Here is a 92675-nt window from a genome sequence, read left to right as displayed (position 1 = left end):
TCGAACGCCGCCACCAAATGCGGAGCCACACTCGTCTGGTCGGAACGGTTACGGGCGCCGCGCACGGTTTTCCCGTCGATCGCAAGCACCCGCCGCCCGCCTGAAATGAGGGTGCGGGTCCACATCCAGATCCCCAACGCCGCATCGAGAGCATCCGCATCGAGACGGGCGAACAGCTTCCGCAGCGTCGACTCCTCCGGCACACCGCCGGTGATCCCGAACCCGGACAGCACCTCGGCCGCCTGATCGGCGGCCCACTGCCCGATCGCCGTGAACGACCGACACCCTGCGAGGGTCGCGGTCACCACGAGCGCGAGAACCCCGGCCAACGGATAGCGGATCCCGCGCCGGTCCCGCGGATCGGGCACCGACTCGAACACCTCGAGCAGGCGTTCGTGGTCGGCCGGGTGCACGGCAGCAGACGGCATCGGGGAAGATGACATACGGGTGTGACCTCTGGTTTCGGCTGGGTGCTTCGCAACTTCCATCCAAGCCGGTAGGTCACACCCTCAAAACACCGGCCCCGCCTCCGCGAATCCGCAGGTCACAGCTGCCTCATCCGATCTTTCCGGGGCCCTGCCCCTGGACGCGTCCCGCAACAGCTAACGCACGCCGAGCCCTTTCCGATGGAAAGAACGGCGGAATCGAGACCCGGCTCGTATGCCCCACGGAATTGGAGGATCCGAATGCGACGTATCACTGCTGTGATCGCGGCCCTGGCTGCCGCCCTGACGATCGGCGCCGGGGTGGCCCACGCGGACTCCTGGCCGGCGGATCCCGGCAACGGGTCCCCGTCCCGGCCCGTCGACGTCACAAACTTCGTGCTCACCCCGGACCAACTCGACTTCTGGAACCCGTCCGTCAACCGGACCCGGGTGATCTCGCCGTACGGTCGATCCACCAGAATCGTGTGCACTGGTTACCGCGTCGACACGGACTGCTGGCAGGCCGACCGAGCGGGCAACCCACACAAGCTCCAGAACGTGTTCAACATGGGCGCTTTCGGCTCGCTCATCAGCCCACCCGCGCAGAACGTCTTCCTCTACCCAGGGATGATTCCGGGTATGTAGATCTTCCTCGAGCGCCCGGAGCTCCCTTCACGCCCTTCCTGGCCAGCTTGTTCGCCGTTCTTGTCGGAGAGCCGTGGCAGGTTTGCTGTGAACCCCACGGGGTTCACACAGAAGGAACTCAGCTCAGGGAGGACTGACCGATGGCGCGTTACGTGAAGCTGCTGACCGGACCCGACGGCACGGGGCGATGGGGAGCGCCCGCAACAGATTTGGGCTACCCAGCCCTGACGCTGCACGGCTACACCATCACCATCTTCGGGGACACCTTCTCCGACCACGTCAGCGGCAACGGATGGCGCTCACCGACCGGGTTCCGCCAGTCCAACCCCGACATCGAGAACGGGATCCGCTGGGACAACGCCATCGGCGGCGCCTACGCCAAGCAGATGATCGACTACACGCACTGCGGGACAAAATACGACGGCTGCCTGCCTGACGGGTTCACCAACATCCCGAACGATCTGATCCACCTGCCCGACGGCCGCTACATCATGACCACCTTCGCTGTCCGCTCGTGGGCCAACGTCACCGCCGGTCAGAGCTGGGCGACGTTCCATTCCCGGATGTGGACGTCGACCGAGACCCACGCAGAGAACTGGGTCCGCACCTGGGACGTCGAGGCGAATCACGAGAACTTCGATTTCCCGAACGCTGGGGAGTGGAGTCACTTCCAGAACAACACCATGATCATGTTCCCCGGTGAGCCGTGGGTCTACATCTACGGCACGAACGAGGGCCGCTGGGTCAATGGCGGCATCCACCTGATGCGGGTGGACTGGCACACCATGTGGAATCGGAGCACCTATCAGTTCTGGGGCCAAGACGCCTCCGGCGTGTGGGCCTGGCGCACCAACGGGCCGACGACGCCGATCCTGACGCCCTCCTTACCGAGCAGCGCCATCGGGGAGATCTCGGCGCAGGTCATCGACGGCCGGGTGGTGTTGTCCTACGTCGACGGCGCGCTCGGTGCCGTCACCCGAACCTCCCCACGGCCTGAGGGGTTGTGGACGTTGCCCTCGGTGCACGTCACGCAGCTGCAGCAGCCTGCGCTTTATGCTCCGGCCATCCATCCCTACAGCCATCTCGGGCGGGCGCAGATGCTGCTGTCCAAGTGGCCGACCGACCCGGAATACGGTGTCGTGCAATGGGAGGTGAACCCGTCGGCGGTAATCGGGCTGAACGCTCTGCGGTCAGGGGCAACCACGCGCGCCGCTGTCGATGACATGCCGGCACAGGAGATCCCCGCCGATCAGGAGTACGTCGGGCGACTCAGCCCGGATTTGTCCAAGCTCAGCCCGGATGAGCAGGTCGCGGTCCTTGCCGACGTCGCGGACCCGGACGTCGACCGCGACTACCTGCGCGAGGCCATCATCACCAACACCGTGGCCGATGACCGCCCGAATCCGACGCAGCGGTTCAAGGATTGGAATCCTGATACCGAACCTGAGCCGGTAGGAACTGCTGACCGGTAGGTGCACAGATCTGGATAGGCATGCAGCGCCCACAAGATCATCGACTCTCGTGGGCGCTGCATCGGCGAGGCGATGCGACACCCACCGCCGATGCAACCAGAACCACAAGGCCTGACCGCACTTGTTCTCGTCGACATCCGCATTGTCAGAACAAGGTGTCACGTACCCGCAGTGGCCGGTAGCCGGTCGGGTCGAGCTGGGCGAGTTCGGCGTCGATGTCGACCTCGATGGCACCGAAGAAGTTGATGTTCTCACTGTGCGCCGGCGAGATGTGCGCGAGGACCTCGTCGTCGATCCGGCGCCCGGCCCGCCGCAACTGCTCGGCGGCGAGCCCGTAATACTCCGTGGTCCAGGCGATCACGGCGTTGGTGGCCAACGTCAGACACCACGCCTGTTCGGTCTGCCCCTCCAGATGCCGGGCCCGGACCGCGCCCTCGTGGGCGTAGAGCAGATCACGTTTGAGCGCGTGCAGGGACTCGCCCTTGTTCAGCTGGCGGGAGATCCTGCGCCGGTAGTCCGGATCGGACAGGTAGCGGGCGGCGTAGATCGTGCGCCGCAGCGCCCCGTACTCCCTGAGGGCCGCGGCCAGCGCGTTCTGCCGGCCCGACGCGGACAGCTTGCCGACCAGCAGAGACGCGGTGGCGTGCCCGAACTTCAGCGACCCCGCCAACCGGAGTAGGTCGTCCCAGTGGTCGGCGATCAGATCCAGGTTCACCTTCCGGGTCAGCAACGGCCCGACATGCGGGAACCGGGACTCGACCTCGGAGAGTGGCCCGGCCCGGTAGAGGGTGATCTTGCCGAGGTCGCGGATGCGGGGCGAGAGTTGCAGGCCGAGCAGGTCGAACAACCCGAAGTTCACCAGCGTCACCCCGTGGGTGTCGGTGGCGTGTTCGCTGATCGGCAGATCGGTGGCGTTACCGAGGATCTCGTCCAACACGTAGTGCGCCTCGCGTTTGGTGGCGACGATGACCTTGGTGCCGTAGGTGGCGTGCTGGTCGGTGACGTGGGTGTAGGTGGACAGGCCCTCGTTCGCGAAATACCTGCTCAACGCCCGTGCGGTGACCGACTTGCCGCGGGTCGGGAACCGCTGCCCATCACTCGAGGACAGGGTGCCCGCACCGAACACGGCAGTGAGCGGTAGCCGCTGGTGGTGACCGATAATCGTCAGGTTCGCCGCCCGCAGCGTCTCCTCCCGCACGTACCACTCGGAGGTCCAGGCGAGGATGTCGTAGGAGATGCCACTGGATTCGGCCATCCGGGTGAGCCCGAGGTTCGTCGCATAGGCGAGCAGGACCGCGATCAGGTTGCGTTTCAGCTCGCCGCTGCGGGCCTGCGTCCCGCCGGCATGGGTGAAGCAGCCCAGGTAGCCGGTGCGTGTGTCCAGTTCGATCAACAGGGACACGATCGGCGCGAACGGCAGCATCTGCGTCAGCTCCGCTTTCAGCACGATCGCTTCGGCGGGCACGTCTTCCGCTTTCAGCGGTGAGATCACCAGTTCGCCCGCGTCGTCGAGGCGGACCGGTCCGTCGCCGCCGGCGAGCACCGTCTCCAGTCCGGCGAGTGCGCCGTGGAGTTCGTCGACGGTCGCCGCGAGAGCGCGGGCGGGGTCGGCGGGTTTGCCGACGAGGCGGCAGAACTCGTCGCGTTGCAGGTGCCACTGGTCGGCGGTGAGCAGGTAGGCGGCCGGGTCGGCGTAGCGGCGCGACCCGGGCACGTGCACGTCGCCGCTACGCAGCCCGTCCCGCAGCCCGAGCAGTACGCACAGCTCCCAGTAGTGCCGGTAGGCGCTGGTGTTGCCCGACTTCGCGGCGGTGTCGAGGTAGCCGCGCCACCTGGTGGGCACGAACCCGGTCGGTGCGTCGCTCGGGACCTTCCGCGCCCCGGTGGCGTTGAGTTCCCGCAGCACGTCCACCGCGGCGAGTAGTTCGGCGGCGGCGGTCCCGCCGGCGAACCCGACGGCCGAGAGGACCTGTGGGGTGAATTGCCGCAGGTACCCGTACGAGCTGTCGAGGGCGGCCAAGTGCCCGTGATCGCGCGGCAACCGCGGTGCCGACTGCGCGGCCGCGGCCCGCAGCCGTTCCCACCCGATCCGCTCGCCGCGGATCAGTGCCCCGATCTCCTCGTCGCCGATCAGCGGGTCGCAGACGATCGTCAGCAGGTCGTCGAGCAGTGACTGCCGATCCTCACCTGTTCTTCCGCGTGCGGATAGCTCGTCACGCATCCGCCGCTCCGCCCTGCTCACCTTCGCCGAGATTGCCTGGTCGAACAGTTGCACCACCTCGTCGAGGACGTCGCTAGCCGACTGCGCCACCACAGTGAGCAGGATCGGGTACCGGCGTTGCGGATCCCGCCGTTCGAGGCCCTGCCCGGTCAGCCGGCGCCCCATCGCGGCCAGGAACCGGCGCCGCTCGGCGGGAAGCACCGTCAGGTCCACGTCGTCGGCTCCGAGGCCACGCAGGAACTCGAGCTTCGCGACCTCGGCCTTCACCGCCGCGGCGGACGCCTCCACCGGCCCGGTCGCCAGCCACCGCAACCGGGTCGCCCCGATCGCAGGATCGACCGTCAGCAGTGCGTCCAGTTGTGTGCACCGCTCGGGGGTGAATTGGTGGGCGAGCCGGTCGAACGTCTCCCGTTGGGCCTGTACTCGGGCGTGAGCGACCCGCTCGACGAGTGCGACCGGGCCCGGGCGGATCACCCGCACCGAGATCAGATACTCGCAAGCCAGCCGGAACAACAGGGTCGGCGAGTCATGCTCGAGCGCTCTGGCCAGCAGGAACTCGTCAAGTTCCTTCAATGCGAGTTCGTCGGCCGTCCGCCACCCCAGGTACTGGGCCACCAGCCGCACGTGCTCGCTGCGGGTCTGCGCCCGGCGTCCGTACGAACGAAGCTGTGTCGAATCGACATTCAGGCTGTCCAGCCAGTCGGGCCACCGCTACCGATGGCGCGGTGGCTACCTTGTCCGGCACGAACCCCAACCACGGCAGGCTGCACAGGATCACCGACAGCCCCAAGCGCACACCAGCGCCGCGTCCCTGCGGTGCAACGAATGCCAGATCCGCCGGGGTGAGGGTGAAGTGCCGGATCAGCTCCTCGCGGCTGATCTCCGGGAACTCTCGGAGACGTTGCAACTCTTCGTCCGCGAACACCCGCGTTGCCACTAATCCTCAGCCTCCACCCGCACCCGATCGACCCCGTCGGCAGCCAAGCCAAGCACCAACCATCCCACTCGGTAACCGGAACCGTCAGATCGTCCTCAACCAGGGCGTATGCCGAACTTCGTTGGGTTCTCGGCGATTACTACCGGAACCCCGACCAGGTGCACACATTCCGGTCGCGCCCGCCCGCTGGACGCCGATCGGATCCCTCGATCCGGTGAGCTTCTTCGAGCAGGTCGCGAGGTGAGGACCGCGGCCACCGCCTAGCCTGGTAGCCATGACTTCCGAGAACGCCACCGACGCTTCCTCCCGTTTCCCGACCGCCGTGTATGCGGACCGGTTGGCGCGGGCGGCGCGGTTCGCGCAGCGGGTCGGCCTGGACGGACTGCTGATCACGCCGGGCCCGGATCTGCGGTATCTGATCGGGTCACGGGCCGATTCGTTCGAGCGGCTCACGTGCCTGGTGGTGCCGGCGGACGGCAACCCGGCGTCGGTGGTGCTGCCGCGGCTCGAGCTGGCGTCGCTCGGTGATTCGGCGGTCGCCGAACTGGGCCTGCCGGTGCACGACTGGGTGGACGGCGTCGACCCGTACGAGCTGGTGGCGTCGCTGCTACCGGAGACCCCGAAGGTGGCGGTCACCGACGCGATGCCGGCGCTGCACCTGGTGCCGCTGGCCCGCCGCTTCGGGGAGACCCCGCGGCTCGCGACCGGGGTGCTGCGGGAACTGCGGATGATCAAGGACGGCGCCGAGATCGAGGCGCTGCGCCGCGCGGGTGCCGCGATCGACCGCGTCCACGCCCGGATGGCCGAGTGGCTGCGGCCCGGACGCACCGAAGCCGAGGTGGCCGCCGACATCTCCGCCGCGATCCTCGCGGAGGGGCACACCGCGGCGGCGTTCGTGATCGTCGGCTCCGGCCCACACGGCGCGGACCCGCACCACGAGGTGTCCGACCGCGTCATCGAGTCCGGGGACGTCGTGGTGATCGACATCGGCGGCCCGGTCGAGCCCGGCTACAACTCCGACTCCACCCGCACCTACGTCCTCGGCGAACCCGATCCGCAGGTCGCCGCGCAGGTCGCGATCCTCGAGGCCGCGCAGCGGGCCGCGACCGCGGCCGTCCGGCCCGGGGTGACCGCCGAATCCGTGGATGCGGCCGCCCGCGACGTCCTCGCCGACGCCGGACTGGCGGAGGTGTTCGTGCACCGCACCGGGCACGGCATCGGGCTGTCGGTGCACGAGGAGCCGTACATCGTGGCCGGCAACGAGATCGTCCTCGAGACCGGGATGGCGTTCAGCATCGAACCGGGCATCTACTTCCGCGGACAGTGGGGCGCCCGGATCGAGGACATCGTCGTCGTCACCGCGGATGGCTGCGAATCGGTCAACCGGCGCCCGCACGGGCTGACGATGCTGCCCGGCTGACCTTCCGCTCGGGTCACCGGGCCCGCCCGTCACCGTCGAACCTTCCCTTCCAGTGGAATCGCTCTTGGCTGCGCCCCGCCCACGACGCATCGTGATGTGGACCACAGCACGTGCGACAGTGGGAAGGAGCTCGGATGACGAGCAACCAGGAGCCGGATCCGTTCGAACCGATCCGGCTGGGACCGGTGACGTTGGCCAATCGCATCATCAAGGCCGCCACCTCGGAGGGCCGATCACCCGAGGGCCTGGTCACCGATGACCTGATCGACTTTCATCTGCAGTTCGTTCGCGGCGGGGTCGGGATGACCACGGTGGCGTACTGCTGTGTGAGTCCGCAGGGGCGTTCGGCCCCGGGACAGATCCTCATGAGCGCCGAGGCGCTGCCGGGGCTGCGCCGGCTGACGGAGGCCGTGCATGCGGAAGGGGCCGCGATCTCGGCGCAGCTCGGGCACGCCGGCCCGGTCGCGTCGAAGAAGATCACCGGCGTGCGCTCGGTGGCGCCGAGCCCGATGGTCAATCCCACCTCCTTCGAACGCTGCCGGGAGATCACCCGCGGTGAGATCGCCGAGGTGATCCGGCAGTTCGCCGACGCCGCCGAGGTGGCCGTCGACGCCGGATTCGACGCGGTGGAACTGCACTTCGGGCACAACTATCTGCCGAGCGCGTTCCTCAGCCCCCTGTTGAACCGCCGACGCGACGACTACGGCGGCGGAATCGACCAGCGCTCCCGGCTGGTCCGGGAGATCGCGGCCGCGGTGCGCGCCCGGGTCGGCGGGGCCATCGCGGTGATCGCGAAGGTCAGCATGATCGACGGGGTCCCGGGCGGTATCAAGCTGGCCGAATCGTTGCGCACCGTCCAGTTGCTCGACACCGACGGCAACCTCGACGCGATCGAGCTGACCCAGGGCTCGTCGGTGGTGCGGCAGATGTTCCTGTTCCGTGGGGACGTGCCGGTCGAGGATTTCGCGGCGCTGATGAAGCAGCCCGTCAAGACCGGTGTGCGACTGTTCGGCAAGAAGGTGCTCGGCGAGTTCCCCTACCAGGACCTGTACATGCTCGAATCCGCCCGGCAATTCCTTCCGGTGGTGCGGAACAGCAAGCTCATCCTGCTCGGCGGGATCACCGACCACGGGCACATGGTCACCGGCCTGCGCGAGGGTTTCGACATGGTCGCGGTGGGTCGGGCGTTGCTGCGTGAACCGGATCTGGTCGGGGCGATCCGCGCCGACCACGACCGGACCACGCTGTGCACCCACTGCAACCGGTGCATGTACACGGTCTACGGGCGAACCCACTGCGTCCTGGACCCGACGACGGCGTACGGGCCGGTGGACACGGACGGGCGGACGTCGCTGCCACTGAATGCGGCCCCGGCGCGGGCCTGAGCACATCGAGAGGGAGACAACCTGATGACCGAGCAGTATCTGAGTGGCAAGACCGCACTGATCACCGGGGCCGGCCAGGGCGTCGGCCTGGGTATCGCCCACGCGCTGGCCGAACGCGGCGCCGCGGTGGCCCTGGCCGGCCGCACCCGGGAGAAGGTCGAGAAGGCGGCGGCGGAAGTACGTGAACACGGCGGGATCGCCGAGGCGTTCACCTGCGACGTGACCGACCCGGAGCAGCTGACCGGGCTGGCCGATGCCGTGGCCGCACGCATGGGTGGGCTGTCCATCCTGGTCAACAATGCGCACACCGTGTTCAACGGCTCACTGCTGAGCATCAGTGAGGACGAGTACACCGCGGTGATGGAATCCGGCCCGCGCGCAACCTGGCGGCTCATGCGTGCCTGCCATCCGCATCTGGTCGGCGACGGCGTGATCGTCAACCTGGGGTCGGCGGCCGGGGTGCGCTGGGATCCGTCCGGGTACGGGGTGTACGCCGCGGCCAAGGAGGCGATCCGGGCGCTCACCCGGGCCGCCGCCTGCGAGTGGGCCGACGACGGTATCCGGGTCAACGCGGTGCTGCCGTTGGCGTCGTCCCCGGGACTGGCCGAGTGGGCGCAGGCCCGCCCGGAGGAGGCCGAGGCGTATCTGCAGACCGTTCCGCTGCACCGGTTCGGTGATCCGCGGCACGACATCGGTGCGGCGGTGGCATTCCTGTGCGGCGACGAATCCCGTTACATCACCGGCCATTCGCTGCCGGTCGACGGCGGCCAGGTGCTGATGCGATGAGCAGGACACGCCTCAGACGATGAACTCGCCGAACGTCGGATTCACCTGGCACAGCGGCATACTGCCGAGGTTGATCGTGCCGAACACCATCGCCCGGATGTTCCCGGGACCGGTGTGTACGGTCGTCGAGTAGTACGGGTAGTCGCCGACGAGGTTCGCGATGCCGGTCGCCCCGGTGTCGAGGTTGATCCAGGCGACGGACACCTGCCCCGCCGCCGGGATGGGCGGCGCCGCCGGGAAACTGGCGAACCGGAGCTCGCCGGGCCCGATCGGGGGTGACTGTTCGGGTCCGGACTGCCCGGTGGCCCCGGTCAGCGACATCAGGCTGCCCTGGTTGGGGCAGCCGACGGTCAGGGCCGGGGGACCGAACGGGTGCGGAGGTGCGGCGCCGGCCGTCGCGGGTGCAACGAGTGCGCCCGCGGCGGCGACGCCCACGAGGGCCGACCAGCGAAGGATCCGTCGTGCTGTCATGGCTCTCCCCGTTCGGGTGCGCAGGTGTCGTCACCCCTCACGGTACTGCCGCCGCCACCACCGCGGCCAGACCGCATAACGGTCGAATCGTGGTGCAAATCAGTCGATTTCGTGAATCCGGGCTACCGGTTCACGAGAACCGCGGACCCCATCACCCGGTCGACGGCGATCTCGACGACCACCCGGGTCGGGTTGACCCGCGGCGGGTGGTAGCGGGTGGCGTACCGGTCGACGGCATCCGCGACGGACTCCGCGTCCGAGAGGACCCGCGCCGGACCCTCGAGGGTCAGCCACCGTCCGCCGTCCACCTGCGTCACCGCCGCATATCCGCCGCGTTCGGCGTTGCGGGCCTTCTGCGAACCGTCGTTGGTGATGATCCGGGCGATGCCGTGTTCGGCGTCCCACGTGAACCCGACGGCGACCACGTGCGGGGTGCCGTCCTTGCGGAGGGTCGTCAGTGTCGCCAGGTGGTATTCGGTGAGGAACGTGGTGGCGTCGGCGGTCAGGTCGGACGGGGTTCGAGGCATGACCCGACGGTACTCGAGGACCTCCGATCCGGGAGAATGGAGGGATGAAGGACACGGACAGTGAGGCGGACGCGGCACCCGGCTCGGTGCTGCTGCTGGGCGGCCGCAGCGAGATCGGACTCGAGGTGGCGACCCGGCTCGCACCCGGCCGGGTCGTGATCCTCGCCGCCCGCCGCAGCGGCGACCTGGAGAACGAGGTCGCGGCGGTTCGGGATGCCGGCGCCACCGAGGTGCACTGCGTCGAGTTCGACGCCGACCGCGTCGAGAGTCACGCGGCCGTGCTGTCGCAGGTCGTGGAGGCGCACGGCCCGATCGGGGTCGCGGTGCTCGCGTTCGGGATCCTCGGGGACCAGGCCCGCGCCGAGGCCGACGCCGCGCACGCCCTGGCCGTCGTCCACACCGACTACGTCGCCCAGATCAGTGTGCTCACCCACCTGGCGAACCTGCTGCGGACCCGCGGGTCCGGGCAGATCGTGGTGTTCTCGTCGGTCGCCGGGATGCGGGTGCGTCGCGCCAACTACGTGTACGGCTCCGCGAAGGCCGGCCTGGACGGATTCGCGTCCGGGCTGGCCGACGCCCTGCACGGCACCGGCGTCCGGCTGCTGCTGGTGCGGCCCGGTTTCGTGATCGGACGGATGACCGAGGGCATGACCCCGGCCCCGTTCTCGAGCACCCCGCAGCAGGTGGCCGACGCCGTCGCGCACGGTCTGCGCACCGGCCGCGAGAAGGTGTGGGTGCCGGGCCTGCTGCGTCCGATCTTCTTCCTCGTGCGGCTGCTGCCGCAGGCCGTGTGGCGGCGGCTGCCCCGATGAGCGGACCCGACCCGATCGTGGTGGTGGGCATCGGCGCCGACGGCTGGGACGGGCTCTCACCCCGCGCCCGGCGGGCCGTGCAGGACGCCGAGGTGTTGATGGGGTCGACGCGGCAGCTCGCGCTCGTCCCCGACAGCGAGGCGCAACGGGTGCCGTGGCCGTCGCCGATGCTGCCCGCCCTGCCCGCACTGTTCGACGAGCACCGGGACCGGAAGGTGTGCGTGATGGCCAGCGGAGACCCCATGTTCCACGGCATCGGCGTCACCCTCGGCCGGATCCTCGGACCGCAGCGGCTGCAGATCATCGCGCACCCGTCGTCGGTGTCGCTGGCGTGCGCCCACCTCGGCTGGCCGGCGCACGAGACCACCACCGTCAGCCTCGTCGCCCGCGACGTGGCGACCCTCGCCGCGAGCCTGACCGACGGGCAGCGGCTGCTGGTGCTCGCCAACGACCAGCACACGCCGGGCGCCGTCGCGCAGCTGCTGCGCGAGCACGACTTCGGCGACAGCCGCATCGTCGTGCTCGAACAGTTGGGCGGCCCGGCCGAACACGTCGTCGACGGCGTCGCGCAGGCGTGGGACCGGCAGCCGGGGGATCCGCTCAACGTGATCGCCCTCGAGCTGCGAGCGGACCCGTCGGCGCCGCGACTCACCCGGGTCCCCGGCCTGCCCGACGCCGCCTACACCGGGGACGGGCAGATGACCAAGCACGAGGTGCGGGCCCTGACCCTGTCGGCGCTGGCCCCGGCGCCCGGCGAGCTGCTGTGGGACGTCGGCGGCGGCTCCGGCACGATCGCCGTCGAATGGATGCGTACCGATCCCCGCTGCCGCGCCGTCACCTTCGAGAAGGTGGCGTCCCGCGTCGACCAGATCACCGGCAACGCGGCCCGGCTCGGGACCCCGACGCTGCGGGTGCGTGGGGCGGCGCCGGACGCGTTCGCCGACGAGACGTCCACACCGGACGCGATCTTCGTGGGCGGCGGCGTCACCCAGGACGGCATGCTCGACGCCTGCTGGTCCCGGCTGCGCCCCGGCGGCCGGATGGTCGTCAACGCCGTCACCGCCGAATCGGAGGCCCTGATCCTGCAGTGGCACACCCGGTTCGGGGGACAGCTTCGCAAGTTCCAGATCTATCGCGGCGAACCGCTCGGCGGGTTCACCGCGTGGCGACCGCAGCTGCCGGTGGCGCAGTGGTCGACCGTCAAACCGGAAGGGTAGTTCCATGACCGTCCACTTCATCGGCGCCGGACCCGGCGCCCCCGACCTCATCACGCTGCGGGCGTCCCGGATCATCGCCGAGAGCCCGGTGTGCCTGTATGCGGGCAGCCTGGTCCCGGCCGAACTGCTCACGCTGTGCCCCGACGACGCCGACGTGATCGACACCGCCCGGATGAGCCTCGACGAGATCGTCGAACAGTTGATCGCCTCCGATGCGGCGGGCCTGGATGTCGCCCGCCTGCACTCGGGGGATCCGTCGATCTATTCGGCGGTCGCCGAACAGGTCAGGCGCCTCGACGCCGCCGGCGTCGCCTACGACATCGTGCCCGGTGTGCCCGCGTTCACGGCCGCGGCCGCCGCCCTGGGCCGGGAGCTGACCGTGCCGGGGGTGTCGCAGTCGATCGTGCTGACCCGGGTGTCGACGCTGTCGACGGCGATGCCGCCCGGTGAGGATCTGCGATCGCTGGGACGGTCCGGCGCCACCATGGTGGTGCACCTGGGCGCGCACCGTATCGAGCAGATCGTCGAGGAGTTGTCCGAGAACTACGGGGCGGACTGTCCGGCAGCGGTGGTCGCGTTCGCGTCCCGCCCCGACGAGATCGTGCTGCGCGGCACCCTGGCGACCCTCGTCGACCAGGTGCATGCGGCCGGGGTCACCAAGACCGCCGTCGTGATCGTCGGACGGGTCCTGACCGCGGAGGGTTTCCCGGACAGCTACCTGTACTCGGCCACGCGCAGCCGCACCACGCATTGAGAATGTCGTTGCGTCGAGTCCTGATTCTCGGCGGCACCCGCGAGGCCCGCACCCTGGCCGCCCGGCTGGACGCCGACCCGGCGATCGACGTGGTCTCGTCGCTCGCCGGGCGGGTCCGGGAACCGGTGCTGCCGGCCGGTCGGGTGCGGATCGGCGGGTTCGGGGGAGTCGACGGACTCGCACAGTGGGTGCGCGACAACGGCATCGACGCCGTCGTCGATGCGACGCACCCGTTCGCGGCCCGGATCACCGCGAATGCGGCGGCCGCAACCCGTGACGTGGGCGTGCCGCTGCTGGTGTTGCGGCGTCCCGAATGGGTGGCCGGGCCGGGGGATCGGTGGCACGTGGTGCCCGACCTGTCTGCTGCAGCGGAGGCCGTGTCGCGGCTGGGGGAGCGGGTGTTCCTCACGATCGGCCGGCAGGGGGTGGACGCGTTCGCGCACTGCCCCGGCCGGTTCCTGATCCGGGCCATCGACCCGCCGGACGGTCGCCTGCCGGCGGATGCGGAGGTGCTGTTGGCGCGGGGACCGTTCACGGTGGCCGACGAGATCACGCTGATGGGGGAGTACGGCATCGACGTCGTCGTCACCAAGAACAGTGGGGGAGCGCTCACCTCCGCGAAGCTCGAGGCGGCCCGTGAGCGGGGGATCCCCGTCGTCGTGGTGGCGCGGACGCCGATTCCGGATTCGGTGACGTCGACGTCGGAGCTCGACGTCGCGCTCCGCTGGACACATCACCCGAACTGAAATCGGTACAAGACGGAACTGGAGAAAATACCGAAACCCAACCACTTCCCACCCAAAAGTCACCCCAAGCTTCGACGCCGAAGGCGGTGATCGGTACTACGCCCTGTAGTACCGATCGGGGTGGGGTCCTAGGATCGGTCCATGACGACGGTGACTCCGACGAAGCGATCCAAGAGTTGGCATCAGCGGGCGGGCATGCCGGTGCGAATCTGGTTGGTGCTGTTGGTGGTTGCGGGGCTGATGCATCCGTTCCTGCCGGAGTCGCGGTGGCTGCTGGTGCACCTGTTCACCCTCGGTGCGGTCACCAACTCGATCCTGGTGTGGTCGCAGACGCTCGCCGAACGGTTCCTCGGCCACCACCTGCCGGAGACCGAGCGGGGCGTGCAACTGGCCCGGATCTACCTGCTCAACGTCGGCATCGTCGTCACGATCGCCGGGGTGCTCGGTGCGCTGTTCCCGGTGACGTTGGTCGGCGCGACGTTGGTCGGGGCGATGGTGGCGTGGCATGCGATCGGGTTGTTGCTGCTGCTCCGTCGCGCCCAGCGGGCGCGGGTCGCCGGCGGTGAGCAGCCGGCCGAGCAGGCGCAGTCGGTGTGGTTCCTGATCGGGTCGTCGACGTTGCTGCCGGTGGGGGCGGCGTTCGGTGCCACCCTCGCGTACGGGCTCACCGATCCGGCGCAGGCCGGGTTCCTGCTGGCGCATCAGGCGATGAACATTCTCGGTTTCCTCGGGCTGGCAGCGGCCGGGGTGCTGACGGTGATGTATCCGCGGCTGATCGGGATGGAGAACCCGGGGGCGGGCCGGCGGCCGGTCGCGCTGGTGATGCTGCTGACCGGGATCGCGGTACTCACGATCGGTGCGTTGGCGGATCTGCCGGTTCTCGCGGCGGCGGGTGCCGGACTGTATCTGACCGGGTGGCTGGTGGTGGCCGGGCCGATGCTGCGTGGTGCGCTGCGGCATCCGCCGCAGGGGTACGCGGCGGCGTCGATCACGGCAGCGTTGCTGTGGCTGCTCGGGTCGCTGGCCGCGTTGACGGTGGTGTTGGGGTCCGGGCCGCTGACCCCGGATCGGGCGACGCTCATGACGATCCCGTTTCTCGCGGGGTTCGCGGCGCAGTTGTTGTTCGGGGTGATGAGTCATCTGCTTCCGACGATGATGGGCGGCGGGCCGGCCGTCGTCGCGTCCGGCAAGGACCGGATGGACCGCTGGTGGCTGTGGCGGGTGACGACGATCAACCTGGGTCTGCTGCTGTGGCTGCTGCCGTTGCCGAGCTGGATGCGGGTGGGGGTGTCGGCGCTGGTGACGGCGGCGTTCGTGGCGTTCCTGCCGATCATGATCTCGAGCGCGAAGACGCAGGTCGTGGGACGTCGGGCGGTACTGGCGGGGCAGTCACCGCCGGAGTTCACGCCGCGGCCGCAGCAGCGGTCGGTACAGGTGGTGGCGGCGTTGGCGGTGCTGGCGCTGGTCGCGGCCGTCACATCCGGTCTGGGCGGGTCGACCACGACGGTGGACGCGGGTGCGGGGGTCGCCGCGACGGGACAGACCACCACGGTGCGGGTGGAGGCGAAGGGGATGCGGTTCACGCCGGAGACGATCACGGTGCCGGCCGGGAATCGGTTGGTGCTCGATGTGGTCAATGCCGGGGATCAGGTGCACGATCTGGTGCTCGAGACCGGGCAGGCGACGGGACGGCTCGCGCCGGGGGCGTCGGCGACCGTCGACGTCGGAGTGGTGGGGCGGTCGGTCGAGGGCTGGTGTTCGATCGTCGGGCATCGGCAGCAGGGGATGGTGCTGCACATCGTCACCGAGGGTGACGGCGGTGATTCCGGTGGTCATGCGGCGCATGCCGGTGGCGCGTCGGCGGCGTCGTCCGTGGACCTGGCGCGGGATCCGGGCCCGGGTTTCGTGGCGCGGGATCCGCGGCTCGCACCGGCGCCGGATGCGGCGGTGCACCGGTACACGTTCGAGGTGACCGAGGTGCCGGGCGAGTTCGCGGCGGGGGTGTCGCAGACGATGTGGACGTACAACGGGTCGCCGATGGGGCCGACGTTGCGTGGCCGGTTGGGGGACACGTTCGAGGTCACGCTGGTCAACAACGGCACGATGGGGCATTCGATCGATTTCCATGCCGGGATGGTGTCGCCGGACGAGCCGATGCGCACGATCAATCCGGGTGAGTCGCTGGTGTACCGGTTCACGGCCGAGCACACCGGGATCTGGCTGTACCACTGTGCGACGGCGCCGATGGCGGTGCACATCGCGGCGGGCATGTTCGGGGCGGTGGTGATCGATCCGCCGTCGCTGACACCGGTGGATGCGGAGTATCTGTTGGTGCAGTCGGACGTGTATCTCGGGGATGGTGGTCCCGACGCGGACAAGGTGGCGGCGGGGACCCCGGATCTGGTGGTGTTCAACGGGTACGCGAACCAGTACGTGCATCGGCCGTTGCGGGCGCGGGTGGGGGATCGGGTGCGGTTCTGGGTGCTCGACGCCGGCCCGAACGAGCCGGTGGCGTTCCATGTGGTGGGTGGACAGTTCGACACCGTCTACAAGGAGGGCGCGTATCTGCTGCGGCCGGGCGGCCCGGATCACGGGGGTGCGCAGGTGCTGGATCTGGCGGTGGCGCAGGGCGGTTTCGTGGAGCTCGAGTTCCCGGAGCCGGGCACGTACACGCTGCTGAACCATCGGATGGTGGACGGGGATCGGGGAGCGAGCGGTGTGATCGTCGTCGAGTAGTGCGGCGGCGCATACTGGGGCGATGGTGTGGGCGTATGTGCGCCGCGCGCCGGGCACGTTCGCCTGGCTCGCGATCCTGTTGGTGACGACGATCGTGATGCACCGGTTGTCGGAGCCGACGCTGACGCATGTGCTGGGCAGTCGGTCGACGAATCTGCATCATCTGCGGGAGGATCCGCTGAGGGTGCTGGTGACGAGCCTGTTCTGGTTGTCCGGGGGCGGCTGGCTCGGATATGTGGTGCTGTTCAACGTGTTCCACGTGCCGGTGGAGCGGTGGTTGGGGACGTGGCGGTGGCTGGCGGTGGTGGTGATCGCGCACGTCGGGGCCACATATCTCAGTGAGGGTGTGCTGTATTGGGCGATTCGGGTGGGGCAGGCGCCGGCGTCGGCGGTGAACACCCTGGACGTGGGGGTCAGTTACGGGTTGGCGGGAGTGACGGCGGTGCTGGCGTATCGGCTGGTCCGGCCGTGGCGGTACTGGTACGTGGCCGGGGTGCTGGTCGTGTATGCGGTGCCGCTGTTCGGGACGCTCACGTTCACCGACATCGGGCATTTCGCGGCGGTGCTGATCGGGTTCGCGTGCTATCCGCTCACCCGGGCGCGGCCGGGGGTGTGGGATCCGGGGGAGTGGGCGTCCGGGGTGCGGGCGTGGGTGGTGTCGCGGGGTCGGCCGGTGGAGCACGGGTGAGCGTCGAGGATCGTTTCGTACACGGTCTCGGGTTTTGTACAAAACTGTGTTCGTCCGGACAGGTGTCGGTGGCCGGCGGTAGCGTCGGCGTCCATGAGTGAACCGGTGAAGGGGCCCACGTCGTATTTTCCGTCGATCGAGAAGACGTACGGCAAACCGATCAGTGAGTGGCAGAGCCTGATTCGGGCGTCGGAGCTGAGCAGGCACATGGAGTTGGTGAACTGGCTCAAATCCGAGCACGGGCTCGGTCACGGGCATGCGAATGCGCTGGTGGCGCACACGTTGAAGGAGGACACCGCGGGCTGACGGCGTCCCCCTTCGTCGGGTGTCAGGCCGGGTAGTGCCGGGGGGTGAACACCGTGGTCCCGGACCCGGTCTCGACGATCCGGGTCTGCGACGAGCCGACGATGAGCAGGCAGCGCATGTCGACGTCGGCGGGATCCAGGTCGGCGAGGCGGACGATCTTGATCGATTCCTCGGGTCCGGCGATGTCGCGGCCGATGACCACCGGGGTGTCGGGGGCGCGGTGCTCGAGGACGAGGTCGCGCATCGCGGCGACCTGCCAGGTGCGGGACTTCGACGCCGGGTTGTAGACGGCGAACGCCATGTCCGCGGACGCCACCGCCGAGACCCGCTTGGCGACGATGTCCCACGGCTTGAGCCGGTCGGACAGCGAGAGCATCGCGTAGTCGTGGCCCAGCGGGGCGCCGACGCGGCTGGCGACGGCGTTGGCGGCGGTCATGCCGGGCAGGATCCGGACCGGCACATCGCGCCACTGATTCTCGGCGGCCACCTCGAGGACGGCGGCGGCCATCGCGAACACACCGGGATCACCGGAGGAGACGACGGCGACGCGGGCGCCGTGCTTGGCCAGATCCAGGGCCATCGCGGCGCGTTCGGCCTCGACCCGGTTGTCGCTGGCGTGCCGGCGCTGCCCGGGCCGCACCGGAACCCGATCGATGTAGGTGGTGTAGCCGACGAGGTCGGTGGCGGCGGCCAACTCGCGGCGCACCTCCGGGGTGGTCCACGCCTGGTCGCCCGGTCCGAGCCCGACGACGACGACCTCCCCGGCCGTCGGGGCCGGTGCGGTGCGGTTGTTGAGCGGGCTGGGGACGACGGCGATCGAGAAGTAGGGCACGTCGGCGTCGTCGACGTCGGCGGCGGCGGCGACCTTCTGCCGGTCGGTGCTGGCGCGTTCGACGTAGCGGGCCTCGCCCAGGCGTCCGGCGTCCGAGAGTGCCTGCCGCACGGCCGGATACGTGCGTCCGAGTTTCATGATGGCGGCGGCGTCGGTGTCGCGCAGGCGTCGGGTCAACTCGTCCTGCGGGAGGGTGCCGGGCAGGATCGTGAGGACCTCGTCGGCCTCGACGAGCGGTTCGGCCAGGGCCGCGGACGCGGCCTGCACGGCCGTGACTCCGGGGATGATCTCGGTGTCGAAGCGGCCGGTGAGCCGTTTGTGCATGTGCATGTACGAGCTGTAGAACAGCGGATCCCCGGCCGCGAGGAGCGCGACGGTGCGGCCGGCGGCGAGGTGTACGGCGAGACGTTCGGCGGCCTGCTCGTAGAACTCGTCCATCGCGCCCTGATACCCGCCGGGATGGTCGATCGTTTCGGTGGTGACCGGATAGATCAGGTGTTCCTCGATCTGCCCGTCCCGTAGGTAGGGGGCGGCGACGGCGCGGGAGATGCTGCGGCCGTGCCGGGCGGAGTGGAACGCGACGACGTCGGCGTCGGCGATGACGCGGGCCGCCTTGACGGTCATCAGTTCGGGGTCACCGGGGCCGATGCCGACACCCCACAGTTTGCCGGTGCTCATGCTGGTAGTCACTCGGTTTCGCTCGCGATCGCGTTGAGGGCGGCCGCGGTGATCGCGGAGCCGCCGCGGCGTCCCCGCAGCACCAGGTACGGCAGTTCGGCGGAATGTGCGATCAGGGCTTCCTTCGATTCGACGGCGCCGATGAACCCGACCGGGCCGCCGACGATCGCCGCCGGGCGCGGGGCGCCGGCCTCGATCATGTTGAGCAGGTGGAACAGGGCGGTGGGGGCGTTGCCGATCGCGACGACCGCGCCGTCGAGTTTGTCGGCCCACAGTTCGAGGGCGGCCGCCGAGCGGGTGTTGTCGATGGCCTTCGCGAGTACCGGGGTGCGCGGGTCGTCGAGCATGCACAGCACGTCGTTGTTGCGGGGCAGTCGCTTGCGGGTGACGCCGGCGGCGACCATCTTCGCGTCGCACAGGATCGGGGCGCCGCGGCGCAGGGCCTCGCGGGCGTCGGCGACGACGTTGTCGGTGAACGCGATGTCGTCGACCAGATCGACCTGTCCGCTCGCGTGGATCATCCGGACCACGGCCTGCGAGACGTCGGCGGGGAACCGTGTCAGGTCGGCCTCGGCGCGGATGGTGGCGAAGGACTGGCGGTAGATTTCCGCGCCGTCGCGAATGTAGTCGATCATGCGCCCCAGAATAGTGGGGTCACGACGAGGGCTTCTGCACCCGGTAACCGTCCGGACCCGCGACGACGTCTGTTATCTCGCCGCGGGGGCGTCCGCACGTCCGGTCGCATCCGGACCAGTGTTGGCGTGCCCCGGCCGGGATGTCGCCGGCGGCGATGGCGGCGCGGGCGTCGGCGCGGACGTCGGCGAGGGCCTTGGCGCAGCCGGGGCGTCCCGCACACGCGGTGACCTGTAGGTGTGGGGAGTTCTCGTCGAAGATCAGGCCCATCGGGGCGAGGACGCGGACGACCTGTTCGGCGGTACCCTCGGCGAGGTCGGGGAGCAGGATCGACCGCCACGGGGTGATCACCAGGGGCATCTCGACGGCGGCGAGGAATTCGGCGAGCCGCGCGGGAAGGGTGCCGAACGCGAGTCCGGCGGCGAGGGTGACGCGGCCGTCGGGTTGGTCGAGCCAGCCGATGGGGCCGTTCTCGGCGGCGTCGGGCAGAGCGATCGGGTCGGCGGCGTCGAGGCCGAGACGCGCGAGGACCGTCTCGGTTCCGTCGGGAATCTCGTGGAGGCGCCAGGCGTCGCCGCGGATCTCGCCGAAGACGCGGGCCGCGGCCAGGAGGGTGTCGACGGCGGTGTCGGCGGTGAGTCGGGCGCCGGTGTCGGTGCCGGCGAGGATCAGGGCGAGCCGGCCGTCGGGCAGTGCGTGGATGCCGGTGTCGCCGCGCAACCCGGTGATGTCGCCGCGGCCGTCGTCGAGGGTGAACAGGACCCGTCCGGGCAGGGCCGCGAGGGTCGGGTCGGCGCACAGTCGTTCGTCGAGGACGGCGGTCAGGGGCCGGACGTCGACGTGTCCGCCGATGCGCCCCGACAGTGGGGACGCGAGGATGTTGCGGACCCGTTCGTGGGTGGCCGACGGCAGCAGCCCGGCCGCGGTGATGCGGCGGGCGAATTCGCCGGGATCGGTGACCGCGCGCAGCTGCAGGTTGCCGCGGGAGGTCAGTTCGATCTCCCCGTTGCCGAGTTGGTGGGCGGCGTCGGCGAGCGTCTGGAGCTGGGTGGATGTGATGGTGCCGCCGGGGAGGCGGACACGGGCCAGCGGCCCGTCGGCGGCGACGTGGACCTGCAGGGCGCCCGGGCAGCGGTCCGGGCCGGAACGGGGAGATGACACGACGTCCAGGCTAGCCGGGCGGTCGGGGCGGGCCCGGCTGCCCGGTAGGATCACCGGCGACCGCGGCAGGAGCGGAAACCGGTGTGAGTCCGGTGCGGTCGCGCCACTGTGAAAGCCAGACCCGCTCCCGCCGCCCGACCATCTGCTTCCGCGAGCACCGTCTCGACGGAACCCTGCCGTGGGGCGCGAAACCCCAGAAAGGCCGCACAGTGATCCTGCTGCTGTCGACGTCCGACACCGACCTGCTCAGCGCCCGCTCCAGTGGCGCCGACTACCGGTGGGCCAACCCGTCCCGCCTCCTCGTCTCCGAGGACCTGCCCGCGCTGCTCGACGGCGTCGACCTGGTCGTGGTCCGTATCCTCGGTGGCCGCCGCGCCTGGGAGGACGGCATCGACGCCGTCCTCGCGTCGGGGCTGCCGACGGTCGTCCTCGGCGGCGAGCAGGCCCCCGACGCCGAACTGATGGAATGCTCGACGGTCCCGGCCGGGATCGCCGCCGAGGCGCACACCTATCTCGCGGAGGGCGGCGCCGACAACCTGCGGCAGCTGCACCACTTCCTGTCCGACACCGTCCTGCTCACCGGTCACGGCTTCGAGCCGGCCGTGCACCTGCCGACGTGGGGTGTGCTGGAACGGAGCGTGCGGAGCGACCATGTTGCCGGTGCGGGCGTCGATTCTCCGACGGTGGCGGTCCTGTACTACCGGGCGCAGCATCTGGCGGGGAACACCGCGTACGTCGATGCGCTGTGCACGGCGATCGAGGACGCCGGGGCGACGGCGCTGCCGATCTTCTGTGCGTCGCTGCGCACCGCCCCCGCCGATCTCCTGGACACCCTCGGCGGGGTGGACGCGATGGTGGTGACGGTGCTGGCGGCGGGCGGTACCAAGCCGGCGACCGCGCAGGCCGGTGGCGACGACGAGGCGTGGGACGTCGCGGCGCTCGCCGCCCTGGACGTGCCGATCCTGCAGGGCCTGTGTCTGACGAGCAGCCGCGCCGACTGGGAGGCCAACGACGACGGCATGTCCCCGCTGGACGTGGCCACCCAGGTGGCGGTGCCGGAGTTCGACGGCCGGCTGATCACGGTGCCGTTCTCGTTCAAGGAGATCGACGCCGACGGGTTGACCGCGTACGTGCCGGACACCGAACGCGCCGCACGCGTCGCGGGGATCGCGGTGCGGCACGCGAAACTGCGTCGGATCCCCAACGGGGACAAGAAGGTTGCGCTGATGCTGTCGGCGTACCCGACGAAGCATGCCCGGATCGGCAACGCGGTGGGCCTGGACACCCCGGCCAGTGCGATCGATCTGCTCACCGCGATGCGCGAGCACGGCTACGACCTCGGCCCCGCGGACGGCGACGACGCCCTGCCCGGTCTGGCCGACAGGGACGGCGACGCGCTCATCCACGCGCTGATCGCCGCGGGCGGGCAGGACCCGGACTGGCTGACCGCCGACCAGCTCGAGGGCAACCCGATCCGCATCTCCGCCGCGCAGTACCGGCAGTGGTTCGCCACCCTGCCCGCAGATTTCCGGGACGGCGTCGAGGAGCACTGGGGGGCTGCGCCCGGCGAGCTGTACGTCGACAAGGCGTCCGACCCGGAGGGTGAGATCGTGATCGCCGCGATCCGCGCCGGGAACGTGGTGCTGATGGTGCAGCCGCCGCGCGGGTTCGGGGAGAACCCGGTCGCGATCTACCACGACCCGGATCTGCCGCCGAGCCACCACTACCTGGCCGCCTACCGGTGGATCGCAGCGGATGCGGCTGCTGGAGGTTTTCAAGCCGACGCGATCGTGCACCTCGGTAAGCACGGCAACCTCGAGTGGCTGCCCGGCAAGACCCTGGGCATGTCGGCGTCGTGCGGCACCGACGCCGCTCTCGGGGATCTGCCGATGATCTACCCGTTCCTGGTCAACGATCCCGGTGAGGGCACGCAGGCCAAGCGCCGCGCGCACGCCACCCTCGTCGACCATCTGATCCCGCCGATGGCCCGCGCCGAGTCGTACGGCGACATCTCCCGGCTCGAGCAGCTCCTCGACGAGCACGCCAACATCTCCGCCCTGGATCCGGCGAAGCTGCCGGCGATCCGGCAGCAGATCTGGACGCTGATGCGGGCCGCGAAGATGGACCACGACCTGGGCCTGGCCGAGCGTCCCGAGGAGGACGTGTTCGACGACATGCTCATGCACGTCGACGGCTGGCTGTGCGAGATCAAGGACGTCCAGATCCGTGACGGCCTGCACGTGCTCGGCACCGCCCCCGCCGGGGACGCCGAGGTGGAGTTGGTGCTGGCGATGCTGCGGGCGAAGCAGATGTGGGGCGGCGAGCAGTCCGTGCCGGGTCTGCGGGAGGCGTTGGGGCTCAGCGAGGCCGGTGACGAGAACCGCGGCCGGGTGGACGACATCGAGGCGCAGGCCCACGCGCTGGTCGCCGCGCTCGCTGCCGCCGGCTGGGATCCGGCCGTCGTCGACGGCCTGCACGAGAACGCCACCGTGCGGCAGATCCTGCGGTTCGCGGCCACCGAGGTGGTGCCGCGGCTGCGGGAGACGAACAACGAGATCGGGCAGGTGCTGCGCGCCCTCGACGGCCGGTTCATCGAGGCCGGGCCGTCCGGGTCGCCGCTGCGCGGGCTGATCAACGTGCTGCCCACGGGCCGCAACTTCTACTCCGTCGACCCCAAGGCGGTGCCGTCGCGGCTGGCGTGGGAGACCGGGCAGGCGATGGCCGAATCCCTGGCCGCCCGCTACCTCGCCGACCACGGGACGTATCCGCAGTCGGTGGGCCTGTCGGTGTGGGGGACCTCGGCGATGCGGACCTCCGGTGACGACGTCGCCGAGGTGTTCGCCCTCCTCGGGGTGCGTCCGGTGTGGGACGAGGCGTCCCGCCGGGTCACCAGCCTCGAGGTGATCGGTCTCGAGGAGCTGGGGCGGCCGCGCATCGACGTCACCGTCCGCATCTCCGGGTTCTTCCGGGACGCGTTCCCGCACGTCCTGGCGTTGCTCGACGACGCCGTCCGCCTCGTCGCCGGTCTCGACGAATCCCCCGAGGACAACTACGTGCGGGCGCACACGCAGGCCGATCTCGCCGAGCACGGCGACGACCGCCGCGCCACCACCCGCATCTTCGGGTCCAAGCCCGGCACGTACGGGGCGGGCCTGCTGCAGCTGATCGACTCGAAGAACTGGCGCGACGACGCCGACCTCGCGCAGGTGTACACCACGTGGGGCGGTTACGCGTACGGCCGCGGCCTCGACGGCGTCCCGGCCGGCGACGACATGCGCTCCGCCTACAAGCGGATCGCGGTCGCCGCGAAGAACACCGACACCCGCGAACACGACATCGCCGACTCCGACGACTACTTCCAGTTCCACGGCGGCATGGTCGCCACCGTCCGCGCCCTGACCGGGCACGATCCGGAGGCGTACATCGGGGACAGCACCCGCCCGGATGCCGTCCGCACCCGCACCCTGTCGGAGGAGACCGCCCGCGTCTTCCGGGCGCGGGTCGTGAACCCGCGCTGGCTGGACGCGATGCGCCGGCACGGCTACAAGGGCGCGTTCGAGATGGCCGCCACCGTCGACTACCTGTTCGGCTACGACGCCACCACCAACGTCGTCGCCGACTGGATGTACGAGAAACTCGCCGAAACCTACGTCCTCGACGAGACCAACCGCGAGTTCATGACGCAATCGAATCCGTGGGCACTGCACGGCATCGCCGAACGCCTCCTCGAGGCCGTCGAACGCACCATGTGGGAAGAACCGTCCCCCGACATCCTCGCCGGCCTGCGCCGGGTGTACCTCGAGACCGAGGGCGAACTCGAGGGCTGACACCCTGTGCGCCTTTTTGGTAGTAGCAGCTACCAAAAAGGCGCACGGGCGGCGCAGCCGCCTACGGAAGCCGTGGCGATGGACGATGGGACGGGACGCGGATGCCCGCGGGTCGTGGTCGAGACCGAGAACGGCCGCACACGCCACAGGGCGGGCAGAGCGGTACGTATCGGCCGGAACCCGCAGGTGGAGATCACGATCGTCGATCCTGTGGTGTCGCGCGAGCATGCGCGGCTCGAGTGGGACGGGGGATGGCAGCTCGTCGACTCCGGCAGCCGGAACGGGATCTACGTCGACGGTAAGCGCCGAGAAGAGGTGCCTGTCACGGACACCGTCCTCGTCCGTCTGGGTGACGCGGTCGAGGGTCCCACCGTGCGGATCTCGATCGAGGATCCCGACGCGCCGCGGCGTGGGCAGTCGATGGGGCGAGTCGACGATCGAGGTGGGGGCCTCGGTCGCCCCGACCCCGCCGCCGCGCGTGACCGTCCCGGCGGGCGCCCTCACGATCGGACGGTCCCTCGACAACGACATCGTCGTCCGGGATGTACGGTTGCCACGATCATCTCCGGTTCGGCCGGTCCCACGGACTGCGTCGTCGAATTCGACGGGCGCAGCGTGCACACCGACTATTCGGTGATGCGCTCCCGTATCGGCATGGTCCCGCAGGACGACGTCGTCCATCGGCAGCTGACCGTCCGGAGGGCCCTCGGTTACGCCGCGGAGTTGAGACTGCCGCCGGACACCACCCGGGCCGACCGTGACCAGGTGATCGCCGGGGTACTCGACGAACTGCACCTGACCGAGCACGCCGACACCCGCGTCGATCGCCTCTCCGGCGGGCAACGCAAACGCGTATCGGTGGCGCTGGAGTTGCTCACGGGCCCGTCCCTGCTCATCCTCGACGAACCGACCTCGGGTCTCGACCCCGCGCTCGATCGCCAGATCATGGCGACGCTGCGCCGCCTCGCCGATTCGGGTCGCGTCGTCGTCATCGTCACGCATTCGCTGTCCTACCTCGAGATGTGCGACCAGGTCCTGCTCCTCGCTCCCGGCGGCAAGACCGCCTATGTGGGACCGCCCGACCGGGTCGGGAGCGCACTCGGCAGCACAGACTGGTCCGACATCTTCGCCCGCGTCGCCTCCGACCCGGATGGGGTGTTCGCCGAATATCGCGCCACCCGCCCCGCGGTGGCGCCACCCGGGCCGCTCGGCTCTCCCGCGCACACCTCGAGGCGTAAGCAGTTGAGCACCGTCGCCCGCCGCCAGGTTCGACTGATCCGTGCCGACCGGGGCTATCTGATCTTTCTGTCGCTGCTGCCGTTCGTGTCCGGCGAACTCACCCAGATCCTGGTGGTGCCGATTCTCGGCGCCGCCTTCATGGGCTGTTCACTGACCGTCCGCGACCTGGTCGGCGAGCGCATGGTCTATCAGCGCGAACGTGCCGCCGGGCTGCTGCCGGTCGGTGGTCATGGTGCTGATCGTCTACGTGGGCAAGGGTGTCCCGGGCCACGGCAGTGTGCTTCCCTCGGGCTCCGTCGAACTGATCGTGGGCATCGCCGCCACCACCTGCTGCTGTGTCGTGGTCGGATTGGCGTTGTCGTCGGTGGCGCGTTCGACCGAGCAGGTGCTGCCGATGCTGGTGGTCACGATCACCGGACGGGCCGTGCTCGAGCAGGTCGCGTGGCTGTTTCCGTCCCGCTGGGGGTTCGCGGCCGCCGCCTCGACGGTGGACCTGGTCACGAACGCCACCGGCACCGAGCCGGACACGCTGTGGCAGCACACCGGATCGTGGTGGCTGCTCAGCATCGCGATGCTGGTGCTCATCGGTTGCGTGCTCGCCGTCGTCACCCACAGCCGGCTCCGGCTGCGCCGGCGGTAAGCGCCTACAGTCGGCGGTCGAACGCGAGTGTCGGTTCGGCGGTGGGGATGTCGACGGTGTACACCTGCACGCGGGCGGTGTCGGGGGACAGGTCCAGGGCCATGAAGCCGACGTCGGTGAAGTTCTGGAACAGGTTCGCCCGGTCGGGCTGCGACGCCTTGCCGTGGCTGTTCTTCCCGGCGGCGCCGGAGACGATCTGCCGGGTGCCCTTCGAGGCGACGGTCGGTTCGAGGACCTGCAGGGCGTGGTCGTGTCCGGACGCGATGAACTGGCAGCGGCCGACGACGTGGTCCTCGAAGAACCGTTTCGCGTGGACACCGTTCATCGGTTCGATCGGGATGCCGTCGTAGGCGCCGGCGTCGCCGTGGGAGCCGTTGCTCAGGTACGGGTGGTGGGTGCAAGCGATCTTCCACGTCGCAGTGGAGTCGACGAGCGCCCGGTCCAGCCACGCCCGCTGCTCGGACATGAACTGGCCGTCCGGCATCCAGTAGTCGACGAACAGCGGCGGCAGGTAGGCGGCCAGCGGGTTGAGGTCGAGGACGAAGAACTCGACCACCGGATTCTGTTCGGGGATCCGCACCGAGTAGTAGCGCGACGGCATCCACCACCGGCGGGACAGCCCGTGGTAGGCGACCTCGTCGTCGCCGCGGAGCAGCCAGCCGCCGTCACCGGGGACGATCGCGGAGTTGTCGTGGTTGCCCTGCACCATCACCCACGGGAAGTCGAGGCCGTGGTTGGGGTCCTCGAACTTGGCGGTGAACTGGCCGTCCCCGCTGCCGTGCGGGCCGGACTCGTAGATGTTGTCGCCGAGACCGAGTGCCAGGTCGAACGGCTGCCGGGCGTGCACGCTGCGGATCGCGTCGGCCACCGCCCACTGCGCCGGGGTGCCGGTGCCCGCGTCCCCGGTGACCAGGACCCGCACCCTGTTTCCGTTCGGAAACGGGAACTTGTCGGCGACGGGAGCGGGGGCCGCGGACGCGGTCGACGTGGTCGCCACCAGGGCGGCCGCCGCACCGGTCGTGCCGGCGGCGGCGAGGAAACGGCGGCGGTCGATCGGGTTGAACTCGGTCACGGTGTTCCTCGTCGGTGTCCAGGATGTCGGAAAGTCCGTCCCAGCAAACCGCACGACGAGCCGGAGAACGCCCGAAACAGCAATATCTCCACCGATATTCACGAAACGTTCAACCGGCCGACGGTCGGACGCGATCAGTGATGCTCGAGCCAGGTGAGGATCGCCTTGACGCGGCGGTTGTCCTCGCCGGGTGGCAACCCCAGCTTGAGGAAGACGTTGGCGACGTGTTTGCTCACCGCAGCCTTCGACAGGAACAGCGCGTCGGTGATCTCCCCGTTGGACTTGCCCTCGGCCATCAGCGCGAGGACCTCGCTCTCGCGTGCCGTCAACCTGCCGAGCGGTCCTGACGAGGATTCCGGCCGGGTGACGTGACGCACCACTTCCGGGTCGACCACGACGCCGCCGGTGGACACCGTCTCGATGGCCCGCAGGAAGTCGCCCACCCGCCCCACCTTCTCCTTGAGGAGATAGCCGACACCGTCTGCGCCCGGGCCGCCCAGCAGCTCCTTGACATACGGCCCGGTGACGTAGGCCGACAGCACCAGAATCGGCAACTCACGATGGTGCGCCCGCAGATCCATCGCGGCGCGCAGGCCGTCGTCGGTGCCCTCGGGCGGCATCCGCACGTCGGTGATCACCAGGTCGGGCAGCTCACCGGCGGCGGCCAGGGCGTCGACGGCCGACACCAGCGCGGGTGCGTCGTCGCATTCGCACACCACGTCGTGCCCGCTGGCCACCAGGATCTCCTTGATCCCGGCCCGGATGAGCGGGGCATCGTCGGCGAGCACGATTCTCATGGCTGCACAGTTCCTCGTCGTGCTCGAATCCGAATCTTCACCACGGCGGTTCGGCGGGGGCCGTCACCACCACCGTAGTTCCCACGCCGGCCGGACTCACCACCCGAATGTCGCCGCCGACACTGCGCATCCGCTCCCGCAGCCCCACCAGCCCGGTGCCACGCCCTTCACCGAGTTCGACGCCGCCACCGCCCTCGTCGACGATCCTCGCCGTCACACCGTCGGGGGTGCAGCGGAGCTCCACCCGGACGTGGTCGACCCCGGCATGTTTGACGACGTTGGTGAGCGCCTCCGAGATCGTGAAGTAGACAGCGCCCGCGATCGGGGCGGACAGCGACGAATCGTCGCCCCCCGCGGCGAACCCGACGGACAGCGGCGAACGGGAGACCAGTTCGCGCACGGCCGCCACCAAACCCAGATCGGTCAGATCACGGGGGTGGATGCCGCGCACCGTCTCCCGTAGCCGGTCCAGAGCACGCTCGGCCTGAGCTTGGGAACGCGAGGCCAGCTCCCTGAGGCGTTCGTTGTCGGCGCCGGATTCGGCGGCCGCCTCGAGCATGCCGAGACTGAGCACGACCGCGACGAGGTCCTGTTGCGCGCCGTCGTGCAGGTCCCGTTCGATGCGCCGCCGCTCCAGTTCGAACGCCTCGGTCAACGACGCACGACTGCTGCGGAGGTCGCGAAGCTGGGATTGCAGGTCGCGGTCGCGCTGTGTGGAGAAGCCGAGCAACGTCACGTCGCGCAGCGACGAGATTCCCGTCAACAACGCCGCCGTCACCACCGCCGACACGAACCCGAAGGGCACCGCGGCCACCGACTGTCCGGCGGACGCGGGCGTGAACGGGCCCGCCTGCGCGGCGATGCCGAACGCCCAGAACACGGGGGAGAAGACGAGCACCAGCGCACCGATGAACCCGAAGAAGGCGATCAGCATCGAGAACACCGACAGCACGACCGCCACCAGCAACACCGGAAGATCCGTGCGCCACAGCCCCGAGGTGCGCACCCGGGACCGGATCCAGGGCCACCACGGCTCACTCGTCGGGCGGAGCGGATGGCTCTGCGCACCGCACGCGGCGGCACGCATCCGATCGAGTTCGGCCACTACGACGGCGGTGATCGGCAGCAGCGGCACCAGAACCAGGCAGACGAGCAGCAGCGGCAGAAGCGCGGCGGCGGCCGTCTCCAGCAGCACCCTCCGGGCCAGGCGTGAGGACGACATGGCATCGAACTCTGCCAGACGCCGGGCCCCCGAGAAGGTAGTGCTCGCTCTACCTCCTCGGGGAGGCAGCACCAGTGTTCGCCGGGCGGGAAACCGATCGAATGGATTCATGCCACACGACGCCCCGACCACCGCCCCCTGTATCCGGCTGCGCGGCCTGCGCATGGACTTTCCCGTTCCCGGTCGTCGCCGTGAATCCACCCGCGTGCTGCACGACATCGATCTCGACATCCCCGAGGGCCGACTCACCGCGATCGTCGGCCCCTCCGGGTCCGGCAAATCCACCCTGATGTTCTGCGCGGCCGGCCTCGAGGTGCCCACCGGTGGCGCCGTCGAGGTGCTCGGCACCGACCTCGGTTCCCTCGGCACCCGCAGGCGCGCAGCGTTTCGCAGCGAGCACATCGGTTTCGTGTTCCAGGAGTACAATCTGGTCAGCTCGCTGTCGGTCGAAGAGAACATTGCGCTTCCGGCCCGCCTCGCCGGTCACAAGGTGCCGCGAGCCCGGATCCGCGACGCCATGGACCGACTCGGCATTCGCGAACATGCCGGACGTCGACCCGACCGGCTGTCCGGCGGTGAACGCCAGCGCGTGGCCGTCGCCCGCGTCGTCGCCAACCGCCCGCGCATCGTGTTCGCGGACGAGCCCACCGGAGCGCTCGATCTCGCGGCGGGCCGGGTGGTGCTCGACTGGCTGCAGGCCCTGCCCGCGCAGGGCACGACGGTGGTGATGGTCACCCACGACCCGCACGCCGCGGCCCGCGCCGACCACATCGTCGTCATGGGGTCCGGACGCGTCCACACGATACTTCCCGGCGGAGACGGCCACGCCGTCAGCGAAGCCGTCCTCGACGCCCAGGCCGCCACCGCAGAGGACGTGCTCGCATGATCCGCCTCGTCCTCGCCGACATCCGCAGCCGGTCCGCCATGTGGCTGTGGACCGTCCTGTGCGCCACCGTCGGCGGCGCGTGCGGCGCCGGAGCCGTGATCGCGATGCTCACCGCGATCGGTTCGGCGCAGGCCGCGGGCGACGCCGACATGACCCGGGCGTCGATCGCCCTGGGCGGCAACATCGTCTTCTTCACCGTCCTCGCGGCGGTCGCCGTCGTCGCCTCCACCGTCGGGCTCACACTGACCACGCAGCGCCGCGAGCACGCGTTGTGGGTGATCCTGGGCATCCCGCGGCGCCGGGTGCGCCGCGTGCTCGTCACCGAACTGCTGGTGCTGGGGCTGGTGTCCGGTCTGCTCGCGCTGCCGCTCGCAGTCGTGGTGGCCCGCGTGGCGCTGGACCAGTGGACCGGCACCGGTCTCGACCTGCACGGCGCGCACGTCGGATTCGAGCCGTGGTACCTCGGTGCGACGCTGGTCGCGGGCGTCGTCCCCTGCCTGCTCGGTGGGTGGGCTGCGGCCCGACGCGCATCGAAGACCCCCGAGATGCGCGCCTTCCGCGACACCACCGAGACGCCGGCCCGTCCCGGAGCAGGTCGCAGTCTCCTCGCCCTGAGCCTGTTCGCCGGCGTGGTCGGCATGTGGATCCCGGGTCTGGGTTTCGAACTCGGCGGACTCGAACAGCGCACCGCGTTCGCGTTCGCCGGAAACCTGTTCCTGGTGTGCCTACTGCTTCTGATGGGGCCGTGGGTACTCACACCCCTGATGGGACTGTGGACCGCGCTGGTACCGGACGCCGATATCGCCTGGCGGTTGGCCGTGCAGTCCTGCCGCGCCCGCGCGGCGCGCAGCGTGACCACCGTCCTCCCGTTCGCTCTCGCGCTGTCGATCGTGGGCATCTTCATGGTGATCGGCAACGCGATGCCCGGCGGTTCGACCGGGCTCGACGACGTGCTCGTCGTGCTCGGCTGGGTGTTCGTGGTCTCGTGGGTCGGCGGGCTCGCCGTCATCGCGCTGGTCGGTCGCGAACGTCGTCGGGACTCCGCCCTCATCAGTGCAGCCGGGGCCCGACCCGGAGTGATCGCCCGATCCACCGTGTACGAGGGCGTCGTCTACGCCGTGACCGCGATCCTCTTCGGTGCCGTCACGCTGCTGGTGTCCTGCGCGACGATCGGGGTCGGCGCGCAGACCCCCTTCGGTGAAGTGGTGGGCGGCCTGCCCTGGCCGATGCTCGCGGGTCTGGCCGCCGCGACGCTGACCACCACCTGTCTCGCGTTGGCGTGGCCTGCCGTCCGTACCTCCCGCACCGATGCCGCCCGCGCGCTCCGCGGGTGATCGACGTCGTGCACCGTCGGCACGATCGAGAGACGGCGGCCCCCCGGTTCCCACGTACTGTGGCGGACATGACCACGCTGAGCGAGATCGGTGCCGCGAAATACGTTCTGCTGACCACGTTCCGGAAGGACGGATCGGGCGTGCCGACACCGTTGTGGGGTGCGCCGGACGGCGACCGGCTGCTGCTGTGGACGGTCACCGACTCGTGGAAGGTCAAACGGATCCGCCGCACCCCGCGCGTCACGATCGGGGTGTGCGACGTGCGCGGTAACCCGACGGGCCCGCAGATCGAGGCCACCGCCACGATCTGCGACGACGCCGGCACCGACCGCGCCCGCGCCGTCATCGCCCGCAAGTACGGGATCCTCGGCTGGATCGGCGTCAAGAGCAGCCTGCTCCGCCGCGGACGGAACGGAACGGTGGGGGTGGCGGTGAGAGTCGGAGCATGAGCGGCGAGGGTGCGGCGTCCGACTCCGTCCAGGGTCGGTGCATGCGCTGGGTGCGGGTGGGTGTCGGTGTGTCGGTCGGGGCGGCACTGTGTGTGCTGGCCGTGCTGATGTCGTCGGCGCAGACGTTGTGCAGCTACAGCACGGCGTCGTTCGTCGAAGGTGCGTACGTGCGGGAACAGCAGGTGTGGCTGCTGCCGGTGGCGCGATGCACGACAGGGGTAGTCGGCGGAACAGCGGATTCGACGATCGTCGTCGGCTGGGGAGCCGTGATCACGGTGCTCCTGGGGGTCGCGTTGGCCGTGGTGTCGGTGGTCGCGTTCCGACGCGACAGCAGCGACGCACGGCTGGCATGACACCCGGGGTGGACGACGGTGGTGCTCCTCAGTATTCGTCGCGCTCTCCGGTCGGCCGCAGGCGCTTGCCAACCTCGACGGCCCTGGCCCCGGCCTCCTGGCCGTCCGGGTGGGGCGGTAGCCGGGCGTCAGCAGGATCCGCCGCCCGCGCCAGAGGTGCGTAGCGCCTCCACAACGCCGGCGGGGTTGATGGCGGCCAGCTCGTCCACGACGGTATGCCACACACGATGGGAGAGGGTAAATCCGTGCAGCAGCAGAACCGGTTCACCGGATCCGGCCCGATGCGCAGCAGTCACGGGTTCCGCTGTCGACATGTTTCTTCGTCGCATGCCGGTCAGGTGAGGGATCGGATCACGCGGCACGGGTTACCGGCGGCGAACACTTTGTCCGGGATGTCTCTCGTCACGACGCTGCCCGCCCCGATCACTGTGTCGTTCCCGATGGTGACGCCGGGGCACACGATCACGCCACCACCGAGCCACACGTTGTCGCCGATCGTGATCGGGGCCGCCGATTCCCACCGTTGACGACGCGCCTCGTGATCGGACATCGGATGCAGCGCGGTCAACAGTTGTGCACGGGGGCCGATCGACACGTCGTCGCCGATGGTGATCGGGGCACAGTCGAGCAGGATCGCATCGTAGTTGAGGAAGCTGTTCGCGCCGATCCGAATGTATGTGCCGTAGTCGCACTGGAATCGGGGCATGATCCAGGATCCTTCGCCGAGGAACCCGAGTAGCTCGTCGAGGATCTCGCGTCGCACACCGTCCTCGTCGGCGAGAGTCGTATTGAAGCGGTCGAGGAGACGCTGACAGGCCTTGCGGTCGTCGGCGAGAACGCCGTCGTCGTCGCGGTACAGATCTCCCCGCAGCATGCGGTCACGCTGTTCGCTCACGGTTTCCGACCCTACGTCGGCCGTCGGGTCATGTGGGGGAGTCTGTCATTATTGACAGACACTGTCATATTGATTGATACTCGCATGTGCCGGTTCGGGTGGCCCGAGGCGTGGATGACGAAAGGTTGCGAATGTCCTTGCGAGAGCGGCAGCGCGCGGTGGTACGTGCCGAGATCCAGCGGGCGGCGTACATGCTGTTCGCCCGCGACGGATTCGACGCGGTGACCACGGAGCAGATCGCGGCCGAGGCCGGGATCTCGCCGAGTACCTACTTTCGGCACGTGCGCAGCAAGGAGGACCTGCTTCTCGATCCGGTGCGTGAAGGCGGCGCCGGCATCGTCGCGCTACTCGAGGCCCGGCCCGACGGGGAGTCGGCGGATGCCGCTCTCGCACAGTCGATCCTGATGCGTTCCGGCACTCTCGCACCCGCCGAGATCGAGCAGTGGCGGGCAGCGTTTCGCACCGCCCCGCATCTGCTCGACCGGGTTGCCCTGATCACCCCGGAGCACCGGTCCAGGCTGGTCGAACTCGTCGCCGAGCGGATGGCGGTCGACCCCGACGCCGACAGCAATCCCGGACTGCTCGTGCACTTGATGCTCGCTGCCGCCGAGTTCGGCTATCTGCAGTGGCTGCGCGGGCAAGGCAAGCAGGGTGCCTCCCTGCCTGTGTGTGTCGAGGGGGCGCTGAGCGCAGTTCGGGGCGACCGGTGGAGCTCCTGACCGAAGACGCTGCGCACTCGCACGGGCCGCAGCACGACATCGTGATTCACCGGCCATGGAGGGCTGTCACATGAGGCAGGAACAGTACCCGCACGATGATGCGGTCGATCTGGTCGTCGTCGGTTCCGGTGCGGGTGGGATGGCCGCCGCCATCACCGCCGCTCGCCGGGGCCTGAGCGTGGTCATCGTGGAAAAGTCCGCGTATTGGGGCGGATCGTCGGCCCGGTCCGGCGGGGGAGTGTGGGTGCCGGGCAACTCGGTACTGCGTCACGAGGCGCCGGCCGACGACCTCGAATCGGCGCGCACCTACCTGACCGGCATCGTCGGTGACGGTGTCGGTCCGGCGCTGATCGACACGTACATCGATCGTGGGCACGAGGCCCTCGACTTCCTCATCGAGAACTCGGGCCTGGACCTCGAATGGGTGAACGGGTACTCGGACTACTTCCCGGAGGCGCCCGGCGGACGGGCCACCGGGCGCTCGTGCGAGCCGCGCCCGTTCGACGCGCGGGCCCTCGGGGACGACCTGGCCACCTTGCACCCGTCGTACACCAAGGCCCCGCTCGGTGTCGTCGTCAAGCAGTCCGACTACCGCTGGCTGAGCACCGGCCTTCGGCACTGGCGGGGGCCGCAGCGCATGCTCGCGGTGGGCGCCCGCAGCATGCTGGGCCGGCTCCGGCGGAAGAAGCTGGTCGGATTGGGTTCCGCGCTGATGGGGCAGTTGATGCTCGGTGTCCGTGACGCCGGGGTGCCGGTCCGGCTCGGTACCGCGATGACCGAACTGGTCACCGGCGGCGACCGCGTGACGGGAGTCGTGCTCGACGACGGACACACCCGGACCACGCTGCACGCCCGCCGCGGGGTGGTGCTCGCCTGCGGCGGATTCGACCACAACGCCGCCATGCGCCGGCAGTACCAGCGTGCGCCGGTGGATATTTCGTGGAGCCTCGGTGCGCCGACCAACACCGGTGACGGAATCACCACCGGCCTCGCCGTCGGCGCGGCCCTCTCCCACATGGACGACGCCTGGTGGGCGCCGTCGATCCCGCTGCCGAACGGATCGTGGTTCGCGCTGGCCGAGCGTTCGCTGCCACGCAGCGTGATCGTCAACGAGCGCGGGGTCCGCTTCATGAACGAGTCCCTGCCCTACGTCGAGGCCACGCACCGCATGTTCGGTGGCACCTACGGGCAGGGCGACGGCCCCGCCGAGAACCTCCCGGCCTGGCTGATCTTCGACCAGACCTACCGGGACCGGTACATGTTCGCGTCCGTGCCCGCCCGCAAACCGCTGCCACGATCCTGGCAGCGGTCCGGCGCGATCACCACCGCCGGCACCGTCCACGAACTGGCCGAGAAGATCGGTGTTCCCGCCGACGCCCTCTCCGGGACCGTCGACCGCTTCAACTCGCACGCCCGCACCGGCCACGACCCCGACTTCGGCCGCGGGCAGAGCCGCTACGACCACTACTACGGCGACATCACCAACAAGCCCAATCCCAGCCTCGGTGAATTGACGAAGGCACCGTTCTACGCGGCCCGGATGGTGCCCGGCGACCTCGGCACCAAGGGCGGCATCGTCACCGACCGCGCCGCCCGAGCACTCCGCGCGGACGGCTCCGTGATCGACGGACTCTACGCGGTGGGAAACACCAGCGCGCCGGTGATGGGGCACACCTACGCCGGACCCGGCGCCACCATCGGACCTGCGATGGTCTTCGGCTACCTCGCCGCGCTCGACGCGGCACGCGACTGAGCGGACCACGGTGGACCGGCCCGGCACCGGAACAGACGACGAGGCGAAAGGGGCGGTCACGGGCACCATCGTCGTGCCCACCGCGCACCGGGCGGGGCGGCGGGAGCGGGGCCGGGTGTTGCCGTTCCGCGACTCGGTCCGGGGGAGCCCGTACCGTGGCGGCCATGACCGTCCCGCCCTACCCCGACCGGTACCCGTACCCGGTGCTGCCACCCGTGCGCGAGAAGGAACAGCGGTGGCCGCTGTGGCGCAGCGTGGACCTGGTCGTGACACTGGTGCTGTTTTCCCTGTACGCCGTCGGACTGCTGTCCCTGCTGTATCTCAGCATGTTCTGGACGATGGCGACCGACTCGTGCAGCACCGGCGCGTGCGACTACGCGAAGCTCGGTCAGGCCTACTTCCTCAACGATCTCGCCGGTATCGGTGTCTTCGCTGTCACCGTGGTGGTGGCGATCGTGTTGCTGTGCCTACGCAAACCGGCGTTCTGGCTGCCGATCCTCGGCGGTGCGATCCAGGTGGTGCTGCTGCTCGCCTCCCTCGACCTGCTCGCCGGAATCACTCCGAACTGACCCGGGGCGGTTACCCAGGGGTGAAGAGTCCGACCGCGTCGGCAAGTGCGTCGATGTCGCGGTCCACACTTCGCTGGCCGAAAACGATGCGCGCCTACTCCGGCAACTTACGCACGCTCAGGCCGGCGGTTGCTTCAGTAGCGAACGTCTCGACGGCGTCGTCGAGTAGCCCATGGAATGCGACGGCTGCGTGGCTGGGTGCGATGCCGGCGCGACGCGCCAGCACGACGGTCCGATGTAGTTGCGGTGCCGTCAATCGCGTGACCCGCAGCCCTGGGTAGTGCAGGGCCGCCATCATGGGTGCGACACTCACCCCGATTCCGCGAGCGACGAAGCGTAGAACCGCGTCCAGCTCGCCACCTTCCACGGCAAGGTGCGCGTGCAGCCCGGCCGCGACGAAGGCATGGTCGAGGGCTATCCGCAGATCGTAACTGTCGTGGCATGCCACGAGGTCTTGCTGGGCAAGTTCTTCTAGAGTGATCTCCTGGCGTGTGGTGAGTGGCGGCAAATTCGCCGACGACACCACCACGAGTTCCTCTCTTAGAAGCGGTGTCAGAGCTAAGTTCGGGCTGTCATCGGTTCGTTCGGTGACCACCAGCGCCAAGTCCAGTTCGCCTTGGTTGAGCTTGGTTGTGAGGGTTCGTGATCCAGCCTCGGTGACGTGCAGTTGGATGCCGGGGTGTGTGGCGCGGTAGCGGCTGAGGACATCGGCGACGAGGCTGATGCACAGACTCGGAGTCGCCCCAATCCTGAGCCGGCCACGGGTCAAGCCGGTCAGTTCGTCGATATGCCGGTACGCCGCCGCGCGGTCTTCGAGCATCCGGGTGGCGACAGGTAGCAGGGCCTCACCCGCAGCGGAGAGGCTCACGGGTCCGGAACCTCGGTCGAAGAGTCGGACGCCGACGTCCTTTTCGAGCGCGGCGATCTGGCGGCTGAGAGAGGGTTGGGCAATGCCGACGCCGTCGGCCGCGCGGGTGAAATGTCCGACTCTTGCGACGGCGACGAAACACTCGAGTTGATCCAGGGTCACATCGATAGCGTAGATGCATCAGGTCGATGGTTTGAATGCATTGGAGTAATCGGGGGTGGACGCCTAGCGTCGACTGTCGTCGGGGAATCGCAGTCGTTCCGGAAGGGGTAGGGGCCGTGAATGCAGATGTGGTTGTAGTTGGTGGCGGGTATGCGGGAGTTGTCGCGGTCAAGCGATTGCTCTCGAAAAACCCGAATCTGGAAGTGACAGTTGTCAACCCACGTGCAGAGTTCGTGGAGCGCATCCGCCTGCACCAGCTTGCTGCAGGAAACCACTCTGCAACGATGCCGCTGACGGCTGCCTTACACGACAGGGCGCGACTAGTTGTCGGTACCGTCGCGTCGATCGATGCGCGAGGCCAAGTCGTCCACCTGACTGCCGGTGAGTCCATCTCCTATGGCTATCTGGTTTATGCCGTCGGCAGCACCTCCCGACTCGATCACGTAGACGGCGCACGAGAGCACGCCTTCACTGTCTCCGAGTACGAATCCGCGCTCGCGTTGCGGCAACGGTTGACTACCGTGACTGCGGGCGCACCGGTCGTGGTGGTCGGTGGCGGATTGACCGGCATCGAGACCGCCGCGGAACTCGCCGAGCTGAGGCCGAAACTCTCCGTCACGCTCGTCTCGAGCGGTCAGGTCGCCGAGGGGCTCAACGAAAAGGCACGCGCAAGGATCCTTCGAGCTCTCGCATCACACTCCGTCGAGGTCATCGAGGGGAGCCGGGTCACACGCATCAACGAGCGCAAGGTCGAGCTGGCCGATGGGAGGATGCTGGCGGCCGAATGTGCGGTTGTTGCAATGGCATCAGCAGTACCCCCTCTGGCACTGAAGAGCGGTCTGCCAGCAGACGCAGACGGACGCCTCCTGGTCGACGACACATTGACCTGTCCAAACTCGCCGAACATCGTCGGCGCCGGGGACGCAGTCGCGATCGACGGCATGCCTCTACGAATGAGCTGCCAAGCTGCAATCCCACTCGGAGCACACGCGGCAGACACCATCCTTCGGCGCATCGAAGGCAAGCCCCCGAAAGCGGTGAATCCCAAGTTCATCAGCCAGTGCATCAGCCTGGGGCGCCGAGCGGCAGTAGTCCAGCGAACCGACTCCAAAGACAACCCTCGCAGCACGGTTGTCAGCGGCCGCACCGGCGCACTCATCAAGGAACAGATCTGCACGTCCGCTCTGAAATGGGGTGTCAATCCACGGCGCCCGGTGATGTACACCTGGTCGTGAGCGGGCCCGGACCGCGGTCACGAGACGACACCGACGAGCCGACGGAACTCCCGCCCCCGCTCGACCAGCCGATCTCTCAGTCCTGATTCAACGCTCACAGCACACGCCAGTTGCCGGAGTTGACAATCCGGCCCGATTCTCTGGAGACACGCATGCTCCCGATCGCGATCGAAGCTCTCCTCGCACTTGCCGTTCTACTGACGACCTGGTTCGGCGGCTACGTGATCTACCGCCTTGTGACCCACAAATCCAGCTAGGTCGCGAGAGGCAGTGCTGCTTTCGTCATCTCCCAGAGTGATCGACAGAGATGCTGCTGGTTGCAGTGCCGGAGCAGGCATGTTCGTGTCTACCAGCCGAGCGCTACAGCGCGAACCCGGCGACCGCGTTCCCGGTCAGCGGATTGTGTTCGCGGGCATAAATTTCCAGGGTGGCGGGGGCTTTGTGGCCGGTCTGCCGCATGATCTCGTGGGCTTGGGCGCCGTTGCGGAACGCCTGGGTGACGAAGCCGGCGCGCAGGGAGTGGCCGCCGAGGGTGGTGACCTTGGTGGGGGACAGGCCGGCGGTGGTGGCGGCGCGGCGGATCACCCCGTGGATGCCCTGCCCGGTCAGGGCGGTCTCGCCGAGGTTGCCGTTGACGCGCAGCGGCCGGAACACCGGCGCCGCCGCGAGCGCGGGCGCCAGGTCCGGGTAGGGGCGGTGGCAGATGTGCCCGCCGAACACGTCTGGCTCCTGCAGGAGTGCGGCGATACCGGCGCGCCCGTCGTGGTGGTGGGCGGCGACGACGTCGAGCCACCGCCGGTACACGCACGGCGGGCAGGTGTGGTGGCCGACGGCGAACGGGGTGGCCTTGACCATGCCGGCACCGGTCTGATCGGTTTTCGAGGTGCGGACCAGGATGTGCAGGCCGTCGTGGGGGTGGAGGGTGACATCACGCAGTTGCAGCCCGGACAGCTCGGAGCGCCGGAACGCGCCGAGGAAACCGATCAGGATGATCGCCGAGTCGCGGCGCTCCCGCAGCCGGGACTGCCAGGTGTCCGACTCCCGGCGCATCGCGGTGAGGATGTAGGTGATCTCGTCGCCGAGCAGAGGGGCGACACGTTTGGTGGGGCGGTCCCCGGCGGCGGCATAGGTGCGGCGCAGACCGGCCAACGTGTCCTTGACGATCTGCGCCTGACCGGGGGCGACCCGGTCGCAGGCGCGATGCCAGTAGTTGATCGACGCCACCCACCGGGTGAGGGTGTTCGTCGCATACCGGCGCGCCCCGGCGTCGGTACGCAGGTCGGCGTGCTCGGTGAGATAGTCGGCGACGGTGTGCGGGTGCGCCGGCATCGACACGTGCCCGCGTTCGACGCACCAGTGGCGGAACCGATCCCAGTCCGTGCGATAGTTCCGGGCGGTCGACGGGGAATGCCGACGTTCGAGAGCCGCGACGATCCGGGCCTCCGCGGACCCGGACAACACCGGGACGGCCGGCTCCCGCCCGGGCTCGGCCCATGCCGCCGGGTGCTCGACCACGGCGGGCAGCGCGGATGCGGACGCGGCGACCTCGCCCTGCTCGCTCACACCCGTGCTCCTCTCGTGTCCGATGGGGAGAGCCTATCGAGTGGCACCGACAGTCCGGGAATGCGTGCGCCCACCATCCGTCACAGTGACGTAATGCGCCCATGTCCGAGGTAGGGGGATCGACGCGATTCCGCGATCGATATCTTCCCGTCGGAGACGGGGATTCGGGCCGCGCCGCCGGGGCACCCGCTGGTGTTGCCGAACGGAAACACCCCCGGGACTGCGAGCGGTTCGAGGGACGCACCCGATCCGCCACCGTTCCATGACGGCGCTAACTGCCATTAGCGTGAGTAGGATTCTCGCGGAGTGGGGGGTTCCGCATACGGGGCGTGCCGGACAAGAGCGGAAGGAAAGGCGAAAGCCTTTCTGCACGAATATTTTTCGAAAGTCGGTGGCGATTGCGGCGCCGTGTCGGGACCCCAGGTCCCCGGACGTCACACCCGGATCGTGGTGCCGGGGGTCGCGTCCGGTGCGACGGCGTGGCTGGCGATCATCGTCGCGAATGCCGTGATCACCGCTTCCGCCTCGTCGGTCCGTTCGTCGACGAGGTGGCCGAGGATCAGCCCGTCGAGGCCGGCGATGATCAGTCGGGCGAGCACGGGAACCGGTACGGACCAGTCGATTCCGGCGGTCTCCGCGATCCGGGTCAGGAACGTGCCGGCTGCGGCGTGGTACGCGCGGTACTGCCATGCGGCGAGGTCACCGCGGTCGGCGGCCCGGACGGAACTGATGATCAGTTCGTGGAGCGCGAGTTGCCGACCGGGTTCGGCGACGGCATGGCCCCAGGTGCTGGCGAGGGCGGCGTGTATCGCGTCCTCGACGTCCGCACCGGGGAGCGCGTACTCGGACACCCGGTCGAGTTGGTTCGTGATCACCTGCCGGGTGAGTTCTTGCAGCAGTTCGTCCTTGGATGCGAAGCAGTAGTGGAACACGCTCTGCGGCATGCCGGCCTCGGCGCAGATCGCCCGGGTGGTCGCGGCGGCCAGCCCCCCGTCGGACATCACCCGGATCGCCGCTGCGATCAACTCCGTGCGCCGCTGCTCCACCGACACGTACGACATGCCACCCCTTCCCCCGACGGCTCCCCACGAGCCCCCACCCTGGAGTGCAGGATAGTGGAGGGTTCGCCGGGACTCCCGGGTTTCGCTCAGGGCTGAGTGGAATGGCATGGAGCCGAGCGAGGTTCGGCAGGTGTTCGTTATGCGGCGGCGGTTTCGAGGGCGGCGAGTTCGGTGTCGAGGTGGTCGAGCATCGGGGTCAGGTCCGGCAGTGCGCGGCGGCAGCCGGTGAGCCCGAACGCGATCTCGTCGTCGGTGCTGGTGCAGGTGATGTTGAGGGCCTGTCCGTCGACGGGCAGGGAGAGCGGGTACAGGGCGCTGACCCGGGCGCCGTTCCAGTACAGGGGTCCGGTCGGGCCGGGCACGTTGGAGATCATCACATTCGGTGGGCGGATCGGCCCGCCGATCCCGTACATGCCCAGCGCCAGTGGGACGGCGCCGAGAGCGCTCGCGGCCAGGACCTGGGTCCGGCCGAGGGTACGCATCGCATCCTTGCCTTCGGTCATCGAGGTCCGCACGGCCTCCAGTCGGTCGGCCGTGTCGTCGAGGTGGGTGCCGAGGTTGCAGGACAGCATGCCGATACTGTTGCCGCTGTTGCCGCTGTTGCCGTTTCGGTCTCCTGTGCGTAAGGAGACCGGGACCATGGCGACCAGCGGATCGGTGGGGAGGGCGTCGAGTGCGGTCAGGTAGGCGCGGAGGGCACCCGAGCACATGGCGAGGACCACGTCGTTGACGGTGGCGTCGGTACGTTTGGCGACCAGTCGGAGGCGCTCCAGCGGCCAGGATCGGGCCGCGAAGCGTCGGGCGCCGCCGATGGGCACGTTGAGCATCGACTCGGGTGCGGCCAGTGACAGTGCGCCGCCGCGCTCGCGGAGCGCGTGCTCGACGGCGCCGGCGAGGGCGGGCACCACACCGGCGGCCGCACCGATCGCGCCGGTGACCGCCGCGAGGGTGTCGGTCGCGGCCCGCACCACACCGGTGCCCGTGGTCGAGGGTGTGTGCTGCGACTGCGGGAGCGGCTCCCACGGGGCCGGCATGCCGCGAGTGTCCGGATCCTCGCTCAGGGCGCTGCGCAGCAGTTTCATCGCGGCGACCCCGTCGGCGAGGGCGTGATGGATCTTCATGTAGACGGCGTAGCGGCCGTCGGCGAGGCCCTCGATCAGATACATCTCCCACAGGGGCCGGCCCCGGTCGAGGAGACCTGCGTGCAGGCGGGAGGCGAGGGTCATCAACTCCGCGGTTCCGCCCGGCGCGGGCAGGGCGGCATGATGGATGTGGTGACCGAGATCGATGTCCGTTTCCGCGGTCCACGCCCACTGTCCCAGCGACGACCACGACCGGACGGCCCGTTTCCGGAGCAGCGGCGCCACCTGCGGGCGGGCCAGGGCATCGTCGAGCATCTCCCGGATGTCGGCCGGCCGGCCGCCGTCGGGTGGGTCGAGCAGCACGAGCGCACCGACGTGCATCGGGTGCTCACGGGACTCTCCCAGCAGGAACATCGAATCGGCCGGCGACATCGGCAGCAGCACATGTACCTCTCCGCACCCCCACGCGAACCCGGACCAGAGTTCGCGTGCGGAGCACTTGGCAGTCGGTGAAATCTTGCGTGAAACGAGCCCCCACACCCATTACTCGCGGCGATCAGCACCGCGGCCTGGTGACGCTCTGGCTACGTTTCTACCCCGGACCACAGGCGCCTGCAACCGGTCCCGGAATATCCGGATTCAAGATAAAACAGCAGGTAAAGCATTGTGTGACTGTTGACATACCGTTCCAGTGGTTATCGGGCAGCAATCGAGCCGGTGGCAGCGGAAGATGTGGTCATACGACCGACTGCCGGATGGAGCAACCGTCACCGCCGCACGGACGTCGCAGCCCCGGACACCGTCACCCACAGCAGCGCCTCCGCGAGGATTTCCGCCCGTTCCGCCGCCGCACGCTCGCGCATGGCGTCGAGGAACAACCGCATGGTCGCCGGTGCGACGAGGTAGGCGCCGACCGCTTCGGTGACCCACCCCTCCGCCGCCGTCCCGACACCCGCGTGGAGCCGGTGCCGGTCGACGACAGCACGCGCACGCTCCACACCGGTGACACCGCCGCCCTCGCGATCGGCCACGAACTCGCCGATCGTCGTGAACGACCAGACCAGGGTCCCCGTGAACCGGTCGGTGTCGGACACGACCGCGGCTATCTCCTCGACGAATCCCGCCGGATTGCGGTCGGTGAGCAACTTCAGCAGTCTCTCCGCGGTCTGTTCACCGAGCTTCTCGGCGCACCGCAGGTCAGCCTCGTCAGAACTCATCGGTCCATACTGACCCGGCCGAACCCCACCCCCGCAGGGAAACGTGGGATGTCGCGGAGAATGCACCGGAGACACGAAACAGCCGGTACGGGTGTGCCGTCCCGTATCTACTCACCGCACCGGCCGCGACACGACACCGCATGACGGGGTGAACACGCTGGTACAGCAGCCCCGCCCCCCTCGTCACCGCTGTTTCTGTCGGACAACCCAGGCCGCGACCTGGGCGCGGGAGGTGAATCCGAGTTTGGTGAGGATATGGTCGACGTGTCCGTCGACGGTACGCGGCGAGATCACCAGTGTCGCGGCGATCGCTTTGTTGGTCAGGCCCTCGGCAACCAGGTCGGCGACCTGACGTTCCCGTTCGGTCAGGGTTGTGGGCCCGTGGTCGACGACGGCCGGTTTCGGGGGCTGCTCGCCGAGGGCGTAGGCGACGGCGGCATCACCGGTCAGTGCCACACCTTCGCGGTGGGCGGCGTCGCGTGCCTCGTCGTTCAGGGCCGCGTGCACAGTCTGTTCGAATTCGTGCTGGTGGACAGCCAGGTGGGGGAAGAACGCCGGGGGGCTGCCGATGAGCCGGTGGGGTGCCGCGGCGGCCGCCATGAGGACGGCGGCGCGGCGGGGATGGTTCTCTTCCGCGGCGATCCACGCCAACGTCTGCATGCAGGCGAACACCATCAGCGGGTCGTCCGTTCTGCGGGTGAGGCGCAGTCCGTCGTGGAGAAGCTGCGTGGCTCGGTCGCGATCTCCTGTACGCCACGCGTCGATCCCGGTGGCCCACAACGCGTATCCGCGAAGAAGGAATTCGCCGCGCTCCTCGGCGAGGGTCAGGGCCCGTTCGTGGTAGTTCAGTGCACGCGCCGGGTCGTCGGCGACGCAGGACCATCCCAGAAGCATCAGCGCCTCCAGCATCAGTTGGATCAGCGATGCGCCACCGGCCTCGGCGGTGTCGACAGCGTCGGACAACACAGCCTGCGCCTGGGCGAAGTCGCCACGGTAGAGGGCGGCGATCCCGTCCGTGCCCGCAGCGTAGGCGTGTGTCGCCCGATCCGCGGAGGGCGACACGAGGTCGCGGGCCTGCTCGGCTCGGGCGGCCACCGCCGGCAGATCCCCTTGGACCCCGGCCAGGATGCACGCGGCATGCAGAGCCTTGGCGCGGGAGAGGGACGACTGCGGTGCGGTCCGGTCGAGAGCGTGGTCGAGCCATCGGCGGCCCTCGGCGAACAGGCCGCGGGCACCCCAGAACGGGTACATCGCGGCGGCGATCTGCAGTGCGCCCTCGCCCGGTTCGGTGAGACTGTATTCGAATGCCTCACGCACGTCCGCCAAATCCAGTCGCAGGCGGGCGACCCAATCGAGCTGGCGGGGACTGGTCCAGTCGGCCTCTGCGTTCAGCACCAGTTCGGTGTGCCAGTCGAGGTGGCGCCGGCGTAGGTCCCGGTACGTGTCGGTGGCCCTGACCTTTTCGAGGCCGTACTCGCGCACGGTTTCGAGCATCCGGAACCGGACCCGCCCACCCGATTCTCTGCGGAGGATGATCGATTTGTCGATCAGTGCGGTGAGAGCGTCGAGTAGATCGTGCTCGCCGAGGTCACACACGTGTTCCGCGTCGGCGAGGTCGAAACCGGCGAACACGGACAACTGTCCCCATAGTTGCTGTTCTTCCGGGGCACACAGTTCGTAGCTCCAGTCGATGGACCAGCGCAGGGTCTGCTGCCGCGTCGGGGCATCACGGGTGCCGCGGGTGAGCAGCGCGTAGCGGTTGGTCAGCCGGCCCAGGATCTGCTCGGGCGAGAGGACCCGTATCCGGGCTGCAGCCAGTTCGATCGCCAAGGGCAGCCCGTCGAGGCGTCGGCAGATCGAGGTGATCGTGGCCATGTTGCCCTCGGTCAATTCGAACCCCGGTACGGTCGCGGAGGCCCGCTCGACGAACAGTGTCACGGCGTCGCTGCGGGCCAGGCTGCGCAACGACGGCTGCTGGTCCGGGCAGGGCATGGTCAGCGGCGAGACCGGCACGATCTTTTCCCCGCCGGTCCCGAGCGGTTCTCGGCTGGTAGCCAGAAGGTGCAGTGTCGGGCACCGTTGGAACAACGGCTGCACCAGTTCTGCGACAGCGTCGATCACGTGCTCGCAGTTGTCGAGCACCAGCAGTGCGGTGAGCGGCGACAGCACCTCGACGAGGCCGTCGATCAGTGGCTGGCCGGCGCGGGACCGCACACCGACGGCGGCGGCGGCCACGTCGATCACCAGCGCCGGATCGTGTATCTCGGCGAGTTCGACGAGCCGCACCCCGTCGGGGAAGCTCCGTTTCGCGCTGTCGGCTGCCTGCAGTGCGAGACGCGTCTTGCCGACCCCGCCGATACCGGTCAACGTCACCAGCCGGTTCGTCGACAGCGCACTGCGCACCTCGGCCAGCTCGGCGCGTCGACCGACGAAACTGCTCAGCTCCGCCGGAAACCCGCGGTCACCGACCAGCACCTCCCGCGGTTCGACCGGAACGGTCCGGGCCGCGGTCGTGCCCAGGCCGGCCCGGACGTCCCGAAGCTGTGCGGCCAGCGCGGCAGCGGACGGGCGCTCTCGGGGGTCACGCGCCATCGCCTGCTCGATGACCGTGCACACCGGGTCGGGTATCCCCGTCTCGCGGAGGTCCGGCACCGGCTCGGTGGTGATGCGCAGGAACTGGGCGAAGGTCCGTTCCCCGCTGTGACGTTCGAACGCCACATGGCCGGTGAGAGCGCAGAACAAGGTCGCACCGAGCCCGTAGATGTCGGAGGCGGGGGTGGGTGGGGCGCCGTGGAGGACTTCGGGGGCGAGGAACGCCGGTGAGCCGGCGATTCTGCCGGTGTCGGCGGTCCGGAAGGCGCCGGCGACCTGCGCGATACCGAAATCGGTCAGGGCGGGTTCGCCGTAGTCGGTGAACAGGATGTTCGCCGGTTTGACATCGCGGTGCACGATCCCGAGCTGGTGTGCCGCCTCCAGGGCGCCGGATATCGTGGCCCCCAGATCCAGCACCTGATCGATCGGAAGGATCCCCTCGTAGTGGATCCGCGCCCCCAGACTGCCGTGCCGGTGATACTGCATCACCAGATAGGGACGACCGGATCGGGTGTGTCCGGCCTGCAACACGCCGACGATGTTCGGGTGCCCGGTCAGCCGGCCCATCACCTGCTGCTCGCGCACGAACCGTGCCCGGTTGGGTTCGTCCGACTCGGCGGTGAGAACCTTGACCGCGACCGTACGGTCCAACTCGGGTTGGGCGGCCCGGTACACGACACCGAACCCGCCGCGCCCGATCTCCTCGGCGTCGGTGAACCCGGCTGCCGCCAACTCCTCGACCAGCGTCGGATCCAGGTCGTGTTGCGTTGCAAAAGGGTCGCCCTCGATCATCCGACCGCCACCTACGATTCGCCCATCGGGGTCATTACCGAGGCTGCTCGACCCTCCGCGACCACATCGATGGACAGGTCGGCGTGGCCTACCGATCAGTACAGACGAGGCTACGCCGAACAACCGACGCCTTCTCGGCGAGTTCGCGATGAGAACCCCGCCCGAGGTCGAGCGGGCTCGCTACGCTATCCAAGAGCCAGACCAGTAGTCACTCGCCGGCCACGGGGACGGACAGGAACGAAACCCAGGGCTGTCAATGCGGAGGAGTATCCGTGACGAGACGCGATGTTCAGGGTGTGGTGGCTCCCGGATTCGAGTCCGTGCGAGACGAGTTCGCCGCCATTCTGGCCGAGGAAGGCTCCGATCTGGACGCACAGGTGGCGGCCTATCACCACGGTGAGCCGGTAGTGGACCTGTGGGCTGGAGACGAGACCGGCGACGATTCGTTGTTGGCAATCTACTCCGCCAGCAAGGGCGTGACCCACCTGATCGTCGCTCTGCTCGTCCAGGACGGTGTGCTGGACCTCGACCGAAAGGTCAGCCACTACTGGCCGGAGTTCGGTGTGGAGGGCAAGCGTGAGATTCTGCTGCGTGAGCTCCTCTCCCACCAGGCCGGATTGGTAGGGGTAGACGCGGGATTCACCATGGAGGAACTGGCCGACGACCACTTCGTCGCCGAAAACCTCGCTGCCCAGCGTCCGTTCTGGCGTCCCGCGACTGCGGCGGGCTACCACGCGCTGGTCCTGGCGGCGCTGAGCGGGGAGGTGGTGCGTCGCGTGGTGGGAGAGACCGTGCAGAGCCTGTTCACCACGCTCCTGCGGGAGCCCTACAAGCTGGACCTGCACTTCGGGCTGCCCACCGATCACGAGCACCGCTTCCTGTCGGCCCAACCCATGGTGGCCACCCCGGAACGGCTCCGTGAACTCGCCACGACCGCCACCGACCCGCACAGCCTCGCAGGCATTGCATTCAACCGCCACCACCCACAGAGCCGTGAGGTATGGGAATTACCGAACCTGCCGGTGGTCAGATCCAACGGGCCGGCCTCGTTCGGCGGCATCGGTACGGCCCGCGCACTGGCCAAGCTCTACTCGGCGGTCACGTGCAGCACCGACAGCGCGCCCCCATTTCTCACGAGGAACACGGCTGCGGCCTTCGCTCAGATCCAGTACGCCGGCTGGGACTTGGTGCTGCGACAGCACAAGGCCTGGGCTGTGGGATTCCACCCGGTATCGGAGATCTACCCCAGTCTCGGGGACGGTGCCTTCGGACACAGTGGAGCGGGAGGGCAACAGGCGCTGGTAGATCCCCGACACGAGCTGTCCTATGCCATGCTGCGCCGGCGCTTTCTTCCCTCGCAGCAGGCAGACCCCGACCACAACCGACTGCTGCGAGCGCTGTCTGCTGCAGCGGGGGCGACCCGCTAGACGGTACGAGGTGGCACACGACTTGTACCGACACCGACCTGCGGCATCTGCGCCGCTGCGTCGACCTGGTCGCCGGCGGCGGCACACCCCCGCTGATTCTTCGGAACGCCCACGGTGCCGGTGAGTCGCCCGCTACCGTCTGTCGATGTGTCCTCACCCTCCCGGATCGTCCTGACCGCCGCGATTGCAGCGGCGCCGCTGCTGCTCGCCGCGTGCTCGGCGGACCGGCCGACCGCGGAACCTGCGGCGGCGGTGGCCGTCGAGTCGGCCCCCGGACCCGACGAATGCCCCGCCGATCCGCGACAGACCGACGACCTGTTCGGCAGGGCGTGGCTCCTCGGCCACGATCGGGAACCGGTCCCGGGCGTCACCCTCCGGCGCTGCCACTATTCGAACACCCCGAACGGAACCGACCTCGTCCCGCCGTCGTCGAACATCATCGATGCCGACGAAGTGCGGAAAATCCTTCTGGCACTACCTGATTCGACGGATGTGGGACATCGGTGCGGTCCCGGCGGTGACGACCTGCTCACCTACACCTTCGACGAATACACCGTGCTCGATCCGTCCGGGACTCCCGTGGCGGCGTTCCAGGCGATCGACGGAAACCCGTGCGGGATTCACAACGTCGTCCCCACCGCCTGACCCGCCGTTGCGGCGCACACCCCGTCCGGACAGCCGAGCGGGGCGGGTGCATCGCTGCACCCGCCCCGCCCGTCACAACCGTGTCGGTCAGGCGTCGACCTCGGACCGGTCCCCGCTCCACAGGGTGTGGAACTTGCCGGGCGCGTCGATGCGCTCGTAGGTGTGGGCGCCGAAGAAGTCCCGCTGCCCCTGCGTCAGAGCCGCCGGCAGCCGCTCGGCGCGCAGCCCGTCGTAGTACGACAGCGACGACGCGAACGCCGGCACCGGGATACCGAGGGTGGTGGCGGTGACCACGACACGACGCCACGAGTCGATCGCGTTCTCGATGGCCTCCCGGAAGTACGGCTCCACGATCAGCGACGTCAGATCCGGGTTGGTGTCGTACGCCTCCTTGATCCGGTTGAGGAAACGGGCGCGGATGATGCAGCCGCCACGCCAGATCGTCGCCATGTCACCGGGGGTGAGATCCCAGCCGTACTCGTCGCTGCCGGCCCGGATCTGGTCGAAGCCCTGCGCGTACGCCACGATCTTCGACGCGTACAGGGCGCGACGGATGTCCTCGGTGAACTGCTCCACATCGGTGGGCTTGCCGCCCAGCTGCCCGGACGCCAGACCGCGGGCGGCCTTGCGCTGCTCCCGCGACCCGGACAGGGCGCGCGCGAACACGGCCTCGGCGATACCGGTGACCGGCACCCCCAGATCGAGGGCGGCCTTGACCGTCCAGCGGCCGGTGCCCTTCTGCTCGGCGGCGTCGACGATCACGTCGACGAGGGCCTGACCGGTCTTGGCGTCGGTCTGCCGCAGCACCTCCGCGGTGATCTCCACCAGGTACGACTCGAGGTCACCGGAATTCCATTCGGTGAACACGTCCGCGACCTGCGCGGCATCGAAACCGAGGGCGTCCCGGAACAGGTTGTAGGCCTCGCCGATGAGCTGCATGTCGGCGTACTCGATGCCGTTGTGCACCATCTTCACGAAGTGGCCGGACCCGTCCGGGCCGATGTGGGTGCAGCACGGGGTGCCGTCGACCTGCGCGGAGATCGACTCGAGCAGCGGGCCGAGCGCCGCATACGATTCCTTCGGGCCGCCCGGCATGATCGACGGACCGTTGAGGGCGCCCTCCTCGCCACCGGAGATCCCGGCGCCGACGAAGTGCAGGCCCCGCTGCGCGAGTGCCGCCTCCCGACGGATCGTGTCCGTGTACAGCGCATTGCCGCCGTCGATGATGATGTCGCCCGGCTCCATCGCCGCGGCGAGCTCCTCGATGACCGCGTCGGTCGCCTCACCGGCCTTCACCATGATCAGCACGCGGCGCGGCTTCTGCAGCGCGGCGACGAACTCCTCGACGGTTTCGGTGCGGACGAAGTCGCCCTCGTCACCGTGCGCGGCCAGGAGCGCATCGGTCTTCGCGATACTGCGGTTGTGCAGTGCGACGGTGTGCCCGTGGCGGGCGAAGTTGCGGGCGATGTTCGAGCCCATGACGGCGAGCCCGGTGACGCCGATCTGGGCGCGGGCAGCCTCGGTGCTGGCAGAGGTGGTCATGGATACAGCTTCCCCCGTCACCCCACCCGGACGCGAACCGGCCCCGCCGTTCGGTCCGTGACACCCACCACAGACGACTCGGCCCCGACCACCCGAGAACGGGTGGCCGGGGCCGGACGGATACTCAGATCCGGGTGAACGCCTTACTACGCGTTGCGACCCCGGTGCGGGCCGTCGAAGCCGTCGTAGCTGCGACGGTCGGTGCGGCTACGGAACCCGCCGCTGCGCTGGTCCGACGATCCCGTGGACGGACCCCGGTCCCCGAAGGAGCGGTTGTTGTCGCGGTTGCCCTGGAAACCACCTTCGCGGCGCGGGCCACGGTCTCCGAAGGAGCGGTTGTCGCTGCGGTCCCCAAAGTCGCGGCGCGGTCCGCGATCGTCGCGGTTCCCACGGAAACCACCGTTGTCCCGGCTACCACCACGGTCGTCCCGGTTGCCGCGGAAGCCGCCGTTGTCCCGGTCACCCCGGAAATCGTTGTCGCGGCGCGGTCCACGGTCGTCCCGGTTGCCGCGGAAACCACCGTTGTCCCGGCTACCACCACGGTTGTCGCGGTCCCCGAAGGAGCGGTTGTTGTCGCGGTTGCCCTGGAAACCACCCTCACGGCGCGGGCCACGGTCCCCGAAGGAGCGGTTGTCGCTGCGGTCCCCGCCCTCGCGGCGCGGGCCACGATCGTCGAAGCTGCGCGGTCCGCGATCGTCCCGGTTGCCCTGGAAACCACCTTCGCGGCGCGGGCCACGGTCGTCGCGGTTGCCGCGGAAGTTGTTGTCCCGGTTGCCACCACGATCGTCGCGGTTGCCCTGGTAGCCGCCCTCGCGGCGCGGTCCCCGGTCCCCGAACGAGCGGTCGTCGCGACGCGGGCCCCGGTTGTCCCGGTCTCCGAAGGAACGGTTGTCCCGGTCACCGAAGCTGCGGTCGCCCTGACTCCGGTCTCCGAAGGAGCGGTTGTTGTCGCGGTTGCCCTGGTAGCCGCCCTCACGGCGCGGGCCACGGTCCCCGAACGAGCGGTTGTTGTCCCGGTCCCCGAAGTCGCGGCGCGGGCCCCGATCGTCACGGTTGCCCTGGTAGCCGCCCTCGCGGCGCGGTCCACGGTCCCCGAACGAGCGTTCCCGACGGTCACCGAACCCGCCGCGGCCGCCACGGTCACCGCGCTCGCTGCGGAAGTTGCTGTCGCGCACCGGTTCCCCGCTCGGGGTCTGTGCGCCGGTGATGGCGGCGAGTTCCTCGGAGCCGGGGAAGACGGGCACGGCGGTGGCGTCGACGCCGGCCATACCGGTCAGCCGGCGGAACATGCGGCGCTGGTTGGGCAGCACGATCGCGGCGACGACACCGGCCTCACCGGCGCGGGCGGTGCGCCCGGCACGGTGCAGGTAGTCCTTGTGGTCCTGCGGCGGGTCGACGTGCACGACGAGGTCGATGCCGTCGACATGAATTCCTCGGGCCGCGACGTCGGTGGCGACCAGAACGGGGGTGCGGCCGGTCTTGAACCGCTCGAGGACGCGGGTCCGCTGGTTCTGCGCCTTGCCGCCGTGCAGGGCCTCGGCGGCGACACCCTGCTCCCGGAGACGTTCGACGACACCCTCGGTGCCCAGCTTGGTGCGGGCGAACATGATGGTGCGTCCGCCCTTGCGGGAGGCGATCTCGGCGAGGACGGCGTCCTTCTGGCCGCGTTCGACGAGGAGGACGTAGTGGTCCATCGTGGTGACCGATGCGCGACCGTCCTGCGTCGAATGCAGTTCGTGTTCGGGCAGGAACTCGCGGACGAGGGCCTGCACATCGTTGTCGAGGGTCGCCGAGAACAGCAGTCGCTGGCTGTCGTCGGGGGTGCCGGACAGCAGGGTGCGCACCTCGGGCAGGAAGCCCATGTCGGCCATCTGGTCGGCCTCGTCGAGGGCGGTCATCTCGATGGCGTCGAGGATGCACGTGTTCTGCCGCAGATGGTCGCCGAGACGGCCGGGGGTGGCGACGAGGATGTCGACGCCGCGGCGCAGCTGGTCGACCTGCTTGGTGAACGGGGTGCCGCCGACGGCGGCCCGCACGGTCAGGCCCAGGGACGCGGCGTACGGGGTGAGGGAGTCGACCACCTGGAACGCGAGCTCACGGGTGGGGACCAGGACGAGGGCGCGGGGCCGCTTCGGATCCGGACGGTCCTCGTGGCGGGCCAGACGCGCGAGCATCGGCAGACCGAACGCGAGGGTCTTTCCGGAGCCGGTCTGGGCGCGGCCGAGGATGTTCTTGCCGGCGATCGCATCCGGGATCGCCATCGCCTGGATCGGGGACGGCACGGTGATCTCGCTGCGGGCCAGGGCGGCCACGACCGGCTCGGGCAGCCCGATCTCGGCGAACGTCGCCTGATCGGCGGCCTCGTCGCTGTCGGTCTGATCGTCGGCGTCGGCCACATCGGCAGTCTCGGCCACATCGGTGGTGTCGGCAACCTCGGTCGACGGGGTCTCGACGGTCTCAACCGTCTCGACGGCGTCGACTGTTGTGTCGACGGTGTCGGGGGTGGAAGTTTCGGGGGCAGCAGAAGTCACGCGGATTTACCTCTCCGGACGTCGGGCACGTCGCGGAGCGGGCTGTCCTGCAGCCGCACGAAGAGACGAGCCAGGGCACAATTCACCTGGCCGTCTGTGCGTCGATCGCGGGGTGACGGGGCTGTGTGCCTCACATGAATGAACTTGCCCTGTTATCGGGCCGTGATCGAGTGTACGCGATCGGGTCGGCCGTCGACCATTTCCCGGGCAGGCTGTGACCAGCGCAACTGGCCGGCGCTACGGGTGGGTGGGGGAGAACAGGCGGCTCAGCTCCACCAGCCACGGCACCGCCACCGCGATCGTCGGGACGATCAGGATCGCGGCCGCGGCGAAGTAGGCGGCCACTGCGATCCGCACGTCCGCGCCGGCCCCGGTCAGCCGCTGCACCCGCACCAGGGTGGACGGGCCGCCGACGGCCATCGCGCCGCGCGGGGCGACGGAGCCGGCGCACGCGACGAGCGCGCGGGCCAGGGGGGCCGGGCCGGTGACCTTGACGGCGGAGTCGTCGGCGAGCAGTTCGACGAGCAGCTGCACCGAGCCGAGCGCCGACTTCGAGCGCACCACCCGCGGGAACGCGTGATGGACGGCGGTGAACGCCTCGAGCACCAGGTCGTGCCGGGCCCGCAGATGGGAGCGTTCGTGGGTGAGGATCGCGCGGATCTCGTCGTCGCTGAGCGAATTCAGGGTGCCTTCGCTGAGCACGACCCGCTGCCGCAGCCCGGGCAGGCAGTAGGCGATGGGTTCGGCGGAGTCGAGGACCCGCACGTCCGACATCCGGCCGAGGGCCACCGACAGGTCGACGTCCCCGCGGTCGAGGAGGTCGACGAGCATGCGGTGCCGGGCCCGGCGGCGGCGGGTGTGGATCGCGACCCGCACCACCGAGAAGATCAGTTTCGCGCCGATCAGCAGGGTCGCCAGGAACACGACGACGTACAGGATCCACAGCGGCAACCCGAGCGCGTCGATCTCGGCGGTCGGTTCGGTGGTGGGGCGCCCGTCGGGGCCGGGCACGAGCAGCAGCGAGGCGATCGCCAGCCCGGAGGAGAACGCCGACAGCACCGCGGCGATCGCGACCGCCTGCCACAGCACCAGCGCGGCGCGGGGGGACCGGAACGGCCAGGCGGCGCGGCTGAGCAGTGCCGGCACCGGTCCGGTGAGAACGAGCGCGAGCAACCCGAAGGCCAGCGCCGTGGTGGCGTTCATCGCACGGGATTCCTGGGGTCGGCGGCGGTCAGCTGGCCCGGCCGGTCGCCGGGTGCAGTCCCGGCGCCTGCCGGGCGGCCTCGGCCTGTTCCAGTGCGGCCAGGGCCTCGCGGAGGGCGGCGGCCTCGTCGGCGCCGACCTGCCCGACGAAGTGGACGAGGGCGGCGGCCCGCTCCCCGGACGCGTCGGCCTGCTGCAGGGCGTCGACCATCAGCGACGCGACGAGCTCGTCGCGGCCGTGGACGGGCACGTAGCGGTGGGCGCGGTCGTCCCGCTGCTGGATGACGAGATGCTTCTTGGCGAGACGCTGCAGCACGGTCATCACCGTGGTGTAGGCGAGTTCGCGGCGCGTGGCGAGGGCCTCGTGGACCTGCCGCACCGTCTGCGGTTCCGACACCGACCACAGGTGATCCATCACTGCGCGTTCGAGTTCACCGAGTCCAGCCATGGCCCGAGTCTACGGACCGGGCATCCCACCCGCTTACTACTACCGGTAGTAAACGATGGCCCCGGGATGTGATAGTGGTCGCATCCGCGCCGGCGCGGTATACCGGTGAACGGCAATGTCGAAGGGGAGGTCCGGTGGCGCAGGGAATCACAGGCTGGCTCGATCACGTCTCGCTGGTGTCCGGGCCGCTGCCCGTGATCGCCGCGGCCGGCGCGCTCCTCGGCGCCGGGTGGCTCGTCGCCGGTCGGTGCCGCTGGTTCCTGCGGTGGGCGCTGCCGGCGGCCCTCGCGGGTGCGGCGGCGGCCACCGCGGTGATCTACCTGGTCGTCGAGAAGGTGTGGCGGCCGTTCCCCGACCCCGTCGCGACCGCCGTGTACGGGTGGATCGGCGTCGGGATCGCGGCGGCGGCCCTGCTGGTGCCGCGCTGCGTCGCCGGCCGGCGCGCGACGATTCCCGTCTCGGTCGTCGCGGCCGCCGCGATCGTCCTCACCGCCGCGATCCAGATCAACCAGATCTTCTACGCGTACCCGACGGTGGGCACCGCACTCGGCCTGCCCGACCCCGACCGGATCGACGCCGCCGCACTGCCGGACCCGTCCGGCCCGGTCGTCACCGCCCGCCCCCTCGAACCGGTGTGGGCGCCGCAGACCCCCGCCGACCTGCCCACCAGCGGCCGCTACACGACGGTGGCGATCCCCGCCGCCGTGTCCGGGTTCACGGCCCGCGACGCCGTCGTCTACCTGCCGCCCGCCTACTTCACCAGTCCGCGGCCGCTGCTGCCGGTGCTGGTGCTCCTCGCCGGGCAACCCGGTTCCCCCGAGGACTGGCTGCACGGCGGGAAACTGACCGCCACCATGGACGAGTTCGCGCGCACCCATCACGGGCTCGCCCCCGTCGTCGTCGTCGCGGACGGCACCGGCACCCAGTTCGCGAACCCGCTGTGCCTGGACTCGCGGCTCGGCAACGTCGCCACCTACCTGACCGTCGACGTCCCCGCCTGGACGAAGACGCACCTGCAAGTCGATCCCGATCCCCGGTCCTGGGCGGTCGCCGGACTGTCCTACGGCGGCACCTGCGCCCTGCAACTCGCCACCACCCGCCCCGACGTGTATCCGACGTTCCTGAACCTGTCCGGGCAGCTCGAACCCACCCTCGGGGACCGGAAACGCACCGTCGACGACGCGTTCGGCGGCGACGCGGCCGCGTTCACCGCCGTCAACCCGATGGACCTGATGGCCACCCGCCGCTTCCCCGACACCGCCGGCGTGTTCGTCGTCGGCGACCACGACGACGCCTACCGCGGCGACCTGAAGAAGGTGTACGAGGCGGCGAAGAACGCCGGCATGGACGTGCAGTTCGTGGAGGTGCCCGGCACCCACAGTTTCCTGGTGTGGTCCACCGGACTGCGCGACGAGATGAGCTGGCTCGCCACCCGACTCGGGCTGACCGCGTGACCGGGCTGCGCCGGTACGCCCGGCGGATCTCCGACCTGCTCCGCGACGGCGTCACCGGCGCCCCGGTCGCCGTCACGATCCTGACGGTGATGTGGATCCTCGGGTTCGCCACCGACACCGTCCTGCACGGGCCCGGCCCGTTCGTCGACCGGCATCTCGCGGTCGGGATCGGCCCCCTCGAGCACTGGCGGCTGTGGACACCGCTCACGTCCGGGCTGTGGGCGCGCGGTCTGCTCGGCTACCTGGCCGCGACCGCCGCCGTGTTCCTGGTCGCGGCCCCGCTGGAACGGCGGATGGGGTCGGGCCGGTTCGCGGCGGCCGCCCTGATCACCCAGACCGCGGGCGCGGTCGTCGGGGCCGGGGTCGCGACCGCAGCCCGGCTTCTCGACTCCGGCTGGGGATTCCGGCTGCACCTGGGCACCGCGATCGGCCCCACCACGTGGATCGTCGGTGTCGCGATGACCGCGAGCGCCTCCATGGACACCCTGTGGCGTCGCCGCATCCGCGTCGGCCTCCTCGCCCTGACGATCACCCTCGTCCTGTTCGCCGGCCAGCTGCAGGACGTGATGCGTCTCGGCGGCGCCGTCGTCGGCCTGGCGATCGGCCCGTGGATCGTGGGCCGCAGCAGGTATCCGACAGGGCGTGGCCGACGGATCACCGGCACCCGCCGCGAGGGCCGCGTCCTCGTCGCGATCGTCGTCGCCGCCACCGCGGTCGGAACCATGCTCGCCGCCCTCACCCCGCACGCCGTCGGCCCCCTCGCCGTGCTGCGGGACCTGCTGCGCGGGGTGCCGTGGACGCCGGCGGAGGTACGGGAGATCTGCGCCGAGAACGCCGCCGACCCGGACTGCCGCCGCGGGCAGCTCGACCTGCGCCTGTCCGGGGTCGGGCCGCTGCTGCTGAGCCTGATGCCGTCGCTGCTGCTGCTCGTGCTGTGCGACGGGCTGCGCCGCGGCCGCCGCTTCGCGTGGATCGCCGCCACCCTCGCGCAGGTGGTGCTGCTGGCGTTGTCGCTGCTGAACTTCGCGGTCCGCTACCTCGACGTCATCCCCGGCCAGTCCCTGTTCTACGGGCTCGACACCCCGACGGTGTACCGCACCCTCACCCCGTTCCTGACACCGGCCGCGGTGCTGATCCTGCTACTCGCGACCCGGCGACTGTTCGACGTCGCCGCCCCCACCGGCACCTACCGGCGGCTGTTCGGCCGGCTCGCGGTGCTCACCGCCGGTCTCGCCGTCGCCTACGTGCTCGGCGGGCTGTGGGCGCGCCACGGCTTCGACCGCACCCCGAGCGCCGCGATGCTGCTCGCCGACTTCCCGCAACGCCTGGTGCCGCCGGTGTACCTGCAGATGCTCGATCCGCGGCTGCTGCCGATGAACTGGGCGGCCACCCTGCTCTACGAGTGGACCGGGGTGGTGTTCTGGGCGGCGGTGTGCACCCTGGTGGCGGCGACGTTCCTGCGGCCCGCGCACGGACCCGACTCCGCGGCCGTCGACCGGGCCCGCACCGTCCTGACCACCGGATCGGGCAGTGACCTGTCATGGATGACGCTGTGGGACGGCAACCGCTACTGGTTCTCGCCGAGCGGCGACAGCTACGTCGCCTACCGGGTGATCGGCGGCATCGCCCTGACCACCGGTGGCCCCGTCGGCCGCCCCGACCGGGTCGGCGACGACGTCGCCGGGTTCGCCGAGTTCGCCGCCGCCAACGGCTGGGTACCGTGCTTCTACTCGGTCACCGGGGACGTCCGGAACGCCGCCGTCGACCTGGGGTGGACGGCCGTGCAGGTCGCCGAGGAAACCGTCCTCGACCTCGGGTCGATCGCGTTCACCGGCAAGAAGTTCCAGGACGTGCGGACCGCCCTGAACCGGGCCGGGAAGTCGGGGATCACCGCCGAATGGATCAGCTTTCCCACCGCGCCGCTCGCACTCACCGACCAGATCACCGCGATCTCCGAGGAATGGGTCGCCGACAAGGGGATGCCCGAGATGGGCTTCACCCTCGGCGGGCTCGCCGAGATGGACGACCCGCACGTGCGCTGCCTGATCGCCGTCGACACCGACCGCACCGTGCACGGGGTGACGTCGTGGCTGCCGGTGTACCGGGACGGCCGGGTCGTCGGCTGGACCCTCGACTTCATGCGCCGCCGCACCGGCGGGTTCCGGCCCACCATGGAGTTCCTCATCGCGTCGGCGGCGCTGCTGCTCGAGGAGGAGGGCGCCGAGTTCGTCAGCCTGTCCGGGGCACCGCTGGCCACCATGAGCGGCGACACCGTCGACTCCGCCATGACCTCGATGCTCGACCTGCTCGGCCGCACCCTCGAACCGGTCTACGGGTTCCGGTCGCTGCTGGCGTTCAAATCGAAGTTCCAGCCCCGCTACGAACCGATGCACATGTGCTTCCCCGACCCCGTCGCCCTGCCCACCATCGGCAACGCCATCCGCCGCGCCTACCTGCCCGACGTGTCCTGGGGGCAGGGAGTCCGACTGGTGCGCACAATGCTCCGCCGGTGAGGTGCTGTGCGCCTTTCTGGTAGCTCCCACTACCAAAAAGGCGCACAGCACCGGGGGCCGTCGACACCCTTGCGATCTTAGGGCAGCCTTCCCTATAGTCGAGGGGTCGAAGCCACCGGACCGAGCCGGACGACCTGAGGGCTGCAGCGACCCCGGCACACATCGGTCCCTCCCCGGCGGGTTCCGCGCACACCGCGCGGAACCCGCCGAATCCTTCCCCACGGCGGGTCGCCCGCACCCCCGGACACCCCGTGGCCCACGATGGGACGAAAGACACCGTCGACACCCCAGGGAGCACCACATGGCCAGCGACGCAGAACACGCACTCGTCCTCGGCGGCGACCCCACCGAAGTCAACGCCTTCCTCAACAAAGGCTTCGGCGAAGCCCTCGGCCTCGAATACACCGAACTGAGCGGCGACCACGTCCGCGCCCACTGGAAGGTCACCCCCGACCTCTACCAACCGTGGGGCATCATGCACGGCGGCGTCCACTGCGCCGTCATCGAATCCGTCGCCAGCATCGCCGCCGGCCTCTGGCTCGGCGACCGCGGCCACGTCGTCGGCGTCAACAACAACACCGACTTCCTCCGCGCCGCCCGCGACGGCATCCTCACCGCCGACGCCACCCCCGTCCACCGCGGCCGCACCCAACAACTCTGGGCCGTCACCATCACCGACGACCGCGACCGGATCGTCGCCCGCGGCCAGGTCCGCCTCCAGAACATCACCGAGACCGCCGCCCTCGGCACGAACTGACCCCGAACCAGGTCAGCCCGCCTCCCGCGACTCGCCGTCGGGACGCGCTCGATGCTCCTGCAACGCATCGAGCGCGTTCCGCGCGAACACCTGCTGCTCCGTCGACGCCATCTGCGCCCGCCCCCGCCCCAGGAACGACACCGTCCACGAGATCATCGTCGACAACCGACTCCGGAACCCGATCAGATACATCAGGTGGATCACCAGCCACACCACCCACCCCAGGAACCCGCTGATCTCCAACTTCCCGATCTTCGCGACCGCATTGTGCCGCGACACCGTCGCCATCGACCCCTTGTCGAAATAGTGGAACGGCGCCCGCTCCGCCGGCACCGCACCCGACCGTGCCGCCTTCACACCCGCCCGGATCTGCTCGGCCGCATACCTCCCGCCCTGCATCGCCACCTGCGCCAACCCCGGCAACTTGTCCAACGCCATCATGTCGCCGATCACGAACACCTGCGGATACCCCGGCAACGACAGATCCGGCAGCACATGCACCCGACCCGCCCGATCCACCTCCGCCCCCGACTGCTCACCCAACTGCCGGCCCAACGGACTCGCCTGCACCCCCGCAGACCACACCTTGCACTGCGCCTCGATCCGAGACTCGGTGCCGTCCTGATGCTTGACCGTCAACCCGTCCACATCGACACCGGTCACCATCACATTCGGCTGGATCTCCACCCCGATCTTCTCGAGCCGCTCCGCCGCCTTCCGGCTCAACTTCCCCCCGTACACCGGCAACACCGTCGGCGCCCCGTCCACCAGGATCACCCGCGCATCCCGCGGATCGATCCGCCGGAACGCCCCCTTGAGCGTCCGATGCGCCATCTCCGCGATCTGCCCCGCCATCTCCACACCCGTCGGACCCGCCCCGACCACCACGAACGTCAACAACCGCGCCCGCTCCGCCGGATCGTCCGACAACTCCGCCTGCTCGAACGACCCCAGAATCCGGCCCCGCAACTCCAACGCATCGTCGATCGTCTTCATCCCCGGCGCGAACTCCGCGAAATGATCGTTCCCGAAATACGACTGACCCGCCCCCGCCGCCACGATCAACGAATCGAACTCGGTCACCGTCACCCGATCCAACAGCCGCGACGTCACCGTCCGCGCCGCCAGATCGATCGTCTCCACATCCCCGAGCAACACCTCGGCGTTCTTCTGCTTCCGCAACACCAAGCGCGTCGCCGGCGCGATGTCACCGACCGACAGAATCCCCGTCGCCACCTGATACAGCAACGGCTGGAACAGATGATGCGTCGTCCGCGCCACCACCGTGACATCCACGTCCGCCCGCTTCAGGGCCTGCGTCGCGAACAACCCCCCGAAACCGGAACCGATCACCACCACACGATGGCGATGCGGGGCAGGGGAGGGAGAACCCGGAGAACCCATTGCGCGCTCCTCGACACTCGACGAAACGAGCCGACCCTGCCACGGTAACCGCCCCACGCCCACCCGTCCCACCGAACCGGACCCCGGACACACGAAAAGAGGGGCGGCGGGACAACCCCACCACCCCTCTTCCCGAGGAATACCGCCGACTACACGTCGACCCGGCCCCGACGGATCATCAGCGTGAACCCGAACGTCACCAGACCCAACACCACCATCATCGTCGCCACCGTGTTCAGACCCGACACCGACGGCGCCCCGCCCATCGTCAACGCAGACGACGCCAGCAGCATCGTCGCGATCGACGTGCCGATGCCCTGACCACCGGTCCGCAGCACCGAATTCGTCCCCGTCGCCTCACTGGTGTTGCTCTCCGGCACCGCCTCCACGATCAGGTTCGGCAACGCCGTGAACGTGAACGCCGAACCGATCGACACCGTGATGATCATCGCGACCATCCCGATCACCGAATCGTGGAACACGATCAGCATCGCACTCGAAATCGTGAACAGACCGGTACCCAACAGCATCGACGCCCGCGACCCGACCGCCCGCGAAATCCGGCCACTGAGCGGCGTGCACACGAAACCGAACATCGACCCGACGAACGACAACCAACCCGCATTCGTCGCCGAGATCCCCAGACCGAACGGCGCCGTCGTCGGCGACTGCAGGATCATCGGAATGATCATCGTGCTGATACCCAGCGGACCGACCGCGATCGCGATCGTCGCCAGCATCGTCAACGCCACCTTACGATCCGTGAACATCCGCACGTTCACGATCGGATCGGTCACCCGCAACTCCCACAGCACCCACAGCACCAGCACCAGCAGACCGCCGACGACCAGACCCAACGTCCGCGGATCCGTCCACCCCCACGCGCCGGACTTGTTGATACCCAGCAGCACTGCCGCGATCGCCGGAGCGAACGCGATCGTGCCCACATAGTCGACCTTCTGCGTCGTCCCCACCGGACGCCGCCACGGCAACACGAACACCACCAGCGCCAACACCAGCAGCGCATACACCGCAGCCACCGCGAAGATCATGTGCCAGCTCGCGTGATCGATCATCACACCGGCCACCAGCAGCGACGCCGAACCCGCCGCCACCGCAGAACCCGAGATCACCGCAACCGCCACCGGCACCTTCACCGCCGGCAGATGCTCCCGCGCCAACCCGATGCACAGCGGCAGGATCGCACCCGCCACACCCTGGATCGCCCGGCCGACGATGATGCTGCCGATGCTGTCACCGACCGCACTGACGATCGACCCGAGCGCCGCCGCACCGAGCAGGACCACGAGCACCCGCTCCCGGCCGTACATGTCGCCGAGACGGCCGCACACCGCGGCCGACGCCGCCGCCACCAACAGGAACGCGGTGACGGCCCACCCCACCGTCGCCGCATCGCTGTCGAATTCCTTGATGAACGTCGGAAGCGCGGCGTACACCATCGACGTCTCGAACGCACTGATGACCTCGACCAGCATCAGCACGGTGATGATCACCCACGCGGGGCGCTTGCGGTTGAACCGACCGCGCGCCGGGGCGGTGCCCTCGGCGCGAGTATCTGCCGTAGTAGTCACTGAAGTAGTTGTCCAGACTCTCGACGGCCCTGTCGACGGGCCGGTGGTGCGGGTGGGTCCTGTGGACATCGAGATCGTCGCGTCCACGACGGGACACCACGACGGTGAGCGATGCCCCTGTTTCGTAGGTCACAGTGTGGCAACTCACTATTCCAACACTGGACGGCAGTTGCACTCAGTGGGACTGGACCCGACCTGGCGAAATGGCAACGACCAGCGATTATGACACGTTTCTGCAGGTCATGTCGCGCGGGTCACAAACAAACATACGCCGAATTCCTCCCACTCAGCGGGAACCCGGGCCGTCCAGCAGCCGATACAGCGGATTTCGGGCCGCCGCTTCCCGAACGCCGGTACCCGCACCCTCGGTGTACACCTGCGTCGTATTCATCGACTCGTGCCCCAACATCCGCATCAACGTGAAGATACTGACGTTCTCGTCCGCCATGTTCGTCGCGAACGTATGCCGGAACTGATGCGTCAACGCACCCTTCGCCCGCTCCCCGTTGATCCCCGCCCGCCGATACGCCCGCAACACCCGATACTGCAACGTCCCCCGCGTGATCCGCTCCCCGTCCGCCCCCACGAACAACGGATCCGACGCCCGGAAGAACTGCCACGCCGACGCCCCCGCCGGCACCCGCCGCTTCACCGCACCCGGGAACCGGTCGACCCGCGACTCCAGATACCCGGTCAACGCCGCCACCAACGCCGGCTCCGCCGTCGCCACCCGATCCTTGCTGCCCTTACCTCGCACCAGGATCACCCGACCCGCACCCGCGTCCCCGCCCCGGATGTCACCGATGTTCACCGAGATCAACTCCGACGACCGCATCCCCGTCAACAGCGCCGTCAGGATGATCGCGAAATCCCGTTCCCCCCACGGCCGGACCCCGTCGGTGTCGTCCTCCTGCAACGTGCCGATCAACCGCACCACCGCATCCGACGGCAACGCCTTGGGAATCCGCTTCGGCGCCTTCGGCCGCAGCACCGCCGACATCGGATTCGCCACGATCGCATCGACCGCGAACAGGAAATCGCACAGCGTGTTCCACGTCGACCAGCACCGCCGGATCGACGCCACCTCGTGCGTCGCGGCGAACGCCGCGAACGCCTGCTGCATCGCCGGCTTCGTGATCACCTGCACCGGCAGCGACGACTCCGGAACCCCTGCCGTCTCCGCGAGATACCGGCCGATCCCCGCAAAATCCTGCCGGTACGCCTTGATCGTGTGCGGCGACGGCTTCGCGGTACTCCGGTGCAGCAGGAACTCCTCGAACCAGGCGTCGAGTAGCCGTCGATCGTCGCTCACGCCCGTCCTTCCACCGGCACCGCCCGGCACCAGCACATGTGTTCGAGTTCTTCGGGCAGTCTATAGCGCCCGATCCGGCCCACGGCCCGGATCGGGCGCCGGGTACGAGTCGGGTGTGAAACGGCGCCGGGGGAGTGCACGCCCGGTTCACCCTCGAATTCACCCTCTTTCGGCTTTGCCCGCACCTGCCCGATCTCGTACCTTGAAATCGGCCAGGCACACCCCCCGACGTGTGCCTGGCCTTTCACGTTTCCGGGTCGGTGCGGTTTTCCGTAGCGGCCCGCGGGGTACCCGCCATAGGAGTTGCGCCGGCCGCCGGGGCCGGCGCCGGGCGAGGAGGTGCACGGTGTCGACCTGTGAAACCTGCGGGAACGACTACGACAAGGCGTTCACGGTGATCATGGGGGACCGGCGCGGGACGTTCGACAGTTTCGAGTGCGCGGCCCATGCGATGGCCCCGATCTGCGCGCACTGCGGGTGCCGCATCCTCGGGCACGGCGTCGAGGATGCGAGTCGTATCTTCTGCTGCGCCAGCTGTGCGCGCGCCGCCGGACACGAGCAACTCGTCGACCGGGCATGACGCAGGAGCGGGGAGCAGCATCGAAACATCTTCGCGGACATGGATATTCACCATTATCCATGACGATGGCGCGGGGCGGGATCGAGGATCGGGCGGGGCAGCGTGACCGCCGTGCCGGCCACGGTACCGCGACCCGGCCGCCGCGATGTCGCGATGTCGCGATGTCGCGATGTCGCACGACACGCATACCTGGCACGACGCACCGGCATGCCGACGTGTTCGGTGGTTCATCGGCGATCCGCCGCCGGATACTGCGCCGCGCCGGCCGATCGCCAGAGACCGATCGTCGACGCCGGTGCTGAGCCGGACGCCGTGCGGACCGCCCGGATCGGGGGTTGCTGCGCGCGAGTCGACGTCCCGCGCGCCCGACAGTGCGCGCGGGACACCAGGATGCGCGCGGCGTCGTGGATGCGGTGACCCGAGGGGTGAGACGCGGAGTGCGTGCACCCCGGCTGCTCCGACGTCTCGGGGGTGGGTCCGATCTCCGCTACTTGACATAATGTGGATTATCGGCGAAATGGTGACCTGGGGAAACGTGCTGCAGCCGTGGCCGGTTCACGGCGATCCGGACCTCGGCTCGGTCGTCGGCGCGGGTTCGTATCGGTCGACTGACGACGCTGCCGTCCGGTCATCGGCTCGGCCGACTGTTCCGGGCCGTCGCGGTGTGCGCCGCAGCGAAGGCGTCGGCTGTGCCGTGCGTCGACCGACTCCGTGGCCGACGGCCGGTGTCCGGTCCGGCGGGTCCGTCGATCCGGTTCGACGTTCCCGGACCGGACCGGACCGGACCGGATTGCCGCGGCGACCCTCTCCCCGATGTCCGATTCACCGCCGTTATTACGTCACAGTGACGTATTGATCGGCGGTGTGTGGCCGCCCGGATGTCGTGCGCACGATCATCAGCGGGCACGACACCGTGTGCAGCAGCGTCGTGCTGGTGGATCCGAGGAGCATGCCGGCGAACCCACCGCGCCCGTGGCTGCCGACGACCAGCAGTTCCGCGTCGACGGACCGTTCGCTCAGGATTGCGGCGGTGTTGCCGCGCACCACGGCTCGGGTGACCGGGGTGTCCGGATAGCGGTCGGTCCAGCCGGCGAGGCTCTCCGCGAGGACGGCCTGTTCGGCGACCTCCACCTCGTCCCACGGCAGATCCAGTTGGTCGTCGAACGCGGTGGACATCGACAGCGGTGACCATGTGTGGACGGCGGCCAGGGTGCGGCCGCGCAGCGTCGCCTCGTCGAAGGCGGCGGCCAGGGCGGGTCGGCTGTTGTCGGTGCCGTCGACGCCGACGAGGACATCGCCGACGACCGGGACCGCCCGGTTGCGGACGACGACGACGGGACAGTGCGCGTGGGCGGTCAGGGCGACGGCCACGGAGCCGGCGAGGGCGGCGGTGACCCGGCCCAGTCCCCTGCTGCCGACGACGATCAGGTGGGCGGAGGAGGCGGCGTCGAGGAGGGCGGGTCGGGCCGGGCCCTCGAGGACGTCGGTGGTGGTGTCGATGTCGGGGGCTTCGGTGCGGGCGATGTGGGCGGCGTCGTCGAGGTAGGTGTGGACGGCGCGGTCGCGGTCGACGAAGTAGCTCTGCGGTAGGCGGATGCCGTCGCCGTACGGGGTGGGGGCGCCGAGGGCGGAGACGATGCGCAGGGGGCGTTCGTGCAGGTGTGCGGCGTGGGCGGCCCAGGCGACGGCGGCGCGGGCGGTGTCGGAGCCGTCGACGCCGACGACGATCGGTGCGCGGGGGGCGGTCACGGTGCCTCCTCGGGTGTGCGGTGGGGTCGGTTCCAGTGGGTGAGGGCGGTGGGGACGGCGTCGTCTCCGGTGGTGTCGAGTGTGGTGGCGTCGGGCCAGGGGGTGGTGTGGGCGGCCAGGGCGCGGGCGATGTCGGGGGTGGCTTCGGAGTCGTGGTCTCCCCCGGCTCGTTCGTGCAGTCGGTGTTCGATGACGTCCGGTGGTGCGGTGCAGCGGAGTTGCACGAGGTCGGTGTGGGTGTCGTCGGCGAGGTCGGTGGCGTGGCGGCGGTGGCGGGGGTCCGTGAAGGAGGCGTCGAGGACGACGGACGTTCCCCGCTGCAGGTGGTGTCGGGCCTGGTCGAGCAGGGTGCGGTAGACGCGGTCGGTGGCGTCGGGGCTGTAGCGGCCGGTGCGGTATGCGGGGTGGGGGTCGGTGCGGCGTTGGTCGGTGAACATGGTGCGGCGGAGGGTGTCGCTGGAGAGGAGGGTGGCGCCGGTGCGGGCGGCGAGGGCGCGGGCGACGGTGGATTTTCCGGTGGCGGGTGGTCCGCCGACGAGGGCGAGGCGGACGGTGGCGAGGTTCAGGTGGTGTTCGGTGAGGTCGGTGTGGTGGAGGGCGTCGGCGGCGGAGGTGGTGTGGCCTTGGAGGTAGCGGATGCAGTCGACTTTGGCGCGCATGAAGGCGCGGTAGGCGATGTAGTGGTGGCGTAGTGATGCGGGGGCGGGGTCGTCGGTGGCGGTGGTGTAGCGGGTGAGCAGGGCGTCGGCGAGGTCGGGGTGGCCGAGGTGTTCGAGGTCCATGGCGAGGCAGGCGATGTCGTCGAGTCCGTCGAGGTAGCGGAGGTGGTCGTCGAATTCGAGGCAGTCGAGGATGCGGGGGCCGTCGGGGAGGCAGAAGATGTCGTCGGCGAGGAGGTCACCGTGGCCGTCGATGATGCGGTGGTCGGTGATGCGGTCGTCGAAGAGGTGGGTGCGTCCGTCGAGGTAGCGGGTGACGTGGTGGTCGAGGCGGTCGAGGCGGTCGGGGTCGAGGAGGTGTTGGTCGAGGTGGCGGGTTTCGTGGAGGTTGTCCTGCCAGCGGCGGTGGAGGGCGGTGGCGGTGCCTTCGATGTCGATGTGGGGGCCGCGGTCGGCGGTGGCGTGGAAGGCGGCGATGCGGTCGGCGATGGCGTGTACTGCCGGGAGGGGGTCGGGTTCGGTGTCGGCGAGGGTGGACAGGCGGGTGTGTTCGGGCATGCGGGCCATGACGACGAGGGGTTCGTGGTCGCCGGTGGCGGGGTCGGTGAGGTGGGTGACGCCGAGGTAGACGTCGGGGGCGAGGCGGCGGCCGAGTTCGGTTTCGCGGGTGCAGACGGCGTCGCGGGTGGCGCGGTCGCGGAAGTCGAGGAAGCCGGTGCGGACGGGTTTTTTGATCTTGTAGACGCGGTCGCCGAGGAGGAGCACCGCGCCGGTGTGGGTTTCGTGGAGCGCGGCGAAGGGTGGGTCGGTGTGTGGGGTGGGCGTGGGATCACCTCCCGACTGGTCTCCCCTGGGGTACTTCCACGGTAGTGACGGGGGTGGTTCAGCGGAAGCGTTCGGCGTCGCGGGCCATGGTGACGAGGCGGTCGGCGAGGGTGGCGAGTTCGGTGGGGTCGGCGTTTTCGGCGACGGCGGTGGCGATGTCTTCGGCGGCGCAGCGGAGTTCGAACATGCGGTCGGAGAGGGCGCCGGCTTCGGTGGGGGTGAGGATGACGGCGTCGGCGGGGATGGTGGTGTCTTTGAGGGTGTTGCGTTGTTCGTAGGCGCGTTGGCGGCAGGATTGCCGGCAGTAGCGGCGGCGGCGGCCGAGTCCGGTGGGGGCGACGTCGCGTCCGCACCATGCGCAGGAGACGGAGGTGCGGGACGCGGGTGCCATGGTCGACCACCTTACTGGTGGTGGGGTTCGGGGCCGGTAGGATGGTGCGGCCGCGTGTGCGGGCGGTCCGGGAACGTTTCGGGTGTCCGGCACGTTGAGAGGGTTGTGCACGCTCGGTGAGCCGCTCCTGGCGAACTTGGCGCGGTGGAAGAACGAGGAGAGGACACACCATGGCGGATCGCGTACTTCGAGGTAGTCGACTCGGTGCGGTGAGTTACGAGACGGATCGTGATCACGATCTGGCTCCCCGTCGGATGGCCCGGTACCGGTGTGACAACGGTGAGGAGTTCGACGTTCCGTTCGCCGACGAGGCCGAGATTCCGGGTACGTGGATGTGCAAGAACGGTCTCGAGGGCACGTTGTTGGAGGGGGCGGCGCCGGAGACGAAGAAGGTGAAGCCGCCGCGGACGCATTGGGACATGCTGCTCGAGCGTCGTTCGGTGGCGGAGCTCGAGGAGTTGTTGAAGGAGCGTTTGGATCTGTTGAAGGCCAAGCGTCGGGGCGCGTAGTCGCTGCCCGAGTTTTCCGGTTCGGCGCCGTCACGGTTTTCCGTGGCGGCGCCGAGCTGTTTCCGGGCGGAAACGGTTCGTGTCAAATACCTGACGAGTGGTTGTGGCGCAACGTAATTCGGACACATTGTGCGGGTTGTGATCACTCCGTCACGGAACTGTGCGATGCCGTTGACGAGATCGGGTGATCGTTCGCTCCCCCTTCGCACGCGTGACATGATGGAGAGAACGCACGCAGCTGGCAGACGTGGCTGACACGACGTTTCGGTGAACGAACTTGTTTCGCCGAATCTGCGTATCGGTCCCAGAGGTAGAGCGAGGTGGCGTATGGACGACACCGGGGGCCCCGTGAGGGCCAACACCTCAGGAATCGTGACGGATACCCTCTCGGTGGATCAGTCGGGTCTGTCCCGGTTGCGGGCCGAGTTGGATGCGATCGACGCCGTGTTGCTGGACGCGGTGCGGGCACGGATCGACGTGTGCGTGCGGATCGCGGAGGTCAAGCGGCGCGATCGGATTCCGATGATGCAGCCGCAGCGGGTGGATGTCGTGCACGCCCGGGCGGACCGGTTCGCGCGGCAGTACGGGCTGTCACCGGAGTTCCTGCACCTGCTGTACGACGTGCTGATCGCCGAGACGTGCCGCGTCGAGGACGTGGTCATCGGGTCGGGCGGTGACGCGCCCCGTGCGGCGGGGTGAGCGGTCATGTCGCCGCGGTCTCTGACGCACACGTTGCTCATCGACAATTACGACTCGTTCACCTACAACCTGCACAGTCTGCTGTCGGGGGTGAACGGGTGCCCGCCGACGGTGGTGCAGAACGACACGGACTGGGCGTCGGTGCGTCTCGACGAGTTCGACAACGTCGTGGTCTCCCCCGGTCCGGGGCGCCCGGATCGGAAGCGGGACTTCGGGATCAGTGCGCGGGTGTTCGGGAACGGGCGGATCCCGGTGCTGGGGGTGTGTCTGGGGCATCAGGGGTTGTGTCATGCGTTCGGTGCGCGGGTGGAGTTGGCGCCGGCGCCGATGCACGGGCGGCTGTCGGAGGTGCGGCACGACGGTCGCGGGTTGTTCGCGGGGATTCCGTCGCCGCTGCGGGCGGTGCGGTATCACTCGCTGATCGTGGACGAGTTGCCCGACGAGCTCGAGCCGGTGGCGTGGACCGCCGGCGATCTGTTGATGGCGGTGCGGCATCGGCGGGATCCGTTGTGGGGGGTGCAGTTTCATCCGGAGTCGATCTGCACGGAGTTCGGGCGGGAGTTGGCGGCGAATTTCCGGGATCTGACGCCGACCCGGTCCGCGCCGCGGCGCCGCTCCCCCACAGTGCCGGCGACGGAATCCGGTGTGGCGGCGCCGTCGCGGCCGAAGTACGCGGTGCACAGTCGGCGGATCGATCATGCGGTGGATCCGCAGCAGGTGTTCGGGGCGTTGTTCGCGGACGGCCCGGACAGTTTCTGGTTGGACGGCAGTGCCGCGAACGAGCCGGAGTCGCGTTTTTCGGTGATGGGTGACTGTTCGGGGCCGTTCGCGGAGTCGTTGACGTATCGGGTGGCGGAGACGACGGTGTGTGTGCAGCGGGCGGGGCGGCCGGTGGAGTACGTGCATCAGCGGTTCTTCGACTACATCGACGAGCAGTTGCGGGTGCGGGCGGTGCCGCCGGCGCCGGGGCTGCCGTTCGCGTTCGGGCTCGGGTATGTGGGGTATCTGGGGTACGAGTTGAAGGCGGATGCGGGCAGTCAGTTGGTGCACACGTCGCCGACGGCGGATGCGGCGTTCGTGTTCGCGGATCGGGCGGTGGTCGTCGACCATGCGGGCGGCGGCTGTTATCTGCTGGCGCTCAGTGAGGATCCGGCGGATCCGCGGGTGCCGGCGTGGTTCGCCGAGACCGAGGCCCGGATCCTGGAGTTGGACGAGGCGGCGCCGGTGACACCGCCGCGGCCGCTGGTGAAACTCGACGACGACACGCAGGTGCGGTTGCGGCACGACGGGGACACGTATCTGTCGTTGATCGGGCGGTGTCTCGACGAGATCCGCTCGGGTGAGTCGTACGAGGTGTGTCTGACGAATGCGGCGACGGTGCACCGGTCGATCGATCCGGTGGCGACGTATGCGACGTTGCGGGAGATCAGTCCGACGCCGTACAGCGCGTTGTTGAAGTTTTCCGGGGTGTCGGTGCTCAGTGCGTCGCCGGAGCGGTTCTTGAAGATCGACGTGGATCGGGTGGTGGAGTCGAAGCCGATCAAGGGGACGCGGCCGCGGCATGCGGATGCGGCGGCGGACGACGCGTTGCGGCGTGATCTGTTGGGCAGTGAGAAGGATCGGGCGGAGAACCTGATGATCGTGGATCTGGTGCGCAACGATCTGTCGCGGGTGTGTGTGCCGGGGTCGGTGCACGTGCCGAAGCTGTTCGATGTGGAGACGTATGCGCCGGTGCACCAGTTGGTGTCGACGGTGCGGGGCCGGCTGCGGGACGACGTGTCGGCGGTCGCGTGTGTGCGGGCGGCGTTCCCGGGCGGGTCGATGACCGGGGCCCCGAAGCTGCGGACGATGGAGATCATCGACAAGCTCGAGGAGGGCCCCCGCGGCGTGTATTCGGGGGCGATCGGCTATTTCTCGATCACGGGGACCGCGGATTTCTCGATCGTGATCCGCACGATGGTGGCGACCGCGGATCGGGTGACGTTCGGGGTGGGCGGGGCGATCGTGGCGCTGTCCGATCCGGACGAGGAACTCGAGGAGACGATGGTCAAGGCGGTGACGATGCGGCGGTGTCTGTCGCGGACCCCGCCGGCCGACGGTGGCGCACGGTGACCGGGCCGGTCGTGGTGGTCGGGGGCGGCGCGGTCGGGTCGCTGCTGGTGGGGCTGCTGCGCGGCGACGGGACGCCGGTGACCGTGGTGGACCGGGTGGCGGGCGGCGGGGTCGTGGCCGGGGATGTGACGGCGCCGCCGGAGCCGGTGCGGGCGGTGCTGGCGGAGGCGTCCGTGGTGGTGTTGGCGGTGCCGGAGCAGGTGGCGGTCGACGCGGTCCCGGTGCTCGACGGCCTGCTGGCTCCGGGGGTGTTGCTGGTGGAGACGCTGTCGGTGAAGACCCGGATCCACGAAGTGTTGTGTGCGGCGCGGCGTCCGGCGGTAGGGATCAATCCGATGTTCGCGCCGGCGCTGGGGATGGCGGGCCGTCCGGTGGCGGCTGTCGTGCACCGGGGTGGGCCGCCGGTGGAGACATTCCTGACGCGGGTGGCGTCGTGGGGTGGCCGGGTGGTGCGGGTCGGGGCCGGTGAGCACGATCGGGTGTCGGCGGCGACGCAGGCGCTCACGCATGCGGCGGTGCTCGCGTTCGGGCTGGCGCTCGCCGAACTCGGCGCGGATCCGGACACAGTGGCGGCGACGGCTCCCCCACCGCATCGGTTGTTGTCGGCGCTGCTGGCGCGGGTCGCCTCCGGCACCCCGGAGGTGTATCACGATATCCAGGCCGGGAACCCGGCCGCCGACGACGCCCGGAAAGCCCTGTCGGGGGCGGTGACCCGGCTGTCGACGGCCGTCGGTGACGAGGCGGCGTTCGCGGCGGTGATGGCGGACGCGCTCGCCCCGCTCGGCGACCGGGCCACCGGCTACCGGGAGCTGTGCGCGGAACTGTTCGAGCAGCTGCGGGGAGGTGAGGCGTGATGACCGGTGTCGGGGACGGCGCGGCCGAGCAGGAGACGCTGCTGCGGTTGCCGTCGCTGCCGCCGTTCGACCCCGGGGACCCGGCCGAGAGCGCGGTGATCCGGGCGTTGGGTCGCAGCTGGCCGAAACGGGCAACCGTCAAACACAAGGAACCCGACCTCGATGCCCTGTTCGATCCGGGGCGCGACGACTATCCGGTGGCGTTGACCCCGTTCGCCGACGACGACCGCTTCACCCGATTGGGTGAGGAGGTGCGGGCGCGGCTGCTGGCGTGGGCGTGGATCGCCTACAACAAGAACGTGATGGACGTCGAACAGTACGTGGTCAATCCGGGGTTCCGGCTGCTGTCGCAGGACGCGTTCGGCACCGGACTCGGGGACGCGTTGACGGTGGCGACGTTGCAGGCGATGGTCGACGAGCAGTACCACACGCTGATGCACCTGAATGCGAGTGCGCTCACCCGGCGGCGGCGGGGCTGGCAGTTGCCGGAGGCGCGGCTGCCGTACGGGCCGACGGTGCGCCGGCATCTGGCGGCGGTCACGGCGGCAGGGTCGCCGCGGGAGGCGGCGTTGACGTCGCTGGCGTTCACGACGGTCGCGGAGACGTCGATCAGCTCGTATCTGGGGTTGATGACCGACGACGAGGACGTCCAACCGGTGAATCGGGCGACGGTGGTGCTGCACCGCCGCGACGAATACTGTCATTCGTCGATCGCCGCGGAACTCCTCACCATCGTCTACGAACGCCTCGGCGGCGACGACCGTCGAATCCTGTTGGGCGGGTTGGCGTCCGGACTCGAGGCGTTCGAGGCGAACGACTGGTCCACCTGGTCGACGATATTCGAGACGGAAAACGTCCGGGACGGGGCGGCAATGGTCGCCGACGCCGCCCACGACACCGGACGCCGCAAACTCGTCCAGGACTGCAGCGCCATCCGCCGGCTGTGCGACGACCTCGGCGTCACCGGCGAGGTGCCGTACCAGTGGTGAACGGTCACCGTGATTGCCGTGTGTGCAGGTCGGGAGCTGTTGGGAGGTGATTTCGGATGGACTTCCCGCCGATCTGGTGGCTCCTGCCCTACGGATTCGTCCCCGACGATGTACGCGTCTGGATCCTGTACAACGCACCGTGCTGGGCGGGCGGCTACTGCCCCTGAGAGGAGACGATCGAGATGCTGGATCCCGGATTCTGGGGACCGCCCGGTATCGCCATCACGGCGGTGATCGCATGGTGGTACCGGACATTCGGATGAGCGGGGAAGGGAGATGCGCGAGTGGATCTCTGGAGTTTCTACTTCGGCCACATCGGTCACATCTACGACCTCTATCGTGCCTGGGTGACCACCGGCTACCTCCCCTGGTAGGGGCCGACGACAACAGTGGCCAGGCACGAGACTCATGCTGGCCTGCTGGCGATTTCAGCGGCAGTAGCTACCCAACGAGCACGGCCAGTTCTGGGCGATCCATTGCCGTGTTTCGGGCGAGAACAAGACTGCCGGCAACAGCGAGTAGATCCAGGGGAAGTCCATCGGAGAAACACCTCCTCTCGGTGGCAGTGTCCGCCTGCGTTGCAGAGGACCACAGCCTCACCAGTATTACCGCCGGTGACTGTCGACGAGATATCGAACTCGGGACGCTCCAGGGCCTAGCCTGAGCTGGACAGGTCGGTACGGCCTTGGCGGACATTGCTCCTGATTGGAGGTGGTCGACATGCGTGGAGGAGATTGGCCGTGGTTCGTGTGGCTGATGCCAGCGCCGTTCTTCAGCGAGTGGGACTGGCAGCGTACGATCGAGGCGATGCCATGCTGGCTCGGCGGCACCAACTGCTGACAGGAACCGACAGCGGACCAGCTCCAAGCTACGGACTGCTGGTCCGCTGTCGTGCGATCAGTTGTTGGTGACGACCAGCCCCTTGCCAACGGGGTTGGTCCCGGACGCGATCTCCGACAGCACTGCGTGGATCGAGATGCACTCTCCCGGTCCTGCGACCATGCCGACGATCTTCCCGTAGTTGTTGTCGATGTAGGCCGGACCACCCGAGTCCCCGCCCAGGGCGATGGCGAACGAGCTGATGTGCCGAGGCGTACAGGGCTACGTCGATTGCGTGCCCCATCTGGCCGAGTGGACCCCTGCCGAAGATCGGCAGGGGTGCGGTAGCGGAGGGGCGTCAACTATCGCGCCGCAACTGGCACTTTCGTGCGCATGAGTCGTGGTGGATGACCCGACGATCTGGCTGGACCCAGTGACCGGTCCGGCAGGAGGGATAGCGGATCTTCCGATCGCCGGCTGCCGCGGACGACCATCCGAACCTTCCGTTCGGTCATCGCTGAGGTCTAGCCTGACCTGACAGGGTCGGGACGGTCGAGAACCCTGAGGCCCCAGTGACTGGATGCGGATGCCCATTGCCGCCGGTTGGGACGGCGCACGATCTGGGCCGTGATCCAGTGTGACCTCGGCGGACACTGCTCTTTGATTGGAGGTGAGTTGAATGTCAGCAGGAGATTGGGCCTTTTGGGGACCAGTTGCTGGCCAGGTCGTCTACGTGCTCTACCTACTCGGTGTGAAGATCAACTGACACCAGTGTCAAGCCCCGGGTTTGGTGGAGGGTCGGTTAGCTGGTTTCGGTGAGTAGTTCGGTGGTGCCGGTCAGGGAATGCAGGGCCTCGAACTCGGCTGGCGGAAGGTGGCCAAGTTCGCCGTGGAGACGTCGCTGGTTGAACCAGTCGATGTATTCGGCGACGGCGATCTCGACGTCACCGATGCCGGTCCAGGGGCCGTGGTGGTGGATCAGTTCGGCCTTGAACAGCGAATTGAACGCTTCGGCGAGCGCGTTGTCGTAGGAATCGCCTCTCGATCCGACCGAGGCGACGGCGTCGGTGTCGGCGAGGCGTTCGGTGTAGCGGATGGCACGGTATTGAACGCCGCGGTCGGAATGATGAATCAGCCCGGTGAGGTCGGCGCCGGCATGTCGGCGACGCCAGATCGCCATGTCGAGCGCATCGAGAGCGAGTTCAGTGTGCAGCGAGGTCGACACCTGCCAGCCGACGACCATCCGGGAGAACACGTCGATCACGAACGCCGCGTAGACCCAGCCGGTGAACGTCTTGATGTAGGTGGGGGTACCTCCCTGCACGTAGTGCTCGGGGGAATGTCGGCGACCCACAACTGGTTCGGGCCGTCGGCGACGAATTTGCGGTCCACCAGATCCGCCGGCCGGTCGGTTTCCGCTTTCGGGATCGTTGTCCGTAGAACCTTCCCGCGCACAACACCTTTCAACCCGGCGTTCCTCATCAGCCGTTCGACGGTGCAGCGGGCCACCTCGACGTCGCGGCGTTTCAACTCGGCATGAACCTTGCGGACACCGTAGACGCGTAGTTCTCGTCATGGACGGTGATGATCTGCGCGGTCAGTTCACGATCCCGGACCGTGCGGGCGGATTCGGGCCTGGTCTTGGCGGCGTAGTAGGTGGACGGCGCGATCGCGGCACTGGTTTTCTCCAGTGCGTCGCAGATCGGCGCGGCGCCGTGTTCGTCCTTGTAACGGTCGACGAAGTCGACCTTCATCGCAGTGGACGGCCGGGCTCCGCTGCGAAGAAAGCCGACGCCTGCTTCAGGATCGTGTTCGCTCGGCGGAGTTCTCGAACCTCGCGTTCGAGTTCGGTGATCTTCTTCGCCTCGTCGCTGGTCGTGCCGGGGCCCTGCCACCGACCCGGGGACGGTTCAGTCCGTTGCTCCAGCTTGCGACGAGGCCCGTCCCCAGGGGGAACGGGCCTCGCGTATTCAGCTTGCCCTGGAGGATGCCGGTAGGTCTCCCTGGCACACTGGGTTCAGATAGTCTTACCTGAACGAACTCGGACGGTGCCGCGGAGGTGGCTCCACGTTATGGACAATCCGATCTTCTTCTGGCCAATACCACGTGAGTGGCAGATCTGGCTCACACAGCACGCGCCATGTTGGTTCTGGCTCACGGGATGCACCTAGTGCGGTGACCGGGAACCTTCGGGGTGTTCGTCATGCCGCCCGACTGGGGGCCCGACCCCAACGGTGGCCTTTCTCGCTGCGGACCCGGGCACGTTCGCGGCGTTGCGCGGCGAGGACGTCGGGGTTACGGGCGTGATGGTTGCGCCACCGCAGGTAACGGTGCAGGCATCGGGTCTGGACCACATGGTTGGGGTGGGTCGAGTTCGCCAGGGTGAACCGGCGTAGCACCCCGAAATGCGCCTCGATCGGATTCGCCCACGACGCGTACGTCGGGGTGAAACACAACTCGACGTCGTGGCGGGCCGCCCACCGGCGGATCCGCGGGCCACGGTGAGCGGACAGATTGTCCAGGATCACGAAAATGGTGCCGTCCGGGCAGACCGCCCGGATGCTCCGCAACGCGACGAGGGTGTTGCCGGTGCCCTTCCTGCGGTGGTTGATACCCCACAAGGTGTCGGCGCCGACGGAGTAACACCCGTGGAAGTAGGTGACGCCCTCGGTGCGGTGATAGTTCGCCGGCAACCGGTCCGGTGCACTGGACCGGGCCCAGCAGTGTCCGCCGGTCGGGCGGATTCCCAGCGGCCCGAACTCGTCGAAGGCGAACACCCGATCCGGGTGGTGGTCGAGGACGTCCTCGATCCGGTCGATTTTGGTGTCGAAGTCCGGGTCGGTGGACTGTTTCCAGGTCGTGGTGTGCTGGAAGGTGATCCCGCGGCGTTGCAGCAGGACGCGCAGGGCTTCGCGTCCGATCCGGATCGGGCTGGCCGGGGCGGAGGCGAGGTAGTCGACGAGTTTACGGATCGACCAGCAGGTGAAGGGCTGGTCCAGTTTGCCGGGGCGGGTGGTGGCCGTCGCGACGACGCGGTCCTCGTCGTCGCTGTCGAGCAGGCGGGGACGGCCTCCCGCCCAGTCAGGGTCCAGGCAGGCCAACCCGATCTTGTTGAACCGGTGGATCACTTCCCGCACCGTGTCCTCGTCCGCGGCGAGGAGTCGGGCGATCACCGGCACCGAGTTTCCGCCGGCTGACGCCAGGATCATCGTCGCCCGCCGCCACCGCACCACACTCTTGTTCTGTTTCGGTTCGCCCCGGCGCACCAGGCGCAGCAACTGCTGGCCTTCTTCTGGCGTCAACCGGCGTACTTTCACGCGTTCAGCCATTCCACCAGCCTGGCACGCTATCGAAACCGGTGAACCTTCCCGGTCACCGCACTAGCTGTCCGTCACCAGAAGTCCCTTTCCGATAATGTTCAACTGGGCAGCCGATAGCGTTCTGCACCGCCGAGAACTTGACGAACTCGTAGCCGCCCGATGCGAGGTCGAACACCCGATTCAACCCGATGATCTGGGTACCCTGGTAAGCCGGTCCACCGGAATCACCGCCAGCGAGCACCGCATCGTCGAACAGCTTGATGACTACAAAGTCAACGGCAGCATCCCGGTATGCGATAGTCCCGATGGGTTCCCAGGGCCCCGGCAATCCAGACGCTGGGGTCGTAGTTGTGCTCTCAACGTCAGGGGCAGTAGCCGCCCAGCCAACAGGGGGCGTTGTCTCGGATCCACATCCTGGCCTCGTCCGAGAAGAGGAACGGCGGTAAGAGCCAGTAGATCAGCGGGAAATCCATCTCCGATCACCTCCAATCAGGAGCAGTGTCCGCCGAGTTCGCACGGAATCACGGCCCAGATGGTGCGCCGCCACTCCCGCGGCAGCGGGAGCCTCCCGACCCAGACACGCGACGGCCATGCGCCAATTCCCGGGTGCCCGCCCGGCCCGACCCTGTTCCGGCCTCCGCCTCACCAGTATTGCTGCCGGTGCCCGTCGGTGTCGGTGACGAATACGACCGCGTCGGTACCGGTGAAGGCGTCCGTGTCGAGGGGAATGTGGCCGGGGACGAGCGGAGTACCGGCCGACAGCGTCGCGGGCAGGACGGCGTGCAGGTCTGCGGACGGGAACAGGGTGCGGCGATCGGTGGCGGCCGCGAGCAGCCCCTGCAGGGTGCCCGGTTCGGGGCGCGGGGCGCCGTCGGTGGCGACCATCAGATACCGGTCACCGAGTATCCGAGCGACGCAGGTGCCGGCATTCTCGTGGCCGGTAGCCCGGTCGGGCCGGCTGCGCTGCAGGTGGGCGTTGTGCGCGAACACCAGCGTCGGGCCGCGGCGACCCTCCCGAGCAGCGATGGCGAGCAGATTCTCGGCCATCATCTCCGCCCGCACCGCGAGCAGCACCGCGATCCGGTCGTCGCCGGGGTCGGCCATGACTGCGTGATAGCGCAGCAGACCCTGTGCGGTGCGGGCATGCGCGGCCGCCGCGGGGTAGTCGTGCAGCGCCGGTCCGGCCCGATGCACGGCGTCGGCCAGGTCGTCGGCGACGACCCGCAGCGCCCGGGCCCGATCGCTGCCGCCGATCGAGGCGGCCGCGTCGTACATGGCGTCCGGATTCGACCAGTCGGCATCGTCTCCGGCGAGAACATCGAGATCGTCGGTGGATATCGGCCGCAACGGTGCCGGCAACCGGTCGACAACGGCGGTCAGGAACGCGCGGGGACTCGGGGCGGCCGCATACTCCACCGGCGCGTCGAAGCCGTGGAACCGGACCTGCTCGTGCGCGGGTCGTCCCGCGTTGTGGTCCCGGAGCCACACCACCAGGTCCCGGTTGCCGTCGAGCGTCCCGAAGCCGTGACTGAACCCGGTGGTGAGGACGGTATCGAGGTCGCCTGCTCCCCCGGTGACGTAGTCGTCGACGACGGATGCGGCGAACCAGTCGATTTCGAGGGCGATCGACCGGAACCCGCGATCCACCAGGCGCGCGAGCAGGTCGTTCCGCAGGGCCGGGAACGCGGCGATCCCGTGGGTCGGCTCCCCCAACGCGAACAGGGTCGGCGGTGTGGGGCGGCCGGCGAGGAGGGCGTCGACGGTGCGGGCCAGGGCGGTGGGGGTGTCGAACGGTCGGGCGAGGGTGGACAGCGACAGCGTCATGGGCGGAAAACACTCCTTCTCGAGGTGGTGTTCTTCGACGCTATCGTTGAAGACTCATGTGAGACTTTGCCGGTCTGACCCCCGATTTCGGCGATAAAAGCTTCAAAGAAGGAGGTGTGGTGCGTCCGGTCGATCTGGCCCGCGAGCACGGGCTGTCCGCGCAGGCGGTCCGCAACTACGAGGACGCGGGCATTCTGCCGCCCGCCGACCGCAGCGACACCGGCTACCGGCTCTACACCCCCGTCCACGCGCAGGCGCTGCGCACCTTCCTGACGTTGCGGCGCGGCCACGGCTATCGGGATGCGGCCGCGATCATGCGGGCCGTCCACGACGGCGAGACGGAGACGGTGTTCCGGCTCGTCGACGCCGCGCATGTGGCGCTCGCCGCCGAGCGGGAGACCCGCACCGAGGTGGCGTCCGCGCTCGGTGCCCTGTCCGGGCCGGCGCCGGTTCCGGTCGGCCCGTTCACGGTCGGGGAACTCGCCCACCGTCTCGGCGTGCACGCGGCGACGCTGCGCGCCTGGGAAAACGAGGGCATTCTGCGCCCCGAACGAGACCGGGCCACCGGCTACCGCGTCTACGGACCCGAGGCGGTGCGGGACGCCGAGATCGCCCGGCAACTGCGCCGCGGCGGCTCCCCGCTGCCGCGGATCGCCCGGTTCCTCGACACGGTCCGCGACGCCGGCGGCACCGACGAACTGGACCGGTTCCTGCGGGCCTGGCAGGAACGGATCACGACACGCGGACGGAACCTCGTCGCCGGGGCCGCCCACCTGGACGAGTATCTGGTGATGTGCGAAAAGGACGGGACCCGATGATCACCGACGACGATCTGCAGTATCTCGACGACGCCACGACCCTGTTCGAGACGGTCCTGGGCGGCGGCACCCTGGACGAGGCGCGGCCGAGCCGCTGCCCCGGGTGGAGTACCCGGGACGTCGCGAATCATGTTCTCGGCGGGGCGATCCGGTATGCGCACTACTTCTCCGGCGCCGATCCGGCGGAGGTGTTCTGGACCCGGACCGCGGAGATCGCCGGCGACGACCCGATCGGGACACACCGCAGGCTGGCGGCCGTGCTGCGCGGCGAGTTCGACGCCCACCGCGACGACGGCATCGTCCTGCCCCACCCGATCCAGGCCGTCGACGCACCGACCCTGCTGGTGATGCGGGTGCAGGAACTCGCCCTCCACACCTGGGACATCGCCGCCGCCACCGACCCCGACGTCGTGCTCGATCCGTCGCTCTGCCGATTCCTGCTCGACCGCGGCGAACCGGTGCGCACGATCCTGCGCTCCGCCGACGCCCTCGGCCCGGCGACGACCCCGGTGGGCGACGGTCTCACCGCGCAGGTTCTCGCGGCGTGGGGGCGCGGCTGAGTCGGGTCGTCCTATCGGGCGCCGTGCTGCGCGCGGATTCGTGTGCCGCGCGCCCGGTCCCGCGCGCGGGACGTCAACTCGCGCGCAGCAGGGTCGTGCGTCGGTGTTGCAGAGCCACACCCATCGGACGAGGAACCCGACGGACAGCAGAAGCAGCACCGGCACCAGCGTGACAGCACCCATGAAGAGAACCACGGCCAGCGGCGGTACCAGCGCGAACAACCAGAGCGCGAGAGGCACGACCCCGGCGCTGACGACCGACCCGACAGCGCACCCGGCGACTATCCTCAACTGGTCCGCATGTCGGATCGACGGCACGTGCGGACTGTACCCGGTGGGGCCGTGTCAAGACTTCGTGCGCGTCAACGCCCATCCGGTGCGGCCTGCGAGAGCGCCCACGAGCCAGCCGAGGACCGCCCCGACGACGGGCACGGCGAGAAGGATCGCGGCCGACCACGGATCGAGCGCACAGGAGACGGTGCTGCCGTACGTACTGTCGTCGATGGACGAGAAGGTGGTGCGGGTCGGTTCGTCCATCCACACCGATTCGAGGAGCAGGCATGCATTGACCAGTAGGCCGGTCACGAAACCGAAGCAGGACAGCAGGATTCGCAGTGCTCGCACAGATCAGGCCCCTGTTTCCTCGGGTGCGGTGATCGTCTTCGCGAGGTGGACGAGCGCATAGCCTGCCGGTGTGGGCGTGCGATGGGTTTCCTCGAAACCGAGCCGTCGGTAGAGACGCAGATTCCCGGTGCTGTGTTCTCCGGTGAACAGCCGAAGCATCGTCACCGGTTCGGAAAGTTCGCGCTCCACCTGAGACATCAGCCGTGTGCCGAGTCCACGGCCTTGCCGGTCCGGGGCGACGATCAGCCGGCCGATGTTCGCGTCGCGTAGACCGGTGGCGACCACGGCCGGGTCGGACAGTTCGTCGACGATTTCGGTCAGTGTCTGCGTGAGCGGCGGCAGGATCGGGTCGTTGTGTGCCTGGGCTTCCGTGGCGTACGCGGCGCGCTGCAGGGTCAACCGTTCGCCTGCGTCACGCGCAGTCAAGGTGACAACCGATTCCATGGTCGATCACTATTCCACGATGAGAGTGGACGGAGACCGTGCAGGCCAAGCGATCCCGTGTACGGCGTCGACGTGGTCGACTGCCGTCCGGTCGGGACGTAGATTCACGAGTCATGGGCGACACGACGGGCACGGTGCGGGAGTGGAACGATCTGGAGGGCTGGGGCGTCATCGACTCTCCGGCAACCCCCGGCGGATGCTGGGCGTTCTTCAGCGTCATCTCCGGTGAGGGCTATCGCACCTTGCCGGTGGGCAGCACCGTCGCCTTCGACTGGGAGCAGGTGACCGATCAGGACGGCTACCGGTATCGGGCCACCCACGTGCAGCAACCGCGCTGAGGTCAGGTCGCTTTCAGTTCGACGGGAGCCCAGGCGGGCCAGTCGATGTCGCCGACGGGGTCGCCGTCGACGTAGCGGGCGACGATGCGGGTGATGTCGGCGGCGGTGTTGTCGTAGACGGTGGCGTGGTCGACGCGGCCGATGGCGTCGACCACCAGTGGCCACAGGCGGGTGAAGCGTTCGCGGATCTTGTTCTCGGGGACGCGGTGGCCGCCCTCGACGACGCGTTCGGCGACGCGGGCGACGGTCAGATCGACGGGGACGAGAACCACGTGCAGCACGATGACGTAGCCGGCGGCGCGGGCCCGGTCGATGAGTTCGAGTTTCGACGGGTGCGAGAACACGGTTTCGGCGATGAACGACTCCCCCGCGTCGACGAGGGTGTCGCGGATGCCGGCGGCGATGCGGGCCGCCTCGTAGGAGTGTTCCTCGGGGGCGTCGGGCCAGCGCCCCTTGGCGATGACGTCGGCGTTGACGAACACGCTGCCCGGGAGCAGCGGTGCGAGACGCTGTTCGACGAACGTGGACTTGCCGGCGCCGTTGGGGCCGACGACGAGGTCGAGTCGTCTCACAGAACGATCTGCGTACCGTCGGGCAGATGCTTGACGACGCGGCCCTGTTCGTCGAGGGCGACGGTGGCGAGGCCGCGGGCGGCCCGGTCGGCGGCATGGTTGCCGGTGGCGAGGGATTCCTCGAGGGCAGCAGAGATTTCGGCGTTGAACACGACGCCTTCCTCGGCGGTCAGGTCCCGCAGCGGCACCCGGCCGGCCAACGCGGCCTCGACGCGGCGGCGCGCCACCTGACGCTGATTCGACACCTCACGGCCCACCCGCGCCCAATGCTCGAGTTGCTGGCGGGCAGAACGATGCTCCCGCTCCCCCTCCGCGGCGGCCGCGTCCACCAACTCGGACGAGAACCGGGTGACCTTGTCGACGATCTCGGTCATGACGCCTCCTCATCGCAGCACTGACCCGAGTGTAGCAATCTGCTACAGCTTTGCGGGAGCGTCGTGCCGGACGGGCTGTCATGCTGTGCCGCATGGAAGACGCCGTACTGACGATGCTGTTCCTGGCCGGCGCCGGGGCGTGCGCTCTTCCCGCCTATACCGGACGCCGCGGCTGGGTCACCGACCCGGCGAAGGGCTACACAGTTCCGCCCACGGTGCGGGAGAGCCCCGAACTGACCCGGCTCGCGAACACCCTGGTCGCCCGGTGGTGCACGGTGGCGTCGGTGCTCCTGCTGCTCCCGGCAGCGGCCCTGGCACCCAGCGCCTTCTCCGACTTCCAGATCCCGCTCCCCACCTGGAAACTCGCATGCCTCGCCGCATACGGACTGATCGTGAGCATCGTGGCCAGGTATCCGTTCGAACGGATCTCGCGCCTGTGAGAGCGCGTCATCGCCACCGTGCGGACGACCCGGCCGGGCTAGCCTGCGAGGCATGCCCATCGCATTCGAGAACGTCGGCATCGCGGTCCGCGACCTCGACGCGGCGATCGCGTTCTTCACCGATCTGGGTTTGACGGTCGTCGGCCGGGACACGGTGAGCGGCGAGTGGACGGACACCGCCGTCGGTCTCGACGGCAACCATGCCCGGATCGCGATGCTGGCGACACCGGACGGGCACGGCCGGCTCGAACTGTTCGAGTACCTCCACCCGGATCCGATCGAGACGGAGCCCACCCGCCCCAACGAGATCGGCATGCACCGGGTCGCCTTCTCCGTCGACGACCTCGACGACGCCCTGGCGGTCGCCGCACGGCACGGCTGTCACCCGTTGCGGGGCGTGGCGACCTACCAGGACGTCTACAAACTCACCTATGTCCGCGGCCCCAGCGGCATCATCGTGATGCTCGCCGAGGACCTACGCACAGGCGCCGCCCGCCCTACCCGAGATGGCGGGTGAAGAACCGGGTTGCACTGTCCCGCTCGTGCCCGGGCACCTGGAAGCGGCTGCCCGGATGGGCGTGCAGGGTTTTGTCCGTCGAGGCGAACGCGTCGAACAGGGCGATCGCGGCGGTGCGGTCGATGTACTCGTCGTCCCACGGGATCCGGTACTCGACCGGGACGGTGACCTTTCCGGCCGCCTCGATCAGGGCGTCGCACACGATCACCCCACCGAAACTCACGGCCGCGATCCGCGGTTCGACGGCCGCCAGCAGCAGGCCGGTCGCAACACCCAGTGTGACGCCGCCGTAGCCGATCGGGGTGTCGGTGCCGATCTCGGGGAGGGCCTGCAGGGCGTCGAGGGTGGCCTGCCATTCGGGGACCGCCCGCTGCGCCAGCGACAGGTTGTAGTCGACGACGATCGGGGCGATGTTCTCGCCGGCCGCCCGGGCCCGATGGATCTCCTCCGCCCACTGCTGATCCCGGTCGGTGCGGGGACGGTCCCCGTGCCCGGGCGCGTCGATCGCGGCGACGGTGAACCCGCCGGTGGTGACGGCGTGGAGGGCGGAGGCCACCAGGCCGGGTGCCCGCTTGTGCATGCCGCCGGAATGCCCCGACAACAGCAGGGGTGCGCCGGCGGTGCCGGAGGCGGGCGACCAGAGGATGCCGGTGATCTCACCGACGGTGAACGTGCGTTCGACGACACCGTTCGACGATGTCTCGGACACGAATTGTTCGGAAGTGAACTGCATGATGGTGCCTTTCGGGAGTGCCGTTGCTGGGGCGCTCCCGACGACACCTACGACGGTCGCCGAACCGTGAACACGAGTGGGAGCACCCACCTGCCTGCTGCGGTCATGGGTCTCACCTCCTCGCGTGACGTCACGGTCCCGACCATGGTGGCAGGGCGTCGCGCGCCGCGTCCACTGAGTTTCCGGTGGGCCGCTGGCTAACAGTTGGATATACTGTGAGTACTTGCGAGGAGGTGGTGTCGGTGACCAGTGTGGAGGACCGGTACCTGACCGGTGAACTCGATTTCGAGGCCGCGGCCGCGCATGCGCTCGGCGCCCCGTCCGTCGACCGGGAACTCCTCGTCCCGATCCTGCGTGCCCTCGAGGAGGCCGCACACCCTGTCTCGGCGATCAGCGCCGCCGACGCCGCCCTGCTCGATGCCGGGGGCGCCCCGGAGGCGCCGATGGCGCTCGCCGCGGCCGTCGCCGACCGTCAGGCCCGGATGCGGGACCTGTGGGACGACGCGTTGACCGTCGAGCAGGCGGCGACACGACTCGGGGTGTCCACGTCCCGGATCCGGCAGCGGGCCGGGGACCGGACCCTGTGGGCGATCAAGCGCGGCCACCGACTGCTGTTTCCGGCGGTCCAGTTCACTGAGGGCGGCCAGGTTCCCGGCCTGGACACCGTCCTGTCCGCCCTACCCGAGGACCTGCACCCCCTGTCGGTGCTCGGGTTGCTCACCACCGCACAACCGGAGTTGCGGATCGGTGGCGGTGAGGCGTCGATCGTCGACTGGCTGGCCGGGGGCGGTGCCGTCGAGAGCGCGACGACCGTCGTCGACGCCCACCTGCGGGCGTGACCGCGCACCCGTGACCCCCGATCTGCCGCGGCCTCCGCACGTCGCCGACCTGCGCGCCCACGGCATCCTCGACGACGAACACCTCGACCTGCCACCGGAGACGGTGATCTGGCGGGTGCACCGCACCCGCGGCGGGCACGTCCTCGCCTGGAATCGGCTGCGTACGTTCGGCCCGCTCCTCCGGTTCGATCCGCACCCCCGCCCGCGCCGGGACCATCCCCGGCACGGTGTCTGGTACGGGGCCGCAGACGTGCCCGGGGCCCTCGCCGAAACCTTCCAAGCGACGCGGGTCGTCGACCGCGCCGCCTGCGCGCCGTATCTGACGGGGCTGTGCTTCACGCGGCCCCTGCGCCTGCTCGACCTCGGCGGGTTCGGGGACGGCCGCTGGCCCACCCGGGTCGGCGGCAATTTCGCGCTCGCCACCACCGCCCACGGCCTCGCCCAGCACTGGGCGCGCACCATCCGGGCCGCGCACCCGGACCTCGACGGACTCGCCTACCGCGGCCGCTTCTCGGGTGGACTGTGCGTGGCCCTGTTCCCGCCCGCCGCGGACGCATTCCCGGCGGCACCGCAGCTGTCGCTGCCGCTCGAGCATCCCGCGCTCGCGTCCCGGCTCGCCGGTGCCGCCGACCGGATCGGCTACGGCGTCGTGTGAGCATCGTGGCAGTCGCCCGCGTCGGAGTTCATTCCGGTGTCGCGGCGGCGAGCCGAGCCGCGAGCTGCCGGACCCGGTCGGCGAGTTCCGCCGAGTCGACGACGGTCACCGGAGCCGTCAACGTGATGCCGGCGACGACGAGGGCGAGCCAGCCGAGGTCGTCGCCGCGGATGTGAACGATGCAGGAGTTCTCCCCGACCTCGAGGAGGGTGTGGTCGACCCATCGCAACGCATCGTCGAGGTCGGTGACGGCGGCGGTGACCGCGAGCGTCGCGTCGTGGTGCCGGGGCATCGAGCCGAGCGAGCGGGCGACGAAGTCCGCCGCATCGTCACCCGGGATCCGGCGGGGGGTGAAACGGCTGCCCACCGTCCGGGGCTCCGAGAGCCGGTCCAGCCGGAAGATGCGCCAGTCGTCGCGGTCGGGGTCCCATGCCACGAGATACCAGCGGCGCCCCGCCGTGACGAGGTGGTGTGGTTGGACGAACCGTCGGCCGGTGTCGCCGTCGTGCCGTCGATAGTGGAAACGCACGTCTTCGTGGTCGCGGCAGGCCGCGGAGAGCACACTCAGCGCGTCGGGGTCGACGACGTCGCCGTCGGCGGCCCGTATCGACGTGACGCTCGACTGCACCGCAGACACCCGCCGGCGCAGTCGATGGGGCAGGAGCTGTCCGATCTTCGCCAGGGCCCGCAACGCAGTCTCTTCGATGCCGCCGATAGCGGCCTCCGCCGCATAGCGCAGGCCGACGGCGACCGCGACGGCCTCGTCGTCGTCGAGCACCAGAGGCGGCAGGTGCGCCCCCGCCGCAAGCCGGTAGCCCCCGTGTCTTCCCGTCGTGGCGTCGACCGGATAGCCGAGTTCGCGCAGCCGGTCGATGTCGCGGCGCACCGTCCGCTCCGTGGTCCCGAGGCGGTCGGCGAGTTCGGCGCCCCGCCAGAACCGGTGCGTCTGGAGGAGTGAGAGCAACTGCAGTGCCCGTCCGGTGGGGTCTGTCCGCATTTCCCCAATTTTCCACAGATTCAGGACCGATCGTGTCCGGAATGCTTTCTACGGTGATGCCACCCGACCGGTCCCCTGCCCGGGATCGGCACCCACCGAAGGAGAACTGCCATGGTCGATCCAGCCGATTTCCCCCAGCCCACCCTCATCCCGGTCAACGGTGTGGAACTCGAAGTTTTCGAAGCGGGGCGAGGAAACGCCGGGAAGCCGATCGTGCTCTGTCACGGCTGGCCCGAGCACGCCTTCACGTGGCGCCACCAGGTGCCGGCGCTCGTGGCGGCGGGCTACCACGTCCTCGTCCCCAACCAGCGGGGGTACGGGAACTCGTCCCGCCCGACCGACGTCACCGACTACGACATCGAGCACCTGTCGGGTGATCTGGTCGCACTCCTCGACCACTACGGATACGACGACGCCGTCTTCGTCGGCCACGACTGGGGTGCCGCCGTCGTGTGGTGGCTGACGCTGTTGCACCCGGACCGGGTGAACAAGGTGATCGCATTGAGCATGGCCTACCTCGAACGCGGCGAGAAGCCGTGGATCGAGTCCATGGAAGAGGTGTTCGGTGGCGACAACTATTTCGTCCACTTCAATCGGCAGCCGGGTGTGGCCGACGCCGTCTTCGACGACAACACCGTCCGGTTCCTGCGCAACATGTTCCGCAAGAACGAACCGCCCGTCGCGCCGCGGCCGGGGATGGCGTTGATCGACCTCGCGACCGCGGAGACACCGCTCGGCGAGCCGCTGATGAGTGACAGCGACCTGGCCGTCTTCGTCTCCGCGTTCCGGACCTCCGGGTTCACGGGCGGCATCAACTGGTACCGGAACCTCGACCGGAACTGGCATCTGCTGGCCGACGCGGACCCCATCGTGCGCCGGCCCGCCCTCATGATCTACGGCGACCGGGATCCGGTCCAGAAGCCGGCGAACCTCACCGAGTTCGTACCCGATATCGACGTGATCAGCCTGGACTGCGGTCACTGGATCCAGGAGGAACAGCCCGAAGCGACTACCCGGGCGATGCTGACCTGGCTGAACCGGCAGGACCCGGTGTCGCGGTGACCGTCACGGCGCCGCGTTGAGCCAGTCGTAGAACGCGGGCACGACTTCCGGGTTGCCGGCGGTGATGCCGTTGTAGGCGCCGATGCCGGCGCCTACGGCGGTGCCGACGATGCAGCCGGCGACGAAGTTCGGGAAGATCGACACGCAGCCGATCGCCAACCCGGTGCCGGCAGTGTTGAGGGTGGTCTGGGCACCGCCGTTGTTCCAGCCGACCTCGATCTCGTGGAACAGTCGATCCTGCGCGGCCTGCTTGGTGATCGGGGCCGTCGACTCGGGGGTGTCTGCGGATGCGGTGCCCGCCCCGACCACACCGAGGGCGGCGACAGCGAGAACGGTTGCGGCAGAAGCTGTGCGAAGGTTCATGACGCTCTCCAACCTGGTTGCAGCGTTCCGGTGGTTCCGACGGTAGACCCCGGTCGACGGTTCCGTGTCAGTGTTCGACCAGATAGTTCTCGAGTAGCGGGCCGATCTCGGCGAGCACCGCCGGTTCGATCATCTGGTTGTGTTCGCAGTCGATGGTGAACTCGCGGATCCGTCCGGTGATCGACGGCTGCCACACCCGCGGGTCGTGGACGGCGGTGCTGCCGTCTCCGCGTCCGGCGGTGAAGAACAGCAGATCCCCGTCGAACACGTCGGGGGCGTACCGGTTCATGATCCGGGTGCTCGTGGCGAACCCGGCCCCGATCCGCTTCAGATGCGACGGGGTCAGCCCGGTCGCCTGGCCGAGGGATTCGTCGAGCAGTTCGATCGCCCGCTCGTAGGTGAGGTCACCGGTGTCGCCGTAGGCGGCGAGGTCGATACCGAGTCCCTCGAGGAGTTCGGCGACGGTGAGCGGGCCGGGATCCTCGTCGCCCTCGGTCAGATAGCTGTCCATGATCGCGAGGGTGGCGACGTCCTCACCGGCGCCGCGCAGTTCGACGGCCATCGCGTGCGCGATGACACCGCCGAGCGACCAACCCATCAGATGGTAGGGGCCGTGCGGCTGCGCGAGCCGGATCTCCTCGACATACCGGTGGGCGAGCTGCTGCACCGACTCGAAGTCCGGGCCGCCGGACAGCAACGGCAGCTGCAGCCCGTACACCGGCCGGTCCTGGCCGAGGTACTGCACCAGGCCCGCATACCCCCACGACAACCCGATGCCGGGATGCACGCAGAACAGGGGCGGGCGGGCACCGGTAGGACGCAGCGGGATCAGCACGCCGAGCGCGTCGTCGACCGGGGAACTCGACTGTCCGAGAATCCCGACGGGCAGGTCGATGCGTTTGGCGAGCCCGGCCGGGGTGGGGTCGAGGAACATCGTCTGCAACGGGATCTGCCGGCCGATCCGCGACTGCAGGGCGTTCATGATGCGGGTCGCGATGATCGAGTTGCCGCCCAGGTCGAAGAAACTGTCGTCGACACCGACGTGCGCGATGCCGAGGACCTCGGCGAACACCTCGGTGACGGCCCGTTCGGTGGGGGTCGTCGGGGCCCGGAACTCGGTGGTCGTGGACGTGAAGTCCGGGTCCGGCAGGGCGCGACGGTCGAGTTTGCCGACCGGGGTCAGCGGAATGTCGTCCAACACGACGACCGCCGACGGCACCATGTGCGCCGGCAGCTGCGCGGCGACGTGGGCGCGCAGGTCCCGGGCGGTGACCGCGACACCTTCGACGGGCCGCACGTAGGAGGCGAGGAGGGTGTCGCCGGACGGTCCGGCATGCCCGAGGGTGGCGGAGAACGTGACCGCCGGATGCCGGGTGAGGACGGCGTCGATCTCGCCGAGCTCGATGCGGAAACCGCGGACCTTCACCTGGAAGTCGGAGCGGCCGATGTATTCGACGGTGTGGTCGGCGCGCCAGCGGACGACGTCGCCGGTGCGGTACATCCGCGAGCCGGGTTCCCCGAACGGGTCGGCGACGAACCGTTCCGCGGACAGCCCGGGCCGGTGGTGGTAGCCGCGGGCCAGGCCGGGACCGGAGATGTACAGCTCGCCGGGCACCCCGACCGGGACGGGCCGCAGCCGGGCGTCGAGGACGGCCTCCCGGAACCCGATGGCCGGGCCGCCGATGTTGACGGTCTCCCCCGGCTGCATGGGGGCGCTGACGGATGCCTGGATGGTGGTTTCGGTGGGGCCGTAGCCGTTGAACATGCGGCGGCCGGGCGCCCACTTGGCGACCAGTTCCGGCGGGCAGGCCTCCCCGGCGACGGCGAGGACCTGCAGGGTGTCGAGGTCTTCCTCGATGGAGGCGAGGGCGGTCGGGGTGATGAATCCGTGGGTGACGCCCTCCCGGGTGAACAGTTGCGCCAGTTCGCTGCCGCCGTACACGGTCGGCGGGACGATCACCAGGCGGGCGCCGGCACTGAACGCCATCATCATCTCGAACACGGAGGCGTCGAAACTCGGCGACGCCAGATGCGAGACCCGCGACCGGGGGGTGACCCCGAACCGGCGGTGTTCCTCGGCGGTGAGGTTCGCGATGCCCCGGTGGGTGATGATCACGCCCTTGGGGCGGCCGGTGGAGCCGGACGTGTAGATCAGGTAGGCGGGGTGCGTCAGGTGCAGCGGCGCGGTGCGGTCGGCGTCGGTGACCGGGGCCCCCGACCGGCCGGCGGCCGCGGCCGCGGTCTCGGGGTCGTCGACGAGCAGCCACGGCACCGTGTCGGGCAGGTTGTCCCGCTGCCCGGTCGTGGTCAGGCCGAGGGCCGCCCCGGAGTCGGTGAGCATGTGGTCGATGCGGTCGGCCGGATAGTCGGGGTCGACGGGCACGAACGCGGCCCCGGCCTTGGCGACCGCCCAGATCGACAGCACCTCCTCGATCGAGCGGGGCATCCCGAGGGCGACGAACGTTTCCGGCCCCACCCCGCGGTCGACGAGGATCCGGGCCAGCCGGTTGGAGCGGTCGTCGAGGTCCCGGTAGGTGACGGTGGCGCCCCGGAAGGTGAGGGCGATCGCGTCCGGGTCGACCGCGGCGGCGGCGGTGAGGATCTCCGGCCACACGTGCGGGGACACCCCGCGGTCCCCGGCGGCGGGCGCGAACTCGTCGAGTTCGTCGGCGTCGAGGATCTCGATGTCCCCGACCGGCCGTCCGGGATCGGCGGTGACCGCGGCGAGGATGCGGACGAACCGGTCGGCGAAGCCGCGGACGGTGGCGGCGTCGAACAGGTCGGTCGCGAAGTCCATCGACGCGGTGATCCCGGCGGGGGCGCCGTCCGCGTCGAACTCCTCGGCGACGACGAGTTCGAGGTCCTCCTTGGCGACGGCGGTGTCGATGCCGACCCCCTCGACGGTCAGTCCGGGCAGCTGCAGGCGGGGCCGCTCGTTGTTCTGGAATTCGAGCGACACCTGGAACAGCGGCGAATACGACGTCGACCGCGGCGGGTTGATCTCCTCGACGAGCCGCTCGAACGGGACGTCGGCGTGCCCGAACGCGGCCAGGTCGGATTCCCGGACCCGGGTGAGGAGGTCGTCGAACGTCGTGGCGTGGTCGACGCGGGTGCGCAGCACCAGGGTGCCGACGAACATGCCGACGAGCTGTTCGAGGTCGATCTCGCTGCGGCCGGCGATCGGGGTGCCGACGGCGATGTCGTCGGTGTCGGCGAGCCGGGCGAGCAGGGTCGCGAGGGCGGCGTGCACGGTCATGAACATGCTGGCGCCGTGCCGGTGCGCGAGGGCGGCCAGGCGGGTGTGCAGGTCGGCGGGCACCCGGAAGGAGACGCGGTCACCGCGGAAGGTCTGCTGCACCGGGCGGGGCCGGTCGGTGGGCAGTTGCAGCACGTCCGGCAGGCCGGCGAGTTCGGCGGTCCAGAAGTCGAGTTGGCGGCGCAGCAGCGAGTCGGGGTCGTCGTCGGAGCCGAGGAGGTCGTGCTGCCACAGCGTGAAGTCGGCGTACTGCACGGGCAGCGGCGTCAACTGCGGGACGGCGCCGGCGGCGTGCGCGGAGTAGGCGGCCATCAGGTCGCGGCTGAGGGGGGCCATCGAGTAGCCGTCCGCGCAGATGTGGTGCACGACGAGGACCAGGATGTGCCGGTCGGCGGCCAGTCGCAGCAGTTCGGCCCGCACCGGGGGTGCGGTGGTGACGTCGAAGCCGCGGCCGCCGATCGCGGCGATCCGGGCCTGCACCGTCTGCCCGTCTCGGTCGTCGGGGACGTCGATCGGGGTGAGCGGGACGTCCATCTCGGTGGTGGGCACCACCTGCTGGGTCGGCTCCTGGTCGACGATCGGGTAGAACGTGCGCAGCGCCTCGTGCCGGTCGAGGACGTCACCGACTGCGCGGCGCAACGCGTCGCCGTCGAGGTCGCCGTCGAGGGTGACGGCCATCGGAATGTTGTAGGCCGCCGAGGCGGGGTCGAACTGGTTGATGAACCACATCCGCTGCTGCGCCAAGG

The 92675-nt window shown here is 69.3% G+C and carries 78 protein-coding genes and 3 pseudogenes (1 of these 81 only partly in view); 41 read left to right on the top strand and 40 right to left on the bottom strand.

The features are described from left to right. Positions 1-443: transposase family protein (locus E0497_RS07920; RefSeq protein ID WP_161987396.1), on the bottom strand; the 443-nt coding region annotated here is incomplete at its 3' end. 243 nt (positions 444-686) lie between these two features. Between E0497_RS07920 and E0497_RS07915 the strand changes: the two genes are divergently transcribed. Further along, positions 687-1070, top strand: a complete 384-nt coding sequence (locus tag E0497_RS07915) for a hypothetical protein (RefSeq protein ID WP_137724233.1) — start codon at positions 687-689, stop codon at positions 1068-1070. Between the two features lie 140 nt (positions 1071-1210). Next, entirely contained in the window at positions 1211-2542 is a 1332-nt protein-coding gene (locus tag E0497_RS07910) for a DUF4185 domain-containing protein (RefSeq protein ID WP_137724232.1), read from the top strand. A gap of 145 nt (positions 2543-2687) precedes the next feature. On the opposite strand, the pseudogene E0497_RS07905 reads toward E0497_RS07910, so the two are convergent. Further along, positions 2688-5700: pseudogene (locus E0497_RS07905) on the bottom strand (Tn3 family transposase). A 274-nt stretch (positions 5701-5974) separates the two neighbouring features. On the opposite strand from E0497_RS07905, the gene E0497_RS07900 reads away from it, so the two are divergent. The 3 genes from E0497_RS07900 (at position 5975) to E0497_RS07890 (ending at position 9291) form a co-directional block, all read left to right on the top strand. After that, complete coding sequence (locus E0497_RS07900; protein ID WP_137724231.1) at positions 5975-7120, top strand: M24 family metallopeptidase; 1146 nt, start codon at positions 5975-5977, stop codon at positions 7118-7120. A 134-nt stretch (positions 7121-7254) separates the two neighbouring features. Beyond that, positions 7255-8505: an NADH:flavin oxidoreductase gene (locus E0497_RS07895; RefSeq protein WP_137724230.1), complete on the top strand. Its 1251-nt coding sequence runs from the start codon at positions 7255-7257 to the stop codon at positions 8503-8505. Between the two features lie 24 nt (positions 8506-8529). Then, complete coding sequence (locus E0497_RS07890; protein ID WP_137724229.1) at positions 8530-9291, top strand: SDR family NAD(P)-dependent oxidoreductase; 762 nt, start codon at positions 8530-8532, stop codon at positions 9289-9291. A 12-nt stretch (positions 9292-9303) separates the two neighbouring features. On the opposite strand, the gene E0497_RS07885 is transcribed toward E0497_RS07890, so the two are convergent. Together E0497_RS07885 and E0497_RS07880 are read right to left on the bottom strand one after the other, a co-directional pair. Then, positions 9304-9762, bottom strand: a complete 459-nt coding sequence (locus E0497_RS07885; protein WP_137724228.1) for a hypothetical protein — start codon at positions 9760-9762, stop codon at positions 9304-9306. A gap of 122 nt (positions 9763-9884) precedes the next feature. Continuing rightward, positions 9885-10289, bottom strand: coding sequence for a PPOX class F420-dependent oxidoreductase (locus tag E0497_RS07880; RefSeq protein WP_137724227.1), 405 nt, complete (start codon positions 10287-10289; stop codon positions 9885-9887). 44 nt (positions 10290-10333) lie between these two features. Between E0497_RS07880 and E0497_RS07875 the strand changes: the two genes are divergently transcribed. The 7 genes from E0497_RS07875 to E0497_RS07845 all read left to right on the top strand — a co-directional run bounded on the left by E0497_RS07875 (position 10334) and on the right by E0497_RS07845 (position 17548). After that, positions 10334-11101 carry a decaprenylphospho-beta-D-erythro-pentofuranosid-2-ulose 2-reductase gene (locus E0497_RS07875; protein WP_137724226.1) on the top strand — a complete coding sequence of 256 codons (768 nt, stop codon included), beginning with the start codon at positions 10334-10336 and terminating at the stop codon, positions 11099-11101. Then, positions 11098-12318, top strand: a complete 1221-nt coding sequence (gene cbiE / locus E0497_RS07870) for a precorrin-6y C5,15-methyltransferase (decarboxylating) subunit CbiE (RefSeq protein ID WP_137724225.1) — start codon at positions 11098-11100, stop codon at positions 12316-12318. Before E0497_RS07875 ends, cbiE begins: the two co-directional genes overlap by 4 nt. A 4-nt stretch (positions 12319-12322) precedes the next feature. Further along, positions 12323-13072: a precorrin-4 C(11)-methyltransferase gene (gene cobM, locus E0497_RS07865; protein ID WP_137724224.1), complete on the top strand. Its 750-nt coding sequence runs from the start codon at positions 12323-12325 to the stop codon at positions 13070-13072. Between the two features lie 8 nt (positions 13073-13080). Further along, positions 13081-13818, top strand: a complete 738-nt coding sequence (locus E0497_RS07860; protein ID WP_137724255.1) for a cobalt-precorrin-6A reductase — start codon at positions 13081-13083, stop codon at positions 13816-13818. Between the two features lie 141 nt (positions 13819-13959). Next, entirely contained in the window at positions 13960-16554 is a 2595-nt protein-coding gene (locus E0497_RS07855) for a multicopper oxidase domain-containing protein (protein WP_137724223.1), read from the top strand. A 22-nt stretch (positions 16555-16576) separates the two neighbouring features. Continuing rightward, a complete protein-coding gene (locus E0497_RS07850; RefSeq protein ID WP_137724222.1) occupies positions 16577-17242 on the top strand; it encodes a rhomboid-like protein in 666 nt (221 codons plus the stop codon). Positions 17243-17335: 93 nt separating this feature from the next. Further along, entirely contained in the window at positions 17336-17548 is a 213-nt protein-coding gene (locus E0497_RS07845; RefSeq protein WP_137724221.1) for a DUF4287 domain-containing protein, read from the top strand. A 22-nt stretch (positions 17549-17570) separates the two neighbouring features. On the opposite strand, the gene cobJ is transcribed toward E0497_RS07845, so the two are convergent. Genes cobJ through cobG form a run of 3 tightly spaced genes read right to left on the bottom strand, consistent with a single transcriptional unit; the run spans position 17571 to position 20852 of the window. After that, positions 17571-19058 carry a precorrin-3B C(17)-methyltransferase gene (gene cobJ, locus E0497_RS07840; protein WP_137724220.1) on the bottom strand — a complete coding sequence of 496 codons (1488 nt, stop codon included), beginning with the start codon at positions 19056-19058 and terminating at the stop codon, positions 17571-17573. A gap of 8 nt (positions 19059-19066) precedes the next feature. After that, entirely contained in the window at positions 19067-19693 is a 627-nt protein-coding gene (locus E0497_RS07835; RefSeq protein WP_137724219.1) for a precorrin-8X methylmutase, read from the bottom strand. A 19-nt stretch (positions 19694-19712) separates the two neighbouring features. Continuing rightward, on the bottom strand, positions 19713-20852 hold the full coding sequence (gene cobG, locus E0497_RS07830) for a precorrin-3B synthase (RefSeq protein WP_137724218.1): 1140 nt from the start codon (positions 20850-20852) through the stop codon (positions 19713-19715). Positions 20853-21061: 209 nt separating this feature from the next. On the opposite strand from cobG, the gene cobN reads away from it, so the two are divergent. Beyond that, positions 21062-24679 carry a cobaltochelatase subunit CobN gene (gene cobN, locus E0497_RS07825; RefSeq protein WP_137724254.1) on the top strand — a complete coding sequence of 1206 codons (3618 nt, stop codon included), beginning with the start codon at positions 21062-21064 and terminating at the stop codon, positions 24677-24679. Between the two features lie 78 nt (positions 24680-24757). Continuing rightward, positions 24758-26558 (top strand): annotated as a pseudogene (locus E0497_RS07820) (ATP-binding cassette domain-containing protein). A gap of 4 nt (positions 26559-26562) precedes the next feature. Here E0497_RS07820 and E0497_RS07815 read toward each other — a convergent pair. From E0497_RS07815 to E0497_RS07805, 3 genes are all read right to left on the bottom strand, one after another. Further along, positions 26563-27630, bottom strand: coding sequence for a metallophosphoesterase (locus E0497_RS07815; protein WP_137724217.1), 1068 nt, complete (start codon positions 27628-27630; stop codon positions 26563-26565). Between the two features lie 134 nt (positions 27631-27764). Beyond that, positions 27765-28427 carry a response regulator transcription factor gene (locus E0497_RS07810; protein ID WP_137724216.1) on the bottom strand — a complete coding sequence of 221 codons (663 nt, stop codon included), beginning with the start codon at positions 28425-28427 and terminating at the stop codon, positions 27765-27767. A gap of 37 nt (positions 28428-28464) precedes the next feature. Continuing rightward, positions 28465-29649, bottom strand: coding sequence for a sensor histidine kinase (locus E0497_RS07805; RefSeq protein ID WP_137724215.1), 1185 nt, complete (start codon positions 29647-29649; stop codon positions 28465-28467). Positions 29650-29758: 109 nt separating this feature from the next. On the opposite strand from E0497_RS07805, the gene E0497_RS07800 reads away from it, so the two are divergent. The 4 genes from E0497_RS07800 to E0497_RS07785 all read left to right on the top strand — a co-directional run bounded on the left by E0497_RS07800 (position 29759) and on the right by E0497_RS07785 (position 32671). Beyond that, positions 29759-30535 (top strand): ABC transporter ATP-binding protein, encoded by a 777-nt coding sequence (locus E0497_RS07800; RefSeq protein WP_206663628.1) that lies wholly within the window; start codon positions 29759-29761, stop codon positions 30533-30535. Next, positions 30532-31869, top strand: a complete 1338-nt coding sequence (locus E0497_RS07795) for an FtsX-like permease family protein (protein ID WP_137724214.1) — start codon at positions 30532-30534, stop codon at positions 31867-31869. Before E0497_RS07800 ends, E0497_RS07795 begins: the two co-directional genes overlap by 4 nt. Positions 31870-31937: 68 nt before the next feature. Next, entirely contained in the window at positions 31938-32318 is a 381-nt protein-coding gene (locus E0497_RS07790; protein WP_137724213.1) for a PPOX class F420-dependent oxidoreductase, read from the top strand. Then, the gene (locus E0497_RS07785; RefSeq protein ID WP_137724212.1) at positions 32315-32671 is read left to right on the top strand and encodes a hypothetical protein; all 357 of its coding nucleotides are present in this window, start codon (positions 32315-32317) and stop codon (positions 32669-32671) included. Before E0497_RS07790 ends, E0497_RS07785 begins: the two co-directional genes overlap by 4 nt. A gap of 334 nt (positions 32672-33005) precedes the next feature. Here the strand turns inward: E0497_RS07785 and E0497_RS07775 are convergent, their stop codons facing one another. Next, a complete protein-coding gene (locus E0497_RS07775) occupies positions 33006-33566 on the bottom strand; it encodes a sugar O-acetyltransferase (RefSeq protein ID WP_137724211.1) in 561 nt (186 codons plus the stop codon). A gap of 131 nt (positions 33567-33697) precedes the next feature. On the opposite strand from E0497_RS07775, the gene E0497_RS07770 reads away from it, so the two are divergent. The 3 genes from E0497_RS07770 to E0497_RS07760 all read left to right on the top strand — a co-directional run bounded on the left by E0497_RS07770 (position 33698) and on the right by E0497_RS07760 (position 36607). Then, the gene (locus E0497_RS07770) at positions 33698-34285 is read left to right on the top strand and encodes a TetR/AcrR family transcriptional regulator (protein WP_137724210.1); all 588 of its coding nucleotides are present in this window, start codon (positions 33698-33700) and stop codon (positions 34283-34285) included. Positions 34286-34355: 70 nt separating this feature from the next. Then, entirely contained in the window at positions 34356-36038 is a 1683-nt protein-coding gene (gene kstD, locus E0497_RS07765; RefSeq protein ID WP_241665778.1) for a 3-oxosteroid 1-dehydrogenase, read from the top strand. Continuing rightward, positions 36035-36607, top strand: coding sequence for a DUF6264 family protein (locus E0497_RS07760; protein ID WP_338325462.1), 573 nt, complete (start codon positions 36035-36037; stop codon positions 36605-36607). Before kstD ends, E0497_RS07760 begins: the two co-directional genes overlap by 4 nt. Positions 36608-36701: 94 nt before the next feature. Here E0497_RS07760 and E0497_RS07755 read toward each other — a convergent pair whose 3' ends face one another. Continuing rightward, positions 36702-37637, bottom strand: coding sequence for a LysR family transcriptional regulator (locus E0497_RS07755; protein WP_137724207.1), 936 nt, complete (start codon positions 37635-37637; stop codon positions 36702-36704). A 116-nt stretch (positions 37638-37753) separates the two neighbouring features. Between E0497_RS07755 and E0497_RS07750 the strand changes: the two genes are divergently transcribed. Then, a complete protein-coding gene (locus tag E0497_RS07750) occupies positions 37754-38872 on the top strand; it encodes an NAD(P)/FAD-dependent oxidoreductase (RefSeq protein ID WP_241665777.1) in 1119 nt (372 codons plus the stop codon). A gap of 360 nt (positions 38873-39232) precedes the next feature. Here E0497_RS07750 and E0497_RS07745 read toward each other — a convergent pair whose 3' ends face one another. The 5 genes from E0497_RS07745 to E0497_RS07725 form a co-directional block, all read right to left on the bottom strand. Then, positions 39233-40435 (bottom strand): site-specific integrase, encoded by a 1203-nt coding sequence (locus E0497_RS07745; RefSeq protein ID WP_137724205.1) that lies wholly within the window; start codon positions 40433-40435, stop codon positions 39233-39235. A 434-nt stretch (positions 40436-40869) separates the two neighbouring features. Then, a complete protein-coding gene (locus tag E0497_RS07740; protein ID WP_137724204.1) occupies positions 40870-41496 on the bottom strand; it encodes a TetR/AcrR family transcriptional regulator in 627 nt (208 codons plus the stop codon). Positions 41497-41633: 137 nt separating this feature from the next. Continuing rightward, positions 41634-43022 carry a WS/DGAT/MGAT family O-acyltransferase gene (locus tag E0497_RS07735; protein ID WP_137724203.1) on the bottom strand — a complete coding sequence of 463 codons (1389 nt, stop codon included), beginning with the start codon at positions 43020-43022 and terminating at the stop codon, positions 41634-41636. Between the two features lie 323 nt (positions 43023-43345). Beyond that, positions 43346-43795 carry a hypothetical protein gene (locus tag E0497_RS07730; RefSeq protein WP_137724202.1) on the bottom strand — a complete coding sequence of 150 codons (450 nt, stop codon included), beginning with the start codon at positions 43793-43795 and terminating at the stop codon, positions 43346-43348. A gap of 183 nt (positions 43796-43978) precedes the next feature. Beyond that, positions 43979-47179 (bottom strand): protein kinase domain-containing protein, encoded by a 3201-nt coding sequence (locus E0497_RS07725; RefSeq protein WP_137724201.1) that lies wholly within the window; start codon positions 47177-47179, stop codon positions 43979-43981. Between the two features lie 272 nt (positions 47180-47451). Here E0497_RS07725 and E0497_RS07720 point away from each other — a divergent pair, with 272 nt between their 5' ends. Then, entirely contained in the window at positions 47452-48606 is a 1155-nt protein-coding gene (locus E0497_RS07720) for a serine hydrolase domain-containing protein (RefSeq protein ID WP_137724200.1), read from the top strand. Between the two features lie 147 nt (positions 48607-48753). Continuing rightward, entirely contained in the window at positions 48754-49251 is a 498-nt protein-coding gene (locus E0497_RS07715) for a hypothetical protein (RefSeq protein WP_137724199.1), read from the top strand. An 87-nt stretch (positions 49252-49338) separates the two neighbouring features. On the opposite strand, the gene gndA is transcribed toward E0497_RS07715, so the two are convergent. The 4 genes and pseudogenes from gndA to E0497_RS07695 form a co-directional block, all read right to left on the bottom strand. Then, positions 49339-50793: an NADP-dependent phosphogluconate dehydrogenase gene (gene gndA, locus E0497_RS07710; protein ID WP_137724198.1), complete on the bottom strand. Its 1455-nt coding sequence runs from the start codon at positions 50791-50793 to the stop codon at positions 49339-49341. An 803-nt stretch (positions 50794-51596) separates the two neighbouring features. Further along, positions 51597-53189: pseudogene (locus E0497_RS07705) on the bottom strand (DEAD/DEAH box helicase); the annotation flags it as partial. 372 nt (positions 53190-53561) lie between these two features. After that, entirely contained in the window at positions 53562-54527 is a 966-nt protein-coding gene (locus E0497_RS07700) for a M56 family metallopeptidase (RefSeq protein ID WP_137724197.1), read from the bottom strand. A 28-nt stretch (positions 54528-54555) separates the two neighbouring features. Next, a complete protein-coding gene (locus tag E0497_RS07695; protein WP_137724196.1) occupies positions 54556-54975 on the bottom strand; it encodes a BlaI/MecI/CopY family transcriptional regulator in 420 nt (139 codons plus the stop codon). Between the two features lie 146 nt (positions 54976-55121). Here E0497_RS07695 and E0497_RS07690 point away from each other — a divergent pair, with 146 nt between their 5' ends. The 3 genes from E0497_RS07690 to E0497_RS07680 all read left to right on the top strand — a co-directional run bounded on the left by E0497_RS07690 (position 55122) and on the right by E0497_RS07680 (position 59699). Then, entirely contained in the window at positions 55122-56429 is a 1308-nt protein-coding gene (locus tag E0497_RS07690) for an alpha/beta hydrolase (RefSeq protein WP_137724251.1), read from the top strand. Then, the gene (locus tag E0497_RS07685; protein WP_137724195.1) at positions 56426-58942 is read left to right on the top strand and encodes a bifunctional lysylphosphatidylglycerol flippase/synthetase MprF; all 2517 of its coding nucleotides are present in this window, start codon (positions 56426-56428) and stop codon (positions 58940-58942) included. Before E0497_RS07690 ends, E0497_RS07685 begins: the two co-directional genes overlap by 4 nt. A gap of 301 nt (positions 58943-59243) precedes the next feature. Continuing rightward, positions 59244-59699 (top strand): PaaI family thioesterase, encoded by a 456-nt coding sequence (locus E0497_RS07680; protein WP_137724194.1) that lies wholly within the window; start codon positions 59244-59246, stop codon positions 59697-59699. A gap of 12 nt (positions 59700-59711) precedes the next feature. Here E0497_RS07680 and E0497_RS07675 read toward each other — a convergent pair whose 3' ends face one another. From E0497_RS07675 to E0497_RS07665, 3 genes are all read right to left on the bottom strand, one after another. Then, a complete protein-coding gene (locus tag E0497_RS07675) occupies positions 59712-61103 on the bottom strand; it encodes an NAD(P)/FAD-dependent oxidoreductase (protein WP_137724193.1) in 1392 nt (463 codons plus the stop codon). Between the two features lie 149 nt (positions 61104-61252). Continuing rightward, positions 61253-62617 (bottom strand): MFS transporter, encoded by a 1365-nt coding sequence (locus E0497_RS07670; protein WP_137724250.1) that lies wholly within the window; start codon positions 62615-62617, stop codon positions 61253-61255. 364 nt (positions 62618-62981) lie between these two features. Next, the gene (locus tag E0497_RS07665; RefSeq protein WP_137724192.1) at positions 62982-64007 is read right to left on the bottom strand and encodes a tyrosine-type recombinase/integrase; all 1026 of its coding nucleotides are present in this window, start codon (positions 64005-64007) and stop codon (positions 62982-62984) included. 346 nt (positions 64008-64353) lie between these two features. Between E0497_RS07665 and E0497_RS07660 the strand changes: the two genes are divergently transcribed. Next, on the top strand, positions 64354-64587 hold the full coding sequence (locus E0497_RS07660) for a hypothetical protein (protein WP_137724191.1): 234 nt from the start codon (positions 64354-64356) through the stop codon (positions 64585-64587). Positions 64588-65421: 834 nt separating this feature from the next. Here the strand turns inward: E0497_RS07660 and E0497_RS07655 are convergent. The 3 genes from E0497_RS07655 to E0497_RS07645 all read right to left on the bottom strand — a co-directional run bounded on the left by E0497_RS07655 (position 65422) and on the right by E0497_RS07645 (position 68211). Continuing rightward, entirely contained in the window at positions 65422-66336 is a 915-nt protein-coding gene (locus E0497_RS07655) for a universal stress protein (protein ID WP_137724190.1), read from the bottom strand. Then, positions 66333-67760: a bifunctional aminoglycoside phosphotransferase/ATP-binding protein gene (locus E0497_RS20955; protein ID WP_137724189.1), complete on the bottom strand. Its 1428-nt coding sequence runs from the start codon at positions 67758-67760 to the stop codon at positions 66333-66335. The genes E0497_RS07655 and E0497_RS20955 overlap by 4 nt, the downstream gene beginning before the upstream one ends. A 118-nt stretch (positions 67761-67878) precedes the next feature. Continuing rightward, complete coding sequence (locus tag E0497_RS07645) at positions 67879-68211, bottom strand: hypothetical protein (protein ID WP_137724188.1); 333 nt, start codon at positions 68209-68211, stop codon at positions 67879-67881. 170 nt (positions 68212-68381) lie between these two features. Between E0497_RS07645 and E0497_RS07640 the strand changes: the two genes are divergently transcribed. The 5 genes from E0497_RS07640 to E0497_RS07620 all read left to right on the top strand — a co-directional run bounded on the left by E0497_RS07640 (position 68382) and on the right by E0497_RS07620 (position 73374). Beyond that, positions 68382-68720: an RNA polymerase-binding protein RbpA gene (locus tag E0497_RS07640; RefSeq protein ID WP_137724187.1), complete on the top strand. Its 339-nt coding sequence runs from the start codon at positions 68382-68384 to the stop codon at positions 68718-68720. A gap of 372 nt (positions 68721-69092) precedes the next feature. After that, on the top strand, positions 69093-69419 hold the full coding sequence (locus tag E0497_RS07635) for a chorismate mutase family protein (RefSeq protein WP_421958318.1): 327 nt from the start codon (positions 69093-69095) through the stop codon (positions 69417-69419). Positions 69420-69425: 6 nt separating this feature from the next. Then, on the top strand, positions 69426-71531 hold the full coding sequence (pabB, locus tag E0497_RS07630) for an aminodeoxychorismate synthase component I (RefSeq protein ID WP_137724185.1): 2106 nt from the start codon (positions 69426-69428) through the stop codon (positions 71529-71531). Continuing rightward, on the top strand, positions 71489-72385 hold the full coding sequence (locus tag E0497_RS07625; RefSeq protein WP_241665776.1) for a prephenate dehydrogenase dimerization domain-containing protein: 897 nt from the start codon (positions 71489-71491) through the stop codon (positions 72383-72385). Before pabB ends, E0497_RS07625 begins: the two co-directional genes overlap by 43 nt. Continuing rightward, positions 72385-73374, top strand: coding sequence for an AurF N-oxygenase family protein (locus E0497_RS07620; RefSeq protein ID WP_137724184.1), 990 nt, complete (start codon positions 72385-72387; stop codon positions 73372-73374). Before E0497_RS07625 ends, E0497_RS07620 begins: the two co-directional genes overlap by 1 nt. Positions 73375-74995: 1621 nt before the next feature. Here E0497_RS07620 and E0497_RS07615 read toward each other — a convergent pair. From E0497_RS07615 to E0497_RS07600, 5 genes are all read right to left on the bottom strand, one after another. Further along, entirely contained in the window at positions 74996-75517 is a 522-nt protein-coding gene (locus tag E0497_RS07615) for an IS3 family transposase (protein ID WP_161987395.1), read from the bottom strand. Next, positions 75454-75702 (bottom strand): hypothetical protein, encoded by a 249-nt coding sequence (locus E0497_RS21090; RefSeq protein WP_421958320.1) that lies wholly within the window; start codon positions 75700-75702, stop codon positions 75454-75456. Before E0497_RS21090 ends, E0497_RS07615 begins: the two co-directional genes overlap by 64 nt. A gap of 17 nt (positions 75703-75719) precedes the next feature. Further along, a complete protein-coding gene (locus E0497_RS07610) occupies positions 75720-75947 on the bottom strand; it encodes a hypothetical protein (RefSeq protein ID WP_137724182.1) in 228 nt (75 codons plus the stop codon). Between the two features lie 447 nt (positions 75948-76394). Beyond that, positions 76395-77522 carry an IS630 family transposase gene (locus E0497_RS07605; protein WP_137724181.1) on the bottom strand — a complete coding sequence of 376 codons (1128 nt, stop codon included), beginning with the start codon at positions 77520-77522 and terminating at the stop codon, positions 76395-76397. A gap of 633 nt (positions 77523-78155) precedes the next feature. Beyond that, entirely contained in the window at positions 78156-79337 is a 1182-nt protein-coding gene (locus E0497_RS07600) for an erythromycin esterase family protein (RefSeq protein ID WP_137724180.1), read from the bottom strand. A gap of 119 nt (positions 79338-79456) precedes the next feature. Between E0497_RS07600 and E0497_RS07595 the strand changes: the two genes are divergently transcribed. Both E0497_RS07595 and E0497_RS07590 read left to right on the top strand, forming a co-directional pair. Further along, positions 79457-80155: a MerR family transcriptional regulator gene (locus E0497_RS07595; protein ID WP_137724248.1), complete on the top strand. Its 699-nt coding sequence runs from the start codon at positions 79457-79459 to the stop codon at positions 80153-80155. Continuing rightward, a complete protein-coding gene (locus E0497_RS07590; RefSeq protein WP_137724179.1) occupies positions 80152-80715 on the top strand; it encodes a maleylpyruvate isomerase family mycothiol-dependent enzyme in 564 nt (187 codons plus the stop codon). The genes E0497_RS07595 and E0497_RS07590 overlap by 4 nt, the downstream gene beginning before the upstream one ends. A 345-nt stretch (positions 80716-81060) precedes the next feature. Here E0497_RS07590 and E0497_RS07585 read toward each other — a convergent pair whose 3' ends face one another. Together E0497_RS07585 and E0497_RS07580 are read right to left on the bottom strand one after the other, a co-directional pair. Beyond that, on the bottom strand, positions 81061-81339 hold the full coding sequence (locus tag E0497_RS07585; RefSeq protein WP_137724178.1) for a hypothetical protein: 279 nt from the start codon (positions 81337-81339) through the stop codon (positions 81061-81063). 3 nt (positions 81340-81342) lie between these two features. Beyond that, the gene (locus tag E0497_RS07580) at positions 81343-81765 is read right to left on the bottom strand and encodes a GNAT family N-acetyltransferase (RefSeq protein WP_241665775.1); all 423 of its coding nucleotides are present in this window, start codon (positions 81763-81765) and stop codon (positions 81343-81345) included. 131 nt (positions 81766-81896) lie between these two features. Here E0497_RS07580 and E0497_RS07575 point away from each other — a divergent pair, with 131 nt between their 5' ends. Next, complete coding sequence (locus tag E0497_RS07575; RefSeq protein WP_137724176.1) at positions 81897-82121, top strand: S1 domain-containing protein; 225 nt, start codon at positions 81897-81899, stop codon at positions 82119-82121. Between the two features lie 2 nt (positions 82122-82123). Here E0497_RS07575 and E0497_RS07570 read toward each other — a convergent pair whose 3' ends face one another. Both E0497_RS07570 and E0497_RS07565 read right to left on the bottom strand, forming a co-directional pair. After that, positions 82124-82693 (bottom strand): ATPase, encoded by a 570-nt coding sequence (locus E0497_RS07570; protein WP_137724175.1) that lies wholly within the window; start codon positions 82691-82693, stop codon positions 82124-82126. Continuing rightward, positions 82690-83067, bottom strand: a complete 378-nt coding sequence (locus E0497_RS07565) for a TA system antitoxin ParD family protein (RefSeq protein WP_137724174.1) — start codon at positions 83065-83067, stop codon at positions 82690-82692. The genes E0497_RS07570 and E0497_RS07565 overlap by 4 nt, the downstream gene beginning before the upstream one ends. A gap of 92 nt (positions 83068-83159) precedes the next feature. Between E0497_RS07565 and E0497_RS07560 the strand changes: the two genes are divergently transcribed. Together E0497_RS07560 and E0497_RS07555 are read left to right on the top strand one after the other, a co-directional pair. After that, the gene (locus tag E0497_RS07560; protein WP_137724173.1) at positions 83160-83507 is read left to right on the top strand and encodes a hypothetical protein; all 348 of its coding nucleotides are present in this window, start codon (positions 83160-83162) and stop codon (positions 83505-83507) included. A 52-nt stretch (positions 83508-83559) separates the two neighbouring features. Next, on the top strand, positions 83560-84024 hold the full coding sequence (locus tag E0497_RS07555; protein WP_137724172.1) for a VOC family protein: 465 nt from the start codon (positions 83560-83562) through the stop codon (positions 84022-84024). On the opposite strand, the gene E0497_RS07550 is transcribed toward E0497_RS07555, so the two are convergent. After that, positions 84005-84757 (bottom strand): dienelactone hydrolase family protein, encoded by a 753-nt coding sequence (locus E0497_RS07550; RefSeq protein ID WP_137724171.1) that lies wholly within the window; start codon positions 84755-84757, stop codon positions 84005-84007. The genes E0497_RS07555 and E0497_RS07550 overlap by 20 nt on opposite strands. A gap of 242 nt (positions 84758-84999) precedes the next feature. Here E0497_RS07550 and E0497_RS07545 point away from each other — a divergent pair, with 242 nt between their 5' ends. Together E0497_RS07545 and E0497_RS07540 are read left to right on the top strand one after the other, a co-directional pair. Then, positions 85000-85596 carry a MerR family transcriptional regulator gene (locus tag E0497_RS07545; RefSeq protein WP_137724170.1) on the top strand — a complete coding sequence of 199 codons (597 nt, stop codon included), beginning with the start codon at positions 85000-85002 and terminating at the stop codon, positions 85594-85596. 10 nt (positions 85597-85606) lie between these two features. Continuing rightward, positions 85607-86251, top strand: a complete 645-nt coding sequence (locus E0497_RS07540) for an RES family NAD+ phosphorylase (RefSeq protein ID WP_137724169.1) — start codon at positions 85607-85609, stop codon at positions 86249-86251. A 28-nt stretch (positions 86252-86279) separates the two neighbouring features. Here the strand turns inward: E0497_RS07540 and E0497_RS07535 are convergent, their stop codons facing one another. Continuing rightward, positions 86280-87248, bottom strand: a complete 969-nt coding sequence (locus E0497_RS07535; RefSeq protein ID WP_137724168.1) for a helix-turn-helix transcriptional regulator — start codon at positions 87246-87248, stop codon at positions 86280-86282. Positions 87249-87359: 111 nt separating this feature from the next. Here E0497_RS07535 and E0497_RS07530 point away from each other — a divergent pair, with 111 nt between their 5' ends. Then, positions 87360-88310, top strand: a complete 951-nt coding sequence (locus E0497_RS07530) for an alpha/beta fold hydrolase (protein ID WP_137724167.1) — start codon at positions 87360-87362, stop codon at positions 88308-88310. A 3-nt stretch (positions 88311-88313) separates the two neighbouring features. On the opposite strand, the gene E0497_RS07525 is transcribed toward E0497_RS07530, so the two are convergent. Then, the gene (locus E0497_RS07525; protein WP_137724166.1) at positions 88314-88673 is read right to left on the bottom strand and encodes a hypothetical protein; all 360 of its coding nucleotides are present in this window, start codon (positions 88671-88673) and stop codon (positions 88314-88316) included. A gap of 67 nt (positions 88674-88740) precedes the next feature. Next, positions 88741-92675: the 3' end of a non-ribosomal peptide synthase/polyketide synthase gene (locus tag E0497_RS07520; RefSeq protein ID WP_137724165.1), read on the bottom strand. 23032 nt of this gene lie beyond the right edge of the window; the window shows 3935 of its 26967 coding nt (coding positions 23033-26967); its start codon lies beyond the right edge, outside the window; its stop codon occupies positions 88741-88743.

Source organism: Prescottella subtropica, assembly GCF_005434945.1.
GTDB lineage: Bacteria > Actinomycetota > Actinomycetes > Mycobacteriales > Mycobacteriaceae > Prescottella > Prescottella subtropica.
This window is presented reverse-complemented; position numbering and strand designations above follow the sequence as displayed.

Bases quoted from the DNA above. Each gene is read 5' to 3' on its own strand.
- E0497_RS07525 (WP_137724166.1), bottom strand. From the start codon at position 88,673: ATGAACCTTCGCACAGCTTCTGCCGCAACCGTTCTCGCTGTCGCCGCC.
- E0497_RS07725 (WP_137724201.1), bottom strand. From the start codon at position 47,179: ATGATCGAGGGCGACCCTTTTGCAACGCAACACGACCTGGATCCGACG.
- E0497_RS07885 (WP_137724228.1), bottom strand. From the start codon at position 9,762: ATGACAGCACGACGGATCCTTCGCTGGTCGGCCCTCGTGGGCGTCGCC.
- E0497_RS07795 (WP_137724214.1), top strand. From the start codon at position 30,532: ATGATCCGCCTCGTCCTCGCCGACATCCGCAGCCGGTCCGCCATGTGG.
- E0497_RS07740 (WP_137724204.1), bottom strand. From the start codon at position 41,496: ATGTCGTACGTGTCGGTGGAGCAGCGGCGCACGGAGTTGATCGCAGCG.
- E0497_RS07805 (WP_137724215.1), bottom strand. From the start codon at position 29,649: ATGTCGTCCTCACGCCTGGCCCGGAGGGTGCTGCTGGAGACGGCCGCC.
- E0497_RS07790 (WP_137724213.1), top strand. From the start codon at position 31,938: ATGACCACGCTGAGCGAGATCGGTGCCGCGAAATACGTTCTGCTGACC.
- E0497_RS07845 (WP_137724221.1), top strand. From the start codon at position 17,336: ATGAGTGAACCGGTGAAGGGGCCCACGTCGTATTTTCCGTCGATCGAG.
- E0497_RS07785 (WP_137724212.1), top strand. From the start codon at position 32,315: ATGAGCGGCGAGGGTGCGGCGTCCGACTCCGTCCAGGGTCGGTGCATG.
- E0497_RS07850 (WP_137724222.1), top strand. From the start codon at position 16,577: ATGGTGTGGGCGTATGTGCGCCGCGCGCCGGGCACGTTCGCCTGGCTC.
- E0497_RS07810 (WP_137724216.1), bottom strand. From the start codon at position 28,427: ATGAGAATCGTGCTCGCCGACGATGCCCCGCTCATCCGGGCCGGGATC.
- E0497_RS07900 (WP_137724231.1), top strand. From the start codon at position 5,975: ATGACTTCCGAGAACGCCACCGACGCTTCCTCCCGTTTCCCGACCGCC.
- E0497_RS07800 (WP_206663628.1), top strand. From the start codon at position 29,759: ATGCCACACGACGCCCCGACCACCGCCCCCTGTATCCGGCTGCGCGGC.
- E0497_RS07835 (WP_137724219.1), bottom strand. From the start codon at position 19,693: ATGATCGACTACATTCGCGACGGCGCGGAAATCTACCGCCAGTCCTTC.
- E0497_RS07890 (WP_137724229.1), top strand. From the start codon at position 8,530: ATGACCGAGCAGTATCTGAGTGGCAAGACCGCACTGATCACCGGGGCC.
- E0497_RS07605 (WP_137724181.1), bottom strand. From the start codon at position 77,522: ATGGCTGAACGCGTGAAAGTACGCCGGTTGACGCCAGAAGAAGGCCAG.
- E0497_RS07555 (WP_137724172.1), top strand. From the start codon at position 83,560: ATGCCCATCGCATTCGAGAACGTCGGCATCGCGGTCCGCGACCTCGAC.
- E0497_RS07530 (WP_137724167.1), top strand. From the start codon at position 87,360: ATGGTCGATCCAGCCGATTTCCCCCAGCCCACCCTCATCCCGGTCAAC.
- E0497_RS07910 (WP_137724232.1), top strand. From the start codon at position 1,211: ATGGCGCGTTACGTGAAGCTGCTGACCGGACCCGACGGCACGGGGCGA.
- E0497_RS07645 (WP_137724188.1), bottom strand. From the start codon at position 68,211: ATGGCACCCGCGTCCCGCACCTCCGTCTCCTGCGCATGGTGCGGACGC.
- E0497_RS07565 (WP_137724174.1), bottom strand. From the start codon at position 83,067: ATGACCGAGATCGTCGACAAGGTCACCCGGTTCTCGTCCGAGTTGGTG.
- E0497_RS07675 (WP_137724193.1), bottom strand. From the start codon at position 61,103: ATGGGTTCTCCGGGTTCTCCCTCCCCTGCCCCGCATCGCCATCGTGTG.
- E0497_RS07875 (WP_137724226.1), top strand. From the start codon at position 10,334: ATGAAGGACACGGACAGTGAGGCGGACGCGGCACCCGGCTCGGTGCTG.
- E0497_RS07730 (WP_137724202.1), bottom strand. From the start codon at position 43,795: ATGAGTTCTGACGAGGCTGACCTGCGGTGCGCCGAGAAGCTCGGTGAA.
- E0497_RS07560 (WP_137724173.1), top strand. From the start codon at position 83,160: ATGGAAGACGCCGTACTGACGATGCTGTTCCTGGCCGGCGCCGGGGCG.
- cbiE (WP_137724225.1), top strand. From the start codon at position 11,098: ATGAGCGGACCCGACCCGATCGTGGTGGTGGGCATCGGCGCCGACGGC.
- E0497_RS07855 (WP_137724223.1), top strand. From the start codon at position 13,960: ATGACGACGGTGACTCCGACGAAGCGATCCAAGAGTTGGCATCAGCGG.
- E0497_RS07535 (WP_137724168.1), bottom strand. From the start codon at position 87,248: ATGCGGACAGACCCCACCGGACGGGCACTGCAGTTGCTCTCACTCCTC.
- E0497_RS07600 (WP_137724180.1), bottom strand. From the start codon at position 79,337: ATGACGCTGTCGCTGTCCACCCTCGCCCGACCGTTCGACACCCCCACC.
- E0497_RS07640 (WP_137724187.1), top strand. From the start codon at position 68,382: ATGGCGGATCGCGTACTTCGAGGTAGTCGACTCGGTGCGGTGAGTTAC.
- E0497_RS07550 (WP_137724171.1), bottom strand. From the start codon at position 84,757: ATGCAGTTCACTTCCGAACAATTCGTGTCCGAGACATCGTCGAACGGT.
- gndA (WP_137724198.1), bottom strand. From the start codon at position 50,793: ATGACCACCTCTGCCAGCACCGAGGCTGCCCGCGCCCAGATCGGCGTC.
- cobM (WP_137724224.1), top strand. From the start codon at position 12,323: ATGACCGTCCACTTCATCGGCGCCGGACCCGGCGCCCCCGACCTCATC.
- E0497_RS07620 (WP_137724184.1), top strand. From the start codon at position 72,385: ATGACCGGTGTCGGGGACGGCGCGGCCGAGCAGGAGACGCTGCTGCGG.
- cobJ (WP_137724220.1), bottom strand. From the start codon at position 19,058: ATGAGCACCGGCAAACTGTGGGGTGTCGGCATCGGCCCCGGTGACCCC.
- E0497_RS07700 (WP_137724197.1), bottom strand. From the start codon at position 54,527: ATGAACGCCACCACGGCGCTGGCCTTCGGGTTGCTCGCGCTCGTTCTC.
- kstD (WP_241665778.1), top strand. From the start codon at position 34,356: ATGAGGCAGGAACAGTACCCGCACGATGATGCGGTCGATCTGGTCGTC.
- pabB (WP_137724185.1), top strand. From the start codon at position 69,426: ATGTCGCCGCGGTCTCTGACGCACACGTTGCTCATCGACAATTACGAC.
- E0497_RS07680 (WP_137724194.1), top strand. From the start codon at position 59,244: ATGGCCAGCGACGCAGAACACGCACTCGTCCTCGGCGGCGACCCCACC.
- E0497_RS07915 (WP_137724233.1), top strand. From the start codon at position 687: ATGCGACGTATCACTGCTGTGATCGCGGCCCTGGCTGCCGCCCTGACG.
- E0497_RS07880 (WP_137724227.1), bottom strand. From the start codon at position 10,289: ATGCCTCGAACCCCGTCCGACCTGACCGCCGACGCCACCACGTTCCTC.
- E0497_RS07590 (WP_137724179.1), top strand. From the start codon at position 80,152: ATGATCACCGACGACGATCTGCAGTATCTCGACGACGCCACGACCCTG.
- E0497_RS07610 (WP_137724182.1), bottom strand. From the start codon at position 75,947: ATGAAGGTCGACTTCGTCGACCGTTACAAGGACGAACACGGCGCCGCG.
- E0497_RS07770 (WP_137724210.1), top strand. From the start codon at position 33,698: ATGTCCTTGCGAGAGCGGCAGCGCGCGGTGGTACGTGCCGAGATCCAG.
- E0497_RS07695 (WP_137724196.1), bottom strand. From the start codon at position 54,975: ATGGCTGGACTCGGTGAACTCGAACGCGCAGTGATGGATCACCTGTGG.
- E0497_RS07575 (WP_137724176.1), top strand. From the start codon at position 81,897: ATGGGCGACACGACGGGCACGGTGCGGGAGTGGAACGATCTGGAGGGC.
- E0497_RS07895 (WP_137724230.1), top strand. From the start codon at position 7,255: ATGACGAGCAACCAGGAGCCGGATCCGTTCGAACCGATCCGGCTGGGA.